The organism is Amycolatopsis pithecellobii, from assembly GCF_009707865.1.
Lineage (GTDB): Bacteria > Actinomycetota > Actinomycetes > Mycobacteriales > Pseudonocardiaceae > Amycolatopsis_E > Amycolatopsis_E pithecellobii.
Map to the genome: position 1 here is coordinate 1 of NZ_WMBA01000032.1, position 81,286 is coordinate 81,286.

Genomic DNA, 81,286 nt, shown 5'->3' on the forward strand with positions numbered 1-81,286 from the left:
GGTTCCGGCGGTGGGGGCGGTTCGATGCCCACGGCCACCACACCTTCGGCCACGACACCGTCCACAGAGGACCCGAACGCCGTTGCGGAGGCGGCGAAGAAGGAAGGGTCCGAGGGGATCAACCCGTACACCGGCAAGCCGATGGAGGTCGATCCGGAGACCGGTGAGCCCTATCCGATCGACCCGAAGACGGGCGAGCCGGTCAAGGATGCGGGTGACGAGCCGGAGACGCTCAAGGTTCAGCAGGGCGACAAGACGATCGAGATGTCCGAGCCGGACAAGGACGGCAAGATGGACATCAAGGTCGACGACGGTGCCGGGCAGCCCAAGGACTACAAGCTCGACTGGGGTGACGGCAAGGGCCCGGCGGGTCAGCATTTCGGCCCGCAGGGCGCGCCGGGGCAGCCGGGCCCGGACGGCGCGTACACGCCCGGCGCGGACGGCAAAATCCACATCGAGGACGGCAACCTCAAGATCACCGCGGAGCGCCCGGAGGGTCCGGACGGCCCCACGGTCGTCACGGTCGACGACGGCACCGGCAAGCCGACTACGTACACCCTCGGCGACGCAAAGGACAACGCGGCGGCAAACCTCGCCGGGAACGCCGACGGTGCCACCCCGAAGCCGGGCGGCGTGCCGGCCGACCCGGCCATTGCCGTGTCAGGAGATGTTGCCGCGCCCGGCGCTCCGACGCCCGAAGGTGCCGCCGGCCCGGGTGGTGCTCCAGGAGCTGATGGCGCCCAGCCTGGCGGTAGTGCCGCCCCCGGCGCGGGCGCTCACACAGCCGAAGGTGCCGGTGGTGCCGCACTGGGCGACGGAGCCACGGCCGGCGCTGGCACTCCGGCGTCTGGTGCCGGGCTCGGCGATGGTGTCGCTGCCGTCCCGCCCGGCGCGCCGGCAACCGAAAGTGCAGCGCCCGGCTCCCCGGGTGGCGATGGTCCGTTGGCTGCCACGACACCCGCCAACAACACCGATGGCCTGAGCGCGGTCGGCGCCGGCGTCACCGAAGGCGCTGTCAGCGGTTCGCTCGGTGATACGGCATCGCTCGGTACCGGCGCACAGACCGGTGCGGGACTGCACCAGCCCGCGAACGCCGCGCTCGGCGCGCAACCGCTCGGCGTTCCCGAACCCGCGGGCGCACACGGTCAGAATGCCGGTGGCCTGACCGGTATGGGTGGCATGCTGGGCGGGCTTGGCGCCGCGGGTGGTGGCGGCGAGGATCAGGAACGCAGTTCGCGCCAGTACCGCATCGATGGTGGCATCTTCAACTCCGCCGGATCGGGCGGCAGGATCAGCGGCTCGCTGGATGATGAGGGAGACCGGTCGGTCACGCAGCGGTGACGAGGAGGGGAACATGGTCTCGGACGAGATCCAGCGGTTGAAGGCGCGGATGGATGGGCTGGTTCGCGAGCAAGCGGACCGGCGGGCGATGCTCGAGCGGCAAGGCGAGGAAATCAAGGCCAAGTCGCAGGAGTACATGACCAAGCAGGTTCAGGCCGCGGAACGGTACGTGCAGCATCGGCGTGAGCTGGGTCGCCGGGAGCGGGAGGCCGGCGGCTGGGGCACCGAGAAAACGTTGGCGGACAAGAGCAACGTGATGGGTTTCGGACCGGAGGACGACGAGGGCCGCGCCACCCGCGCCACGGAATCCATCCCCAGCCCGCCGCCCGAAGAGCGAGCAGAATCCCCTCGCGGGAGACACTCTCGCCGAGAAGACTTCGACGAGGACGACTTTTCCAACAACACCTGGCTGGGCTAACCACCCAGTTGCCGGGGCGGGCGCCGTTGCCTGGGCGGGCGCCGCTCCGGGCTGTGGCCTGCGTTGACCGCTCCGGCCGTATGGCTTGGCGCCTCAAGCCGCGCTGGCCGACGGGCTGCGCAAGCCACTCAGGCTGGCTGGGCCCGGCCCTGGCCGCTCGATTCGCGCTGGCCGCTCGAGCCGGCTGGGCCGGGGACTGGCCGCTCGAGCCGGCTGGGCTGTGGCCGGCCGTTCAGGCCGAGCTGACGGCTCCGGCTGTCTCGGCTGGTCTGGCCCTCAGGCGTTCTGGCCTCGCCGTTCAGGTTGAGCCGGCCTGGTCCCCAGCTCGGGCCGCACCGTACCGGCGTATTTGGCGCCCACCTCCTGCGCGTCCCGGTACTTACCGGCACCGTCCCGCCCGCCGATTCAGACACCTCGCTGGCAGAGCATGGACCCGTACCTCTCGTGAGCGACCTTCTTGCTCGGAAGACTTCTCCGAGGGAGCCTTTTGCGAGAAAGACTTCCCCAACAGGTGCTGACCTGATCGCACCCGCCGAGGCGAGGGCGGTCGTCATCGAGGGAACGTCGTCACCTCAGGGCGGCCCTCATCGAGGGAACGTCGTCACCTCAGGGCGGCCCTCATCGAGGGAACGTCGTCACCCAAGGGCGGCCCTCGCCAAAGACGCACCTCTCGCGGGCAAAAGTCTCGCCAGGAAGACTTTGCCAGGGAAGGTTCCGGCGAACACCGAGCCACCCTGCCCGACCCGTCCCGACCGCTCAAGCCGCCCGCTCAAGACCAGGGTCGTACTCGATCGCAGCCCGTTTGACGTCCGCCTCCAGCAGCGCCCGGAACTTGTCGCTACCACCCAGCTCCGTCAGGAAGAACGCCGTAAACAGAGCACGGACCACCCGCTGCGTGCGCCGCTGCGGTTTGCCGTGCAACAACCGCTGGCTCCAGTGTGTCCCCTCGGTCACGGCGAGGTGGCTCGACTTCCCGAGCAGGCGCAGCTGAACCGGACCACCCCAGGCCTTCGCGATCGCCTCGGCATTGCCGGCCGCGGGGGTCACGAGATCACCTTCCGCGGCCAGGTGCAGGCCCGGCACCGTGATCTTGCGCGCCGCGTCGGTGGCCGGCGGCAAGGTCTGCGCGGCGGCGAACGTCGCGACCGCCCGCACCCGCGAGTCGTCAGCCGCAGCCAGCACCGCCGAACCACCGCCGACGGAATGCCCGGCCAGGCCCAGTTTCGCCGGGTCGACACTCAGCCCACCCGGGCCGAGCCGGACGCCGGTGATGAGGTCCAGCGTCGCCCGCAGGTCGGCGGCGAAGATCCGGTGCGACGGCAGCGGGCCACGCTGCGTCGACGGAGCGGCGGCGACGATGCCCCAGCTCGCCAGATGACTCAGCAGCGCCCGGTACCGCCCCGGCGGCTGGAGCCAGCCGTGTCCGAACGCGACTCCCGGCAAGCCAAGGCCGCTACGTGGGGTGAACACCACACCGGGCAGCCCGGCGAGCGCGAGGTTGCCGCGCACCACCTCGTGCGGTCCCGGATGCGCCAGCTCCTCCAGCAGTTCCTTGGGCTTCGCCATGGTCGGGAGCCTAGCTTGTCGGCGGAAGTGAGCCGGGCGAGAGCACACGCCACGCCCAAGTACCCTCGGGCGAGTGTGCGGAATCGTGGGATATGTCGGCCATCGACCGGCACTCGACGTCGTGCTGGGCGGTCTGCGGCGGATGGAGTACCGGGGCTACGACTCGGCCGGAGTCGCCGTGCTGGACGGCGACGGGAAGCTGATCGTCGAGCGCAAGGCGGGCCGCCTGGCGAACCTGGAGACCGAGCTCGACGTCACCGGCCGTGACCGGTTCACCGGGACCGCCGGGATGGGGCACACCCGCTGGGCGACGCACGGCGCCCCCATCGACCGCAATTCCCACCCGCACCGCGACGCGAGTGAGCGGGTCGCGGTGGTACACAACGGGATCATCGAGAACTTCGCTGTCCTGCGCGGTGAGCTGGAGGCTGACGGTGTCGAGCTGACCAGCGACACCGACACCGAGACTGCCGCCCATCTGATCGCCCGCGCGTACACGGCCGGCCCGACCGCCGGTGATCTGCCGGCCAGCGTCCGGATCGTGTGCAGGCGGCTTGAAGGCGCTTTCACCCTGGTCGTCACGCATGCCGACGAGCCGGATCTGATCGTCGCGGCGCGCCGGTCGTCGCCGCTCGTGGTGGGTGTCGGTGAAGGTGAAACGTTCGTCGCCTCCGATGTCGCGGCGTTCATCGAGCACACCCGCGAGGCCGTTGAATTGGGCCAGGACCAACTCGTCGTGATCAGCCGCGACGGCTATGAGGTCACCGATTTCGCCGGCGAACCCGCCCAGGCCAAGCCGTTCACCGTCGCGTGGGATCTGTCCGCCGCCGAGAAGGGCGGCCACGACTACTTCATGCTCAAGGAGATCGAGGAGCAGCCGGAGGCGCTCGCGAACACCCTGCGCGGGCATTTCGACCACGGCCGCATCGTCCTCGACGAGCAGCGGATGTCCGATCAGGACCTGCGGGACGTGGACAAGGTATTCGTGGTCGCCTGTGGCACCGCCTATCACTCGGGGCTGATCGCCAAGTACGCGATCGAACACTGGACGCGGCTGCCGGTCGAAGTGGAGCTCGCGAGCGAATTCCGTTACCGCGACCCGGTGCTCGACCGGGACACCCTGGTCGTGGCGATTTCGCAGTCGGGCGAGACCGCCGACACCCTCGAAGCCGTGCGGCACGCTCGCGGCCAGAAGGCCCGTGTGCTCGCGATCTGCAATACGAACGGCGCGCAGATCCCCCGTGAGTCCGACGCGGTGCTGTACACGCATGCCGGGCCGGAGGTCGGTGTCGCGGCGACGAAGACGTTCACCTCCCAGATCGCGGCGAACTACCTGGTGGGCCTGGCGCTCGCGCAAGCACGCGGCACGAAGTACCCGGACGAGGTGGCCCGCGAGTTCGCCGAGCTCGAGGCGATGCCCGCTGCTGTCCAAAAAGCACTGTCTACTGTGGATCGCGTGCGGGAACTGGGGCGGCGGATGGCCGACTCGAAGGCCGTGTTGTTCCTCGGCAGGCATGTCGGCTTCCCGGTCGCGCTGGAAGGTGCGCTGAAGCTCAAGGAACTGGCGTACATGCACGCCGAGGGGTTCGCGGCCGGTGAACTCAAGCACGGGCCGATCGCGCTGATCGAGAGTGGGCTGCCGGTGGTCGTCGTGATGCCGTCGCCCAAGGGACGCGCGGTCCTGCACGCGAAACTCGTGTCGAACATCAGCGAGATCCAGGCACGCGGAGCTCGCACGATCGTGATCGCCGAAGAAGGGGACGACACCGTGCGCCCCTTCGCCGACGAGCTGGTCGAGGTGCCTGCGGTGCCGACCCTGCTGCAGCCACTCGTGTCGAGCGTGCCGTTGCAGGTGCTGGCCGCGGAAATCGCGCGCACGCGGGGTTATGACGTCGACAAGCCGCGGAACCTGGCGAAGTCGGTCACTGTGGAGTAGGACGGGGTCCGTGCAGGGAATCTGGACCACCGACCGAATTCGTACCGCCGAACAACGGCTGCTCGCCAAGACACCCGACGGCGCGCTGATGCGACGTGCCGCATTCGGAGTCGCGGTGAACGCGGCGGAAATGCTGTCACACCACGCCGGGCGCGTCGCCGCGAGCCGCGTCGTGTTGCTGGTCGGCGCCGGCAACAACGGCGGCGATGCGTTGTGGGCAGGGAAATTCCTGCGCAACCGGGGTGTCGCGGTGACGGCTGTCCTCCTCAATCCCGAGAAGGCGCACCGGGAAGGCCTCGAGGCATTCCGGCGTGCGGGAGGACGTCTCGTCGGTCTGGAGGAAGCGCCGCGGGTGCTCGAAGCTGCGGACCTCGTGATCGACGGCATCGTCGGGCTTTCTGCGCGCGGGCCGCTGCGCGCGGACGCCGCGAGCCTGCTCGATCACCTCAACGCGCCGGTGCTGGCGGTCGACCTGCCCAGCGGCGTCGACCCCGACCACGGCACGGTCGACGGTCCCGCGATCACCGCGACCCGCACGGTGACGTTCGGCGCGCGCAAACCCGTGCATGTGCTCAACCCACAGCGCTGCGGGGAAGTCATGCTGATCGACATCGGCTTGCTGCCCGAGCTGAGCGACCCCGATATCCAGCGGCTCGATCCCGTGGACGTCGGTCTGGCGTGGCCGGTGCCCGGTCCGCAGGACAACAAGTACAGCCAGGGTGTCACCGGGATCGCGGCCGGCTCGGCGACCTATCCGGGCGCGGCGGTGCTCGCAACGGGGGCGGCCGTGCTCGCGACCTCGGGCATGGTGCGTTATGCGGGCCCGGCGGCCGACCTGGTGCGTGCGCGGTGGCCGGAGGTGATCGCGACGGGTTCGGTGACCGACGCCGGCCGGGTGCAGGCGTGGGTCGTGGGGCCCGGTATCGGCACCGGCCAGGACGGGCGCGACGTGCTACGGCAGGTGCTTTCGGCGGGCGTCCCCGTGTGTGCGGACGCCGATGCGACGACGTTGATGGCGCGCTACCCGGAGGTGCTCGACGCGCGTGACCCGGGCACGCCGCTGGTGCTGACCCCGCACGCCGGCGAGTTCGAACGGCTGACCGGTGCGGCGCCAGGAGCCGATCGGGTGGCGGCGGTAAAGGCGGCGGCGCGCAAGTTCGACGCGGTGGTGCTGCTCAAGGGCAACACGACCTTGATCGCCGCCCCCGACGGTCGGGTGCTGGCGAACGTGGCTCGCGGCTCGTGGCTCGCGACGCCGGGCTCGGGGGACGTGCTGTCGGGACTGCTCGGGTCGTTGCTGGCCGGCGGGCTGGAGCCGTGGCTGGCGGCGGGCGCGGCGGCCCATGTGCATGCGCTCGCCGCCGATCTGGCGGCGAGAGGGGTACCGGTATCGGCCGGCGGAGTCGAGGCGGCCATTCCCGCCGCCGTCCGGCAGGTGCGCCGCCTCGGTTGATACTTCGCACGAGAAGATATCGAGTTATGTGTTAACAAAAGCTCGATCTTCTGGTACAAATACTCCATGCCCCGACCGTCTGAGGCCGAAGTCGAGCAGCGTAGGCAGGAAATCCTGAGCTACGTGATGGAGCGCGGTGACGTGCGCATCGACCGGCTCAGCGAGCGCTTCGGGGTCAGCCTCATGACGGTCCATCGCGATCTCGACGAGCTGGCGGAGCGCAAGCTGCTGCGCAAGCTGCGTGGCCGGGTCGAGGCGTATCCGGCGCTCACCATCGAGACCGCGAAACGCTTCCGCGAGACGGAGAACGTCGGTGTCAAGGAGGCGCTGGCCAAGGTCGCCCAGCATGAGGTGACGCCGGGCCAGACCGTGTTCCTCGACGATTCGACCACCCTGTTTCCCTTGGCGCGCAAGCTGATCGGCCCGCAGGTGGTGATCACCAACTCGCTGGAGGTGGCGCGGATCCTCGCCGACGCCGATGGGATCGAGGTGCACCTGCTCGGCGGTCGTTACACCGACTTCGACTCGTGTGTCGGGCCGGACACGCTCAGCGCGCTCGGCCGGATGCGTGCCGATGTCGGCTTCGTTTCGGCGACAGCGGTCGCCGTCGGCAGGCTCTACCACCCGGATCGTGAGTACGCGGAACTCAAGACGGCGGCGCTGCGGGTGTGTGACCGCAACGTACTGGTGGTGGACCACTCCAAGTTCGGCCGCACCGCGACCTATGCCTACGGCGATGTCAGCGACTACGACTTGGTGATCACCGATGAGGAGGCTCCGGGCGACGAACTCGCCGCCATGGACACCAAGGTCCGGCTGGCCAAGTGGCGCGGCCCGCGCGTGGATGATCATGGAGGCGCGCAGCTATGACGACAGGGCCGCTGGTAGCCGGTGTCGACTCGTCGACCCAGTCGACGAAGGTCGTGGTCTGTGACGCGGCGACCGGAGCGGTCGTGCGCACGGGCCGCGCCGCGCACCCGGACACCACCGAGGTCCATCCTCAGGTCTGGTGGGACGCGTTCCTCGAGGCGAGTGCGGGATTGCTCGACGGCGTGCAGGCGATCGGGATCGGCGGCCAGCAGCACGGCATGGTCACGCTCGACGATTCGGGTGAGGTCGTGCGGCCGGCGTTGCTGTGGAACGACATCCGCTCCGCCGCGGCCGCGGGTGACCTGGTGGCCGAGCTCGGCGGGGGAGACGTCTGGGCCGAGGCGGTCGGCTCGGTCCCGGTGCCGAGCTTCACCGTCACCAAACTGCGCTGGATGGCCGAGCACGAGCCGGAACTCGCCGACCGGGTGGCCCATGTGCTGCTGCCGCATGACTGGCTCACCTGGAAGCTGACCGGCGAGGCAGTGACTGATCGCGGTGACGCGTCGGGCACCGGCTACTTCTCGCCGGCGACGAGCACCTACCGCGAGGACATTCTGGCCAAGGCATTCGGCGGCCGGACCCCGCGGTTGCCCCGCGTGCTGGACCCACGCGAGACCGCAGGCCGGACCGAGGACGGGATCCTGGTGTCCGCAGGCACCGGTGACAACATGGCCGCCGCGCTCGCGTTGGAGCTGGGCGAGGGCGACGTGGCCGTGTCCCTGGGCACGAGCGGTACGGTGTTCGGCGTCTGCGAGAGCGCACCCGCTGACCCGACCGGCATCGTTGCCGGGTTCGCCGACGCGACGGGCCGGTTCCTGCCGCTCGCGTGCACGCTCAACGCCGCGCGGGTGCTCACCGCCACGGCGACGATGCTCGGCACCGACCTTGCCGGTCTGGACCGGCTCGCGCTGGCAGCCGAACCCGGTGCCGGCGGGCTGACGCTCCTGCCATACCTGGACGGTGAGCGCACCCCGAACCTGCCGGACGCCGTCGGTTCCCTCCACGGCTTGCGCCGCACCAACATGACGCCGGAGAACCTGGCTCGGGCGGCCGTCGAAGGCATGCTGTCCGGGCTCGCCGTCGCGCTTGATGCCTTGCAGGACAACGGAATCACCGCCCGCCGGGTCCTGCTCATAGGGGGAGCCGCACAGTCCGAGGCGGTGCGCGCGGTCGCGCCGACGGTGTTCGGGCTGCCGATAGCGGTGCCCGAACCGGCCGAGCACGTCGCGCTCGGCGCGGCACGCCAAGCCGCCTGGGCGCTGGGCGGTACCGGAGAACCGCCGGCCTGGGCCGGGAACATCAGGCTGCAGCTGCCCGCGGGTGACGCGGCGGTCGCCCACGAACTGCGTCAACGGCATCTCGACATCCGTGAGCTCGTGCATCACGTCGACACAAGAGAGGACACCTGATGGCCACAATCACCTATGACAAGGCGTCTCGTCGTTATCCCGGAGCCGACCGTCCCGCGGTCGACGCCCTGGATCTCGAGATCGCCGATGGTGAGTTCCTTGTGCTGGTGGGCCCTTCCGGCTGTGGCAAGTCGACGAGCCTGCGCATGCTCGCCGGTCTCGAGGACGTCGACGACGGCTCGGTCTGGATCGGTGACCGCGACGTGACACACCTGCCGCCGCGCTCACGGGACATCGCGATGGTGTTCCAGAACTATGCGCTCTACCCGCATATGACGGTCGGGCAGAACATGGGTTTCGCCTTGAAGATCGCCGGTAAGCCGAAGAGTGAGATCCAGCAGCGCGTTGCGGAGGCGGCGAAGTTGCTGGACCTGGAGGACTTCCTGGACCGCAAACCGAAGGCGCTGTCCGGTGGCCAGCGGCAGCGGGTCGCGATGGGCCGCGCGATCGTGCGTGAGCCACAGGTGTTCCTCATGGACGAGCCACTGTCCAATTTGGACGCCAAGCTGCGGGTGTCCACCCGGACCCAGATCGCCGCCCTGCAGCGCCGGCTGGGCACGACGACTGTCTACGTCACGCATGACCAGGTCGAGGCCATGACGATGGGTGACCGCGTGGCGGTGCTCAAGGATGGCCTGCTGCAGCAGTGCGATTCCCCGCGCGCGCTCTACGAGCGGCCGGCCAACGTGTTCGTCGCCGGGTTCATCGGCTCGCCCGCGATGAACCTCGCCTCCGCGCGCTTGACTGACGGCGGCGCGGTGCTGGGCGGTGTCACGGTGCCCCTGCCCCGCGAGGTCCTGGCGGCGGCCGATGGTGGTGACGTCACGCTGGGCTTCCGCCCGGAGTCGCTAGAACCGGCGGACGAAGGGCTCGCGGTCACGGTCGAGCTTGTCGAGGAACTGGGCTCGGACGCCTACGTGTACGGCCGCCTCACCTCGGACGGCGCCGACGGCGCAAACGTCGTGGCCAGGGTCGACCCGCGGCACACCCCGTCCATGGGCGCCACCCTGAAGCTACGCATCCGCCCCGACGAGCTACACGTCTTCTCCACCGCCACCGGCCTCCGCCTGGACTGACCGGCTAGATCCCCGGTTCGCGGTGGGCTCGCCCGCCGCGACCGGTAGGGTCGGCGTCCTTCCCGAATATGCGCGTCCGGCGCCGGTCTCACCACACGCCGACATGCTGACCCGGACAGCCTTCGGCGCGGCCCGTGGGTCCACGCCCGGTGGGCGTAGCTGGGTTGGCCGCGCCAGGACGCATCCGCGCCGGCCACACCCACACGCGGCATAGGTGCCACGCTCCCGCCCACACGGGCGCCGGGATGGTCCGCCCCCGACGCTGGGGCTGGGGGTGGCGACCCACGCCCAGACATCCAGCCCGTGGGGTTCGGGCCTGTCCACAGGTGGGCCAGGATGGCGCGACCCCGTCCACATGTGGGCCAGGGTGACTCGCCCCGGTCTAGGCGGGGGCCGGGGTGCTCGGCGCTGTCCAGGTGCGGGTCAGGTGGGTTCGAACCCGGTCGGGAATCGCATCGGTGGGGTGGCGGGGTCCGTGTGGGAAAATCGTCGTCGATGAGGTCCGAATTCTCCCGCGCCGAGGTCGTCGTCGATCTTGACGCTATCCGGCACAACGTGCGCTTACTGACCGACCGCGCGCCGGGCGCTGCGGTGATGGCCGTGGTCAAGGCTGACGCGTACGGCCATGGCGCGGTGCCAGCCGCGAGGGCCGCGCTCGAGGCGGGCGCCCGCTGGCTGGGCGCATGTTCGCTCGCCGAGGGACTTGCGCTGCGCGAGGCCGGCATCACCGCGCCGGTGTTCACGTGGCTTGACGCGCCCGACGTTGATTTCGCGCCCGGGATCGCCGCCGGCATCGACCTGTCCGCGAGCTCGACCGGCGAGCTCGCGCGAATCGTCGACGGCGCCCGCCGGACGGGCAAACCAGCCCGCGTGCATCTCAAAATTGACACGGGTTTGTCCCGCAACGGCTGCCCTCTCTATGCCTGGCCTGCGCTCGTGAAAGCCGCCGCCGCGGAGACGGATGTCGACGTGGTCGCGGTCTGGTCACATCTCGCGTGCGCCGACGAGCCCGGGCATCCATCGATCGACGCGCAGGCACAGCGTTTCCAAGCGGCGTACGACATCGCGCGCGAAGCCGGGCTGAATCCGTTGCGGCATTTGGCGAATTCGGCTGCCACGCTGACCCGGCCCGATTTGCATTTCGACCTCGTACGGCCCGGGATCGCAATTTACGGCCTGAATCCTGTACCGCAGCACGAAAATCTGGTGCCGGCGATGACGTTCCGCTCGCAAGTCGTGCTCACCAAACGGATCGAGGCCGGCGAGTCCGTCTCATATGGACACACGTGGACAGCCGCGCGGGACACCACGCTGGCGCTGGTCCCGGCGGGCTACGCGGACGGTGTTCCGCGAGCGTTGTCCAGCCGGATGGACGTGTGGCTCGAGGGAAAACGACGTCCGATCGCCGGGCGGGTGTGCATGGACCAGCTGGTCGTGGACTGCGGCGACGACGAACCTGCGCTCGGAGCGGAAGTCGTCCTGTTCGGTGCGGGGCGCGACGGTGAGCCCACCGCGCGCGAGTGGGCGGACGCGATCGGCACCATCGACTACGAGATCGTCACCGGGATGTACCGGCCGCGCGTGCCGCGGCGGTACGAAGGAGTCTGATGATGCCTTCCCGTCGGCTGCTGACTGTCGTCGGCGGTGCTGCCGCGCTGGTGACCGGTGCCGCCGCGGCGGGTATCGCGGTCACCGCGCAGCGTAAGGGTGGCGAGGTCGTCGAGCCGGGGGAGCGGCTCGGTGATCTGCATGCGGATCGGGTATCGACGGTCGCCGCCGATGATGGGACGCCGCTGGCGGTGTCGGAGATCGAGCCGGCGGACGGCAAGCCCGAAGTGACCGTTGTCGGCGTGCACGGTTTCGCGCTTTCCCAGCGCAGCTGGTACTTCCAGCGGGGAGCGCTGGCTTCGCTGACACTGCCGCGAGTGAAGCAGGTGTACTACGACCATCGCGGGCACGGACTGTCCGGTGCCGCGACCGCCGAGACCAGCACCATCGAGCAGCTGGCCCGTGATCTCGACGCAGTGCTGCGGGCCGTGGCGCCCCGGGGGCCGATCGTCCTGCTCGGCCACTCGATGGGTGGCATGGTGGTCATGGAGTTGGCCCAGCAGCACCCGGACCTGTTCGCGGACCGGATTTGTGGGGTCGCGTTCCTGGCGACTGCCGCCGGCGAGGTCGGTGCGCGTGGCTTGCCCCGCAGTCTGCTGTCGAAGTACAACCCGCTAACGCGTGGGGTGGGGGAGCTGGCAGGGTGGCAACCTGGTTTGGTGGAGTTCGTGCGTGCCGCCGGCGGCCAGCTGACCCGCCCCGCTGTCCGGCGGTTGGCGTTCGGTTCGCGGGATGTGCACCCGAAGATCGTGGATTTCTTGCTGGAGATGCTGTCGGTGACGTCGGTTCGGGGACTGGTGAACTACATCGACACGCTCGGCAGCCATAATCGGTATGCCGCGCTCGCCGGTTTGATGCATGCGCACGTGCTGGTCGTGCACGGCGACGCCGATAGGTTCACGCCCTTCTCGCATGCGGAGCGGATCGCCGCGGAGCTGCCGGACGCGGAGCTCGTGCGGGTACGCGGGGCGGGACATATGGTGCAGCTCGAACAACCGGAGCTGGTGAACAGTCACTTGATCGACTTGTTGCAACAATGCGCGGGAGTGGACGAAATGGGTTCCTCACAACGGGTCTGGCGATGGCTGACCAAGTGACGCTGCCGACGGAAGCGGACACGGTCGCATTCGGCGAATCACTGGGCCGGCGGCTGCGAGCGGGCGACCTCGTGTTGCTGGCGGGGCCGCTTGGCGCCGGGAAGACGGTGCTGACCCGTGGAATCGCCGCAGGCCTTGGGGTTTCGGGGCGCGTCAGCTCGCCGACCTTCGTGCTCGCGCGAGTGCACCCCGCGGGCGCGGCCGGGGTGCCGCTGGTGCATGTGGACGCCTACCGGCTCGGCGGCGATCTCGCCCAGCTGGACGACCTGGACCTCGACACCGACCTGGAAGCGTCAGCAGTGATCGTCGAATGGGGCGAGGGGTCGGCCGAACGGCTTTCTTCGGACTACCTTGTGGTTCGCCTGGAACGCCGCGAAGACGACGTGCGAACCGCGACGCTGGAACCACATGGCACGTGGAAAGAACGTCTGTGAACAGCGTGATTCCAGGACCGCGCCTGCGGTGATCCGCGCGCGATGATCCCGTCTGTTTTGGCGATGGTGGTTATCGGGGCTGGACGATTCCCTGCGCGACGCCGAGTTGTACCAGGTCCTGCGGGCGCAGGTGGAGCTGATTCGCCGTTGCGGGAATTTCGCTTGCCGGGCGTTTGAGGATTGCCGCGGCGGCTTCAGGAGAAGTAACCGCGAAGAAGCTGTCCGGGGTCACCCAGGTTCGGCCCGGAGCGGCGAAAGCCAGTGCACCGCCGGAACCGCCTTCGCCGACGACCAGTGTGGTCACTGGCACCGAAGCACTTGCCACGGCGGCGAAAACCTCCGCGATCGCGGCGCCCGCGCCTGCTCGTTCCGCCGCGCCGTCGTTCGCCGCGCCAGGCGTGTCGATCAAAGTCAGCACAGGGAATCCGAGCCGGTCCGCGAGCCGGATCAGGCGGGCGGCTGTGCGGAATCCCGAAGGCAGCGTCGGTGTGCCGCACTGTGCCGCGTAGGCGATCGTCACGCCGTCACGGAAACCGAAACCACAACGGACACCCGGATCGACGCCCCCGCACCGGTCACCGCTGACGTCCTCGCACCAGTCGAAATACGCGTCCAGATAGGCATCCGCGTGCGGTCGCGACGCGGCGCGCGCGGCCTGGACGGCGTCCCAGCCCGTTTCGGGCACCCTCGCCGAACCGAGCGCCGCGGGCGGCACCGGTATTGTGCGGCAAGGGTTTGTCAGCAGCGTGAGCCAGCGGGCCAGCGCACCGGGCAGATCTTCGACGATCTGATCCACGTGACCCGAAGCCAGCTGCGACTCCGCCGTATATGCGGAATCGTCACCGGGCGGCCGCACCCGCGAACCCGCGAAGCCGACTTGGGCGCCCGGCAGCGCCAGCACGACATCTGAGCCCGCGCCGAGAGTGGCCCAGCCGCCGCCGGTCGTCGGATCGCGGAGTACCGAGATCTGCGGGATTCCCGCGGCACGGGTCAGCGCTGCCTGACGGGCGATCCGCTGGAGTTGCGACAGCGCCGCCATGCCCTCTTGCATCCGGCTCCCGCCGGTGGCGATGAACGACACCACGGGAGTCCCCAGCTCACGCGCGCGGGCGAAGGCGGCTTCGATCCGGTCACCGGTCCGCCGTCCTACCGACCCGCCGAGGAACCCGAACTCGAACACGATCAGCGTGGCCTCGACGTCACCGATCTTTCCGACACCGCAGACCACCGACTCTGGCTCACCGGTCCGCTCCTGCGCCCGTGCCCTGGCTTCGTCGTAACCCGGCCAGCTAATCGGACCGTCCACATCGGACTCCGCGGGCGGCGCGTCGAACTCGGTGAAGGCCATGCAGACCGACTTGATCAGGTCACGCATGCCCGGCCCCGCCGATGTCCGCGTCACGCCCCAGATGCGGGGCTTCGCGGTTGTCGCGCATCATTGTCCCAGCGCCCGCTTCATCACCTTGCCCATGTCGTTGCGCGGCAATGCCTCCAGGAACCGTACGACCCGCGGCCGCTTGTGCGGGGACAGCAGCCGCGCGACATGATCTGCCAGTTCCTGCTCGGCGGGCGGTTCACCGGCGGGCACGATCCACGCGACGATCCGCTCGCCGAGGTCCGCATCCGGTTCGCCGGTAACCGCGGCCTCCGCGACTCCGGGATGGTCGAGCAGCGCGTTCTCGATCTCCCCGGCGCCGATCTTGTAGCCGCCGCTCTTGATCAGGTCGGTGGCCTTGCGGCCGACGATGCGCAGGTATCCGTCGGCGTCCCGGGTCGCCATGTCACCCGTGCGGAACCAGCCTCGCCCTCCTCCGGCGGCTCCGCCCCCATTGCCGGGGGGACGCCCACTGGCTACGCCCTCACTGGTGAACACCTCGGCCGTCGCATCCCGGCGGTTGAGGTATTCGGTGAACAGGTTTGGCCCGCGCACGTGGATCTCACCGACCGTCTCGCCGTCGGATGTCTCGATGACCGCTCCCGACTCGTCGACGAGTCGCACCTCCACGCCCCGCAACGGCACGCCCACGGTCCCGGGTTTGCGTTCCCCGTCAGCACGGACGCTCGTGTTCATCAGCGTTTCGCTCATGCCATAGCGTTCGATGACCTGCTGCCCGGTCGCGGTCGTGATGCGCTCGTGGTCGTGCACAGGCAGCGCTGCGGAACCGGACACCAGTAACCGTGCGCGCCCAAATGCCTTTGCCAGCTCGGGGTTTTCGCTGACTTCGCCCGCGATCCGGTGGTACATCGTCGGCACGCCGAACATCATCGTCGCGTCGCCGGCCAGCTCGTTCGCCACGGCTTCGACCGAGAACCGGCCGAGGTGGCGCACACTGCCGCCACGGCGCAACGGCCCGAGGATGCCGAGGATCAGGCCGTGCACGTGGAACAGCGGTAAGGCGTGCACCAGCACGTCGTCCGCCGTCCACTGCCAGGCATCCTCGAGCGCGTCCAGCGTGGTCGCAATCGCGCGGCGGGACAGCACGACCCCCTTGGGCGGGCCGGTGGTGCCGGACGTGTAGACGATCAGCGCGGGGGCCTCGGGGCCCGGCTCCTCCGGTAATTCGCCCGAAGCACCGGTGAGCTCGACATCCTTGCGCGCGAGCGCGGCCAGCTCTCCGGGCAGGGTGGCGCCTGGCTCGGCGAGTACGAGCGATGGCGCGCTGTCGGACGCGATGTGGCCCAGCTCGCGTTCCCCGATCTTGGGGTTCACCGGGACCGCGGGCACTCCGGCCAGAAGCGCGGCGATCACCGCGACGCTCGTGTGGATGCTGGGCGTCGCCCAGACCGCGACCCGCGCTGGACCGGCCTCACGCAGTTCACGCGCGAGCGTCCCCGTGACGGAGGCTAGCTCGGCGTAGTCGAGGGAGAGTGTGCCGAAGCGCAGCGCCTCCTTGGCTGGGTTCGCGGCCAGTGCCGGGAACAACCGATCTGCCACGGGGGCCTCCTTGTCTTGGAAGTGCATCGTCCGGGGAAGAGTGCATCGGAAAATTGGCAAAGTGGATGAACCACTTTGCGGCTGCCCAGCCGTCACTGTCAAGCGTAGGAGGGCATACCCTGGTTAACCGTGCTGGTACTCGCCATCGACACTTCGACGCCCGCGGTCACCGCTGGGCTGGCGACGCTGGTGGGCGCTGACGTCTCCGTGCTCGCCGAGCGCGTCACGATCAACCCCCGTGCGCATGGGGAGTTGATCACTCCGCACATCCTCGAGGCCGCGAAGGAAGGCGGCGTGACGCTGCGCGAGGTGGACGCGATCGTTTGTGGGGTCGGTCCGGGTCCGTTCACTGGTCTCCGCGCCGGCATGGCCACCGCCGCCGCGCTCGCCCACGGTCTCGGTATCAAGGCATACCCGGTGTGCAGCCTCGACGGGCTCGCGGCCGCCACCGACCCGACTGAACCGTTCCTCGTGGTCACCGACGCCCGCCGTCGCGAGGTGTACTGGGCCGCCTACGACGCCGCCGGTACGCGCATCGACGGTCCGCACGTCCAAGCGCCCGAACCGCTCGGGTTGCCGGTCGCCGCTGGTGACGGCGCCCGTCTGTACGCCGAAAAACTTGCCGTCCGTGTGCTCGAGCCGTACTACCCCACGGTTGCGGGGCTCGTCACCGCCGCACGCGGCTCCTTCGGGGCCGACCCCGCGCCACTCACGCCGCTGTACCTGCGCCGACCGGACGCGGTTGAGCCGACTGCGAGGAAGCGGGTGACGGTGTGAAGCTCGCTCCGCTTCGCCGCCGGGACATCCGGCGGTGCGTCGAGATCGAGAAGCAGCTCTTCGCCGGTGATGACCCGTGGAGTGTCCGCGCGTTCCAGTCGGAACTCGACGCCGGCGGCTACTACCTCGGCGCTTACACCGACGAGGACGAGCTGGTCGGCTACGCCGGGCTCGCGACCGTCGGCCGCCCAGGCGAGTTCGAGTCGAGCGTGCACACGATCGGCGTCGACCCGGCCTACCAGGGACAGGGCATCGGTACTGCCCTGCTGCGGGCCCTGCTCGCCCGTGCCGACGACCTGCACGCACCTGTCTTCCTCGAAGTCCGCACCGATAACGACCGCGCGCTCGAGCTGTACGCCCGCCATGGCTTCACACAGATTGGCTTGCGCAAGCGCTACTACCAACCTTCCGGCGCTGATGCCTACACCATGATGCGCCCCTCCCACTCCGCGCAGGAGGTCAGTTGATGTCCCGGATCATCATGGGCATCGAGAGCTCCTGCGACGAGACCGGCGTCGGCCTGGTCCGGTTGCACGATGACGGCGCCGTCGAACTGCTCGCCGACGAGGTGGCCTCCAGTGTCGAGCAGCACGCACGTTTCGGTGGCGTGGTGCCCGAAGTGGCCAGCAGGGCACACCTCGAGGCCATGGTGCCCACCGCGAACCGTGCCTTTGAAGCCGCTGACCTCAAACTGTCCGATGTGGACGCGATCGCGGTAACCGCCGGCCCAGGGCTCGCAGGCGCGCTGCTCGTCGGGGTCTCCGCGGCCAAGGCCTATGCGGCGGCGCTCGGCGTGCCGCTCTATGGCGTCAACCACCTCGCCGGTCATATCGCCGTTGACACACTGCAGCATGGGCCACTGCCCACGCCGAGTCTGGCGCTGCTCGTCTCCGGCGGGCACACGCAGCTGCTGCGCGTCGACGACATCGCCACGACCATCACGGAGCTCGGGTCCACTGTGGACGATGCGGCGGGTGAGGCCTACGACAAGGTCGCGCGTGTGCTTGGCCTGCCGTATCCAGGTGGCCCACCCATCGACAAGGCGGCCAAGCAGGGGAACCCGGCGGCGATCGCCTTCCCCCGCGGCATGACGGGACCTCGGGACGCGAAGTTCGATTTTTCGTTCTCCGGCTTGAAGACCGCCGTCGCCCGCTGGGTCGAGGGCGCGGAACGTCGCGGCGAGGAAATCCCGGTGAACGACGTCGCGGCCTCGTTCCAGGAAGCCGTCGCCGATGTGCTGACCGCGAAGGCGGTGCGCGCGGCGAAGGAATCCGGCATCGGCACGCTCGTCATTTCGGGTGGGGTCGCGGCCAACTCCCGGCTTTCCGAGTTGGCGCGCGAGCGCTGCGAGGCGGCCGGTATCGAATTGCGCGTGCCGAGGCCGAGGCTGTGTACCGACAACGGCGCGATGATCGCGGCGCTGGGCGCCCACGTCGTGGCGGCGGGCGTGAAACAGTCCTCTTTGGACATATCCGCGAATCCCGCGTTGCCGGTGGACACCGTCTCGATCTGACTGGGTGCTGTTCACGCATTCCAGTTCACACGCGGGCGGCCGGTGAAGGAACCCCGAATCCGTCCGCCTGTGGACAACTGGGTGCTTGTGGACAACTCCAGGGCTGGACCACGCTCGGCTCCCAATGATCGAGAAAACTCCTCACGATCGCGGACCCAGGCAGGTGAACTCCATCCGGCCTGTGAGCAGTGGAACCCGACCCTCCTTGCGCGGCTAGCACTCGCGTGGATAGAGTGCTAATTGCACGGCACCGCACACGCCCCGGCACCCGCGACGGCGGGGGTGGTAGGCGCCAAAACCTGTAAGTACACCTGCCAACGCTTTCGACGACCCGTGGAGGTCAACCCGGTGAGCGTGAACATCAAACCGCTCGAGGACAAGATCGTTGTCCAGACGAGCGAGGCCGAGGAGACGACGGCTTCCGGTCTCGTCATCCCCGACACCGCCAAGGAAAAGCCCCAGGAGGGCAAGGTTCTGGCCGTGGGCCCGGGCCGCGTCGACGACAAGGGCAACCGCATCCCCGTGGATGTGGCGGTCGGCGACGTCGTCATCTACTCCAAGTACGGCGGCACCGAGGTCAAGTACAACGGTGAGGACTACTTGATCCTGTCCGCTCGCGACGTGCTGGCCGTCGTCAACTGACACCAGCCCACGCATCGAACGCCCCGGGCCCCGCTTAGCCGGGGGCCGGGGCGTTCTGCGGTCTAGAGAGGACTCAAATGCCTAAGCAGATCAACTTCGACGAGGACGCTCGTCGGGCGCTCGAGCGCGGGGTGAACAAGCTCGCCGACGCGGTCAAGGTCACCCTGGGCCCGCGTGGGCGGCACGTCGTGCTCGACAAGAAGTTCGGCGGCCCCACCATCACGCTTGACGGCGTGACCGTGGCGCGTGAGATCGAGCTGGACGACCCGTTCGAGAACCTCGGCGCCCAGCTCGCCAAGAACGTCGCCACCAAGACCAACGACGTCGCCGGTGACGGCACCACGACGGCCACCGTGCTGGCGCAGTCGCTGGTGCGGGTCGGCCTGCGCAACGTCGCCGCCGGTGCCAACCCGACCTCGCTCGGCCACGGTATCGAGGCGGCGGCGGACAAGGTCGTCGAGGTGCTCAAGAGCAAGGCGACCCCGGTCAAGGGCCGCGAGAACATCGCCCAGGTCGGCACGGTCACCTCCCGGGACGCCACGATCGGCGCCCTGCTCGGCGAGGCCGTGGAGAAGGTCGGCGAGGACGGCGTGATCACCGTGGAGGAGTCCTCCACGCTGGCCACCGAGCTCGAGATCACCGAAGGCGTGCAGTTCGACAAGGGCTACCTGTCGGCACACTTCGCGACCAACCCCGAAGAGCAGCGCGCGATCCTCGAGAACGCGTACGTGCTGCTGCACCGCGAGAAGATCTCCGCGCTGGCGGACCTGCTGCCGGTGCTGGAGAAGGTCGTCGAGGCCAAGCGCCCGCTGCTGATCATCGCCGAGGACGTCGAGGGCGAGGCGCTGTCCACCCTGGTCGTCAACGCACTGCGCAAGACGATCAACGCGGTCGCCGTGAAGGCGCCGTTCTTCGGTGACCGCCGCAAGGCGTTCCTCGATGACCTGGGTGTCGTCACGGGTGCCCAGGTCATCTCGTCCGAGATCGGCATGAAGCTGTCCGAGATCGGGCTCGACGCGCTGGGCACGGCCCGCCGCATCGAGGTCACCAAGGACTACACGACGATCGTCGACGGGGCCGGCACCAAGGACGACATCGCCGGGCGGATTGCTCAGATCCGCAAGGAGATCGAGACCACCGACTCCGACTGGGACCGCGAGAAGCTGCAGGAGCGGCTGGCCAAGCTGGGTGGCGGTGTCGCCGTCATCAAGGTCGGCGCGGCCACCGAGACCGAGCTGAACGAGCGCAAGCACCGCATCGAGGACGCCGTGGCCTCCACCAAGGCGGCCGTCGAGGAGGGCATCGTGCCCGGCGGTGGGTCGGCGCTCGTGCACGCGGTCAAGGAGCTGGACGACCTCGGCCTCACCGGTGACGAAGCGACCGGCGTGAAGATCGTCCGCGACGCGCTCACCGCGCCGCTGTACTGGATTGCCGCCAACGCCGGCCTCGAGGGCGCGGTCATCGTGTCCAAGGTGCAGGAGCAGGGTTGGGGCCACGGTCTCAACGCCGCCACCGGGGAGATCACCGACCTCCTCGGGGCCGGCATCGTCGACCCGGTCAAGGTCACCCGCTCCGCGGTGGCCAACGCCGCGTCGATCGCCCGGCTGGTGCTCACCACGGAGAGCTCCGTGGTCGAGAAGCCGGCCGAGGAGGAAGACGAAGACGCGCACGGCCACGGTCACGCGCACTGATCTCGCGCCACCAGAAATGGGGCGGCATCCCGGCCGGGATACCGCCCCATTTTGTACGGTTCAGGAAAAAAGGGGTGGCGCCCCTGCGACGCCACCCCTTTTCCTCCCCCTCACTGGCCGGAAAGACTCAACTCGCGCTTACCGGTCTTGAGGATGTTCTCTCGCTCTGACTCGGAAAGACCGCCCCAGATGCCGTACGGCTCATGCACGGCCAGTGCATGCGCCCGGCACAACCGCAGTACCGGGCACGACTGGCAAATCGCTTTCGCCCGGGCCTCCCGTCGCGCCCTGGCCGGCCCACGCTCCCCGTCGGGATGGAAGAAAGCAGCACTGTCCATCCCCCGGCAGGACCCCTCCAGCTGCCAGTCCCAGATATCGGCATTGGGTCCTGGAAGCCTGCGCGTGTCTGCCATCGTGACCGCCTCCGTAATTCGGTCGGATCCCCTCGTTGTCGCACTGGCAACTACTCCATTCGGTGCAACGGCGGTAACGTTAGAAGCGCGCCAATAGTTGTTCAAGGAATTCGGTCGGATTCATCCTTTGGATGTCCCCCGCAAGCGTGAGCAGGCGATCTTTCCCTGGTCCGGGCGCATAACCTCCAGGTTGCTGGGTAGTCGTACGTCCGCGATATTTGAGCGAATGGATCGCGCACGGCAGCCAGAGCCGACGATGCCGGTGGCCGCGGTGGCCCGGCGGCTCGGCGTTGCCCCCGCCACGCTCCGCACGTGGGACCGGCGATACGGACTCGGCCCCAGCAGGCACACCGGCGGCAAGCACCGTCGCTACGGCGCCGCCGACATCCGCCGTCTCGAGTTGATGCAACGCGCATTGCTGCGAGGTGCCTCGACGGCGGAAGCCGCTCACTTCGCGCTCGAGGCCACGATCACGGACATACCGGCGGAGACGTCACACGGCGTGCGCGCGGCGCCGGATCGCTCCGTCGCGCGCCGACTGCGGGGTGCCGCGCTGGCCATGGATGCCCTCGCGACCCAGCGACTGCTGGCGGCGGCCATCGCGGACGCCGGCGCGGTGGCGGCCTGGGAGATCGTCATCGAGCCGGTGCTGACCGCGTTCGGGGCGGGCTGGCATGGCACGCACGCCGGCGCCGAGGCCGAGTACCTGCTGTCCGAATCCGTGCTCGCCGCGTTGATCCGGGCGACCCCGCTGCTGGAGCAGCCGCGTAACGCCCGGCCGGTGCTGCTCAGCGCGGTCCCGGAAGAGCGGGGCGCCCTGCCGCTCTATGCGCTCGCCGCGGGCCTCGCGGAGCGGGGCATCAGCGTCCAGCTCTTCGGGACCCCGCCACCGGCCGAGGTGCTCGCCGTCGCGGTCCGCCGCAGCGCGCCCGCCGCGGTCGTCCTGCGTGCCCAGCGCACCACCATGGCCGACGGTGGGTTGTTTTCACGCTTGTCGCGAGGTCACCAGCGTGGCCGGTTGTTCGCGTGGGGGCCAGGCTGGGCCGGGACCCGGTTGCCCGGAAAGGTCGAGTTGCTACCGGACCTGCGTGAGGCCGCCGAGCGGATCGAGTACGTCTTACTGGGCCGCTAGATTGCCTTCGTGTCCTGCGCAGAACTGCGGCGGGCGGCCTTCGGTGACTTACCGGCGATGCCGTCCGGCGCTCCCCAGTCGCCGCACGCGAAGCTGCTGGCGGCGATCGTGCTCGGTGCGCAGGGCCGGTACGCCGGTGCGGCGACTTTGCTGGACGAAGTCGCCCGAGGCCGGAATCAGATGCTGGCCTCGCTTGCCTTGTCGACATTCGCCTCGCATCGGCGTCAGCTCGGCGGGCATCGTGCTGCCTTCGGGCCGGACGGCGCGGCGCTCCGACTCGTGACCGGGCTGTCCGGCGCCGAGGACGAGGATGGGATCGATGTCGAGGGCGCGCGAGCGGATGCGCTGCTGGGACTGGCCGCGGACAACCTCGGCGTCGGCCGGTTGGCTCTGGCCCGGCGCCTCTTGGCCCGGGTGACACCGCGAAACTGGCGGTCGAAGGTCCGGCTCGGCTGGATCACCGCCGAAATGGCGTTGGCCGGCGGAGAGCCGGTGAGCGCGGTGGGCCCGGCCGAGGATGCGCTCGCGTTCGCGATCGCGGCGCAGGCGCGGAGGCATATCGTGAAATCGCAGCTCGTGCTGGCTGCTGCGCTGGGCGCGACGGGGAAGCGGGAACGAGCGGTGCACCTCATCGACGAAGCACTCGCCGTGACGGACAAATTCACACTACGCTCGTTGAGTTGGCCTGCCGGATTGCTTGCCGCCGAGCACAGACCTGATGCGCGCGGCCGGGATCGATCCAGGGTCGACCTGGTGTTGCACGCTGTGTTACTACGAACTGACCCCGACGGGAGGCGGCTGGCGAGTGAATCGCCTTGGGTCCCGGCGTGATGCCGGTTGGAGCACTCGAGGTGGCCATACCGACATCCGGGCGAAGATCTTCCAAAAAAAGCCACCGGATCGTGTCAAGGTTCGGCCTAAAGCGTCCGATAGGGGATATGGAAGGTCACCCGGCTGCAGGAAGGAAACCCCGTGACTACGGTCTTGATCTGCGACGACCGACGCAGTGTCCGCGAAGGGCTCACCCGCGTGATGTCTGCTGTTCCCGGCGTCAGTCGCATCGACTGCGTAGCGCACGGTGACGAGTTGCTGGCCAGGTATTCGCGACAGCCGGTGGACGTCGTCCTCGTCGGCACCCAGCGCGCGATGCCGGCCGGGGTGGAGGCGACTCGGCGGTTGGTGTCCGCCAATCCCCAGGCGAACGTGATCGTCTTCGGCGCGCCCGACGATGCCTCCAGCATCGCCGCCGCGATCGCCGGTGGCGCCCGCGGTTACCTGAGGTGGGACGCCTCTCGACCCGAACTCGTGGCCGCACTCGCGCACACGCTGGCGAGCACCTCGGTACCCGCGCCACGCCAGCCCGCCGATCCCGGCGTTCAGCTCACCGAGCGCGAACTCCAGGTGCTGCGGGGGATGAGTCAGGGCAAGAGCAACGGCCAAATCGGCCGCGAGCTCTACCTGTCGGAGGACACCGTGAAGACGCATGCCCGCCGGCTGTTCCGCAAGCTGGGTGTGCGGGACCGCGCGCAGGCGGTCGCCCACGGCTTCCGCCGCGGGCTCGTGTCCTGATGAAAGCCTTTTTCTGACTATCTTTCATGTTGTAAGCTGCGTAAGTCGTTGAATTCTTGAACACCTTCGCGTGAGCTCGCCGGCGCACCCTGGAAACCGGGGTGCGCCCATGGCGACCGTACGCAGACGATGTCGACGCCGAGCGGTACGGTGGGCATCACCGGTGCGAGGGACATCGATCTCGCGTGCCGCCATTTTGTACGCCTACACGTAACGCTGGGACTGTTGTCTGCGATGGGCACTGTGGGGGACGGACTGGAGGAGTCGGTCGCCGCCGCCGTCGAGGGAGATCCTCAGGCGACCGAGCGACTGCTTGCCGCTATCCGTCCTCTAGTGGTGCGGTACTGCCGCGCCCGAGTTGGCCGGCAGGAGCGTTCGTTCGCTTCGGCGGATGACGTAGCTCAGGAGGTGTGTCTCGCGGTGCTCACGGCCCTGCCTTCGTACCGTGACCAAGGACGCCCGTTCCTGGCTTTCGTGTACGGCATCGCCCAGCACAAGGTGGCCGACGCGCATCGGGCAGCAGCCCGCAACCGCGCCGAGCCGGTGGCCGAGATCCCTGACGAGATCGAAGGGGATGTCGGCCCGGAGCAGCATGCCCTGCAAGGGGAGCTGAACCAGCGCATGGCCCAGTTGCTGCGGGTGCTGCCGGACAAACAACGCGAGATCGTCGTGCTGCGAGTGGTCGTGGGCTTGTCTGCTGAAGAGACCGCGGAAGCGGTCGACTCGACACCGGGCGCGGTCCGGGTCGCACAGCATCGAGCTCTCGCCCGGCTCCGAAAGGCGCTGGCGTCCGAGGAGGTGGCCTGAGTGACCGACCGCGACAGCCGCGACGAGATCAGACGTGAGCTCGGTGGGTACGACGACACGATGAGTGCGTCGCAGGCCGCGTTCGAGGCCGACCTGTCCGCCGTGCACGCCGATGACGCATTGCTGGACGCGCTCGGTGGTTCCGACCCCAAGGTGGCGGACGACCTCGGCGACCAGGAACTCAACGCGCTGCTACTGGCCTGGCGACGTGACATCGACAGTGAACCGCTCGCCGAGCTTGTCGACACCGACACCGCCGTCACCACCGTGAAGACCGCGGCGATGGCGCAGAAACACGGGCAGCGCGCCCGCAAGCGCCGCGCCCTCGTGCCGGTGGCGGTCGCCGCCGCCGTGCTCGCCATCGCATTCAGCGGCACCAGCATCGCCGCGCGCGGCGCTCAGCCAGGCGACGCCTTGTGGGGCCTCACGAAGGTCCTCTACTCCGACCACGCCCGCTCGGTCGAGGCCGCCTCCGCGGCGCGTACCGATCTGCAGCAGGCGAGCATCGCGCTGTCCCAGGGGCGTATTGCCGAGGCGCAGCAGGCGCTGGCCGAGGCGGCGGCGAAGTTGTCGCAGGTCTCCTCGGAGGACAACCTGGCCCAGCTGATGCGTGAGCACCAGCAGTTGACGGCGATGCTCACGCAGCCGTCCCCGCCTTCGACCACGGAGCCGTCGTCGCCGGAGCCGCCGACGTCCCAGGCGGCTTCCTCGACCACGAGCACGCCGTCGCCGACGACGACAACCACGACGCGGCCGCCGAGCAGCACGAGCACGCCGTCGTCATCGGAAACGCCGACCTCGACACCGCCCACCACGGAGAGCAGTTCGGCATCCGCGGCGGGGACGGGTGGCAGCACGATGCGCTACGACACGTCCGATTCGAACGGCGGACCGGCTCCCGCGCAGGCACCCGCCTCGGTGGGCACGGCGGGCACCACGGGCAACTGAGCCGGGGCCAGTCCGCCAGTAGCTCAGTAAGCGCTTTCCGTGGCGGTCACGCCGTCCGCGTAACCACGGCAGTAGTCCCAGCTGACGTAATGCGCCGGGTCCGGGTCATAGGCGGGTTCGTGCGGACGCATCCGGCCGTCCGCGAGCAGCTGTTCGAGGCTCGCCCGCAGCAGATGCCAGTCGTGGTAATGCGGTTGGTCACACTCTCCGCAATCCACCACGATGCCGCGGACCCCGCGCGGCTCCAGCAGCGCTTGATACACGGCGAGGTCGGACAGGTCGGCCAGCAACTCGGTACGGGCCCGCTCGTCGATCGGTTCGTCCAGGTCATCGGCGAAATACGCCATGTCCTTGGCCGGGTCGTCAGGGTCGTCGGCGAACGGGTCCGGGGGTAACAGGTCGTGCGGCACGGCCTGCACGGTACCGGGCCGGGGTGGGGAGCTGTCCAGATACCATCGACTAGGAGTTTCCCGAACTGCCCAGGAAGGTCTGCCACCAGCCATGACGAGCGAGTTCAACCCGCAAGACAAGTTCGCGATGCTGGGTTTGACCTTCGATGACGTGCTTTTGCTTCCAGCCGAGTCGGATGTCCTGCCCAGCGGTGTCGACACCAGCACCCGGCTTTCCCGCAATATCACCCTGCGCATCCCGATTGTGTCTGCGGCGATGGACACGGTGACCGAGGCGCGGATGGCGATCGCGATGGCCCGCCAGGGCGGAATGGGTGTCCTACACCGGAACCTGCCGATCGACGAGCAGGCCGCGGCGGTCGAGGTGGTGAAGCGGTCCGAGGCCGGCATGGTGACCGACCCGGTGACCTGCTCCCCCGAGGACACGCTCGCCGAGGTCGACGCGCTGTGCGCGCGGTTCCGCATCTCCGGGGTCCCGGTCACTGACGCGGCAGGCCAGCTCGTCGGCATCATCACCAACCGCGACATGCGCTTCGAAGTGGACTACAGCCGCCCGGTCAGCGAGGTCATGACAAAGGCGCCGCTGGTCACCGCACAGGTCGGGGTCACGGCGGAAGCGGCGCTCGGGCTGCTGCGACGGCACAAGATCGAAAAGCTGCCGATCGTGGACGGCGCGGGCAAGCTGCGCGGGCTGATCACCGTGAAGGACTTCGTCAAGACCGAGCAGTACCCCAACGCGACCAAGGACCCGGACGGTCGGCTGCTGGTCGGCGCCGCGGTGGGTGTCGGTGCCGCCGGGCACCAGCGCGCCATGGCGCTGGCCGACGCGGGCGTGGACGTGCTGATGGTGGACACCGCGCACGGGCATTCCCGTGCCGTGGTCGACATGGTCTCGACGCTCAAGAAGGAGCTCGGCGAAACCGTCGACATCGTCGGCGGGAACGTCGCCACCCGCGCCGGCGCGCAGGCGCTGGTGGACGCGGGCGCGGACGCGGTCAAGGTCGGTGTCGGACCGGGTTCGATCTGCACCACGCGGGTTGTCGCCGGTGTCGGGGTACCGCAGATTTCCGCGATCTACGAAGCCGACCAGGCCTGCCGCCCCGCGGGCGTGCCGGTGATCGGTGACGGCGGCATCCAGTACTCGGGGGACATCGTCAAGGCCATCACCGCGGGTGCTTCCAGCGTCATGCTCGGGAGCCTGCTCGCGGGCACCGCCGAGTCACCGGGTGACCTGATCCTGATGAACGGCAAACAGTACAAGGGATATCGCGGAATGGGCTCGCTCGGCGCGATGCAGTCCCGCGACGGGCAGCAGTCCTACTCCAAGGACCGCTACGCCCAGGACGACGTGCTGAGCGAGGACAAGCTCGTCCCCGAAGGCATCGAGGGCCGGATCGCGTTCCGTGGCCCGTTGGTCAACGTGGTGCACCAGCTGGTCGGCGGGTTGCGCGCGGGCATGGGGTATGCCGGTGCCGAGACGGTGACGCAGCTGCAGCAGGCGCAGCTGGTGCGGATCACGGCGGCGGGGCTCAAGGAGAGCCACCCCCACGACATCACGATGACCGTCGAGGCGCCCAACTACACCGCCCACTGACGGGCCTGCAGCACACGAGAGGGGATCCGCACGTGCGGGATCTGGTCGAGATCGGAATGGGACGTACCGCGCGACGCGCGTACGACCTCGACGACGTGGAGATCGTCCCGTCGCGCCGGACGCGGTCGTCCGCGGTGGTGTCCACCACCTGGCAGATCGATGCCTACCGCTTCGATCTGCCGCTCGTCACGCACCCGACCGACGCGATCGTGTCGCCGGCCACCGCGGTGGAGATCGGGAAGCTCGGCGGGCTCGGCGTGCTCAACGCGGAGGGTATGTGGGCGCGGCACCGGGACGTCGAAGGCGCGATGCGGCGTCTGCTCGACACGGTGAAGGACGAGGACCCGACCGCGCTGGTACGGGTGCTGCAGGAACTGCACTCGGCGCCGGTCCAGCCGGAGCTGCTGGACGAGGCGCTGCGTACGGTGCGCGAATCCGGGGTGACGGTCGCCGCGCGGGTGAGCCCGCAGCGTGCCGCCGAGCTGACCCCGCACCTGATCGCCGCCGGGGTGGAGGTTCTGGTCGTGCAGGGCACGATCATCTCGGCCGAGCACGTCTCGGGTGACTCGGATCCGCTCAACCTCAAGGAGTTCATCGGCGGGCTCGATGTGCCGGTGATCGCCGGCGGGGTCACCGACTACCGCACGGCGATGCATCTGATGCGTACCGGCGCGGCCGGGGTGATCGTCGGGCACGGCTACACGCCGGGCATCACGAGCACGGACCGGGTGCTGGGCATCGGCGTGCCGATGGCGACCGCCATCATCGACGCGGCCGCGGCCCGCCGCGACTACCTCGACGAGACCGGTGGCCGCTACGTGCACGTCCTGGCCGACGGCGGGATGACGTCCTCCGGTGACATCGCGAAGGCGATCGCTTGTGGCGCGGACGCGGTCATGCTGGGCGCGCCGCTCGCGGCGTCTACGGCCGCGCCGGGGCACGGGCTGTATTGGACCGCGGCGGCGGCGCACCCGTCGTTGCCGCGTTCGCGAGTGGCCGCGGGGCCTGAGATCGAGGTGGATCTGCGGACGTTGCTGTACGGCCCATCTTCGGATCCTGACGGGGCGGTCAATCTGTTCGGCGCGCTGCGCCGGGCGATGGCGAAGACCGGGTACTCAGACCTCAAGGAGTTCCAGCGGGTCGGCCTGTCCGTCCGGCGCTGAAACCCGTCGGTAACTTACCGCTGGTGAGAAGTTGGCTCCGGCGCTACGCTTTTATGTGTGACCACGAGTAACAGCAGTGCGGCTGACTATGACGTGATCGTGGTCGGGTCGGGCTTCGGCGGCAGCGTCGCGGCCCTCCGGCTGACGGAAAAGGGCTACCGGGTCGCCGTGGTGGAGGCGGGCCGCCGCTTCTCCGACGACGAGTTCGCGAAGACGTCCTGGGATCTCAAGCGGTACCTCTGGGCACCGGCGCTCGGCTGCTTCGGCATTCAGCGCATTCATCTGCTCAACAACGTCATGGTGCTCGCGGGCGCCGGCGTCGGCGGCGGTTCGCTGGTCTACGCGAATACGCTGTACCGGCCGCTCAAGGCCTTCTACCAGGACCGGCAGTGGGCGCACATCACCGACTGGGAGGCCGAGCTCGCGCCGCACTACGACCAGGCGAGCCGGATGCTCGGCGTGGTCACGAATCCGACGATCACGCCGTCCGACGAGGTGATGCGCAAGGTGGCGGCCGACATGGGGGTCGCGGACTCGTTTCATCCGACTCCGGTCGGTGTCCACTTCGGACAGCCGGGTGCGCGGGTGGCCGATCCGTACTTCGGTGGCGCCGGGCCGGACCGGGTCGGCTGCACGGAATGTGGTGCGTGCATGACCGGATGCCGCGTCGGAGCGAAGAACACATTGGTCAAGAACTACCTGTACCTCGCCGAACGCGGCGGGGCGAAGGTCATCCCGATGTCCACTGTGGACGCTGTGCGGCCGCGGGCGGACGGTTTGTTCGTCGTCGAGCTGCACCGGACGGGTTCGAAGCGTGTCAGGACCAGCCTTACCGCGGGCCAGGTCGTGCTCGCCGCCGGCACCTGGGGCACTCAGCAACTGCTGCATCGCATGCGCGACAAGGGAATGCTGCCCCAGTTGTCGCCACGGTTCGGGGAGCTGACACGCACGAACTCCGAGGCGATCATCGGTGCGGGGCGCCTTTCGGTCGATCCTGCGCAGAATTTCAGCCGTGGTGTGGCGATCACGTCGTCGATCCACCCGAACGAGAACACGCATATCGAGCCGGTTCGCTACGGCAAGGGCAGCAACGCGATGAGCCTGCTGCAGACCATCGCGACCGACGGGTCACTGCGGACGCCACGGTGGCGACAGGCTGTGCGCACGATGCTGCGGCATCCGGTGCAGTCGCTGAGGTTGCTCAACGGGTACCGGTGGAGCGAGCGGACCGTGATTCTGCTGGTGATGCAGAGCCTCGACAACTCGATCACGACGTTCACCAAGCGCGGCCTGTTCGGGCGGCGGAAGTACACCTCCAAGCAGGGGCACGGGGAACCGAACCCGTCGTTCATCCCGGCCGGGCACGAGGCGAACCTGCGCACGGCCGAGCGCATCGGCGGCGTGGCGGGCGGAACCTGGGGCGAGATCTTCGATATCCCGCTGACGGCCCATTTCATCGGCGGCGCGCCCATCGGTGTGTCGGCCGAGGACGGGGTGATCGACCCTTACCACCGCGTGTTCAACTACCCTGGTCTGTCTATTGTGGACGGAACTGCGGTCACGGCGAACCTCGGCGTGAACCCTTCGCTGACCATCACGGCACAGGCGGAGCGGGCTTTTTCCTTGTGGCCCAACAAAGGTGAGGCCGACCCCCGGCCCCCGCAGTCAGCGGGGTACCGGCGGCTCGACCCGGTGGCCCCGCAGGACCCCGCCGTCCCCGCTGACGCCCCGGGAGCGCTTACAACGAAATCCCGCTGAATACCGTGACGCGTTCCTCGGTCAGGTCGTGCATGGCCGCGAGGACGCCTTCGCGGCCGGAGCCGGAGCCTTTCACGCCGCCGTAAGGCATCTGGTCCGCGCGGTAGGACGGCACATCGCCGACGATAAGGCCGCCGACTTCGAGTTCCGTCGACGCGCGGAAGGCCAGTTGCACGTCGCGCGTGAAGACGCCTGCCTGCAGACCGTACGCCGAATCGTTCACCGCCGCGAAAGCCTCGTCGGCACTGTCCACGATGGACACCGCAAGCACGGGTCCGAAGATCTCCTCCGCCCACGCCTTGGCGCGCGCCGGCACGTCGGTCAGTAGCGTGGGCTCGACCGTCGTCCCCTTCCGCGCGCCGCCGGTCAGCACCTTCGCGCCACTCGTCACCGCTTCGTCGATCCACCCGACGATCCGTTCCGCGGCGGCCTCGTCCACCACCGGCCCGACATCGACCGTCGTGTCGTACGGGTCGCCCGTTTTCTGCGCCCGCACCGCGTCCAGTAGCGCGGGGACAAACTCGTCCGCGACGGACCGTTCCACGATCACCCGCTGCACCGCGATGCACGACTGCCCGGCCTGGTAGTTCCCGAACGTCGCGATGCGCGCGGCGGCGCCCGGCAGATCCGGCCAGTCACCGAGCACGACCGCCGCCGCGTTGCCACCCAGTTCCAGCACGACATGCTTGCGTGGCGCCGCATCCGCCAGCGACCAGCCGACCGGACCCGAGCCCGTGAACGACACCACCGGCAACCGTGGGTCCGCCACCAGCGCGGACGTCTCGGCATTTCCCAGCGGCAGCACGGAAAACGCGCCCTCCGGCAGGTCCGTCTCAGCCAGGAGCTCACCGAGGATCAACGCCGACAACGGGGTGCGCGGCGCCGGCTTGACGATGATCGGCGCACCGACCGCGAGCGACGGCGCGACCTTGTGTGCCACCAGGTTCAGCGGAAAGTTGAACGGCGCGATCCCCAGCACCGGCCCACGCGATACCCGGCGGGTGAGCGCGAGCCGTCCTTCGCCACCGGCGTCGGTGTCGAGCCGCTGCACCTCCCCGGTGAACCGGCGGGCCTCCTCCGCCGCGATCCGGAACACCGAAATAGCCCGGTGTACCTCGACCTCCGCCCACTTGAACGGTTTCCCGTTCTCCGCCGTAATGACTTCGGCCAGTTCCTCGGCACGCGCGGCGAGCCCGCGTGAAACGTGATCGAGTGCAGCGGCGCGGACATGCGCGGGCGAGCGGCGGAACTCCGGCGCGACCGCGGCCGCCGCCGCGACCGCCCGTTCGACCTGCTGGGGACCTGGCACGGCGACGGTCGCGACCTCGCTGCCGTCGAAGGGATGGGTGACCTCGAGCGTGCTGGTGCCCTGCTCCGCCCGGCCGGCGATCCACGCGGGGCGTGGTTCCGGAGTGATGGTGTCCATGACACAAAGGTAAGGCGCACCGCGAGATCCGGCCCGGGGGACGCGTGGCACAGCTCACCTGGGACGATGGAGAAGTCGACGCAGGGAGGTAGTGGTGGGTCCGGTCATCGTGGTGGACTTCGGCGCGCAGTACGCGCAGCTGATCGCGCGCCGGGTCCGTGAGGCCCAGGTGTACTCCGAAGTGGTGCCGCACACCGCGACGGTCGAAGAGATCCTGGCGCGCGAGCCCGCCGCGATCATCCTCTCCGGTGGCCCGGCCAGCGCCTACTCGCCCGGCGCGCCCGGTATGGACCCGCGACTCGCCAAGACCGGGGTGCCCATCTTCGGTATCTGCTATGGCTTTCACGTGCTGGCACAGGCACTCGGCGGCACCGTCGAGGCCACCGGGGCCCGCGAGTACGGCCGCACCCAGGTCACCCTCAGCGAGGACGCCGGTGTGCTGCATCGCGAGCTGCCTGCCCGGCACCAGGTCTGGATGAGCCACGGCGACAGCGTCACGAAAGCCCCGCCCGGCGCCGCGGTCACCGCGACTTCCGACGGCGCACCTGTTGCCGCGTATGAAAATCCCGCCGAAGGGTACGCCGGGGTGCAATACCACCCCGAGGTGCTGCACTCGCCGCACGGCCAGGAAGTGCTGCGGCGCTTCTTGCGTGACATCGCCGGCATCCGTCCCGAGTGGACGACTGCGTCCATTGTGGACGAACAGGTGACGAAGATCCGCGACCAGATCGGCGACGGCCGGGCGATCTGCGGGCTGTCCGGCGGTGTCGACTCCGCCGTCGCGGCTGCCCTCGTGCAGCGCGCCATCGGGGACCGGCTCACCTGCGTCTTCGTCGACCACGGCCTGTTGCGAGCCGGTGAGCGCGCACAGGTCGAACGTGACTTCGTTGCTGCGACCGGGGTCAATCTGGTCACCATCGACGCACGCGAACGGTTCCTCGACGCGCTGGCCGGGGTGACCGACCCCGAAGAGAAGCGCAAGATCATCGGCCGCGAGTTCATCCGCGTGTTCGAGCAGGCCGAGCGCGACCTCAAGGCACAGGGCGACTACCGGTTCCTCGTGCAGGGCACCCTCTACCCCGACGTCGTCGAGTCCGGTGGCGGCGCCGGCACGTCGAACATCAAGAGCCACCACAATGTCGGCGGTCTGCCGGACGACCTGCAGTTCGAACTCGTCGAGCCGCTGCGGCTGCTGTTCAAGGACGAAGTGCGCCGGGTGGGTCTCGAACTGGGCCTGCCGGAGACGATCGTGCATCGCCAGCCGTTCCCCGGGCCCGGCCTCGGCATCCGGATCATCGGCGAGGTCACCCACGACAGGCTCGAGACTCTGCGCGCCGCCGACGCGATCGCGCGCGAGGAACTCACCGCCGCGGGGCTGGACCGCGACATCTGGCAGTGCCCGGTTGTGCTGCTCGCGGACGTGCGCAGCGTGGGCGTTCAGGGCGACGGCCGCACCTACGGCCACCCGATCGTGCTGCGCCCGGTGTCGAGTGAGGACGCGATGACGGCGGACTGGACCCGGCTGCCCTTCGATGTGCTGGAGCGCATCTCGACCCGGATCACCAACGAGGTCGCCGAGGTGAACCGGGTCGTGCTGGACGTGACGAGCAAGCCGCCCGGCACGATCGAATGGGAATGAGCTGCTAGTCGCGCCGCCCGCCACGCAGGGACGCGCCCAGCATCAGGGCGCCGAACAGGATCGCGCCCCCGGCCAGGACCCAGCGCACGTCGAACGAGGGCAGCCAGGTGATTCCGTCGGTCAGCGTGTAGGCCGACGCGAACAGCGTCGCGATCCCGATCAGCAGCCCGAACACGTCCACTCCACGGCGGCGGGGCCGCTGCTGCGTCGTCTCGTCGTAGTCAGCCACGGTGCACCTCGATGTTTCCCGCTCCCTGTGAAACCTTGACATTCAGCTGCAGTCCGCCAGGACCGTCGGGGCCGAGGTCCCGGCCGCTGACCGCCGGACGGCCGACACCGTCGGTTCCGGAGCCGAGGCAATCCACGTTCCCGGCTTCGACCTCGCAGCTGTACTGCACGTCCGCGGTCGCCGGGACGATGATCGTGGTCTGCCCGGCTCCGTTGCGCACCTCGGTGGTCACCGGTGCCGTATCGGCCAGTTTGGTCAGATCCAGCCGGACGTCCCCGGCCGTGTGGGAGTACACCGGCTGCACCGCAGCGGCCGTGACGGGTGTGGCGTCGATGTTCCCGAAACCCCCCGAGTAGTTGCCTACCGGGATCGACGTGAGACCGACGCCGACGATCGCCAGCGGCACCGCGAGCCAGATCAGGCCACGGCCGCCCCGCACGAACGCGCCCGCGACCAAGCCGACGCCGAGCACGCCGAGCACCAGCCCGATGACGTGTTGCGGGGAGAACCAGCCGGCGCCCAGCTGCCCTGCACCCACCCCGGCACCGGCCACCAGCAGCGCGATGCCGAAAGTCGCGACGCCGATCTTCGACCGGGCTTGCCTGGGCATCGGTGGCGCCGGTGGCGGCGCGTACGGCGAAGCCGCGGGCTCCGGGCCGGGCAGATCCCAGGCCAGTGGTGGTGCGCCGAGCGGGTCCGCGCCCGCGGCCGCGCTGGGGGTGGACATCGAGTAGGTCATCGTCTCCTCCGCGGGTGCGACCGGGCGGTGCTCCTGGCCACGGCTTCGATGCAGCAGGTACAGCGCGGTCACCAGCAGTGCCAGGCCGATCAGCCCGCCCCCGTCGAACCAGCCCCATCGGTTGCCGAACGACAGGCCCGTCAACGGGAAGAAGACGATGGCGAGGACGATCGTGAAGCCCTTCGACATCGAGCTGCGGCCGCGGCCGAACAGCGCTTCGATGGCCGAGACCTGGTCGTGCTCGCCGGGGAAGAACAGCCAACCCAGCACGTACAGCGGTAACCCGATGCCGCCGAAGATCGTCGTCACCACGAACGCGACCCGCACGATGACCGGGTCGATGCCATACCGGTTGCCGATCGCGGCGGCGACGCCGGCGACCTTCTTCCCGTGCGAGGGCCGCCGCGGCCGGCTGGCCCAGAAGTCTTTCAGTGTCTCCTCGAACCCGCCCAGATGTGTCCTGGTCCGGTCTGCTGCGCCACTCATGTCATCGAGCATCGCCCGGCGGCCGCGCGTGCACATCGGGGAAGGTCCCTGAGATTCACGATCAGGGTGTTTCCCTGATGAATCGTGCTTGCGGGCATGTGAGCATGGAAGAACCATGGAAGACGTGCAGGAAAAGGCCCGCGAGACGGCCGTCAGCCGGGTGCCGTCGAAGGCGCTCGAGCAGCCGGACGGGCCCCCGAAGCTGTACCGGCACCGCGCGGGTCGAGCGGTTGCCGGCGTCTCCACGGGGCTCGCCGAGCACCTCGGTGTCAAGGTCCTGTGGGTGCGGGCGACGTTCGCCGTGCTCGCCGCGTTCGGCGGCGCGGGGTTGCTGGCGTACGGCCTGTTGTGGGTGTTCGTCCCGCAACGGCCGGTGGAGGACACCTCGCAGCCGAGCTCACCGAAGGAACGTCAGCAGGCGATCGGTCTGCTCGTCCTCGGGATCGGGCTCGCGGTCGGCGGCAGCACGGTCACCGGCGCGATCAGCGGCTGGGTCGCCGCGCCCTTGGCGGTCACGCTGATCGGCGCGGCGGTGGTGTGGCGCGAAGCCGACGAGTCACAGCGCCGCCGCTGGCGTACCGGCGCCCGCTCGGGCGTCGCCGGGGTGGTGCTCGGCGGTGGTGGCTGGTCGGCGGCGGTGCGGATCCTCGCCGGCGTCGCACTGGTGGTCACCGGCATCGGAGTGCTGGTGCTGCGCAGCGGCAGCTTCGACCAGGTGCAGTTCGCGCTCATCGCGGTGCTGGCCACGTTGGTCGGGGTCGCGGTGCTGACGGTTCCGTTCTGGTTGCGCATGGTGCGTGACCTCGGCGAGGAGCGCCGGGCCAGGATCCGGACCGAGGAACGTGCCGAGATAGCCGCGCACCTGCACGATTCGGTGCTGCAGACCCTGGCGCTGATCCAGAAACAGGCCGAGACACCCAAGGAGGTCGCGCGGCTGGCGCGTGGGCAGGAGCGGGAGCTGCGCGGCTGGTTGTACGGCCCGGCAGGCTACGGGGCGCAGAAGGAGATCAACGGTGGCGGGCAGTTGTCGACCGCGATCGCGACGGTGTGCGGCGAGGTGGAGGACTCGTTCGCGATCTCCGTTTCCCAGGTCGTGGTGGGCGACGCCGAGCTGGACGAGCCGCTGACGGCGCTGGTGCAGGCCGCGCGTGAGGCCATCGTCAATGCCGCCAAGCACGCGGACGTCGAAGAGGTCAGCGTGTACACCGAAGTCGAGCCCACCTCGGTGACGGTGTTCGTGCGTGACCGCGGCAAGGGCTTCGACCCGGACGAGGTTTCCGAGGACAGGCACGGGCTCGCGGACTCGATTCGCGGCAGGATGGAACGCAATGGCGGTACGGTGCGGCTGCGTACGGCGCCAGGGGACGGGACGGAAGTGCAGCTGGCGATGCCGATGAAGACGGGGAGTGCGGCGTGACTGAGGTGGCTGCGAAGACCGTGTTCCTGGTGGACGACCACGCGTTGTTCCGGGCCGGGGTCCGCACGGAGCTGGACTCGATCACCGACGAGGTCCGCGTGGTGGGCGAAGCGGGTTCCGTCGCAGACGCCGTCACCGGGATCGTTCGGACGAGGCCGCAGGTCGTGTTGCTCGACGTGCACATGCCCGACGGTGGGGGCGCCGAGGTCCTGCGCCGAGTGCGACCCGAGCTGCCGGATGTCGTGTTCCTCGCGCTGTCGGTGTCCGATGCCGCCGAGGACGTGATCGCGGTGATCCGCGCCGGGGCGCGCGGCTACGTCACGAAGACGATCTCGTCGAAAGAGCTGGTCCGCGCGATCACCCGGGTCGCCGACGGGGACGCGGTGTTCTCGCCGCGGCTAGCGGGCTTCGTGCTCGACGCGTTCGCCGACCGGCCCGGCTCGGCGCCCATCAGCGACCCGGAGCTGGACCTGCTGACCCCGCGCGAGCGGGATGTGTTGCGGCTGCTCGCCCGTGGTTACGCGTACAAGGAGATCGCCTCGGAGCTGTTCATCTCGGTCAAGACGGTGGAGACGCACGTGTCGAGCGTCCTGCGGAAGACCCAGCTATCGAATCGCTACGAGCTGTCGCGCTGGGCTTCGGACCGCCGGCTGGTCTGACTAAAGGAAAAGCACCTGCGTGATGCCGATGCCGATGGCGGCGGCGCACAAGATCGCGAGCACGGTCAGGATCAGCGCCCGCACCTGAGCGGGGGTCAGCAGCGGCCCCTTCGTCGCGGCCGGTTGCAGCGGCGGGGACTGCAACGGCGGCCAGGCGACGGGGACCGTGGGCAGCACCGGGGCGGTCGGCGGGATGAACGCCGTCTGCCTGCCCTGGGTGATCGCCTGGAACGAGGTGATGCTGTCCGCCAACGTCGGGCGGGTCATCGGGTCCTCACGCAGCAACTTCATCAGCGCACCGGTCAGCTGCCCGGCTCGCAGCGGCTGCCGCAGTGGACCCGTGCCGTTGTCGCCGTACGGCGGCACGCCCTCGACGGCGAGGTAGAGCGTCGCGCCGAGGGAGAACGCGTCGGCCGCATGGTCCGGCGGGGCGCCACGCAGGATCTCCGGCGCACGGAACGCCGGGTTGGGACCGGGCCCGGTGATGCCGATGTCGGTGACCTTCACGCCACCGTCGTCGGCGAGCAGCACGTTGCCCGGTTCGAGCCCCCGGTGCAGGATCCCGGCCCGGTGCGCGGCCGAAAGCGCGGACGCGAGCTGGACACCGAGGAACGCGGCCTGGTCCGGGGTCAGCGCGCCGTACTCGGTGAGGAAGTCCTCCATGTTGCGGGAAGGCACGTACTCCATGAACAGCCAGGGGTCCTGCCCGTCGCGCAGCGCGTCGTAGACGGTGATCGCGCTGTTGTGCAGCACGCGGGTCGCGGCGCGGCCTTCCTGGAGTGCGGCGTTGATGAGGTGCTCGGTCCGAATGGGGTCGAGGCCGGGCTGCACATACATCCGTTTCGCCGCGACGGTGCGATGCAAGAGCGTGTCGTACGCCAGCCACACGATCCCGGCCCTGCCACGGCCGATCGGCTGGTCCAACCGGTACCGGCCGCCGACGACTGCGCCCTCAGTACCCAAAACAACCTCTCGTCGCGCTGACGGTCAACTACTTTCGGTCCACCCTACTGAGGCAGCCTGAGAACTCACGGAGTCGACGTTGCCGACGACGGCTCGCTGGTCTTCGATGTGGTGCTCGTCGGCTGAGAACTCGACGTCGGCTTCTTCGAACTGCTCGTCGGCTGATCTTCCGTCGTCTGTTCCACCGAGCTGGTGCGCCGCGGCGTGGAAACCCGCGACACGCGAGTCGAACTGGATGGTGCCTCCGAGGCCGTGGCGCTTTCCGTCGTCACCACCGGGGAACTGCTCGACACGGGCGGCGGCACGATCGGCTGCTGGTTGTCCGTGATGTTGCTGCCCCCTGTGTCCGGGCGGCTGAACAGCCAAATCCCGAGCGCGATCAGCCCGACCACGACGACCCCGCCGATGATCGCGGGCACCTTCCACTTGCCGGGCCGATCCTCGTCGGCGGCCGGCGCCGGGGCGCCTTCGTCCCCGTAGCCGGCGTACCCGGCGGGGACGGCACGCGTCCGGTTGTCCTGGTCCTCGGTCGGATACGCCGCCGTAGCGCCGTACTCGTCGGGGTAGTCGTCCTCATAGTCGTCGTAGAAGTCGTTGGCCCGGTTACCGCCGAGACTGCCGCTGAACGCGCGCGTCCCTCCCGCACCCAGCGCGGCTCCCGCCGCGGCGGCGCCCACGGCGCCGTTCGAGGAGGCGAGCTGTGTCGGGGCGTCCGGACCGCCCAGCGGCGTCTCGCCACGAGCTACCGCGGACAGCAACTCCTCCGCTTCGGCGGCGGTCGGCCGGTGATGCACGTCTGGATGCAGCAGCACCGCGAGGACGCTCGCCAGCGGGCCGGACTGCCGCGGCGGGTTGATCTGGCCCGCGGCCACGGCGTGCAGGAGGCTCAGGGTGTTTTCGCTGAGGCCGAACGGCGGCTGGCCCTCGCACGCCGCGTACAACGTCGAGCCGAGCGAGAACACGTCGGCCTCGGGGCCTGGCTCGCCGCCGATCGCCACCTCGGGCGCGAGGTAGGCGGGCGTGCCGGCGATCATGCCGGTCTTGGTGACCGTGACGTCGTCCTTCGCGCGGGAGATACCGAAGTCGGTGATCTTCACCAGTCCGCTGTCGGCGAGCAGGATGTTGCCGGGCTTGATGTCGCGGTGCACGATGCCGACCGCGTGCGCTTCCTTGAGCGCGGCCGCGATCTGCGTGCCGATCCCCGCCACCTCCGTCGGCGGCAGCGTCTTCCGCTCCCGCAGCACCTCGGCGAGGCTGGTGGACTGCAGGTACTCCATCACCAGGCACGGGTGGCCGTTGTCGTCGGTGACGACGTCGAACACCGTGATCGCGTTGGGATGGTGCAACCGGGCCGCGATCCGGCCCTCACGCATGGTGCGTAGCTTGGCGTCTTCGGCTTCATGCTCGTCGAGACCGGGCTGGAGCAGGAGCTGCTTGATCGCGACGGTGCGTGCGAGCACTTCGTCATGCGCCTGCCAGACCGCGCCCATGGCACCGGTGCCGATGCGCCGTACCACGCGGTACCGGCCGGCGACCAGGCGACCCTCGTCGCTCACGCGACCTCCTTCGGGGGCTGCTTGCAGGGCGCGACACGGTGCCGCACGCCCCGGAGCGTATGCACATATCGCGGCCCTTGGGCCGGTTTCTAGCCGAGTCCAGCTCGTGACAAGGCTAGGGCGCTCACTCTGCGCACACACAATCGGCACGCTTTCGAACGCTTTGGGGTTGCCTGCTATGGCTCGAAGCTACAGTTGCTCGGCCGACAACAGCTCCGCTTGCGAGATGACGGGCCCCTTGTCCTTGGCCAGGCCGAGCACCTGAGTGACCCGAAGGCGGACTCCGTCCTGCTGGACCATCGTCACCACCGCGCGCACCGCGCCGTCGGGCTGCACCTGCACCTCATCCACGTGCACCTCGCTCATCGAGCTCCACGCCCGCACGAGATCGCCCGGTTCGTCGCCGGCGAGTTCAGGGGAGAGCATGGCCAGCGCGTCCTCCGGATGCGAGGACACCATGCGCTGGTAGAACTGCTTGACCACAGCCACTTTCTGGCCGTCGGTGACCTCGGTCGTCGTCGTGGTCGGGATCGAGCTGCTGGTGGTCGGGGCGGGTGCGGTACCGATCGGCTGCGTCTGGGCGACCGGAGCCTGCGAGGTCGCCGTGACACTGGGCTGGGGCCGCATCGGGTGGCTTTGCGCGTGGGGAGCTTCGGCGGTGCCCGTGCCGGGCAAGAATGCGCCGAGCGCGGCAGCGCCGGTGATCTGCGGGGGAGCGGGGTTCGGGTCGCGGGTGTCCGCCGGTCTCTGTCTGGTCAGCATCGAGGACGCCACGACAGCGCCGATCAGCAGGGAGGCGGCGGTGGTCAGGCCGGCGAGCTTCGCCACCTTCGACACCCTGCTCTCCGGCTCGCGGGTGGGCTCGGGTTCGCGCTTCGGACGAAGCCGGGGCGGCGGCAGGAAGTCGCGCTCGTGCCCGGATCCGGTCGGACAGGTGTCTTCGACCAGCGTCAGCTCGAGTTCTCGCACTGACAGGAGATCCTCCACGGTGCGAGCGTCCGGCTCCTGCCGGGACCGTCGGCGATCGTGCGCGACTCTCATGGCCTCTGTTCCGGTTGATCGGTTGTCTGCTCCTTCATCAGCGAACCGTGACAAGTCGTTACGGGCCACCTTTGATCGCCAGAGGGCCGTCACCGCACGACGAACGGCAGGGCGCATCACCCGCCTGGAGCAGTGGAACGTCAGGAACCGTCGCTGGCGATCTTGCCGCGCTGGAAGGTCAGGGTCTTCTGCTCGGTGGTCTCGGCACCGTCCTTGCGGACCGTCTTCACCGTGCAGACCGTCTTGCCGTCGTACTGGTGCACCTGGACGTGCTCGACCTGGAAGTAGGCGACTTCGGCGTACTTCTGTTCGATTCCCTGGGTGCCTTCCTGCTGCAGGTCGCCGGTGGTCATCGCGTACGCGGCCTGCGGGTTGTCGGTGACGGTGTCGAGGTACGTCTGCGAGTTCTCGGCCAACGTCTTCGGGTCGCCCTGCGAGAACGCGAACCGCGTCGGGTCCTGCGAGTAGGGCGCCGGGGTGGGCGGCGGTTTCCGCGGGACCGGGGTTGTGGTGGGCGTCGAGGGGCTGCTGTCCCAGCCGTCGTCCGTGGTCGGAGCGGTGGTGCTGCTGGTGAACTCGTCCAGTGACGTCGTAGTGCCCGGCGAGCGGACACTGTCGGGCCGGCGCACGGGATCGCTCACCGCGCCGGGGTCGGTCGCGGAGCCGCGGCTCTTCGTGAGCGAATCGCTGGACGTCCCGCCGGGGACGGGCACGACGCGCTCACCCCCGATCGTCGGCAGCCCGCCGCCGAGCCCAGGGATCCACGCGTCACCGGCCTGGCTCGGAGCGGGTTTGCCGACGAGCGCGGACCCGGCGAACAGCAGTGCGAGGACGACACCACCCGAGGAAGCGGTGGCGAACCACGCGGCCTTGCGCCAGCTTCGCGGAGGTGTCACCGACGCGGGCACACTGCCGAGGTCGAACGAGCTGAGGCCGGTCTCGGCGGGAGCCGCGTACACCCGCACGTCGTCGTCGACACTTTCGCCCTTCGCGGCGGGCGGGGTGAGCGTGACCTTGGTGCGCTTGGGGCACCGTGGGGCTGCGTCCGGGAGCGGCAACTCGCCATGGGCGCTGGGGAACTCGCCGCGGGCGGCCGGAACGGAGGCGCCTTGCTCGAAGATCTGTGAGATGAGCGGCAGCGAACCATGGGCCGGTGCGTCGAACGGCGGTGTGACGGAATGGCGTCCCCCCGTTCCACGTGGCGGCACGGTTGGTGTCCACGTGCCCGCACCGCGCCGGTGCCTGCCGGCGGTGAAGGGAAGCGGCTCAGTCGAATCGGCCCCGCCTGTCATGCCCGGTGGACGCCTCCTCCCGTGCCAGGTGACGCCACTGGGAGGCCGGTTAAACCAAATGGAGCAACATGCACACTTGCGGATGCACAGTCATCTGCACGAGCACGCCGCGGAGCCGAGAAGGCGCGGCTGATCGTGCGAGTGTCCATCCTGCAAGGGTAAAAGGCTTCGCCCGCAACGGGAGGGCGGGTGGCCAAGTTCACCCTGTAGAGAACGAGTCTCGCTTGAAATGCGACTTGCAGTGTGTAACCGCGGCGCGCCGCGGTATTCAGCCGCCGCTGCGGTACTTCGCCTGGGTCGATTGCAAGGCCTTCACCGCCACCGCTCCGCTACCGGCGGCGAGGACGATGGCCAGAATGTCCATCCCGGTTCCCCCGGCGGTGAACAACCAGGCGAGCAACGAGGCGGCGGTGGTGCCGCCCGCGATCGGCCACCGGCTGCGCACGTACTGCGCGACCGGAGCACCCCCGGCACGCTTGTTCGCAGCGTTGTTGAGCAATGCCAGATATCCGACATGGCCGAGCGCGGCGAGCACACTGGCTATCGCGACCACGACCGCGATGAAATTAATCATGTCTACAGTGTGCCCGTCCGTCGCGGGCTCAGGGTCGGGGAAAGACCCTGAATTCCGTCACCGGCCAAGCCGCCCGCGACCCAGGTTGAGCAGTGCCATCGCGAGCTGCCTGCCGTCCGGACCGAGGTCGCGGTAGCGGGCGAGCACGTCCATCTCGCGGTTGTAGACGATGCGGGTACCACCGGCGGCCATCCTGGCGCGCCCGATGGTCTGGGAAACCTCGACCCGGCGTTTGACCAGCCGCAGGATTTCCCCGTCCAGCCAGTCGATTTCCTTGCGCAGCTCGGCGATCTCCTCGGCCGAGGCGACCGGTTCCGCGGTGGAAACCCGGTCTTCGTGCGTCGATGCGTCCATCAGGACCTCCGGTTCGCCCGGATCCCCACCTGATCCCAGAGCCGACGAAAGCCCCGGGTCCGTGGACTCCGGGGCTTCGTGGTGATTGCGGTCGGACACTACGCGATCACGGGAGCCGGAGTCCGGTTCCCGTAGAAAAATCGGAAGGCGTTGTGTCGCACACCGTCAGTATGGCACAGTCGCCCACCGGCGCCGCAGGCCCGCATGCACCAGGAGGCTGATCGTGAGCCAGAAAATGGGTGCCACCGGCCAGAAGAACGGCACACCCGACACGGCCCAGCCGACGATCAGCAGTGCCGACAACAGCACCACGACCGCGGCATGCACACGCAGCGGCGGCGGGAAACCGCGGCGTGGCACGGGTTCCGCCGGCAGGTCGGCCACGAAGCCGGCGAGCTGATCGACATACGTGGCGGCATAAACGTCGCCGAGGCGTTGTTCGGTTTCATCGAGGGTGAGACGGCCTTCGGAACTGGCTTGCTGGATACGGGTGGCGATCCGCTCGCGCTCGGCGTCCGAGGCGCGGATCCGGGTTTGTGTGGTCATGGTTCCGATGGTCCGCACGCGAACGCCGTCCGGCATCGGCCGCGGGGCGACATTCCCGGCTACGTCCGGTGCGGTAGACCGTCGGTGCCCCCGAGTAGCGTGGATCCCCGATGAGCACCCTTTTCGATCTTCCTAGAGAAGACGCTGTGAACACGTCCTCTTCCGGTCGCCAAGCCGACCTGCTCGCGGACCTGAACCCGGCCCAGCGTGAAGCGGTGACCCACGCCGGGGTGCCGCTGCTGGTCGTGGCGGGCGCCGGATCGGGCAAGACACGGGTGCTGACCAGGCGAATCGCCTGGCTGCTCGCCGAACGCGGCGCCCAGCCGGGGCAGATCATGGCGATCACGTTCACCAACAAGGCCGCCGCCGAAATGCGGGACAGGGTCAGCGAACTGGTGGGCAGGCGCGCCAACGCGATGTGGGTCTCGACGTTCCACTCCATGTGCGTGCGGTTGCTGCGGCGTGAGGCCAAGACGCTGGGCATGTCGTCGAACTTCTCCATTTACGACTCCGACGACACCAAGCGCCTGATCACGCTGGTCGCGCGAGATCTCGACATCGACCCGAAGCGCTATCCGGCGCGGACGCTCGCGGTGCACATCTCCAACCTCAAGAACGAGCTCGTCGATGCCGAAACGGCGAAGGACAAGGCCACCAATGATCTGGAGCGCCGGGTCGCCGAGGTGTACACGGAGTACCAGCGCCGGTTGACGCTGGCGAACGCGATGGACTTCGACGACCTGATCATGCGCACGGTCGAGCTGCTGCAACGCTTCCCGGACGTGGCCGAGCACTACCGGCGCCGCTTCCGTCATGTTCTGGTCGACGAGTACCAGGACACCAACCACGCGCAGTACACGCTGGTCCGGGAGCTGGTAGGTACCGAGGCCACCGAGTCCGGTGTGGAGCCCGCGGAGCTGTGCGTGGTCGGTGACGCGGACCAGTCGATCTACGCGTTCCGCGGCGCGACGATCCGCAACATCGAGGAGTTCGAACGGGACTTCCCGAACGCGCGCACGATCATGCTGGAGCAGAATTACCGCTCCACGCAGACGATCCTGTCGGCGGCGAACGCGGTCATCTCGCGAAACCCGAACCGGCGCGACAAGCGACTGTGGACCGACTCCGGCGACGGGGAGCGGATCGGCGGCTACGTCGCCGACAACGAGCACGACGAGGCCGCGTTCGTGGCAGGCGAGATCGACGCGCTGGCGGACAAGGGCGAGGCCAAGTACTCCGACGTCGCGGTGTTCTACCGCACCAACAACCAATCGCGCGTGTTCGAAGAGATCTTCATCCGGCTCGGCCTGCCGTACCGGGTGGTCGGCGGGGTCCGCTTCTACGAGCGGCGCGAGGTGCGGGACATGCTCGCCTACCTTCGGGTCATCGCGAACCCGGAGGACACGGTGAGCCTGCGCCGGATCCTGAACGTGCCCAAGCGCGGTATCGGGGACAGAGCGGAAGCCGTTGTCGCGACGCACGCCGAGCGTGAGCGGATCTCCTTCTACGCGGCGTTGCGTGAGGCGGTCGAAGGCAAGGTCACGCTGCTGAATCCACGCTCCGCCCGCGCCATCACCGGGTTCATCGAACTGCTCGACGGTCTGCTGGAGCTGGCCGACGACGGCGTGGAAGTGGCCGACATCCTGGAGACGGTGCTGGATCGCACCGGCTACCGCGCAGAGCTCGAGGAATCCGACGATCCACAGGACGCTTCCCGGGTGGAGAACCTGACGGAACTCGTGACCGTCGCGCGGGAGTTCACCGAGGCCGCAGTGGAGCTACCCCCGTCTGACGACGTCGACGCGGGCGCACCGGAACCGGGTTCGTTGCCCGCGTTCCTGGAACGGGTGTCGCTGGTGGCCGACGCGGACTCGATCCCGTCCCCCGACGGCGAGGACGAAGAAGATGACGCGGGAGTGGTCACGTTGATGACCGTGCACACCGCGAAGGGCCTGGAGTATCCGGTCGTGTTCTGCACCGGCTGGGAGGACGGCGTCTTTCCGCACATGCGCGCGCTCGGGGAACCGGCGGAACTCGCGGAGGAGCGGCGTCTGGCGTACGTGGCGATCACCAGGGCCCGCGAGCGGCTGTACCTGTCACGGGCGATCGTGCGCTCGGCGTGGGGGCAGCCGATGACCAACCCGGCTTCGCGTTTCTTCGACGAGATCCCCGCGGACCTCGTCGACTGGCGCCGTGAGGAGCCGGTGGCGTCGTCGGGCTCCCCGCGTGCGGCCACGACCTGGGGAAGGCGGTCGTTCGGCGACCAGGCGGCGCGTACGCCACGGCCCGCCCCGGCGAAGGGCTGGCAGAACACGGTCGCGATGAAACTCGACGTCGGTGACCGGGTCAGCCACGACAAGTACGGCCTCGGCACGGTGGTCGAAGCTCAGGGCGAGGGCCCGCGAGCCACCGCGACCATCGACTTCGGCGCGGCAGGCAAGGTGAAGCTGATGCTGATCGGCAGCGTGCCGATGGTGAAGTTGTAGTTGGACGGTCTCACCCGATCGGTGCCCGTTTTCCGGCTGCTCCACGCTCTGGCCCAGGAATTGTCGGACCCTTCCGCTATACCTGACCTCGAACAGGAGTTCGAGGTCAGAAGGGGGTCCTCATGCCGCGGATGGTCAGGTTCCTGAGGCGTTGGAGTGCCAGTTTCGTCAGGTCATCGGCGGACCGGTTCCAGCGGTTTCGGCGTCTTCGGCCAGTCACCGTCGCGCCGGGTGCTCAGCTGCCCGCCGTCGCCATCCCTGCTGCGGAAGGGATCCGGGAGGGCATCGCGGCGCCCCAGGCGCAGCTGCGTGCCGCTTTTGCCTCCGTGGCGGAGCAGATCCGGGCAGCGGCTGCCGTACCCCAGATACAGCTATGTGCTCCCGGCAGCGATCCTGCCGTGAAAGGGCTTCGTGCAGTCGCCGCAGTGTCGGGGACCCAGCTTCACCCAGCCGCAGTCTGGTGCGAGCGCCGTAATGACGCGACGTCGTTTCCGAGTCAGCCACAGGCAGCTGCGTCAGAGCCGCCGCGAGATCGGCTACAGGTAAACGCCCCGTGCGGCCAGCCAGGGGCGCGGGTCGATCTTCTTCGTGCCGTTCTGCCAGACCTCGAAGTGCAGGTGCGGCCCGGTCGCCTGGCCACGGTCACCGATCTCGGCGATCTTCTGCCCGCACTTGACCTTCTGGCCTTCGTGCACCGAGAAAGTGTTCATGTGCCCATAGACCTGAATGGTCCCGTCGTCGAGCTGAATTCGCACCCACAGGCCGAATCCGCTGGCCGGGCCCGCGTCGATCACGGTGCCGTCCGAGGCGGCATAGATCGGCGTGCCGATCGAGTTGGCGATGTCGATTCCGAAGTGAGTCGTGCCCCACCGGGCGCCGAAGCCGGAGGTGAACGCCCCATGCGCGGGCAGGCAGGTCTTCGGGCGGGCGGCTTCATCGGCGGCGGCCTTCGCCACCGCGGCAGCGCGTGCCTCACGGTCCTGCGTCACCTGCAGGCTGGCGTTGAGCTTCTGCACCTCGGCAGACGCGTCGGCGTAGTGCGCGGCGGGCACCAGTTCGGGAGCGCCGGCGGGGGCGTCACCGCCCAGCGCGAACGAGGCGCGGGCGTCCGTGGCGTTGGCCAGCGGGGTCACGCCATCAGCGTCGGAGGAGGAGCCGAAGGACTGCAGGGTCTGCCCGGCCGCGGCGGCGGCGAAAGCGCCGGCCGCAACAGCGGCAACCACCACGCGGCCGCGCAGGGCCGAAGACGGTGCCGGGAGTCGGTGTCCACCCCGGACACGAACGACAGCACCCTCCAGTGCGTCATCGAGTTCCGGGGAAGGGCCTTCGCCGCCGGGGGAGCGGTATCGAGCCAAGTCGGGGCCTTCCGTTACTCGGGGAGTCAAATCGCGAACCCGGGTGGGAACCCGGTGAACCAGCCTCGGGGGGTGGCTGACTCGCTGTCCGCTCTCGTGACCTGACCGTAATGGGGACCGGGGGACAGTAACGAAGGGAGGGATACCTGGGCAAGGCATCGCGGCAGTGTGCCCTGAGTGGGTCGCCATTGCGCGCCTGCTACCAGCAGTGATAACCGAACGTTGAAGATCGATTACACCATTAGTGTGAGGTGAATTACGTTTACTGAGGAATAGAAAGCCGCCAACAGTCTGCTTCGGCGGCTGAACCCGTCGGTCCTTGCTAGCGTGCTCTGGCAATGACCCGGACACGCTGGACCGTCGTCGACCGGCTCTCGCGAACCGATCCGCGCTCGCCGGATGCCTTCGACGAGCCGTCGGCCGCCACTCTGCTCACTGCCCTCGCCCTTGGCCTGCTCGCGGCCGTACTCCTGGCGCTGGGGTCGGTGGTCCCGGTGGTGACCGGCGCGGCCCGCGGATACCTGAGCCCGCCCCTGCTGATCGTGCTCGCGGTCGTTCCGATCGCGTTGGCAGGCGCGTTCGCGCTGCGCGGACGGCAGGTCGCCGCGGCAGGGGTGCTGGCCGGCTTCGCGGCGCTGGCTCCCGGGCGCGCTGTGCTCGACCTGGAGTTCCTGGCCGACCCGTCGGCCGCTTCGCGGCCCGAGCTGTACCGGCCGGTGGAGTTCGCGCTGCCCGGGCCGGGCGCTGGGCTGTGGCTGTTGCTGGCCGGCCACGTGGTGACGGTCGCCGCAGGCGTACTCGCTGTGCGCGGCATTGGGCCGCGCGCCGACGACGCCATCGGGCTGCGACTCGACGACGGCCTGGGGTCGCGATCCGAAGACGCGATCGGGCTGCAATCCCAAGGCGGCAGTGGGCCATGGCTCGAAGACGCAAGTGGGCTGCGACCCGAGGATGGCGCCTGGGCACGGTCCGATGGCGTAACCGGGTCGTGGCCCGAACACGCAGGCGTGCCAAGGTCCCAAGGCGCCATGGAGCCCCGAACCGATGACGCCATCGGGCCGGGGTCGGCGGGGCGGGGGCTGCTGCCGGTCGGACTGGTGGCCGCTGGGCTTGCCGCGGTCGGTGTGATGATGGCGCCGTTCTCGGGTGATGACGCGTTCTTGCCGGTGGGCAGTGCCTTCGAGCGGCCTCCGCTGGTGCTGGCCGGGTGTCTGCTGCTGGCATTCGCGCTGCCGGTCGCCGCCGGGATGGTGATCAGTTCCGGGGCCCGCGGGCTCGGCATGGGCGGCCTGCTGGGACTGGGCATCGCGGCGGCCACGGTCGCATTACCCGAGTTGGTATCCGGTCTCGCGGTCGCCGGAATCGGCATGTCGGCCGGGCCGATCGTCGTGCTGGCCGGGGCGCTGGGCTTGGTGATCGTCGCCTTCCTGCCCGGCGGACGCGCAGAGGGAACCGGTGAAACCGACGCAGCCGGGGCCCTCAACCTGCCCGGTTCGCCGCGGCTCCGGATGACCACTGGCGCGCTCGGCCTCGTCACCATGCTCGCCGCGATCGCGGGCACGTTCACCGACCAGGTCGTGGTCGCCGGGGGACTGCCGGGACCGGAAAGCCCGTCGCGCTGGTTACTGCTCGTCGCCGGGCTGTTGGTCGGCGTCCTGTGCGCGGCGATGTTCGTGCCCGGTCTCGCGGCCGCGGTACGCCCTGCGCTGTCGGTCGCCTGGGCCGGTGTGCCACTCGCGGCGACGGCCGTGCTCACCATCGCGATCACCGCGACAGAGCTCCGTGCCGGACTGTCGCCAGGGCAGGGCGTGCTGTGGACCTCGGTCGCGGTGGCCACGGCGGTCGCGACGGCGTGCTGCTCGGTCGTCGCGGGCATGGTCGAGCGGGACGACGGCGAAGACGCGGGCGACACAGTGCCCGGGCCGAACATGATCACACCCCTGGTAGCCGGCGGCATTCTCGCCATCGGCGGGTTCGGCACACCTTCGATCGTCGCGCCCGACTACGTCGAGCCCGCGCTGTGGCAGAACTTCGGCACGCCCTCGTGGGGACTCCTGCTCGCGTTGCTCACCGTGCTCGGCGCCTGCTTCCTCGCGCCGAGAAGCAGGCCGGCCCGCGCGACGGCACTGCTCGCCGGGGCCACCTGCCTCGCCGCGCTCCGGGTGCTCGCGCTGCCGTTGACGGGCGACCGGATCCACGACGCGCATGCCGGCGTCGGCTGGTGGCTGGCCTTGGGATGTGTCGTAGCCCTCGCGATCGCGACCGTACTGGCCCCGCGTGGGCCGATTCACACCCGGAAAACACCGGCTGGATCCATACGGTGACAGAGTTCACCGGGTGCGGCGCCCCGCGCTTCTCCCCTGGTCGCTAGGGTCGTCTCGTCCGGCAGCAAGGGTTTGTAACTGACACGCATCTGGGCTCGTCCCCGCAGGGTCAACACAGTGGCGTGTGTCGTCAGGAGACTGGAGTAGTGGACCTCTACGAATACCAGGCGAAGGATCTCTTCGCCGCGCACGGTGTGCCGGTTTTGCCCGGTGCCGTGGCAAGCACCCCGGAAGAAGCGCAGGCCGCTGCCGAGAAGATCGGCGGCCAGGTCGTGGTGAAGGCGCAGGTGAAGACGGGTGGCCGGGGCAAGGCCGGCGGCGTGAAGCTGGCCGAGAACCCCGCAGCGGCCAAGGAGAAAGCCGAGGCGATCCTCGGGTTGGACATCAAGGGCCACATCACGCACCGCGTGCTGGTGACCGAGGCGTCCGACATCTCGGAGGAGTACTACGTCTCCTTCCTGCTGGACCGGGCGAACCGCACCTTCCTGGCCATGGCTTCGGCCGAGGGCGGGATGGAGATCGAGCAGCTCGCCGTCGAGCGGCCGGACGCGCTGGCGAAGGTCCCGGTCGACGCGATCGCCGGGGTCGACAAGGCCAAGGCGCTGGAGATCCTCACCGAGGGCAAGTTCCCCGAGGTGATCAAGGACCAGGCCGCCGAGGTACTGGTGACGCTCTGGGAGACCTTCGTCGCCGAGGACGCCACCTTGGTCGAGGTCAACCCGCTGGTCCGTGACCCGCAGGACAAGATCGTCGCCCTCGACGGCAAGGTGACCCTCGACGAGAACGCCGGTTTCCGCCACCCGGCGCACGAGGAGCTCGTCGACAAGCAGGCCGAGGACCCGCTGGAGGCCAAGGCCAAGGCGAAGAACCTCAACTACGTCAAGCTTGACGGCGAGGTCGGCATCATCGGCAACGGCGCGGGCCTGGTCATGTCCACTTTGGACGTGGTCGCCTACGCGGGCGAGAAGCACGGCGGCGTCAAGCCGGCCAACTTCCTCGACATCGGGGGCGGCGCCTCCGCCGAGGTCATGGCCGCCGGCCTGGACGTCATCCTCAACGACCCGGCGGTCAAGTCGGTGTTCGTGAACGTGTTCGGCGGCATCACCGCGTGCGACGCGGTCGCCAACGGCATCGTCGAGGCGCTCAAGATCCTCGGTGACGAAGCGGCGAAGCCGCTCGTGGTGCGGCTCGACGGCAACAACGTCGAAGAGGGCCGCCGCATCCTGAACGACGCCAACCACCCGCTGGTCACCCAGGTGGACACCATGGACAATGCGGCGGACAAGGCCGCCGAGCTCGCGGCGGCAGGAGCGTAACCAATGTCGATCTTCCTTGACTCCTCCAGCAAGATCATCGTGCAGGGCATCACCGGGTCCGAGGGCACGAAGCACGCGACCAAGATGCTGCAGGCCGGCGCGAACATCGTCGGCGGCGTGAACGCTCGCAAGGCCGGGCAGACCGTCACCATCGCCGACAAGGACCTCACCGTGTTCGGCACGGTCGAGGAAGCCATCAAGGAGACCGGCGCGGACGTGTCGGTCATCTTCGTGCCGCCGAAGTTCGCCAAGGACGCGGTCATCGAGGCGATCGACGCCGAGATCCCGCTCGCCGTGGTCATCACCGAGGGCATCCCGGTGCACGACTCGGCCTACTTCTGGGCGCACGCCGTGGCCACCGGCAACAAGACCCGCATCATCGGCCCGAACTGCCCTGGCGTCATCTCGCCCGGCAAGTCGAACGCGGGGATCATCCCGGCGAACATCACCGGCCCCGGCAAGATCGGCCTCGTGTCGAAGTCCGGCACGCTCACCTACCAGATGATGTACGAGCTGCGGGACATCGGCTTCTCCACCGCGGTCGGCATCGGCGGTGACCCGATCATCGGCACCACCCACATCGACGCGCTGGAAGCCTTCCAGCAGGACCCCGAGACCGAGGTCATCGTCATGATCGGGGAGATCGGCGGGGACGCCGAGGAGCGGGCCGCGGCCTACATCAAGGCCAACGTCACCAAGCCCGTCGTCGGCTACGTCGCCGGGTTCACCGCACCCGAGGGCAAGACCATGGGCCACGCCGGTGCCATCGTCTCCGGTTCCGCCGGTACCGCCCAGGCGAAGAAGGAAGCTCTCGAAGCCGCTGGGGTGAAGGTCGGCAAGACGCCCTCCGAGACCGCCGCGCTGGCCAGGGAGCTGTACGAGAAGCTGCACTGAATTCACGGTTCCTACGACGGCCGGGCACCCCAGGGGGCGCCCGGCCGTTTTACTGTATGCGGTGGTCAAACGGCCGGGTTTCACCGGAAGCTCGGTGCAACCGTTTACCGCTGCCGGACGTCGGATAGCCGAGGGGTGGCCAGGCTCTTCCGGCGGCCACCAACCTTTCGGGCAATGACGACAGGAGAACCACGGAATGACCTTCCCCACCGGTGGGCCGGGCTACCCGCAGCAGGGTGGCGCACACCCCAACCCGCAGGCGACAGGCTCGGGCCCTTATCCCCGGCCGCAGCACAGCAGCGGGAGCAACCTGTCGTCGATCAACCTGCCGACGGTGCTGACCCTGGTCGTCGCGGTGCTCGGCGTCGTCAACTATTTCATCGGTTTCTCCAGTGAGGCGGCGGGTTCCGACCAGGCCCTGCTGTTCCTGCTGGCCGGTGGCCTGCTGGCGGGCCTGGCACTGGTGCCGCGCGGGCCGAAGGTACTGCCGTTCGCGGTGCTGTTGAGCGTGCTCGGCGGGCTCTACGCGATCCTGTCGGTCGTCCGTGTGCCGTCGGGTACCGACACGCCCGGCATCATGACCGTCATCCTGATCCTGGGTGTCCTGCAGTTGCTCGTCGCCGTGGCCGCACTGCTGTTCGAGTACAACGTGCTCAAGATGCCCGCGCCGCGCCCGGCCTACCCGCCTTACGGCCAGCCCGGTCCGTACGGTCAGGAGCAGCAGGCCGGCCCGCAGGGCACGCAGTTCGCGCCGCCCGCCGCGCCGCAGTCGACGGTGTACGCCCCGCAGCACGGCCAGTTCTACCAGCCGCAGCAACCCGAATCGGGTCCGCAGCACCAACAGCCCGGCACGCCGCCGGGCGGGTTCGGTCAGCAGGGCTGAGCGACCGGCGGCGATGGGTGCCACTCCCGCAGCGGCGCCCATCGCCGCCGTTTCCGCCATAACCCCTGCGGGTGAGCTGTGTGCGGACCCACGGAACGAAGGCGGCGTGCCTCACCCGCACAGAGCAGCGCAAATGCGATGGTTCGGGGATGCAGCTGCTCACCCCGCGTTCTCCCGCCGAGAAAGAGGTGACCGAGCTGCGCGGAACGGGTGAGCTGAGCGGCGCGGCCCGGATGAAGATCGTCATCGCGGCCGCGTTCGGGCCGTTGATCGCCGGCTACGCTCTCGTCGCCGCGTTGTTCGCGCTGGTCACCGTCCTTGCCGCGAGCCCGCACTTCTCCGTCGCCGGTGTCTTGCACGCGGCGGCGCCGGGGTTGCTCGCGGCGTATCAGGTGCCGGTCACGATCGCCGGCGCGAGCCTCGGGGTGCTGCCGCTGTTCGGCACCGTGCTGGCCGGCGCGCTGGTCGCCGGGTCGGCCTCGCATGCCGCCGCCAGGCTCAACTACCGCGAACCGGGGCAGGCCGTCAACGTGGTCGCGCCCATCGCCGCCGCGCACGCCCTTGCCGGTATCGCCATCGCGCTGACCATCGACTCCACCCAGGTCGGCGTCGAGCCGCTCGCCGCGTTCCTGGTACCGGGTTTCATTGCCGCACTCTGTGCGACCGCCGGAGTCGCCGAGCGGTGTGGCATTGTCTCGGCCGCGCGTGACCTTCTCGACCCCGCCGCGCTTCGCGGGCTGCGCGCCGGGGCGCTCGGCATGGCAGGGTTGTTCGCCGTCGGGGCGCTCGTGCTCACCGTCAGTCTCGCCGTTTCGGTGCACACCGTCGGCACGTTGTTCGCCGCGAACGCGCCCGGTTTCGGCAGTGGTGCCGGCATGCTGCTGCTGTCCGTCGGTTACCTGCCCAACGCCGTCGTCGCGACGCTCTCGTTCGTCGCGGGACCGGGATTCGCACTGGGTTCGGTCTCGCTCACCCCGTTCAGTTTCCGCGGCGGCAATGTGCCCGGCCTGCCGCTGCTCGCCGGCCTCCCCGAGCACGCCGCCCGCTGGTGGCCGGTGCTGATGTTGCTGCCTGCCACGGTGGGCGTGCTGGTCGGCTGGTCGTTGCGCACGAGCGACCACGATCCACGGGCGCGGCTGCGCACGGTCGGCATTGCCGGTGCGCTGATCGGGTTCGGGTGTGTCCTGCTCGGCACGCTCGCGGGTGGCCGCCTTGGCAACGGCACGTTCGATCCGGTGTCGGTCCCCATCGGGCTGTTGTCGGTGGCCGCGTTCGGCTGGATCGTCGTGCCCGGTGGGCTGGTGGCCTGGTTCGCCGGACCGCACCGCGCCCCCGCACCGGCCGTCATCGAGCAACCGCAGGAACCTGAACAACCTGAGCAACCCGAGGAGCTCGAGGAGCTCGAGGAGCCAGGCGAGCCTGAGGAAGCCGAACTCGTCGACGAAACCGAAGCACCGGGCGAACCGGAAGAACCTGAGACGCCCGAGGAAGACGAGGCCGAAAGCGAGGCCGTCGAGCCGCCGCCCACCTCCGAGGAGTCCGAACAGCCCAGCTAGGCTGAGCTGTACTGACATCCGGGCGAAGGAGAGGCGTTGGAGTCCACTCGATTGGACCTGCCCACGCCGTTGCGAGTGGTCGTGCTGGCGTCCGGCTCCGGCACGCTCATGCAGGCGCTCATCGAAGCCACCGGACAGCCGGGGTATCCGGCTGAGGTGGTCGCCGTCGGCACGGACCGCACGGGTGCCGAAGCGCTGACGAAGGCAGAGCGGGCTGAGGTGCCGTGGTTCACGGTGCGGCTGGCCGACCATCCCGATCGTGCCGCGTGGGACAAAGCCCTCACCGAAGCGGTTGCCGCCTACCGTCCCGATCTTGTCGTGTCCGCGGGTTTCATGAAGCTGCTGGGGGAGAACTTCCTCGCCCGCTTCGAGAACCGCGTGATCAACACGCACCCCGCGCTGCTGCCGTCGTTCCCCGGGATGCACGCGGTGGCCGACGCGCTGGCCATGGGGGTCAAGGTGAGCGGGTCCACCGTGCATTTCGTGGACGCCGGGATGGACACCGGCCCGATCATTGCGCAGGAGGCCGTCGGGGTCGAAGTCGACGACGACGAGGCGACGCTGCACGAGCGGATCAAGGTGGTCGAGCGGCGGCTGCTCGTCGAGGTGGTCGAGCGGCTGGGCCGGGGTGGATGCACTGTGGACGGACGAAAGGTGATTTTCCGGTGAGTGGACGGCGGGCGGTCAAGCGGGCGCTGATCGGTGTTTCGGACAAGGCAGGCCTGCTGGAGCTCGGTACCGGCCTGCATGCCGCCGGGGTGGAGATCGTGTCCACCGGTGGCACGGCGAAGACACTGGCCGATGCCGGGGTGCCGGTCACCCCGGTCGAGCAGGTCACCGGATTCCCGGAATCCCTGGATGGCCGGGTGAAGACACTGCACCCGCGGGTGCACGCCGGGCTGCTCGCCGACCGGAACCGGCCTGAGCACGTCGAGCAGCTGCGCGAGCTGGACATCGCGCCGTTCGACCTGCTGGTGGTGAACCTGTACCCGTTCCGCGAAACCGTGGCGTCCGGGGCGAGCCCCGAGGACTGTGTCGAGAACATCGACATCGGCGGTCCGGCGATGGTTCGTGCCGCGGCGAAGAACCACGGGAGTGTCGCGGTCGTCGTCGATCCGACGCGGTACGACTGGGTGCTCGAGCGTGTCCGGGACGGCGGGTTCGACTTCGCCGACCGCAAACTTCTTGCCGCGCAAGCCTTTGCGCACACCGCCGCGTATGACATGGCGGTGTCGGCGTGGTTCGCCAACTCCTACGCGCCCGCGGACGACTCCGGGTTCCCCGACGTCACCGGTGCGACCTGGGAGCGTGGCGAGGTCCTGCGCTACGGCGAGAACCCGCACCAGAACGCGGCGGTGTACAAGCACTGGCGGCCCGGGCTCGCGCATGCCGAACAGTTGCACGGCAAAGCGATGTCCTACAACAACTACGTCGACACCGAGGCCGCGCGCCGGGCGGCGGCGGACTTCACCGAGCCGGCGGTCGCGATCATCAAGCATGCCAATCCATGCGGGATCGCGGTCGGCGCCGATATCGCGGAGGCACACCGGAAAGCCCACGCGTGCGACCCGGTTTCCGCCTACGGTGGGGTGATCGCCAGCAATGGACCGGTCACGCTCGAGGCGGCGGAGCAGATCGCCGAGGTGTTCACCGAAGTCGTGCTCGCACCCTCGTTCGATGACGACGCGCTGGATGTGTTGCGGCAGAAGAAGAACATCCGGTTGCTGCGGTTGCCGCAGCTGACCAACCCGGACCCGATCGAGTTCCGCCCGATCTCCGGCGGTCTGCTCGTGCAGACGGTCGACCGGATCGACGCACCCGGTGACAACCCGGCGAACTGGACGCTGGCGACCGGTGAGGCGGCGGACGAAGGGACGTTGGCGGACCTCGAGTTCGCGTGGCGGTCGCTGCGTGCGGTGAAGTCGAACGCGATTCTGCTGGCCCACGACCGCGCGACCGTCGGGGTCGGCATGGGGCAGGTGAACCGCGTCGACTCGTCGCGGCTTGCCGTGCAGCGGGCCGGTGAGCGGGCGAAAGGCGCGGTGGCGGCGTCCGATGCGTTCTTCCCGTTCCCCGACGGACTCGAGGTGCTCCTCGAAGCCGGCGTCCGGGCCGTTGTGCAACCCGGCGGATCCATCCGGGACGCCGAAGTGATCGCGGCGGCCGAGGAAGCCGGCGTGACCCTGTACCTCACCGGGACGCGGCACTTCACGCACTGACCGTGCGATCGTCCACAATGGAGCGTTCCGCTTCGAGGCAAGTCGCCGTAGTGCGGCCTTGACAGCTGGACGGGAGGCGTTGCAGACTAAAGGAGTCGAACATCAGTTCGACTCACCGTCTTCCCCGCGGTGACTGTTCCACTCTGCCTGGCGGAGTGGGAAGGCGTCGAGGGGAAGGTGGTGTGCGGTGCCGGCTGCGTTGTCCGAGGTGAGCGAACCGGTCGCGGGTCCGTCTCGGGATGCTGATGCCGCGGACGGTGGCCGGGTGGTGGCTCTGCCGGCCGTCGCCGAGCTGGCGGCCCTGCCGGGGGTCAGCACGGCGGGCAGGGTGGCGCATGCCCGGGTGAAGGCGCGGTGGACGGAGCACGTCCTTCCTCAAGGGACGGCGGCAGTCCTGCCGGTGCGGCGGGAACTGCGTGCTCTGTTGCCGGACGGTGGTTTGCGGCGGGGCAGCACGGTGTCGGTGCGCGGGTCGACTTCGCTGCTGTTCGCGCTGCTGTCGGAGGCCACCGCGACCGGGTCGTGGGCGGCCGCGGTGGGGATGCCGAACCTTGGCCTGGTGGCGGCGGGAGAGTTCGGCGTCGAGGTCGATCGGCTGGCGCTGGTGCCCCGGCCCGGGGCGGATCTTGTCCCGGTGACCGCAGCGCTGCTCGACGGCATGGACCTTGTCGTGGTGGGCTCCGGTGGCATGGCCCCTTCGGTGGCGCGGCGGCTTTCGGCGCGGGCGCGTTACCGGGGGGCCGTGCTGTTGTCGCTGGGCCCGTGGCCGGGCGCGGAGCTGGAGCTGGAATACGAGGCCGGTCCATGGGCGGGCATTGACGCGGGGTCCGGGTACCTGCGTGCCCGTCAGGCCGGGGTCCGGGTCACCCGCCGTGGGGCCGCGGCTCGGCTCGTGGATCTCGGGTGGGAAGCCGCGGTGTCCGACCTCGGCCAGGAGGGTGCGCCGCGGGAAAGCTGGGAAGCCGCGCGCCTGCCCGCTGCTCGTGGCTGGGGAGAGGTCGCGGAACTGGACTGGGGCACGATCTGCGCGGATGGGCAGGAGTCCTCCCTGGCTGCTGATCCCGCGGAAGCCATTCCCGCGCCACGGGATGGTGGGCGCGCCGTTCTTCGATTCGCCGCGTTTGGCGAGGGAGCGTCTTCGCCACGGTCTGCCGGCCCTGGCGAGGAGGGCGCCGATCCTCCTCAGGAAGGTGAGCTCCTCTGGGAGGGGGTCGGATGAGTCTTCCCCAGCGGTTGCTCGCCGTGTGGTGCCCGGACTGGCCGGTGATCGCCGCGGGGCTGGCGGAGGGGGTGCCGGCGCATCTGCCCGCCGCGGTGATCGCCGCGAATCGGGTTGTCGCCTGTTCCGCCATCGCCAGAGTGGCCGGTGTCCAGCGTGGTGTGCGGCGCAGGGAAGCGCAGGCCCGCTGCCCCGAACTGACCGTGTTCGCCAGTGACGAGGGCAGGGACGCGCGGCTGTTCGAACCCATCGCGGCCGCCGTCGAGGAGCTTGTCGTCGGTGTCGAAGTAGTACACCCCGGCCTTGTCGTGGTCCCCGTCGACGGGGCGGCCGGCTACTTCGGCGGCGAGCAGGCCCTCGCCGAACTCCTGCTGGACCAGGTGTCCGCCCACACGGGCGTCGAGTGCCAGATCGGCATCGCCGACGGGCTCTTCGGGGCGACACTCGCCGCGCACCGCTCCGTGATCGTCCAACGTGGGTCCACAAAGGACTTCCTAGCCCCGTTGAGCGTCGCCGTGCTCGACCAGCCGGATACCGAACGTACAGAACTCGTGGACCTGTTGCGGCGCTTGGGTTTACGCACCCTCGGTGCGTTCGCCGAACTCACCGGGCGAGACGTGGTTTCGCGTTTCGGCACCACGGGACTGCTCGCGCACAGGCTCGCGCGCGGGCAGTCCGAGCGGCCGCCGCACCGCCGCCGTCCCCCACCGGAACTGTCCGTCGGTCAGGAACTCGACCCGCCGCTGGATCGGGTGGACGCCGCGGTCTTCCTGGCCAAGACCCTCGCCGGGCGCTTTCACGCCGGGCTCGCCGCGCACGGGCTGGCCTGTACCCGCCTCGGCATCTACGCCGCCACCGAACGCGGCGAGGAACTGAGCCGGGTCTGGTGCTGCGCGGAACCCCTTACCGCGCAAGGGATCGCCGACCGGGTCCGCTGGCAGTTCGAGGGCTGGCTGAACGCGCGCAACCGGCCGACGGGCGGTGCCGTCCGGTTACGGCTCGAACCGGAGGAGACCGTCGAAGGGGCGTCCCTGCAACTCGGTCTGTGGCGCGGCGGAATGAGCGAGCAGGATGAGCGCGCCGGCCGGGCACTCGTCCGGGTGCAGAGCATGCTGGGGCCGGAAAGCGCTTTCACCGCGGTACTCGACGGTGGCCGCGGGCCGGCCGAGCGGGCCCGGCTGGTGCCGTGGGGTGATCGCCGCGAAGTGACCAGCCCACCGGAAATGACCTGGCCAGGCCGATTACCGGCACCTTCCCCGGCGACGGTGTTCGCCGAGCCGGTACCGGCGAGGGTCACCGACGCCGCGGGGCAAGCCGTTTCGCTCACCCGGCGCCAGGGGTTCGAGGCGCCGCCGTCCATGGTGACGTTGCCCCGCACGAAACCGCGGCAGGTCCTGGACTGGGCAGGCCCGTGGCTGGTGGAACCGCGCTGGGGAGAGACCGGCGGCTGCGTCCGGATCCAGGTGCTGCTGGCCGGTGAGCCGGAACTGGCGGTGCTGCTCACCGGCACGTTCCAGGAAAGTCCGAAGTGGACAGTTGAGGGAGTGTACGACTGATGGAAGACGAGTTCCTTCGCGACATCCGGCAGTGGTTGCTGGAACGACGTGCGGATCAGGCAACCCAACCCGAGGAACCGTGGATCCCGTTGCCGAGAACACCACTGGAGTGACGTATGGGATGGAACAATCCGGCCGTCCCGTGGTGGCAGCTGGAACGCACGCTCAGCGGCAAACCCGTCCCGGCCGACGGCGGGGACAGCCCGGCGTTCAGCCGCAAGCGCGAGGGCTACCTGCGGCCACCGGACTTCCCGCCGGTCCGCGCGGACGACTACGGCGGTGGCCGTGACCGGGTGCCGTATGCCGAGCTGCACTGCCATTCGAATTTCAGCTTCCTCGACGGGGCAAGCGATCCCGAGGAGCTCGTGGAGGAGGCGGCGCGGCTGGAGCTGGACGCCATCGCACTCACCGACCACGACGGCATGTACGGCGTCGTCCGGTTCGCCGACGCGGCAAGGGAACTCGGCATCCGGACGGTCTTCGGCACCGAGCTGAGCTTCGGGCTTTCCGCGCCACAGAACGGAATCGCCGACCCGGAGGGCGAGCACCTGCTGCTGCTGGCCCAGGAGGAAGCCGGGTATGCCGCGCTGTGCCGGGCGATCACCGCTGGGCAGCTGCGCGGGCACGACGTCGGCCTGCCGAAGGAAACACGCGCGGAAAAGGGCCGCCCGGTATATGACCTGGAGGCCGTGGCGTCGGAGGTGTCCGGCAAGGCCGTGGTGCTCACCGGCTGCCGCAAAGGCGCGGTGCGCCAGGCATTGCGCCGGACGGGACCGCCCGGGGCGGCCAGGGAGATCCGCAGGCTGATGGACCTGTTCGGGCGCCGGCAGGTGTACGTCGAGCTGCTCGACCACGGTCATCCCACGGACAGCGCGCACAACGACGTCCTCGCCGGGCTCGCGGAACGGCTGGGCGTGCACACAGTGGCCACCAACGCCGTGCACTACGCGACCCCCGACCGCGGCAGGCTCGCCGGTGCGATGGCGGCGATCCGTGCGCGGCGCGGGATCGACGAGATGGAGGGCTGGTTGCCGGGCGCCGGAAAGGCTTTCCTGCACTCGGGGGAGGAAATGGGGCGGCGGTTCGCCCGCTACCCGGGTGCGGTGCAGCGAGCCGCGTTGCTGGGCCTGCGCTGCGCGTTCGACCTGAAGCTGATGGCACCGGACCTGCCGCCGTTCGACGTTCCTGACGGCCACCGCACCGAGGCGGAATATCTGCGACATCTGGTGTACAAAGGGGCACGCAGAGAATACGGCTCGAAAATGGAGCGTCCGGACGCCTATGCGCAGCTCGAACACGAGCTGGAGATCATCGAGAAACTGAACTTCCCCGGCTACTTCCTCATTGTCTGGGATATCGCGAACTTCTGCCGCCGCAGCGGAATCCTGTGCCAGGGCAGGGGATCGGCGGCCAACTCGGCGGTCTGCTTCGCGCTCGGCATCACCAAGGTCGACGCGGTGAAATGGCAGCTGCTGTTCGAGCGGTTCCTCGCCCCGGACCGTGACGGCTATCCCGATATCGACCTGGACATCGAATCCGACCGGCGCGAAGAAGTCATCCAGTACGTCTATGAAAAGCACGGCAGGTTGCGGGCGGCCCAGGTGGCGAACGTGATCACCTACCGCGCCAAGTCGGCGATCCGCGATTCCGCCCGCGCGCTCGGTTTTTCACCGGGACAGCAGGACGCGTGGAGCAAGCAGATCGACCGCTGGGGACCGTTGCAGGCCACCAAGGAAGACCACGATCACGATATCCCGGCGCCGGTGCTGGAACTGGCGATCGCGCTGGAGGATTTCCCCCGGCACTTGGGCATCCACTCCGGGGGCATGGTGCTCTGCGACCGGCCGGTCAGCGAGGTGTGCCCGGTCGAATGGGCGCGGATGGCCGATCGCAGCGTGCTGCAGTGGGAAAAGGACGACTGCGCGTCCGCCGGGCTGGTCAAGTTCGACCTGCTCGGGCTCGGCATGTTGTCGGCGCTGCGCTACATGATGGAGCTGATGCGTGACCACAAGGGCGAGGAAGTCGAGCTGGGCAAGCTGAATCTGAAGGACGAGAAGATTTACGAGATGCTGCGGCGCGCCGATGCCATCGGGGTGTTCCAGGTGGAAAGCCGGGCGCAGCTGGCGACGTTGCCCAGACTCAAACCGAAGAATTTCTATGACCTCGCGGTGGAGGTGGCGTTGATCCGGCCGGGCCCGATCCAGGGCGGGTCGGTGCATCCCTATATCCAGCGCCGGAAAGAAAAGGAGGAAACGGGAAAGGCAAGGCCGGAGTGGTACGACCATCCGCTGCTCGAGAACGCACTCGGCAAGACCTTGGGTGTGCCGCTGTTCCAGGAACAGATGATGCAGATCGCGCTGGACGTCGCGGATTTCACCGCCGCGGAGGCCGACGAGCTGCGGCATGCCATGGGGGCCAAGCGATCGAAGAAAAGAATGGAGCGGTTACGCCGGCGCTTCTACGAAGGTGCCGCGGATAAAGGTATCGGGGAAGAGCTCGCCGGGCGCATCTTCGAGAAGCTGAAAGCGTTCGCGAACTTCGGTTTCCCGGAAAGTCATGCGCTGAGTTTCGCCTACCTGGTGTTCGCCAGCGCGCATTTCAAGTACTACCACCCGGACGCGTTCTGCGCGGGACTGCTGCGGGCGCAGCCGATGGGGTTCTACTCGCCGCAGTCTCTCGTCGCCGACGCGCGGCGGCACGGGGTGACCGTGCGTGGCCCGGATGTCAACGCCAGCCTTCCGCACGCCACCCTCGAACCCGACGGGGAGTACCACGCGGTGCGGGTCGGGCTCGGGGAGGTGCGGCTGATCGGGGACACACTGGCGAAAACCCTTGTCGAGGAACGGGAAAGTGGTGGCCCGTACGCCGGCATGTCCGATGTGGCGCGGCGCGTGCGGCTGACAAGGCCGCAGGTCGAGGCGCTGGCCACCGCGGGCGCGTTCGGTTGTTTCCCGGACATCAGCGGTGACCGGCGGCGTGCGCTGTGGGCGGCGGGCGCGGTCGCCGAGGAGCGGCCGGAGAAGCTTCCCGGCACCGAGGTCGGGACGAGCGCGCCGATGCTGCCCGGGATGGACCGGATCGACGTCGCCGCCGCCGACGTCTGGGCCACCGGCCTGTCCCCGGACAGTTTCCCCACCCAGTTCATCCGTGACCGGCTCGACGCGCTCGGCGTGGTGCCCGCCGTGAAACTGTCCGATGTCGAGGCCGGCAAGCGGGTGCTCGTCGGCGGTGCGGTCACCCACCGGCAGCGTCCGGCGACGGCGGGCGGGATCACGTTCCTCAACCTCGAAGACGAGACGGGCATGGTGAACGTCATCTGCACTGCCGGGCTGTGGGCGCGCTACCACCGCATCGCCCGTGGCAGCCAGGCGATGCTGGTGCGCGGCGTGGTGGAGCGCGCCGACGGGGTGGTGAGCCTGCTCGCGGACCAGTTGCGAGACCTGCCGATGCGGATCACCGCGAAATCGCGGGATTTCCGATGAACTCAGCGCATCCGGAATGTGAAGTACTCGACCCGCCAGCCGTCCCTGGTCAGCTCCTGACTGCCGAGCACCTCGCTGGTGAAGCCGGCGTCCGCGGCCAGTTGTTTCAGGTACGGCAAGTCACCGCTGGTACCGAAGAAGATCAGCATCCGGCCGCGGACGGTCAGATGTGCGCGGGCATCGCGGAAAAAGGCTTTCAGCGCCCGGTAGTCCTCGTCGGTGATCGCCGCCTCGAACAGATCCCGCGGGGCGAACCAGCGGAACGGCGGATCGAACACAATCAGGTCGAACCGGCCTTCGACAGCGTCGAAAACGTCGCTGTGCCGCACGGTGATCCGCCCGCCGACACCGTTGCGCTCCGCGTTGTCCTTCGCCGCGGCCAGCGCATGCGGGTTGATGTCGACGGCCACGACATCGCGGGACCGCGACGCGGCGAGGATCGCGTTGACACCGCTGCCGGTGCCCATGTCCAGCACCCGGTCGTCTGCCCGGACCTCCGCCAGCACGGCCTCGCCGAGCAGCGCCGAGGTCCCCGAGATCGGCATGACCTTCGGCGGCACCACGATCGTGTGGCCGAGGTAGGAGAAGGTCCGCACGTTCTCGTCGCGGATGCCCTTCGCGGCCTTCTCGTGCCAGCGATGGATCCGGTCGACGTCCTCAGGGGACAGCATCGGCTCGTGGCCCATACCCGTCAGTGTGCCAAGCTTCGCCCATGGACGAAGCCGAAATGGGGGCGGACTACCGCGACGCGGTGCTGCCGGGTGTGCGGTGGGAGAAACGGAAGTTCGTGCGGTGTGACTTCGCCGAGGCCGACCTGCGCGGCCTCGTCACCCAGGGCTGCACCTTCGACGAGTGCGATTTCACCCGCGCCGATCTCGGCGAGTCGAAGCACGAGACGTCCGCGTTCCGCTCGTGCACTTTCGACCGGACCGTGTTGGCACAGGCGTCCTGGCGCGGTTGCTCACTGCTCGGTTCATCCTTTGTGGACTGCCGGATGCGCTCGATCACCGCCAGGGACACGGATTTCACGCTCGTCAGCCTCGCCCGGACGGATCTGCGCAAGCTCGACCTGTCCGGACTGCGGTTGCGCGAGTCGAACCTCATCGAGTCGAACCTGACGGACGTGAACCTGCGGGACGCTGACCTGCGTGGCGCGAAGATCGACGCGAACGCACTGGTGCAGGCGAAGTTCGCCGGTGCGAAGGTGGACGTGGACACCGCGATCGCCTTCGCCGCGGCGCACGGTCTCGTCATCTCTTGAGCTGAACCCGCGAAAAACCGGCCTTCCGCAAGGGAAACCGGTTTCTTCGCCGGGGTCAGTCGATGGGTGGTTCGCCCGGGTCGAGTTCGATCAGGTCGCCCTCGGCGAGCAGCTCTTCGATCGACGTCGGCAGCAGGTACGCTGCACCGCCACCGGGCTGGTTGAACCACGGGATCGCGACCCCGGCCAGCGCCTCGATCGGCCGCTGCACCCGGTATACGTGGTACGGCCTGCTGACCCACTCCGGGACCAACGACCGTTCCTCGAACGGGGTGCCCGCCGCGTAGGTCAGGTTGCCGTTCGGGTTGCCGAACCGGTCGAGTTCGCTTCCGGCAGGCAGTTCCCGCATTTCCTTGCCGCGGAACAAGGTCAGCGGCGGCTCACCGGACAACGGCTGGATCGGCCACTGCGAGCTGCCGGTGCCGTTCTGCTGCTGCGCCGGCCGCGCGGGTTCGTGACGTGGTTGCTGGGGCTGTTGTTGCGGATCCCGGCGCGGTGGAGGCGGTGGCACCGGCGCGGCCAGCATCGTCGGTGGTGCGTCGAGCATCGTGTCGTCGAGCCGCGGCTCCCCGGCGGGCGGTGACGGTGGCTCGATGCGCGCGGGGGGTTCCTGCCGCGATGGCATCTCCGACCGCGATGGCAGGTCCGAGCGGGCCGGCACCTCCGAGCGTGGCGTCAGGTCCGGGCGGGATGGCATTTCCTGTCGGGTCGGCAGATCGGCGTGTGCCGGCATCTCCGGCCGCGATGGCGACTCCGAGTGTGGCGGCATGTCCTGGCGTGCGGGCATGTCCGGGCGTGACGGCGTCTCTGAGTGCGGCGGCATGTCTTGCCGCAGTGGCATGTCGGGCCGCGATGGTGTCTCTGAGTGTGCCGCCATGTCTTGCCGCGACGGCTCGGGCCGGGATGCCATCTCTGAGTGCGCCGCCATGTCTTGCCGTGCGGGCATGTCCGGCCGCGACGGCAACTCCGAGTGCGACGCGATGTCTTGCCGCGACGGCAAGTCCGAGCGTGACGGCAACTCCGAATGCGCCGCCATGTCCTGCCGCGGCGGTAGCTCCGACCGAGGCGGCATCTCGCCGCGGATGGGGGATTCCGGGCGAGACGGGACGTCGCCGTGGGTCAGCAGCTCGGGCTCGGGTTCGCCCGGTGCCGGGAGGCCGGCCCGCGGGCCAGGCTGGGGCTCGCCACGGGACGGCAGGTCCGGCCGAGCGGGTGCCTCCGCCGCGGCCTCGGCGCGAGCTTCGCGGTGCCGGTCGGCGCTGGGGCCGCCGTTGACGGGCGCGGTGTCGTCCAGCTGCACCGGTGGCGCAGGCGGGAGGGGCGCCGCCTCGCGGCCACGGGGGTCGAGCAGCAGCTTGCCGAGCATGAACGCCGCCGCATCCTCGGCGTCACCGAACACCGCCGGGTTGGACAGGTCCTCGTCGTACCACGCCACTCGCCAGCCGGACTCGATCGGTTCCATGCTCCAGCCGTGCTGGATCGGCTCGCCGATGCGGTACGCCGACTCGGGCACGCCCAGCTCTTTCAGCTTGCCGCGCAAGGAATCCACCGCCGGTTCCGGTGCCGGGGGAGCAACCGGCGGCACGTACCGGGTGGCCGACGCGACAGACTCGGGCTGTGGCTCCGGCGTCCGCTCCGGTTCGGGTTCGGACTCCGGGGGCGCCTGTAGCGACGGCTGGATCATCGTCGGCGGGCCGTCGTCGAGATCCACCATGGGCGTGAACGTCGTGACCTCGGCCGGCGACGGTTCCTCAGGCTGCTCCTCACGGACCGGCTCCGGCTCCGGGGCCTGCTGCTCAAGCGTGACCGGCTCCGGCGCGCGCGGGGGCCGTGGCGGTGGCTGGTTGCCACGGGTCAGGTGCGCACCGGCCGCCTGCAGCGTCTGCTCAGGCACCTCGGGCAGCCGGAACCCGGTCTGCTGGACATGTGTGACCAGCTCCCCCTCCGGGGCGATGCCGTACTCCTGCAGGTAGTAGTTGACCGCGGCGGGCCAGATCCAGACCCCGTCGGTGTGGAAAGCGACGGGCACCTTCGGCGTCGGCGGTGCGGCCAGCCGGTCGAGGTCGAGCCCCCGCTCGGACAGCACGACGGGCGCGGCGCTGAGGTACTCGTAGAGCCGGTCGAGCTCGTCGGCGTCGAGCTCGGGCCGGTTGAGCACGGGGCGGCCGTCCGGACCCTGGCCGTCGAAGATGCGGGCGATCCGGAACCGCGGGCCGGGTTGTTCGGGGCCGAGGCCGGACATCCGGCGCATCAGCCACTCCGGCACGTTCTCCTCCGAGCGGGGGAACGTGCGCAACTCGTCGGCGTAGGCCTGCGGCGGTGGCTGCAGATTCCAGCGCGGCTCTTCCCGGTCGTACTCGAGGTTGTAACTCGATGGGTGGTCGAGCTGATAGCGGGCGTTGAACCAGGTGCCACGGCCCTCGCGGTACATGCCGGCCCGCAGCCGGCCGAAGAGGGTGGCGATGTCGTGTGTGGCCATCCATTCGCTGACGCTGCCGTCCTCGCTGAGGACCTCCCCGGTCAGCTCGTGGTACCGGCCGACCGCCCGGTACTGGGCGGTCACGCGGCGCCAGTCGCGTGGGGCGGCACGGAGCAGGGCCAGTCCGATCTGTTTGACCAGTGTGTCCTGCTCGGTCGCGTTCAGCTGCGTCGTCGGTTGAGCCACCAGCTCATTTTGACGGGTGCCCGGAGTGAATGCACACCACCCGCACCCTTACCTCTGTTGACCAGTGCCGATAGCTCACCCGAAGTACGCAGCGTCTAACTGGCACTACGCAAAGTGGCCTCTGTCAGAATGGTGGCGTGACGGCGAAGGTTCTCGACGGCAAAGCGACCAAGGACGCCATCTACGCGGAGCTGAAACCGCGGGTGGCCACTCTCGCCGAGCGGGGGGTGGTGCCCGGGCTGGCCACCGTACTCGTCGGTGACGATCCCGGCTCGCATGCGTATGTGCGGATGAAGCACGCGGACAGCGCGAAGGTCGGGATCAACTCGATCCGCCGCGATCTGCCCGGCGACATCAGCCAGGACAAGCTCGAAGCGGTCATCGACGAGCTCAACGCCGACGACGCCTGCCACGGCTACATCGTGCAGCTGCCGTTGCCAGGGCACCTGGACACCGGCCGCATCCTCGAGCGGATCGCACCCGAGAAGGACGCCGACGGGCTGGCCCCGGTCAGCCTCGGCCGGCTCGTGCTCAACCAGCCTGGCCCGTTGCCGTGCACTCCGTACGGCATCCTGGAGCTGCTGCGCCGTCACGACGTGCAGATCGCCGGGGCGAACGTGGCCGTTGTCGGCCGTGGGATCACGGTGGGCCGCTCGCTCGGCCTGCTGTTCACCCGCCGCACCGAGAACGCAACCGTGACGTTGTGCCACACCGGCACCCGTGACCTGGCCGCCGAGGTACGGCGCGCGGACATCGTGGTCGCCGCGGCCGGGGTGCCCGGGATCATCACCCCGGACATGGTCAAGCCCGGTGCGGCCGTGCTGGATGTCGGGGTTTCGCACGTCGACGGCAAGCTGACCGGCGATGTCGCGCCCGGTGTCACCGAAGTCGCCGGGTGGGTGTCCCCGAATCCCGGCGGGGTCGGCCCGATGACCCGCGCGATGCTCGTGACCAATGTGGTGGAGGCGGCCGAACGTGTCGTTGCCTCGCGGTAGCCACCGCTGGACCCGCCTCGAACACGTGCCGTTCGGCATCGTGCTCGTGCTGGTTCTTGTCGCGGCGCTGCGCATCCTGCAGTACCACTGGCGTCAGGGCGCCGTCATCATCGGCGGCGCCCTGCTGGTGGCGGCGGTGTTCCGGGCGTTGCTGCCCGATGCCCGTGCGGGCCTGTTGGCGATTCGCGGCAGGCCGGTGGACGTGCTCAGCTACACGGGCCTCGGTGCGCTCCTGCTGTTCCTCGCGTTCACCATCACCAACGGCCCGTTCGGCAGCTGAGTCACGCCTCCGCGAGTACCGGGGCCTCACGCCGGTCGAGCGCTCCCGAGACCGCGGCGATGGACAGGCCGAGTACCGACAGGACCGCGCCGACCATGTTGGGTGCGACGAGGCCGAGCCCGCCCGCGATGACGAGGCCGCCGACGTAGGCGCCGATCGAGTTGGCGATGTTGAACGCCGACTGCACCGCGGCCGAGACGAGTGACGGCGTCCCGCCGGCCTTCTGCATGATCCGGGTCTGCATCATCGGGCCGATCATGAACCCGGTGATGCCGACGGCGAAGATCGTCACCGCCGCGCCGATCTTGCTGTGCGCGGTGATGGTGAAGATCGCGAGCACCACGGCGAGCCCGAACAGCGCGAAGTAGAGGCTCGGCATCAGGGCCCGGTCGGCGAGCCGTCCGCCGAGCAGGTTCCCGATCGTCATGCCGACCCCGGCGAGCGCCAGCAACAGCGTCACGTTGTGCGGCGAGTAGCCCGCCACGTCGGTGAGCATCGGCGTCACATAGGACAGGGACGCGAACACGCCGCCCATGCCGACGGTGACGATGGCGAGCGCGAACCACACCTGGGGACGGCGGAACGCGCCGAGTTCGCTGCGCAATGACGCCTCGGTGCGGCCCTGGTGTGGCACGAGCCTGGCGATCGCGGCCAGCGCGAGCACGCCGATCCCCGCGACGACGCCGAAGGTCGCGCGCCAGCCGACCTGCTGACCCAGCAGCGTGCCGAGCGGCACGCCGACGACGTTGGCCATGGTCAGTCCCAGGAACATCATGGACACGGCCTTCGCGCGGTTCCCTGGTTCGACCAGACTGGACGCGACGACAGCGCCGGCGCCGAAGAACGCGCCGTGCGGCAGGCCGGCGATGAAGCGGAAGAACACGCCGAACTCCTGGTTCGGCGAGAGCGAGAACAGCAGGTTGCCGACCGTGAACAACGCCATCATCGCCAGCAACATGGTCTTTCGCGGCAGCCGCACGGCCACCACGGTGAGCAGGGGAGCACCGACGACGACGCCGAGCGCGTAGCCGGTGATCAGGTAGCCCGCAGCCGGGATGGACACCCCGAAGTCGGCGGCCGCCTGCGGGAGTACACCCATCATGACGAATTCGGTGGTGCCGATGCCGAAGGCACCGATGGCCAGCGCAAGGAGCGCGATGGGCACGGTTCTCCTTTCCAGGACGGAGGTGTATCGATACAGGGCACGGCATGAAAGAAGGACAGTCAATGTGCTCGTCTTGGCACGGCGACTGTCCCTGTATGAGTGTGAACAGCAGGCGCGGCCGCTGTCATCCCGCGCGGCGGGTGACGATTCTTACGTACTGTGCCGTTCGTTACCAATCCGACGGCAGCCACGGCGGAAACGGGTGTCTACAAGCAGATCGGCTGCGGACCGTGTCCGCCTACTTTCGGTCGGATTGGTAACGCCGCTGATCAGTCTTGCTGAGTGCCGATTTCGCAGTCGGAGCCGGGGAAAATCAGCGACTCGTGTCCGTCGGAGAAGCGCACCACGTACGGCGGCTCGCCGTTCTCTCCGCGAACCTCGATGATTTCGCCCTGCTGCTCACCGGCACCGACCGTCCGGCCGTGTACGAGAATCCGGTCTCCCACGGTTGCGTGCATCGTTGACACCTCCGCTGGTCCCAGGGTAGTGGCGCCTGCCGACCGGGGAAAGTCCATATGCGACAGTGCTATTGCGCCTTGGCCGAAGCCTTCGCGGCCTTCTTGAACGCACGCACCTCGGCCAGCGTGCCGGCGCTCGTCACGTCCGCGATGGACCGCCGCGAGCCCTCCTCGCCGTACGCGCCGGCTGCCTCGCGCCAGCCGGCAGGTTTGACGCCGCGCTGTTTGCCAAGCAGGGCAAGGAAAATCCGCGCCTTCTGCTCGCCGTAGCCCGGCAACGCCTTGAGTCGCTTGAGGACTTCCTTGCCGTCGGGCTTGCCCTCGGTCCAGATGGCCTCGGTGTGCCCGTCGTAGTGCTCGACGATGTACCGCGCGAGTGCGTGCACGCGGCGGCCCATCGAACCGCCGTAGCGGTGGATCGCCGGCTTCTGCACGCACAGCTCGACGAACTCGTCCTCGTCGGCGTCGGCGATCCTGGTGACGTCGAAGCCGCCCATCCGGTCGGCGATCTTCTTCGGCCCGGCGAAGGCGGTTTCCATGGAAATCTGTTGATCAAGAAGCATCCCCGTGAGCAGGGCAAACGGGTCTTCGCTCAGCAGCTTGTCGGCCTCGGCGTCGCCGGTCAGACGCAGGGTCTTGGGCATGGAGTCATCTTCGCACGGATGGGCGGCTCCGGGGTCGGGTCAGGCTTGTGGCACCTCGTCGAACTCGACGATCTGCCGCACTTCGACCTCGACGTTGTCGAACAGGTCCGCGTACTGCCGCGCCAGTTCGACGGCTTCGGCCTTGTCCTTGGCATTGATCAGCCCGAACCCGCCGATGATTTCCTTGCTCTCGGTGAACGGCCCGTCGGTCGCGGTGGTCCCGGCTCCCTTGGTCTTGCGGACCCGCGCGTGGTCTTGCGGACCCGCGCGCCCTTTTCGGACGGGTGGACGCCCTCGGCCGTGATCAGGATGCCGCGCTCGGACCAGTCCTGAATGAAGGCGCCCATCTTCTCGATGAACTCCTGGCTCGGGTTCCAGTTGATCGGGTCGCTCTCGGCGAGCCGGTGCATCATCAGAAATCGCATTGCTGCTCCTCAGTGGTCTCGGTTGATCAGCTGTCACCACAGCGTCGAACGAGCGCACGCCGTTTCGACACGATGTTCCGGCGAATTTCACGCGAGTGGGGCCTGCCTGGCCAGTGCTGCGAGACTGGACGTTCGTCACCACTTGCGGCGCCGCGTGCTTCCTAGCAGTACGCTTGTCCCGCATACCACAGCTTCGAAGAACCGCAACCGCGAGGATCCGCGAGAGGAGCACCGCTGCTCATGGCCAAGATCAAGGTCGAGGGCACCGTCGTCGAGCTCGACGGCGACGAGATGACCCGCATCATCTGGCAGTTCATCAAGGACAAGCTCATCCACCCGTATCTGGATGTCAACTTGGCCTACTACGACCTGGGTATCGAGGAGCGGGACCGCACCGACGACCAGATCACGATCGACGCGGCGAACGCCATCAAGGAGCACGGCGTCGGCGTCAAGTGCGCCACCATCACCCCTGACGAGGCCCGCGTCGAAGAGTTCGGCCTCAAGAAGATGTGGCGGAGTCCGAACGGCACGATCCGCAACATCCTCGGCGGTGTCGTCTTCCGCGAGCCGATCATCATCTCCAACATCCCGCGGCTGGTGTCGGGCTGGACGAAGCCGATCATCATCGGCCGCCACGCGCACGGCGACCAGTACCGGGCCACGGACTTCAAGGTCCCCGGCCCCGGCACGGTAACCATCGCCTACACCCCGGAGGACGGCTCCGAGCCGATCGAGCTCGAGGTCGCGAAGTTCCCCGAGGGCGGCGGCGTGGCGCTGGGCATGTACAACTTCCGCAAGTCGATCGAGGACTTCGCGCGCGCTTCGCTGCAGTACGGCCTCGACCGCGGATTCCCGGTCTACCTGTCGACGAAGAACACCATCCTCAAGGCCTACGACGGCATGTTCAAGGACGTGTTCGCCGAGATCTTCGAGGCGGAGTTCAAGGCCGACTTCGACGCCAAGGGCCTGACCTACGAGCACCGGCTGATCGACGACATGGTCGCCGCGTCGCTCAAGTGGGAGGGCGGCTACGTCTGGGCGACCAAGAACTACGACGGTGACGTGCAGTCCGACACCGTGGCGCAGGGCTTCGGCTCGCTCGGGCTGATGACCTCGGTGCTGCGTACCCCGGACGGCAGGACCGTCGAGGCCGAGGCCGCGCACGGCACGGTCACCCGGCACTACCGCCAGCACCAGCAGGGCAAGCCGACCTCGACGAACCCGATCGCGTCGATCTTCGCGTGGACCCGTGGGCTGGAGCACCGCGGCAAGCTGGACGGCAACTCGGAGCTGATCGGGTTCGCCACCAAGCTGGAGCAGGTCGTCATCGAGACCGTCGAGAGCGGCAAGATGACCAAGGACCTGGCGCTGTTGGTCGGCAAGGACCAGTCGTGGCTGACTACCGAGGAGTTCCTCGGCACGCTCGACGAGAACCTGGCCAAGAAGATCAACCAAGGCTGAGTTTTCCGGCAGAGGGCGCGTCCGGTCTCGTCCGGGCGCGCCCTCTCTCGTGTTTTGTCACGTCCTGTAACAGCGTCCTCACGCAGATTGCGGCCTCTGGGTGGTTTCGGTTCTCGGCCCTGTCATGGCTCAACTTTGTGTGGCTACCCTTACTTTCAGTTTTTCGAGACCGGCGAGGAGAGACCCGTGATCCTGGGCATTCCGAAACGGATCCTGATCATCGTCGCTGTGCTGGCCGCCGTCGGGCTCATCTACGTCATGGGCGCGGGTAAGCGCGCGTCCGAGGCGACGGGCGGCTCGACGGGCTGCAAGGTGACCGTGACCGCGGACGTGCTGAACGTGCGGTCCGCGCCCGACCCGAACGCCGGGATCGTCGGCAAGTTCAACCAGAACGCGCAGACCGGCGCCGAGCCCGTGGTGCAGAACGGGTTCCGCAAGCTGGCCGACAACAAGTGGGCGAAGACCGACTTCCTCAAGCCGGTCGCGGGGAACTGCGGCTGAGTTTCTGTCGGTGGGCGCCGGTAGCCTGCGGGGCGTGCTGACCATCTCCACCGTGAACGTCAACGGCATGCGTGCCGCGGCCAAGAAGGGCTTCGTCGAATGGCTCGCGCACAGCGAGGCCGACGTGGTCGCCTGCCAGGAGGTCCGGGCGGAGGCGAGCCAGCTGCCCGAGGAGGTTGTGGCGCCGCTGGGCTGGCATGCGCACCATGCCGCGTCCACGACCAAGGGCCGCAACGGGGTTTCCGTCTACAGCCGGGCTGAGCCGTCGCAGGTGCGCATCGGTTTCGGTGCGGCGGAGTTCGAAGGCAGCGGCCGTTATCTCGAGGTTCAGTTGCCGGGGCTGATCGTGGCCAGCGTGTACGTGCCCAGCGGTGACGTGGGCACGCCGCGGCAGGAGGAGAAGGCGCGCTTCATGGCGGCGTTTCTGCCCTATCTGGTGGAGCTGCGCGCGAAAGCCGAGGCGGCCGGGGTGGAGGCCGTCGTGCTGGGGGACTGGAACATCGCGCATCGCGAGGTGGACCTCAAGGCGTGGAAGACGAATCACAAGAATTCGGGCTTCCTGCCGGAGGAACGCGCCTGGCTGAGCCGGGTCTACGACGAGGCCGGGTATGTGGACGTGCAGCGCGCGCTCGACCCGGACGGCCCCGGCCCGTACACGTGGTGGTCCTACCGGGGCAAGGCTTACGACAACGATGCCGGCTGGCGGATCGACCTCCAGGTCGCGACGCCGGGCCTGGCCGCACGAGCGGTGTCGGCCCGGGTCGAGCGCGCCGCGACGTATGGCGAACGGTGGTCGGACCATGCACCGCTGACGATCGGCTACGAATGGCCGTGACGTCCGGTGGCTTATCAGGCCGAATTCGCTCGGGACGTGGGCGCTCGTGCATCGTCTGATCGAGGAGAGACGGCAGGAGATCAGTGAGTTGTGTCGTGTGCTTTCGGTTCGCCGCCTCGACCTGTTCGGCTCCGCCGCCGACGCGTCATCGTGCGACGCCGAGGTTGGCTGCGCCAGCGCTGTCGGCAGGACTGGGGGCCCGCGACTTGCCGGTCGCACCGGCTCAGCTCACCAGCGACACCAGCCGTTCCAGGAAAGGTTGTTGCCCTTTCAGCAGTTTCTCCCGTGCGTCGGCGAGCGTGAACCACGCGAAGCGGTCCATCTCCGGGAATTCCTGCATCCGGCCGGATCCCTTCGGCCATTCCATTGCGAAGGTGCCCGGCACCGCGAGCGCCGGATCCAGCTCGCCTTCGAGCGCCCACACCGTCACGACCTTGCCGCCGGACTGACGGACCGAACCGAGTTCGGCGAGCGGGCCCGCGGGGAGCGGCAGCCCGAGTTCCTCGGTGAATTCGCGGCGGGCGGCCGCTTCCGGTTCTTCGTCGGGCTCGTACTCGCCCTTCGGCAGCGACCACCCGCCCGCATCCTTCCGCGCCCAGAACGGGCCGCCCATATGTCCCAATAGGACTTCCAGCTCGCCGTTCTTCTTGCGGTACAACAGGATTCCCGCACTTTGTCGAGCGGTCATGCAGCGAACACCCCGTTCAGGTACGCGCCCAGCGCCTGCTCGGTCCGCTCCTTGTCCGCGTCCTCGCCGAACAGGTGCGCCGAAATGTCCACGGTGCCACCGAAATTGTTGCGCCCGAAGACCCGATACAGCGCATTCTCGGTGCGCAGGCCGAGGAAGTACGGATTCAGGTAGTCCACGACGGCTTCGGCCGGCGCCAGCCCGGGTAGCTCGAGTTGCACGGTGTCACCAACCGCGGAAACGCCGAGCGATTTCCGTACCGCCTCCATCGCCGACGGATACGCGGACGCGGGCGGACCGCTCACCTCCGCGTAAACGGCCGATTTCCCGCCGAAATACCGCAAGTACTCGCCGAGCGTGTGATGATAGAAGTCGGTGTGCTTGGCCGCGCCGTCGTACTGGTTGTCCCAGTCGTCGGTGAAGATTCCACTGTGGACATACCGCAACGCCGCCGTGCCACCATCTCGTGCCTCGATGAGAAAATCGAGCGCGTTGAACCAGCCGTCTTCGCCGTCCTGCCTGACGGTGAATCGGGTCGGCGGCTCCCAGTTCCGCACGATCGGACTGCCGGGATCGGGCGCGGGAGTCGGGAACATCCAGTTCGCGGTACCCGTCGTCACCGCCGCGAAGACCTCCTCGGGCGTGGCCGGCAACACGACTTCCCGCTCGATGGAGAATTCCTTGCTCATTTCATTGCTCCTTCTTCTTGAGACTCGGGTGCAGTGCGACGACGAGCCGGTGTTTGCGCCCGCCCACCGCCTTTTCGTCGTGGTATTTCCCGACGAGGTTCTTCACGACCGTGCCGAGTTCGTCGGCGAACGCCGCCCGGTCCGCCGCGGTGGCGAACCGGATCTCGGCGTCGATGGCATAGGTCGCAAGCCGTTGCCGTGCCGCGGCCGCGCCACTGATGAGCTCGCCGAGTTCCCGCACCAGCCGGGCGGACAGCGCGAGCAGCCACCATGCCGAAAGCTGGTCCGGCGCACGATCGGGGTCGGGTGCGACCTCGGCCATCGCGGTCGGCGAGATCACGTACGACGCCGCGGTGGCTTGCATGAGCCGCTCGGTGACATTGCCTTTGCGGCGTTCTTCGACCAGCTCGATGAGCCCGTGCCGTTCGAGGGCGCGCAGGTGGTAGTTGACCTTCTGCCGGGGCAGCCCGAGCCGCGCCGCAAGCGTGGTGGCCGAGCCGGGTTCGGCGAGCGCGGCCAGCAGCTTCCCGCGGACCGGGTCGAGCGAGACCTCGGCGGCGGCCGGATCTTCGATCACTGCGACTTCGAGCATGGGAGAACTGTCGCACCGACAAATAAAGTTGTCAAGACAAGAGTTGTGTTCGGTCGGTGGGCCCCGGTGTCATGGGCACCCGGATGAGCGCTAAGGTCTGGCCCCGAGTTGATCGAAAACGCACCGGGCTTGACACGCTCGGTAGTTTTCACCAGGCAAGACCCGTCCATTTGGGTGATGGCACCTCATCGCGGGAGGCACCCCGGTGCGCAACCGAACCACTCTGGTCACCAGCCGTACGCTGCGCATTGGTGCGCTCCTGTCGGCCTTCGTGCTGACCGGCACCGGCGTCGCGAATGCGGTCGGCGCCCAGGTTTCACCCACCACCGAGACGATGTCCTTCGGCCTGCTCGGACCGGTCGGGCTGGCTGCCGTCGTGCTCGGCGTCGTCGGCATGACGCTCGGCGTCATCCGCCAGCGCCGCAAGGCCGCCGAGGTTGAGGCCGAACCGGTCACCGAAGCGCCCGAAGACGTCCGCCCGCCGCTGACGCCCTACCGGCGACCGTCGCTCTGACCGTCGGCGCTTGCTGCGGACCTCGCCGCCATCGCGGCTCAGCGGGCCTGAAACAATCGGCGGCGTGTCCAGCGTTGAAGAAACCGCTCAGGAGACCCCGGCCCGGCTGCGCGTGCTGTCCGGCATCCAGCCGACCGCGGACTCGTTCCACCTCGGCAACTACCTCGGTGCCCTGCGCCAGTGGGTGTTGCTGCAGGACACGCACGAGACCTACTACATGGTCGTGGATCTGCACGCGATCACGGTCGAGCAGGACCCGAAGGTGCTGCGCCGGCGTACCCGCGTGTCAGCGGCGCAGCTGCTCGCGCTCGGCGTGGATCCGGAACGCAGTGCGCTGTTCGTGCAGAGCCAGGTACCCGAGCACGCCCAGCTGTCGTGGGTGCTCGAGTGCCAGACGGGGTTCGGCGAAGCCAGCCGGATGACGCAGTTCAAGGACAAGGCTGCCAGGCAGGGCACCGACCACGCGAGTGTCGGCCTGTTCACGTACCCGGTCCTGCAGGCCGCGGACATCCTGCTCTACCGGGCGAACGCGGTGCCGGTCGGCGAGGACCAGCGCCAGCACCTCGAGCTCTCGCGCAACCTCGCGCAGCGGTTCAACCGCCGCTACGGCAAGACGTTCGTCGTGCCGGAGCCCTACATCGTCAAGGACACAGCCAAGATCTACGACCTGCAGGACCCTGGCGCGAAGATGAGCAAGTCGGCTTCGTCGCCGAACGGGCTGGTCGAGCTGCTCGATGATCCGAAGCGCTCGGCGAAGAAGATCCGGTCCGCGGTCACCGACACCGGCCGCGAGATCGTCTTCGACCCTGAGCACAAGGCCGGGGTGTCGAACCTGCTGACCATCCACTCGGCGCTGTCCGGCCGGAACATTTCCGAGCTGGAGGCCGAGTATGTGGGCAAGGGCTACGGTGACTTGAAGAAAGATGTCGCCGAGGTTCTGGTGGATTTCGTGACCCCGTTCCAGGAGCGGGTGAAGTCCTATTTGGACGATGTCGCCGAACTGGACAAAGTGCTCGCGCACGGGGCCGAGCGCGCCCGGATCGTCGCCGCGGAAACCCTGTCCGCCGTCTACGACCGGATCGGTTTCCTGCGGTAGTTCGGTAAAGAATCTTTTACACAACTGATTCACAGCCAAGCAGGCCCGTTTTCTCAGACGCTTATCAGAAAGACCGGCGAAGCTTTCGCAGCCGGATCTTCTGGGGCACGCGAGAGAGAAGGATGCCGTGCTGGGCAGGCTTCGCAAGAAGAGGCGATGGGTCTACCTCACCGTCGCCGTGGTTGTGCTGGTGGCCGCCGGGGTCACGGTCTGGGAGGTGACTCGTCCCGCGGCCGCACCGTCGTACCGGCTCGTCGCGGCGAACACCACGACGCTCCGGCAAACCGTGTCGTCGACGGGCACGATCGAACCCGCCCAGCGCAGCGATCTCAACTTCGGGGTCGCCGGGCAGGTGACCGCCGTCGACGTGACGGTAGGACAGCAGGTCACCGCGGGGCAGCCACTCGCCACGCTCCAGTCCGCGTCGCTCGCGGCGAGCGTCGCGCAGGCGAAGGCGAGCGTGGCTTCGGGCCAGGCGAAACTGTCGGCCGATCAGTCGAACAGCGCTTCGTCGGCACAGATTTCCGCGGACCAGGCGTCGATCACCGCCGCGCAGAACCAGCTCGACAACGCGCAATCGGCGCTGTCCGCGGCGACGATGACCTCGCCCATCGCCGGTACTGTCGCGGCGGTGAACCTGTCGACGGGCCAGCAGGTTTCGGCCGGTGGTACCGGTAGCACGGCCCAAATCGTCGTCATGTCAACGGGTTCCTACGTGGTCAACGCGAGCGTGGATGACACCCAGATCGGCCAGATCAAGACCGGAGAGCAGGCGGTCATCACGCCCGACGGCTCGGCGAATCCGATCTACGGCACGGTCACCTCGGTCGCGGTGATGCCTGCCGGATCGTCCTCGGTGCCCAGTTATCCGGTGACGATCGGGGTCACCGGCAGCCCGCCGGGCCTGTTCGCGGGAGCGAGCGCCTCGGTCGCGATCGTGGTGAAGCAGCTGACCGACGTGCTCGCGGTTCCCGCGGCCGCCGTCCACTACGGCGGCGGGCAGGCGACCGTCGACGAACTGGTGGCAGGAAAGCAAACCAGCAAACAGGTGCAGCTGGGGCAGACCGCCAACGGCATGGTCCAAGTCCTCAGTGGACTGTCCGAAGGGGACCAGGTGATGGTCACGGTGCCGGCAGGGACCACCGGCGGCACAGGCGGCACGGGTGGCGCCGGTGGCCGTAATGGTGGTTTCGGTGGGCCCGGTGGTTTCGGCGGTGGTGCCCGGACGGGCGGCTTGGGTGGCGGCGCACGCGGGTTCGGAGGATGAGCATGCCTGTCATCGAGGTCCAGAACCTGCGCAAGATCTACTCGACCGGTGTGGTGGAAGTCGAGGCGTTGCGCGGGGTTTCGTTGCGCGTCGCCGAAGGTGAGTACGTCGCCATCATGGGGCCATCCGGCTCGGGAAAATCCACGTTGATGCACATTCTCGGCTGCCTCGACCTGCTCAGCGCCGGACGTTACGTGCTGGCCGGTGAAGACGTGAGTGGACTGTCCGAATTGGACCTCGCGATGATCCGCAACCGCCGGATCGGTTTCGTTTTCCAGCAGTTCAACCTGCTGGCGGGGCTATCGGCGTGGCGGAATGTCGAACTTCCGTTGTGCTACGCGGGAGTCAACCGGGCCGAGCGGAAGGCTCGCGCCGTCGAACTTCTGCAGCGGGTAGGTCTCGGCGACCGCCTCGAACACCGGCCGAACGAGCTGTCCGGCGGCCAGCAGTCCCGGGTCGCGCTGGCCCGTGCGTTGGTGAACCGGCCGTCGCTGGTGCTGGCGGACGAGCCCACCGGTGCGCTGGATTCAGCGGCGACGGCCGAGGTGCTGTCGGTGTTCCGTGAGCTCAACGACATCGGGCACACCATCGTGCTGATCACACATGAAGAAGAGGTCGCGACACACGCCGACCGTGTGGTGCGGTTACGTGACGGGGTCATCGAGTCGGACACCGGGGTGTTCGGATGAACTGGCTGGAAACCCTGCGCACGAGCCTCGAGGCGATCCGCGCGCACCGGTTGCGCTCCGGGCTGACGATGCTGGGCATTCTGATCGGGATCGCCGCGGTGATCCTGACCGTCGGGCTCGGCGAAGGCGCACAGGCGCAGGTGGCGTCGGCGATCAACTCGCTGGGCACGAACCTGCTCGTGGTGACGCCGGGCAGCACCACGAGCGCCGCGACGGGTGTCCGCGGCGGCAACGGTTCGGCGACGACGCTGACCGTGCACGACGCGAATTCCCTTGCCGCGCCTGGTGTTGCGCCGGACATCGCCGCGGTCGCCCCGACGACGAGCCGAAACACCTCGCTCGCGGCGGGCTCGAAGACCTGGACGTCTTCGGTCGTCGGCACGACTCCGGCGTGGTTGAACGTACGGGCGCGCACGGTTTCCGAGGGGCGTTTCCTCACGGACGCCGACGAAACGAGCGAAGCGGCAGTCACCGTGCTCGGCCCGAGTACGGCGGAAGAACTGTTCGGCACGGCCAATGCGGTGGGCCGCACGGTGACGATCGGTAGCACTCCGTTCGAGGTCGTCGGGGTGCTCGCCTCCGCGGGAACGTCGTCCGCGCAGAACCAGGACGACCAAGCCGTCGTACCGATCAGCACCGCCGCGGACCGGCTCGTCGGCGGTGCCACGCGCACTTCGGTACAGGCGATCTATCTGGAAGCGTCCACTTCGGACACTTTGTCCGCGGCTTACCAGGAGGCCAACCAGGAATTGCTGGCGTTGCACCACATCACGAACGACAGCGCGGCCGACTTCACCATCGCGAGCCAGGAATCGCTGCTGTCCACGGCCAGTTCGGTGAGTAGGACGCTGACCCTGCTGCTCGGCGGGGTCGCGGCGATTTCCTTGCTGGTAGGCGGAATCGGGGTCATGAACATCATGCTCGTGTCGGTCACCGAACGGATTCGTGAGATCGGTCTGCGCAAGGCGGTCGGCGCGAGCCCGGTGGTGATCCGGCGGCAGTTCATGGTCGAGGCTTCGCTGCTCGGGCTCGCGGGTGGCCTGCTCGGTGCGCTGCTCGGCATCGTCGGCGCGCTGGTGCTGCCCCATGTGGTGGCCATCCCGATCACCATTTCCGCGACGGCGACCGTGGTCGCGATCCTCACCGCGATCGCGATCGGCCTTGTGTTCGGGGTGTACCCGGCGACCCGCGCCGCCCGGCTCTCACCGATCGATGCGTTGCGCAGCGAATGAAGGAATGAGCACATGATTCGACGTCCTGTTACTAATCCGACCAAAAGTAGGCAGACCCCGAGCAGTACGCAACCGTTGCTACGCAAGCCGGGTAGTCGTGACTGTGGTCGGATTAGTAACGAACGGCACAGTACAGCCGGCCTGCTCGGAGAAACCGCTTTCCGCCGTGGCTGGCGTATTGCTGTGGTCGGCGGTTTGCTCGGGTTGACGCTGGCCGCCTGCGGCTCGTCGAGCACGCCCCCCGCGGAACCGGCGGCTGCGTCGGCGCCGCCCGGTGCTGCTCGCGGGCCGGCCGCGTCGGGCACGATCGCCGCGGTGGCGGGGTCCAGTATCGAGGTGCAGAATCCCGCGAACGGTCAGGTGACGGTGAACTTCTCCAGCAGTACGACGTTCACCGACCGGGTTCCGGCTGCACTGTCGGACGTCACAGCCGGCTCGTGCGTGGTGGTGAGTGGCACGGGTACGCCGGTGGTGGCGAAGACGGTGCAGATCAGCACGGCCGACAACGACACGTGTGGGACTGGTGGGCCGGGTATGCGGCCGCAGAACGGCAGTAGCAGGCCGTCGCGGCCGTCGGGTGCGCCGAGGCCGTCGGGCATGAATGCGCGGGGTGCGTTCGGCAAGGTGACGGCGGTGACTGGTGGCGGGTTCACCGTCTCGCAGGACAACCGCCAAACCGGCGCGGCGACGAGTGTTGAGGTGACGGTCGATTCGGCCACCACCTACACGAAGTCGGAGTCCGCGACCCCGAACGCGCTGAAGGTCGGCGAATGCGCGGTCGCGACAGGCACGGCGGACGACACGGGCGCGGTGACCGCCCGGATGATCTCGCTGAGCCAGCCCGACCCCGGCGGCTGCCAAACCTTCGGCACCCGCCAACCCAACGGCGGCGGGAATGGCTGAACGCGTCGGCCGACTGGCCTATCGGCCCGCCGTCGAGGATGCGGTGGTGGGCGGCGTGGCGCGTGATGTGCGCGGTGACGCGCTTGGCGCGGTGGGCGCCGTGGCGGTTGGCGCTGACCATAATAAACAAAAAAAAGCCCACGAGACTCGAC

The 81,286-nt window shown here is 68.8% G+C and carries 72 protein-coding genes and 2 pseudogenes; 49 read left to right on the top strand and 25 right to left on the bottom strand.

Annotated elements, in window-relative coordinates; genetic code table 11:
• Nucleotides 1-1,341 (top strand): annotated as a pseudogene (locus GKO32_RS20095) (hypothetical protein); the annotation flags it as partial.
• 13 nt (nt 1,342-1,354) lie between these two features.
• Nucleotides 1,355-1,759, top strand: coding sequence for a hypothetical protein (locus tag GKO32_RS20100; RefSeq protein ID WP_154758435.1), 405 nt, complete (start codon nt 1,355-1,357; stop codon nt 1,757-1,759).
• Between the two features lie 756 nt (nt 1,760-2,515).
• Here the strand turns inward: GKO32_RS20100 and GKO32_RS20105 are convergent.
• Complete coding sequence (locus GKO32_RS20105) at nt 2,516-3,325, bottom strand: dienelactone hydrolase family protein (protein WP_154758436.1); 810 nt, start codon at nt 3,323-3,325, stop codon at nt 2,516-2,518.
• Nucleotides 3,326-3,398: 73 nt separating this feature from the next.
• Between GKO32_RS20105 and glmS the strand changes: the two genes are divergently transcribed.
• The 8 genes from glmS to tsaE all read left to right on the top strand — a co-directional run bounded on the left by glmS (nt 3,399) and on the right by tsaE (nt 13,208).
• The gene (gene glmS, locus GKO32_RS20110; RefSeq protein ID WP_312868188.1) at nt 3,399-5,261 is read left to right on the top strand and encodes a glutamine--fructose-6-phosphate transaminase (isomerizing); all 1,863 of its coding nucleotides are present in this window, start codon (nt 3,399-3,401) and stop codon (nt 5,259-5,261) included.
• 10 nt (nt 5,262-5,271) lie between these two features.
• On the top strand, nt 5,272-6,714 hold the full coding sequence (locus GKO32_RS20115) for an NAD(P)H-hydrate dehydratase (protein ID WP_312868189.1): 1,443 nt from the start codon (nt 5,272-5,274) through the stop codon (nt 6,712-6,714).
• Between the two features lie 66 nt (nt 6,715-6,780).
• Nucleotides 6,781-7,584, top strand: a complete 804-nt coding sequence (locus GKO32_RS20120) for a DeoR/GlpR family DNA-binding transcription regulator (protein ID WP_154758438.1) — start codon at nt 6,781-6,783, stop codon at nt 7,582-7,584.
• Nucleotides 7,581-8,993, top strand: coding sequence for a xylulokinase (xylB, locus tag GKO32_RS20125; protein ID WP_154758439.1), 1,413 nt, complete (start codon nt 7,581-7,583; stop codon nt 8,991-8,993). Before GKO32_RS20120 ends, xylB begins: the two co-directional genes overlap by 4 nt.
• Nucleotides 8,993-10,069, top strand: a complete 1,077-nt coding sequence (locus GKO32_RS20130) for an ABC transporter ATP-binding protein (RefSeq protein WP_154758440.1) — start codon at nt 8,993-8,995, stop codon at nt 10,067-10,069. The genes xylB and GKO32_RS20130 overlap by 1 nt, the downstream gene beginning before the upstream one ends.
• 495 nt (nt 10,070-10,564) lie before the next feature.
• Complete coding sequence (gene alr, locus GKO32_RS20135) at nt 10,565-11,677, top strand: alanine racemase (protein ID WP_154758441.1); 1,113 nt, start codon at nt 10,565-10,567, stop codon at nt 11,675-11,677.
• Entirely contained in the window at nt 11,677-12,774 is a 1,098-nt protein-coding gene (locus tag GKO32_RS20140) for an alpha/beta fold hydrolase (RefSeq protein ID WP_154758442.1), read from the top strand. Before alr ends, GKO32_RS20140 begins: the two co-directional genes overlap by 1 nt.
• Entirely contained in the window at nt 12,759-13,208 is a 450-nt protein-coding gene (gene tsaE, locus GKO32_RS20145; RefSeq protein ID WP_154758443.1) for a tRNA (adenosine(37)-N6)-threonylcarbamoyltransferase complex ATPase subunit type 1 TsaE, read from the top strand. The genes GKO32_RS20140 and tsaE overlap by 16 nt, the downstream gene beginning before the upstream one ends.
• Nucleotides 13,209-13,278: 70 nt before the next feature.
• Here the strand turns inward: tsaE and GKO32_RS20150 are convergent, their stop codons facing one another.
• Together GKO32_RS20150 and GKO32_RS20155 are read right to left on the bottom strand one after the other, a co-directional pair.
• The gene (locus GKO32_RS20150) at nt 13,279-14,556 is read right to left on the bottom strand and encodes a carboxyl transferase domain-containing protein (protein WP_246244168.1); all 1,278 of its coding nucleotides are present in this window, start codon (nt 14,554-14,556) and stop codon (nt 13,279-13,281) included.
• An 87-nt stretch (nt 14,557-14,643) separates the two neighbouring features.
• The gene (locus tag GKO32_RS20155; protein ID WP_312868190.1) at nt 14,644-16,143 is read right to left on the bottom strand and encodes an acyl-CoA synthetase; all 1,500 of its coding nucleotides are present in this window, start codon (nt 16,141-16,143) and stop codon (nt 14,644-14,646) included.
• 129 nt (nt 16,144-16,272) lie between these two features.
• Here GKO32_RS20155 and tsaB point away from each other — a divergent pair, with 129 nt between their 5' ends.
• The 5 genes from tsaB to groL all read left to right on the top strand — a co-directional run bounded on the left by tsaB (nt 16,273) and on the right by groL (nt 20,766).
• Complete coding sequence (tsaB, locus tag GKO32_RS20160) at nt 16,273-16,920, top strand: tRNA (adenosine(37)-N6)-threonylcarbamoyltransferase complex dimerization subunit type 1 TsaB (RefSeq protein WP_312868191.1); 648 nt, start codon at nt 16,273-16,275, stop codon at nt 16,918-16,920.
• Nucleotides 16,917-17,387, top strand: a complete 471-nt coding sequence (gene rimI / locus GKO32_RS20165) for a ribosomal protein S18-alanine N-acetyltransferase (protein WP_312868192.1) — start codon at nt 16,917-16,919, stop codon at nt 17,385-17,387. Before tsaB ends, rimI begins: the two co-directional genes overlap by 4 nt.
• Nucleotides 17,387-18,433: a tRNA (adenosine(37)-N6)-threonylcarbamoyltransferase complex transferase subunit TsaD gene (gene tsaD, locus GKO32_RS20170; RefSeq protein ID WP_154758445.1), complete on the top strand. Its 1,047-nt coding sequence runs from the start codon at nt 17,387-17,389 to the stop codon at nt 18,431-18,433. The genes rimI and tsaD overlap by 1 nt, the downstream gene beginning before the upstream one ends.
• A gap of 348 nt (nt 18,434-18,781) precedes the next feature.
• Nucleotides 18,782-19,075 carry a co-chaperone GroES gene (gene groES / locus GKO32_RS20175; protein WP_168521646.1) on the top strand — a complete coding sequence of 98 codons (294 nt, stop codon included), beginning with the start codon at nt 18,782-18,784 and terminating at the stop codon, nt 19,073-19,075.
• Between the two features lie 77 nt (nt 19,076-19,152).
• The gene (gene groL, locus GKO32_RS20180) at nt 19,153-20,766 is read left to right on the top strand and encodes a chaperonin GroEL (protein WP_154758446.1); all 1,614 of its coding nucleotides are present in this window, start codon (nt 19,153-19,155) and stop codon (nt 20,764-20,766) included.
• A gap of 110 nt (nt 20,767-20,876) precedes the next feature.
• Here the strand turns inward: groL and GKO32_RS20185 are convergent, their stop codons facing one another.
• Nucleotides 20,877-21,179, bottom strand: a complete 303-nt coding sequence (locus GKO32_RS20185; RefSeq protein WP_154758447.1) for a WhiB family transcriptional regulator — start codon at nt 21,177-21,179, stop codon at nt 20,877-20,879.
• 226 nt (nt 21,180-21,405) lie between these two features.
• On the opposite strand from GKO32_RS20185, the gene GKO32_RS20190 reads away from it, so the two are divergent.
• From GKO32_RS20190 to GKO32_RS20210, 5 genes are all read left to right on the top strand, one after another.
• The gene (locus GKO32_RS20190) at nt 21,406-22,311 is read left to right on the top strand and encodes a MerR family transcriptional regulator (protein WP_246244156.1); all 906 of its coding nucleotides are present in this window, start codon (nt 21,406-21,408) and stop codon (nt 22,309-22,311) included.
• A 9-nt stretch (nt 22,312-22,320) separates the two neighbouring features.
• Nucleotides 22,321-23,142 (top strand): hypothetical protein, encoded by an 822-nt coding sequence (locus GKO32_RS20195; RefSeq protein WP_312868193.1) that lies wholly within the window; start codon nt 22,321-22,323, stop codon nt 23,140-23,142.
• A gap of 141 nt (nt 23,143-23,283) precedes the next feature.
• Entirely contained in the window at nt 23,284-23,880 is a 597-nt protein-coding gene (locus GKO32_RS20200; RefSeq protein ID WP_027940930.1) for a response regulator transcription factor, read from the top strand.
• Nucleotides 23,881-24,114: 234 nt separating this feature from the next.
• Nucleotides 24,115-24,687 carry a sigma-70 family RNA polymerase sigma factor gene (locus GKO32_RS20205; protein WP_154758449.1) on the top strand — a complete coding sequence of 191 codons (573 nt, stop codon included), beginning with the start codon at nt 24,115-24,117 and terminating at the stop codon, nt 24,685-24,687.
• The gene (locus GKO32_RS20210) at nt 24,688-25,635 is read left to right on the top strand and encodes an anti-sigma-D factor RsdA (RefSeq protein WP_312868194.1); all 948 of its coding nucleotides are present in this window, start codon (nt 24,688-24,690) and stop codon (nt 25,633-25,635) included. It begins immediately after the preceding gene.
• A gap of 23 nt (nt 25,636-25,658) precedes the next feature.
• Here the strand turns inward: GKO32_RS20210 and GKO32_RS20215 are convergent, their stop codons facing one another.
• A complete protein-coding gene (locus tag GKO32_RS20215) occupies nt 25,659-26,054 on the bottom strand; it encodes a DUF5319 domain-containing protein (protein WP_312868196.1) in 396 nt (131 codons plus the stop codon).
• A gap of 82 nt (nt 26,055-26,136) precedes the next feature.
• Between GKO32_RS20215 and guaB the strand changes: the two genes are divergently transcribed.
• From guaB to GKO32_RS20230, 3 genes are read left to right on the top strand one after another with little or no spacing between them, the layout of a single operon-like run.
• The gene (gene guaB / locus GKO32_RS20220) at nt 26,137-27,639 is read left to right on the top strand and encodes an IMP dehydrogenase (RefSeq protein WP_154758450.1); all 1,503 of its coding nucleotides are present in this window, start codon (nt 26,137-26,139) and stop codon (nt 27,637-27,639) included.
• Nucleotides 27,640-27,671: 32 nt separating this feature from the next.
• Nucleotides 27,672-28,802, top strand: a complete 1,131-nt coding sequence (locus tag GKO32_RS20225) for a GuaB3 family IMP dehydrogenase-related protein (RefSeq protein WP_312868197.1) — start codon at nt 27,672-27,674, stop codon at nt 28,800-28,802.
• Between the two features lie 57 nt (nt 28,803-28,859).
• Nucleotides 28,860-30,560: an FAD-dependent oxidoreductase gene (locus GKO32_RS20230; RefSeq protein ID WP_312868198.1), complete on the top strand. Its 1,701-nt coding sequence runs from the start codon at nt 28,860-28,862 to the stop codon at nt 30,558-30,560.
• Here GKO32_RS20230 and GKO32_RS20235 read toward each other — a convergent pair.
• Nucleotides 30,541-31,986, bottom strand: coding sequence for an aldehyde dehydrogenase family protein (locus GKO32_RS20235; protein ID WP_154758451.1), 1,446 nt, complete (start codon nt 31,984-31,986; stop codon nt 30,541-30,543). The two genes, GKO32_RS20230 and GKO32_RS20235, sit on opposite strands and share 20 nt — an antisense overlap.
• 91 nt (nt 31,987-32,077) lie before the next feature.
• On the opposite strand from GKO32_RS20235, the gene guaA reads away from it, so the two are divergent.
• Complete coding sequence (gene guaA / locus GKO32_RS20240) at nt 32,078-33,625, top strand: glutamine-hydrolyzing GMP synthase (protein ID WP_312868199.1); 1,548 nt, start codon at nt 32,078-32,080, stop codon at nt 33,623-33,625.
• A 4-nt stretch (nt 33,626-33,629) separates the two neighbouring features.
• Here the strand turns inward: guaA and GKO32_RS20245 are convergent, their stop codons facing one another.
• A complete protein-coding gene (locus GKO32_RS20245) occupies nt 33,630-33,896 on the bottom strand; it encodes a hypothetical protein (RefSeq protein ID WP_154758453.1) in 267 nt (88 codons plus the stop codon).
• On the bottom strand, nt 33,847-35,079 hold the full coding sequence (locus GKO32_RS20250) for a PspC domain-containing protein (protein ID WP_154758454.1): 1,233 nt from the start codon (nt 35,077-35,079) through the stop codon (nt 33,847-33,849). Before GKO32_RS20250 ends, GKO32_RS20245 begins: the two co-directional genes overlap by 50 nt.
• A 115-nt stretch (nt 35,080-35,194) precedes the next feature.
• On the opposite strand from GKO32_RS20250, the gene GKO32_RS20255 reads away from it, so the two are divergent.
• Nucleotides 35,195-36,496: an ATP-binding protein gene (locus GKO32_RS20255; protein WP_154758455.1), complete on the top strand. Its 1,302-nt coding sequence runs from the start codon at nt 35,195-35,197 to the stop codon at nt 36,494-36,496.
• A complete protein-coding gene (locus GKO32_RS20260; RefSeq protein ID WP_312868201.1) occupies nt 36,493-37,155 on the top strand; it encodes a response regulator in 663 nt (220 codons plus the stop codon). The genes GKO32_RS20255 and GKO32_RS20260 overlap by 4 nt, the downstream gene beginning before the upstream one ends.
• Here GKO32_RS20260 and GKO32_RS20265 read toward each other — a convergent pair whose 3' ends face one another.
• The 7 genes from GKO32_RS20265 to GKO32_RS20295 form a co-directional block, all read right to left on the bottom strand.
• On the bottom strand, nt 37,156-38,118 hold the full coding sequence (locus GKO32_RS20265; protein WP_154758456.1) for a serine/threonine-protein kinase: 963 nt from the start codon (nt 38,116-38,118) through the stop codon (nt 37,156-37,158).
• A 65-nt stretch (nt 38,119-38,183) separates the two neighbouring features.
• Nucleotides 38,184-39,674, bottom strand: a complete 1,491-nt coding sequence (locus GKO32_RS20270; protein ID WP_312868203.1) for a serine/threonine-protein kinase — start codon at nt 39,672-39,674, stop codon at nt 38,184-38,186.
• 189 nt (nt 39,675-39,863) lie between these two features.
• Nucleotides 39,864-40,661, bottom strand: coding sequence for a hypothetical protein (locus tag GKO32_RS20275; RefSeq protein ID WP_154758457.1), 798 nt, complete (start codon nt 40,659-40,661; stop codon nt 39,864-39,866).
• Between the two features lie 194 nt (nt 40,662-40,855).
• On the bottom strand, nt 40,856-42,007 hold the full coding sequence (locus GKO32_RS20280) for a hypothetical protein (RefSeq protein WP_246244158.1): 1,152 nt from the start codon (nt 42,005-42,007) through the stop codon (nt 40,856-40,858).
• A gap of 268 nt (nt 42,008-42,275) precedes the next feature.
• Nucleotides 42,276-42,581 carry a hypothetical protein gene (locus GKO32_RS20285; protein WP_154758458.1) on the bottom strand — a complete coding sequence of 102 codons (306 nt, stop codon included), beginning with the start codon at nt 42,579-42,581 and terminating at the stop codon, nt 42,276-42,278.
• A gap of 57 nt (nt 42,582-42,638) precedes the next feature.
• Nucleotides 42,639-42,935: a chorismate mutase gene (locus GKO32_RS20290; protein ID WP_154758459.1), complete on the bottom strand. Its 297-nt coding sequence runs from the start codon at nt 42,933-42,935 to the stop codon at nt 42,639-42,641.
• 165 nt (nt 42,936-43,100) lie between these two features.
• A complete protein-coding gene (locus GKO32_RS20295; protein WP_154758460.1) occupies nt 43,101-43,481 on the bottom strand; it encodes a DUF1707 SHOCT-like domain-containing protein in 381 nt (126 codons plus the stop codon).
• A gap of 110 nt (nt 43,482-43,591) precedes the next feature.
• On the opposite strand from GKO32_RS20295, the gene pcrA reads away from it, so the two are divergent.
• Nucleotides 43,592-45,967, top strand: coding sequence for a DNA helicase PcrA (gene pcrA, locus GKO32_RS20300; RefSeq protein WP_154758461.1), 2,376 nt, complete (start codon nt 43,592-43,594; stop codon nt 45,965-45,967).
• A 536-nt stretch (nt 45,968-46,503) separates the two neighbouring features.
• Here pcrA and GKO32_RS20305 read toward each other — a convergent pair.
• Nucleotides 46,504-47,190 carry a M23 family metallopeptidase gene (locus GKO32_RS20305; protein WP_312868204.1) on the bottom strand — a complete coding sequence of 229 codons (687 nt, stop codon included), beginning with the start codon at nt 47,188-47,190 and terminating at the stop codon, nt 46,504-46,506.
• A 470-nt stretch (nt 47,191-47,660) separates the two neighbouring features.
• Here GKO32_RS20305 and GKO32_RS20310 point away from each other — a divergent pair, with 470 nt between their 5' ends.
• From GKO32_RS20310 to GKO32_RS20355, 10 genes and pseudogenes are all read left to right on the top strand, one after another.
• Complete coding sequence (locus GKO32_RS20310) at nt 47,661-49,646, top strand: hypothetical protein (protein ID WP_154758462.1); 1,986 nt, start codon at nt 47,661-47,663, stop codon at nt 49,644-49,646.
• Between the two features lie 146 nt (nt 49,647-49,792).
• A complete protein-coding gene (gene sucC, locus GKO32_RS20315; protein ID WP_312868205.1) occupies nt 49,793-50,962 on the top strand; it encodes an ADP-forming succinate--CoA ligase subunit beta in 1,170 nt (389 codons plus the stop codon).
• A 3-nt stretch (nt 50,963-50,965) separates the two neighbouring features.
• Nucleotides 50,966-51,856, top strand: coding sequence for a succinate--CoA ligase subunit alpha (gene sucD / locus GKO32_RS20320; protein WP_154758464.1), 891 nt, complete (start codon nt 50,966-50,968; stop codon nt 51,854-51,856).
• 196 nt (nt 51,857-52,052) lie between these two features.
• Nucleotides 52,053-52,739 (top strand): DUF5336 domain-containing protein, encoded by a 687-nt coding sequence (locus tag GKO32_RS20325; RefSeq protein WP_154758465.1) that lies wholly within the window; start codon nt 52,053-52,055, stop codon nt 52,737-52,739.
• Between the two features lie 149 nt (nt 52,740-52,888).
• The gene (locus GKO32_RS20330; protein WP_154758466.1) at nt 52,889-54,295 is read left to right on the top strand and encodes a cell division protein PerM; all 1,407 of its coding nucleotides are present in this window, start codon (nt 52,889-52,891) and stop codon (nt 54,293-54,295) included.
• A gap of 51 nt (nt 54,296-54,346) precedes the next feature.
• Nucleotides 54,347-54,964, top strand: coding sequence for a phosphoribosylglycinamide formyltransferase (purN, locus tag GKO32_RS20335; RefSeq protein ID WP_154758492.1), 618 nt, complete (start codon nt 54,347-54,349; stop codon nt 54,962-54,964).
• A complete protein-coding gene (purH, locus tag GKO32_RS20340) occupies nt 54,928-56,514 on the top strand; it encodes a bifunctional phosphoribosylaminoimidazolecarboxamide formyltransferase/IMP cyclohydrolase (protein ID WP_154758467.1) in 1,587 nt (528 codons plus the stop codon). The genes purN and purH overlap by 37 nt, the downstream gene beginning before the upstream one ends.
• Before the next feature lie 265 nt (nt 56,515-56,779).
• A pseudogene (imuA', locus tag GKO32_RS20345) lies at nt 56,780-57,406 on the top strand (DnaE2-dependent mutagenesis accessory factor ImuA'); the annotation flags it as partial.
• Between the two features lie 323 nt (nt 57,407-57,729).
• Nucleotides 57,730-59,289, top strand: coding sequence for a DNA polymerase Y family protein (locus GKO32_RS20350; protein ID WP_154758468.1), 1,560 nt, complete (start codon nt 57,730-57,732; stop codon nt 59,287-59,289).
• A gap of 116 nt (nt 59,290-59,405) precedes the next feature.
• A complete protein-coding gene (locus GKO32_RS20355; RefSeq protein ID WP_154758469.1) occupies nt 59,406-62,771 on the top strand; it encodes an error-prone DNA polymerase in 3,366 nt (1,121 codons plus the stop codon).
• A 2-nt stretch (nt 62,772-62,773) separates the two neighbouring features.
• On the opposite strand, the gene GKO32_RS20360 is transcribed toward GKO32_RS20355, so the two are convergent.
• Nucleotides 62,774-63,457, bottom strand: coding sequence for a methyltransferase (locus tag GKO32_RS20360; RefSeq protein ID WP_246244161.1), 684 nt, complete (start codon nt 63,455-63,457; stop codon nt 62,774-62,776).
• Nucleotides 63,458-63,483: 26 nt separating this feature from the next.
• Here GKO32_RS20360 and GKO32_RS20365 point away from each other — a divergent pair, with 26 nt between their 5' ends.
• Nucleotides 63,484-64,032, top strand: coding sequence for a pentapeptide repeat-containing protein (locus GKO32_RS20365; protein WP_154758470.1), 549 nt, complete (start codon nt 63,484-63,486; stop codon nt 64,030-64,032).
• A gap of 55 nt (nt 64,033-64,087) precedes the next feature.
• Here the strand turns inward: GKO32_RS20365 and GKO32_RS20370 are convergent, their stop codons facing one another.
• Nucleotides 64,088-66,697 carry a TNT domain-containing protein gene (locus tag GKO32_RS20370; RefSeq protein ID WP_312868206.1) on the bottom strand — a complete coding sequence of 870 codons (2,610 nt, stop codon included), beginning with the start codon at nt 66,695-66,697 and terminating at the stop codon, nt 64,088-64,090.
• A gap of 137 nt (nt 66,698-66,834) precedes the next feature.
• Here GKO32_RS20370 and GKO32_RS20375 point away from each other — a divergent pair, with 137 nt between their 5' ends.
• Together GKO32_RS20375 and GKO32_RS20380 are read left to right on the top strand one after the other, a co-directional pair.
• On the top strand, nt 66,835-67,692 hold the full coding sequence (locus GKO32_RS20375) for a bifunctional methylenetetrahydrofolate dehydrogenase/methenyltetrahydrofolate cyclohydrolase (protein ID WP_312868207.1): 858 nt from the start codon (nt 66,835-66,837) through the stop codon (nt 67,690-67,692).
• A complete protein-coding gene (locus GKO32_RS20380) occupies nt 67,673-67,972 on the top strand; it encodes a DUF3017 domain-containing protein (RefSeq protein WP_312868208.1) in 300 nt (99 codons plus the stop codon). The genes GKO32_RS20375 and GKO32_RS20380 overlap by 20 nt, the downstream gene beginning before the upstream one ends.
• Nucleotide 67,973: 1 nt before the next feature.
• Here the strand turns inward: GKO32_RS20380 and GKO32_RS20385 are convergent, their stop codons facing one another.
• From GKO32_RS20385 to GKO32_RS20400, 4 genes are all read right to left on the bottom strand, one after another.
• Nucleotides 67,974-69,137 (bottom strand): MFS transporter, encoded by a 1,164-nt coding sequence (locus tag GKO32_RS20385; protein WP_312868209.1) that lies wholly within the window; start codon nt 69,135-69,137, stop codon nt 67,974-67,976.
• A 269-nt stretch (nt 69,138-69,406) separates the two neighbouring features.
• Entirely contained in the window at nt 69,407-69,595 is a 189-nt protein-coding gene (locus GKO32_RS20390; protein WP_154758472.1) for a DUF1918 domain-containing protein, read from the bottom strand.
• Between the two features lie 68 nt (nt 69,596-69,663).
• Nucleotides 69,664-70,239 (bottom strand): HhH-GPD-type base excision DNA repair protein, encoded by a 576-nt coding sequence (locus GKO32_RS20395; protein ID WP_154758473.1) that lies wholly within the window; start codon nt 70,237-70,239, stop codon nt 69,664-69,666.
• Nucleotides 70,240-70,278: 39 nt separating this feature from the next.
• The gene (locus GKO32_RS20400) at nt 70,279-70,848 is read right to left on the bottom strand and encodes a YciI family protein (protein ID WP_376765980.1); all 570 of its coding nucleotides are present in this window, start codon (nt 70,846-70,848) and stop codon (nt 70,279-70,281) included.
• A gap of 56 nt (nt 70,849-70,904) precedes the next feature.
• Here GKO32_RS20400 and GKO32_RS20405 point away from each other — a divergent pair, with 56 nt between their 5' ends.
• The 3 genes from GKO32_RS20405 (at nt 70,905) to GKO32_RS20415 (ending at nt 73,464) form a co-directional block, all read left to right on the top strand.
• Nucleotides 70,905-72,128 (top strand): NADP-dependent isocitrate dehydrogenase, encoded by a 1,224-nt coding sequence (locus GKO32_RS20405; protein ID WP_154758474.1) that lies wholly within the window; start codon nt 70,905-70,907, stop codon nt 72,126-72,128.
• Between the two features lie 186 nt (nt 72,129-72,314).
• Entirely contained in the window at nt 72,315-72,629 is a 315-nt protein-coding gene (locus GKO32_RS20410; protein ID WP_312868210.1) for an SH3 domain-containing protein, read from the top strand.
• A 25-nt stretch (nt 72,630-72,654) separates the two neighbouring features.
• Nucleotides 72,655-73,464: an exodeoxyribonuclease III gene (locus GKO32_RS20415; protein WP_154758497.1), complete on the top strand. Its 810-nt coding sequence runs from the start codon at nt 72,655-72,657 to the stop codon at nt 73,462-73,464.
• Nucleotides 73,465-73,687: 223 nt separating this feature from the next.
• On the opposite strand, the gene GKO32_RS20420 is transcribed toward GKO32_RS20415, so the two are convergent.
• The 3 genes from GKO32_RS20420 to GKO32_RS20430 are packed head-to-tail and all read right to left on the bottom strand — an operon-like array spanning nt 73,688 to nt 75,433.
• Entirely contained in the window at nt 73,688-74,152 is a 465-nt protein-coding gene (locus GKO32_RS20420; protein WP_154758475.1) for an NUDIX hydrolase, read from the bottom strand.
• Complete coding sequence (locus tag GKO32_RS20425; protein ID WP_154758476.1) at nt 74,149-74,841, bottom strand: SRPBCC family protein; 693 nt, start codon at nt 74,839-74,841, stop codon at nt 74,149-74,151. Before GKO32_RS20425 ends, GKO32_RS20420 begins: the two co-directional genes overlap by 4 nt.
• A gap of 1 nt (nt 74,842) precedes the next feature.
• On the bottom strand, nt 74,843-75,433 hold the full coding sequence (locus tag GKO32_RS20430; protein WP_154758477.1) for an ArsR/SmtB family transcription factor: 591 nt from the start codon (nt 75,431-75,433) through the stop codon (nt 74,843-74,845).
• Between the two features lie 205 nt (nt 75,434-75,638).
• On the opposite strand from GKO32_RS20430, the gene GKO32_RS20435 reads away from it, so the two are divergent.
• The 6 genes from GKO32_RS20435 (at nt 75,639) to GKO32_RS20460 (ending at nt 81,134) form a co-directional block, all read left to right on the top strand.
• Nucleotides 75,639-75,947, top strand: coding sequence for a hypothetical protein (locus GKO32_RS20435; RefSeq protein ID WP_312868211.1), 309 nt, complete (start codon nt 75,639-75,641; stop codon nt 75,945-75,947).
• 64 nt (nt 75,948-76,011) lie between these two features.
• A complete protein-coding gene (gene trpS, locus GKO32_RS20440; RefSeq protein WP_312868212.1) occupies nt 76,012-77,043 on the top strand; it encodes a tryptophan--tRNA ligase in 1,032 nt (343 codons plus the stop codon).
• Between the two features lie 127 nt (nt 77,044-77,170).
• A complete protein-coding gene (locus tag GKO32_RS20445) occupies nt 77,171-78,310 on the top strand; it encodes an efflux RND transporter periplasmic adaptor subunit (protein WP_208024470.1) in 1,140 nt (379 codons plus the stop codon).
• A gap of 2 nt (nt 78,311-78,312) precedes the next feature.
• Nucleotides 78,313-78,999, top strand: a complete 687-nt coding sequence (locus GKO32_RS20450; protein ID WP_208024471.1) for an ABC transporter ATP-binding protein — start codon at nt 78,313-78,315, stop codon at nt 78,997-78,999.
• Entirely contained in the window at nt 78,996-80,231 is a 1,236-nt protein-coding gene (locus GKO32_RS20455; protein ID WP_154758479.1) for an ABC transporter permease, read from the top strand. The genes GKO32_RS20450 and GKO32_RS20455 overlap by 4 nt, the downstream gene beginning before the upstream one ends.
• A 183-nt stretch (nt 80,232-80,414) precedes the next feature.
• A complete protein-coding gene (locus GKO32_RS20460) occupies nt 80,415-81,134 on the top strand; it encodes a DUF5666 domain-containing protein (protein ID WP_154758480.1) in 720 nt (239 codons plus the stop codon).
• Nucleotides 81,135-81,286: the final 152 nt, after the last annotated feature.

What these genes read in the sequence shown, in the direction of transcription:
- GKO32_RS20130 (WP_154758440.1), top strand. Translation starts at nt 8,993, where the DNA reads ATGGCCACAATCACCTATGACAAGGCGTCTCGTCGTTATCCCGGAGCC.
- GKO32_RS20400 (WP_376765980.1), bottom strand. Translation starts at nt 70,848, where the DNA reads ATGCGGGACAAGCGTACTGCTAGGAAGCACGCGGCGCCGCAAGTGGTG.
- GKO32_RS20140 (WP_154758442.1), top strand. Translation starts at nt 11,677, where the DNA reads ATGATGCCTTCCCGTCGGCTGCTGACTGTCGTCGGCGGTGCTGCCGCG.
- GKO32_RS20250 (WP_154758454.1), bottom strand. Translation starts at nt 35,079, where the DNA reads ATGAGTGGCGCAGCAGACCGGACCAGGACACATCTGGGCGGGTTCGAG.
- GKO32_RS20455 (WP_154758479.1), top strand. Translation starts at nt 78,996, where the DNA reads ATGAACTGGCTGGAAACCCTGCGCACGAGCCTCGAGGCGATCCGCGCG.
- GKO32_RS20360 (WP_246244161.1), bottom strand. Translation starts at nt 63,457, where the DNA reads ATGGGCCACGAGCCGATGCTGTCCCCTGAGGACGTCGACCGGATCCAT.
- GKO32_RS20100 (WP_154758435.1), top strand. Translation starts at nt 1,355, where the DNA reads ATGGTCTCGGACGAGATCCAGCGGTTGAAGGCGCGGATGGATGGGCTG.
- groL (WP_154758446.1), top strand. Translation starts at nt 19,153, where the DNA reads ATGCCTAAGCAGATCAACTTCGACGAGGACGCTCGTCGGGCGCTCGAG.
- GKO32_RS20285 (WP_154758458.1), bottom strand. Translation starts at nt 42,581, where the DNA reads ATGATTAATTTCATCGCGGTCGTGGTCGCGATAGCCAGTGTGCTCGCC.
- GKO32_RS20105 (WP_154758436.1), bottom strand. Translation starts at nt 3,325, where the DNA reads ATGGCGAAGCCCAAGGAACTGCTGGAGGAGCTGGCGCATCCGGGACCG.
- xylB (WP_154758439.1), top strand. Translation starts at nt 7,581, where the DNA reads ATGACGACAGGGCCGCTGGTAGCCGGTGTCGACTCGTCGACCCAGTCG.
- GKO32_RS20185 (WP_154758447.1), bottom strand. Translation starts at nt 21,179, where the DNA reads ATGGCAGACACGCGCAGGCTTCCAGGACCCAATGCCGATATCTGGGAC.
- GKO32_RS20280 (WP_246244158.1), bottom strand. Translation starts at nt 42,007, where the DNA reads ATGACAGGCGGGGCCGATTCGACTGAGCCGCTTCCCTTCACCGCCGGC.
- GKO32_RS20205 (WP_154758449.1), top strand. Translation starts at nt 24,115, where the DNA reads ATGGGCACTGTGGGGGACGGACTGGAGGAGTCGGTCGCCGCCGCCGTC.
- GKO32_RS20310 (WP_154758462.1), top strand. Translation starts at nt 47,661, where the DNA reads ATGACCCGGACACGCTGGACCGTCGTCGACCGGCTCTCGCGAACCGAT.
- GKO32_RS20235 (WP_154758451.1), bottom strand. Translation starts at nt 31,986, where the DNA reads ATGGACACCATCACTCCGGAACCACGCCCCGCGTGGATCGCCGGCCGG.
- GKO32_RS20425 (WP_154758476.1), bottom strand. Translation starts at nt 74,841, where the DNA reads ATGAGCAAGGAATTCTCCATCGAGCGGGAAGTCGTGTTGCCGGCCACG.
- GKO32_RS20295 (WP_154758460.1), bottom strand. Translation starts at nt 43,481, where the DNA reads ATGACCACACAAACCCGGATCCGCGCCTCGGACGCCGAGCGCGAGCGG.
- GKO32_RS20430 (WP_154758477.1), bottom strand. Translation starts at nt 75,433, where the DNA reads ATGCTCGAAGTCGCAGTGATCGAAGATCCGGCCGCCGCCGAGGTCTCG.
- GKO32_RS20290 (WP_154758459.1), bottom strand. Translation starts at nt 42,935, where the DNA reads ATGGACGCATCGACGCACGAAGACCGGGTTTCCACCGCGGAACCGGTC.
- GKO32_RS20330 (WP_154758466.1), top strand. Translation starts at nt 52,889, where the DNA reads ATGCAGCTGCTCACCCCGCGTTCTCCCGCCGAGAAAGAGGTGACCGAG.
- GKO32_RS20390 (WP_154758472.1), bottom strand. Translation starts at nt 69,595, where the DNA reads ATGCACGCAACCGTGGGAGACCGGATTCTCGTACACGGCCGGACGGTC.
- pcrA (WP_154758461.1), top strand. Translation starts at nt 43,592, where the DNA reads ATGAGCACCCTTTTCGATCTTCCTAGAGAAGACGCTGTGAACACGTCC.
- GKO32_RS20325 (WP_154758465.1), top strand. Translation starts at nt 52,053, where the DNA reads ATGACCTTCCCCACCGGTGGGCCGGGCTACCCGCAGCAGGGTGGCGCA.
- GKO32_RS20350 (WP_154758468.1), top strand. Translation starts at nt 57,730, where the DNA reads ATGAGTCTTCCCCAGCGGTTGCTCGCCGTGTGGTGCCCGGACTGGCCG.
- GKO32_RS20190 (WP_246244156.1), top strand. Translation starts at nt 21,406, where the DNA reads ATGGATCGCGCACGGCAGCCAGAGCCGACGATGCCGGTGGCCGCGGTG.
- GKO32_RS20420 (WP_154758475.1), bottom strand. Translation starts at nt 74,152, where the DNA reads ATGACCGCTCGACAAAGTGCGGGAATCCTGTTGTACCGCAAGAAGAAC.
- GKO32_RS20150 (WP_246244168.1), bottom strand. Translation starts at nt 14,556, where the DNA reads ATGGCCTTCACCGAGTTCGACGCGCCGCCCGCGGAGTCCGATGTGGAC.
- tsaD (WP_154758445.1), top strand. Translation starts at nt 17,387, where the DNA reads ATGTCCCGGATCATCATGGGCATCGAGAGCTCCTGCGACGAGACCGGC.
- guaB (WP_154758450.1), top strand. Translation starts at nt 26,137, where the DNA reads ATGACGAGCGAGTTCAACCCGCAAGACAAGTTCGCGATGCTGGGTTTG.
- sucD (WP_154758464.1), top strand. Translation starts at nt 50,966, where the DNA reads ATGTCGATCTTCCTTGACTCCTCCAGCAAGATCATCGTGCAGGGCATC.
- GKO32_RS20245 (WP_154758453.1), bottom strand. Translation starts at nt 33,896, where the DNA reads ATGTCAAGGTTTCACAGGGAGCGGGAAACATCGAGGTGCACCGTGGCT.
- alr (WP_154758441.1), top strand. Translation starts at nt 10,565, where the DNA reads ATGAGGTCCGAATTCTCCCGCGCCGAGGTCGTCGTCGATCTTGACGCT.
- purH (WP_154758467.1), top strand. Translation starts at nt 54,928, where the DNA reads ATGCACTGTGGACGGACGAAAGGTGATTTTCCGGTGAGTGGACGGCGG.
- GKO32_RS20405 (WP_154758474.1), top strand. Translation starts at nt 70,905, where the DNA reads ATGGCCAAGATCAAGGTCGAGGGCACCGTCGTCGAGCTCGACGGCGAC.
- GKO32_RS20365 (WP_154758470.1), top strand. Translation starts at nt 63,484, where the DNA reads ATGGACGAAGCCGAAATGGGGGCGGACTACCGCGACGCGGTGCTGCCG.
- GKO32_RS20395 (WP_154758473.1), bottom strand. Translation starts at nt 70,239, where the DNA reads ATGCCCAAGACCCTGCGTCTGACCGGCGACGCCGAGGCCGACAAGCTG.
- GKO32_RS20355 (WP_154758469.1), top strand. Translation starts at nt 59,406, where the DNA reads ATGGGATGGAACAATCCGGCCGTCCCGTGGTGGCAGCTGGAACGCACG.
- GKO32_RS20120 (WP_154758438.1), top strand. Translation starts at nt 6,781, where the DNA reads ATGCCCCGACCGTCTGAGGCCGAAGTCGAGCAGCGTAGGCAGGAAATC.
- GKO32_RS20255 (WP_154758455.1), top strand. Translation starts at nt 35,195, where the DNA reads ATGGAAGACGTGCAGGAAAAGGCCCGCGAGACGGCCGTCAGCCGGGTG.
- tsaE (WP_154758443.1), top strand. Translation starts at nt 12,759, where the DNA reads ATGGCTGACCAAGTGACGCTGCCGACGGAAGCGGACACGGTCGCATTC.
- GKO32_RS20450 (WP_208024471.1), top strand. Translation starts at nt 78,313, where the DNA reads ATGCCTGTCATCGAGGTCCAGAACCTGCGCAAGATCTACTCGACCGGT.